Here is a 115,343-nt window from a genome sequence, read left to right on the forward strand (position 1 = left end):
AAAGTAGTGATCACACAATACTCGACTTAACCTCTGGCTCATGGTTGCCATTTAATTTTTCCTCGGGAGTTCCCGTTCTGGAAGCTGTGCCGGTGAAACAGAGTGGTACAACGTTAGCGGCAGCTGAATTTAACGCCAGTGCCACAATTGTGGTGGATTACCAATGAAACGGATCTCGCTTATTTTGCTGTGGGGCTTTTGCTCGATGGCACTCTCAAACGTCTCTTTTCACGGTTATTTAGTGCAGCCGCCTAACTGCACGATTAGCAACGCTCAAACCATTGAAATAACTTTTCAGGATGTGCTTATTGATGACATTAATGGCAGCAATTATGAGCAAACCGTGCCGTATTCCATTACCTGCGATACGGCGGTTCGCGACCCATTAATGGAAATGACCTTGAGCTGGAGTGGCACACTAAGCGATTTTGATAATGCTGCAGTAAGCAGCAATATCACTGGTTTAGGCATTCAGCTCAAACAGGCAGGGCAGAGTTTTACGATCAATACGCCACTTATGGTGAATGAAACCGATTTACCGGTGTTAACGGCTGTGCCAGTAAAAAAGAGTGGTGTCGTTCTGCCAGAGGCGGACTTTGAGGCCTGGGCCACGTTACAGGTAGATTACCAATGAAGAAAAAGCGTACGTTGTTTTTTATTAGTAGCCTGATGTTGCTGGGCAGTGGAACCACAATAGCAGGAGATAATTTGCACTTTACCGGCAATTTAATCAGTAAATCGTGTACGCCAGTGATTAATGGTAGCCAGTTGGCAGAAGTACATTTTCCTGCCATTGCCGCCAGCGATTTAATGAACCTTGGGCAGTCAGAGCGAGTGCCATTGGTGTTTCAATTGAAAGATTGTCATAGTTCTACATTGTTTAATGTCAAAGTAACGTTGACAGGAACAGAAGATAGTGCTCTACCCGGCTTTCTGGCCTTTGACTCCTCGTCATCAGCATCCGGCGCTGGGATTGGTATTGAAACTGCGGCAGGCACATCGGTGCCAATCAACAATACAACAGGCGTCACGCTCCCGCTGAATCAGGGAAATAACAGCCTAAATTTTAATACCTGGTTACAGGCAAAGAGCGGGCGAGATGTAACGTCCGGAGACTTTAGTGCCACAGTGACGGCAACCTTTGAGTATTTCTGAAATGAAAAAATGGACCATAATTTTCGCGAGCCTAATGCTGCTCGTTCTGAGTGTTGTCGGCGCATCTAAGAGTTATGCTGGAGATAAACTTATGAGTGCGAGTTTTGACAGTGTGAGAGTTTATTATGCCATGGACAAGGTAACCGGTGCTGTAGCGAGCAGTGTTTTCAATGTTACGGTGATAACGCCAAAGGAGGTTACATATGGGAAATATGATTCTTTTGCGTATAAAGGCGATACGTTGCGGGTTATTTCCTGGTCTGGGTCGGGTTCAGCTCCAACTTTGGTACTGACTGACTTTGATACAATTAATAACTCAAATTGCCCTGGCATAGATACGAAAATTTTTCGTTGTGCATATATGACGTTTAAAATTACCGTTGCATCTGATGATTATGGTTGCCCTTGGATCGCATCCTTTTATTCCTATACAGATTTACCCGGATTTGGAAGCTATACGGCCCCTACAGTGCATAACACAATATGCCCAACGATACCGGTCACTTCATACGATATCTCCTGGAGTGAAAATTATGTCAGCCATAATAAGGCGTTACGAATTCAGTCCACGGGGTCAACAGTGACCACCACGCTTTCGACCTACCTGATGGAAGGCGGCAGACTCTGTGATGGCAGTAATTTTTCTGATAATGATGGCAGAGGAGCATACTGCCGCGCGGTATCAGAATTGTTAACCTTTACCTCTTACGGTTGTGATAAATCAACGGTAACGGTTACGCCAACTCGTCATCCGGTAACGGATAAAGTACTACACGATATTGTGGTGAATGTGAATACCAGTAGTGGGCAACCGATTGATTCGACGTGTCGTTTTCAGTATGTATTGAATGAACTGTAGTTCGTAGTATTGCTCTGATGCGTCTTATCAGGCCTACGAAGTGAATTGCAATTTATTGAATTATCACATATTTGTAGGCCGGATAAGGCGTTTACGCTGCTCCGGCATTTGCTGCCAGCATTCAGGGCAACTCCGGCGGCAACCACTCTTCCACTTCAATCAACACCAACAAAGCCGCATCACCGCCGTACTCTTTCGGTGCCTGGTGAAATGCCATCACATGCGGATGTTGTGCCAGCCACAGCGGTGTTTGTTGCTTCAAAATATGCTTCCCGTGCCCATGCATCACGCAGGCACAAAACACATGTTCGCGGCGACAGGCGGCAATCAACGCGCCCAGTTCCTGCTTGGCCTGCAGCTGCGTCAGACCGTGTAAATCCAAAAACAATTCCGGTGAATAATCGCCGCGGCGCAGTTTCTTCGCCTCAAAATGGCTGACATCCGGGCGAACATATTTCACCGGACCTTCGGTATTTAATAACGGCTGAAACTCATCGGAGAAATAATGGCTGGCATCAGCCTGCTCCTGGATCAAGCGTTTCACCGGCACTTCGCTGATTTTTTTACGCTGCGGTCGGTGGACAATCGTGTCCTGCTTAATCTTGCGAGTCCCCGCCATCAACTGGCGAAACAGAGCCTGGTCCTCCTCGCTAAGTGTTGTTTTCTTTTTCATTTATCTGTCTCTATTTCTAATTTTCCTACAGTTTACCCGACTCGTAGCACAATCGATCGTTTTAAACGTATTTTTCCTCACTCACCGCGCGTGAATGCTGATTTATCGTCATCTTCATGGCAAACTAGCCGCCGAAATTATTGCGATCATGCCCTGGAGGAATACGTGGATAAAATTTTCGTTGATGAAGCAGTAAATGAGCTGCAAACCATTCAGGACATGTTGCGCTGGTCGGTAAGCCGCTTCAGCGCGGCAAATATCTGGTACGGTCACGGCACCGATAACCCGTGGGATGAAGCCGTACAGCTGGTGTTACCATCGCTCTACCTGCCGCTGGATATCCCGGAAGATATGCGCACCGCGCGTCTGACCTCCAGCGAAAAACACCGTATTGTTGAACGCGTGATCCGCCGCGTCAACGAGCGCATTCCGGTGGCTTACCTGACCAACAAAGCCTGGTTCTGCGGTCATGAATTTTACGTCGATGAACGCGTGCTGGTGCCGCGCTCGCCGATTGGTGAACTGATCAACAATAAATTTGCCGGACTCATTAGCAAGCAACCGCAGCATATTTTAGATATGTGTACCGGTAGCGGCTGCATCGCCATTGCCTGTGCTTATGCCTTCCCGGAAGCGGAAGTCGACGCGGTAGATATCTCTCCCGACGCGCTGGCGGTTGCCGAACAGAACATCGAAGAACACGGTCTGATCCACAACGTCATTCCGATTCGTTCCGATCTGTTCCGTGATTTGCCGAAAGTGCAGTACGATCTGATTGTCACTAACCCGCCGTATGTCGACGCGGAAGATATGTCCGACCTGCCAAACGAATACCGTCACGAGCCGGAACTGGGCCTGGCATCTGGCACCGACGGCCTTAAACTGACGCGTCGCATTCTTGGAAACGCGGCAGATTACCTTGCTGATGATGGCGTGTTGATTTGTGAAGTCGGCAACAGCATGGTACATCTTATGGAACAATATCCGGATGTTCCGTTCACCTGGCTGGAGTTTGATAACGGCGGCGATGGTGTGTTTATGCTCACCAAAGAGCAGCTGCTGGCGGCCCGTGAATATTTCGCGATTTATAAAGATTAAGTAAACACGCAAACACAACAATAACGGAGCCGTGATGGCTGGAAACACAATTGGACAACTCTTTCGCGTAACCACCTTCGGCGAATCGCATGGGCTGGCGCTCGGCTGCATCGTCGATGGTGTTCCGCCAGGCATTCCGCTGACGGAAGCGGACCTGCAACATGACCTCGACCGTCGTCGCCCTGGGACATCGCGCTATACCACCCAGCGCCGCGAGCCGGATCAGGTCAAAATTCTCTCCGGTGTTTTTGAAGGCGTTACTACTGGCACCAGCATTGGCTTGTTGATCGAAAACACTGACCAGCGCTCTCAGGATTACAGCGCAATTAAAGACGTTTTCCGCCCAGGCCATGCTGATTACACCTACGAACAAAAATACGGTCTGCGCGATTATCGCGGCGGTGGACGTTCTTCCGCCCGCGAAACCGCCATGCGCGTGGCGGCAGGGGCGATTGCCAAAAAATATCTCGCCGAGAAATTTGGTATTGAAATCCGCGGCTGCTTGACCCAGATGGGCGACATTCCGCTGGAAATCAAAGACTGGTCGCTGGTTGAACAAAATCCGTTCTTCTGCCCGGACCCGGACAAAATCGACGCGTTAGATGAACTGATGCGCGCGCTGAAAAAAGAGGGCGACTCCATCGGCGCGAAAGTCACCGTTGTTGCCAGTGGTGTCCCCGCCGGACTTGGCGAGCCGGTCTTTGACCGCCTGGATGCCGACATCGCCCATGCGCTGATGAGCATCAACGCGGTGAAAGGCGTGGAAATTGGCGACGGTTTTGACGTAGTGGCGCTGCGCGGCAGCCAGAACCGCGACGAAATCACCAAAGACGGTTTCCAGAGCAACCATGCGGGCGGCATTCTCGGCGGTATCAGCAGCGGGCAGCAAATCATTGCTCATATGGCGCTGAAACCGACCTCCAGCATTACCGTGCCGGGGCGCACTATTAACCGCTTTGGCGAAGAAGTTGAGATGATCACCAAAGGCCGTCACGATCCCTGTGTCGGGATCCGTGCAGTGCCGATCGCTGAAGCGATGCTGGCGATCGTTTTAATGGATCACCTGTTACGGCAGCGGGCGCAAAATGCCGATGTGAAGACTGATATTCCACGCTGGTAAAAAATGAACAAAACCGCGATTGCGCTGCTGGCTCTGCTTGCCAGTAGCGCTAGCCTGGCAGCGACGCCGTGGCAAAAAATAACCCAACCTGTGCCGGGTAGCGCACAATCGATAGGCAGTTTTTCTAATGGCTGTATTGTCGGCGCTGACACGTTGCCGATACAGTCCGAACATTATCAGGTCATGCGTACCGATCAGCGTCGCTATTTCGGTCACCCGGATCTGGTGATGTTTATCCAGCGTCTGAGTAGCCAGGTGAGCAATCTGGGCATGGGTACGGTGCTGATTGGCGATATGGGGATGCCCGCTGGTGGGCGTTTCAACGGCGGTCATGCCAGCCACCAGACCGGACTGGATGTCGATATCTTTCTGCAACTGCCGAAAACTCGCTGGACCTCCGCGCAGCTCTTGCGCCCGCAAGCACTGGACTTAGTTTCCCGCGACGGTAAACACGTTGTCTCCACGCTGTGGAAGCCAGAAATTTTCAGCTTGATCAAACTCGCTGCCCAGGACAAAGACGTCACGCGCATTTTTGTTAATCCGGCGATTAAACAACAACTTTGCCTTGATGCGGGCACCGATCGCGACTGGTTGCGCAAAGTGCGACCCTGGTTCCAGCATCGCGCGCATATGCATGTACGATTACGTTGCCCTGCCGATAGTCTGGAGTGTGAAGATCAACCTTTACCGCCATCAGGCGATGGTTGCGGGGCAGAACTGCAAAGCTGGTTTGCACCTCTAAAACCGGGAACAACAAAGCCTGAGAAGAAGACACCGCCTCCGTTGCCGCCTTCCTGCCAGGCGCTACTGGATGAGCACGTGATCTAATGGAAACGTTTAATAGCCTGTTTATGGTTTCCCCGCTGTTGCTGGGAGTTCTCTTTTTTGTCGCCATGCTGGCGGGATTTATCGACTCGATTGCCGGTGGCGGTGGGTTACTCACCATTCCGGCATTGATGGCTGCGGGAATGTCTCCCGCTAACGCGCTGGCAACCAATAAACTGCAAGCCTGCGGCGGCTCTATTTCCGCCACTATCTACTTTATTCGCCGCAAAGTGGTTAGTTTAAGCGATCAGAAACTCAATATTGCCATGACCTTTGTCGGCTCAATGAGCGGCGCACTGTTGGTACAGTACGTTCAGGCTGATGTCTTACGGCAGATTTTGCCCATTCTGGTGATTTGTATCGGCCTCTATTTCTTGCTGATGCCAAAGCTGGGTGAAGAAGATCGCCAGCGCCGGATGTACGGTTTACCCTTCGCGTTAATTGCCGGTGGCTGCGTCGGTTTTTATGACGGATTCTTTGGCCCGGCTGCCGGATCGTTTTACGCGCTGGCCTTCGTTACGCTGTGCGGATTCAACCTCGCCAAAGCCACGGCTCACGCCAAATTACTCAACGCAACGTCAAACATTGGCGGTCTGCTGCTGTTTATTCTCGGCGGCAAAGTGATTTGGGCGACGGGCTTTGTCATGCTGGTGGGGCAGTTCCTCGGCGCGCGCATGGGTTCACGGCTGGTGTTGAGCAAAGGACAAAAGCTGATCCGCCCGATGATTGTTATCGTCTCGGCGGTGATGAGTGCCAAATTACTTTACGATAGCCACGGACAGGAGATCCTCCACTGGTTGGGGATGAACTAATGAACAGTACACACCACTATGAGCAGTTGATTGAAATTTTTAATAGCTGCTTTGCCGATGAATTTAATACCCGTCTGATTAAAGGCGACGACGAACCGATCTATCTTCCTGCTGATGCGGAAGTACCGTATAACCGAATTGTCTTTGCCCACGGCTTTTATGCCAGCGCAATTCATGAGATTTCGCACTGGTGTATTGCCGGAAAAGCGCGCCGTGAGCTGGTTGATTTCGGCTACTGGTATTGCCCGGATGGGCGTGATGCCCAAACGCAAAGCCAGTTTGAAGATGTTGAAGTGAAGCCGCAGGCACTCGACTGGTTGTTCTGTGTGGCGGCGGGATATCCGTTTAACGTCAGTTGCGACAATCTGGAAGGCGACTTCGAACCGGATCGTGTTGTGTTTCAACGGCGGGTACATGCGCAGGTGATGGATTATCTGACAAATGGCATTCCCGAGCGTCCGGCACGCTTCATTAAAGCACTACAAAATTATTATCACACGCCGGAACTTACGGCGGAACAGTTCCCGTGGCCGGAAGCGCTCAACTGAAGCCGGTGCCACGTTTTACAATGAGGAAAGAAGATGATCGCGGAGTTTGAATCACGCATTCTGGCATTAATCGACGGCATGGTTGACCATGCCAGTGATGATGAGTTGTTTGCCAGTGGGTATTTGCGTGGCCACCTGACATTAGCCATCGCAGAACTGGAAAGTGGTGATGACCACTCCGCTCAGGCGGTGCATACGACCGTTAGCCAGAGTCTGGAAAAAGCCATTGGTGCCGGTGAATTGTCGCCGCGTGACCAGGCGCTGGTGACCGATATGTGGGAAAACCTGTTTCAGCAGGCGTCACAGCAGTAAGTTGCGGCGTCTGGAGCACCATGCCTGATGCGACGCTTATCGCGTCTTATCAGGCCTACACGTCACACGTAGGTCGGATAAGGCGTTCACGCCGCATCCGGCAAACACTGCGAGAGCAGATTACCCCGCCTTAACCGCTTTACCCTTCAACAATTTCCGCACCCATAACCGATTCGGGTTTAACGCCGTCAGCGTACTGGCATCCATCGGAATCGGTTCGTCGCTCATCTGCGCCGCCAGAATCTCGGCACACAGCGGGGCAGAACACAAACCGCGAGAACCTAAAGCCGCAAACATAAAGAGATCGTCAAAAACCGGCGCGCTTACCGCCTCATCTTTCTGCTCCGCCAACGACGCATATTCCACGAGTGTTGCCTCATAATCGGGAACATTGCCTACCATTGGCAGATGATCGCGGGTGGCACAACGCACACCGCAGCGCGCCTCTTTATCACTGACATCAACCTCTTTTGCCCACTGTGCCTGCGGGAAACAATCAATCAACCGCTGGCGATTCTGCTGCTGATCGTCCTCACTGTACGCCGTATCTTCGCTGCCGCGATGATAACTGGCACCAATACAATGATGTTGATTCGCCGGATTTTGTGGCGTGAGATAACCGTCATAGCACAGCACCTGCTTCAGCTCTGCCAGTTCCGGCGTTGTCGGAATATGGCTGACCTGCCCGGCAACCGAATACACCGGGAGAGTCGACGTTTGGCTGAAACGGCTGATTTGATGCCCGTTCGCCAGTACCACTACGCTGTGTGTTGCTTGCTGATCTCCTGCAAAATTCAACAACCAACAGTCATCCTTACGGGATAAATTCTGTAACTGATATTGATAATAAATCTGCAAACCCTGCTGTTGCGCCAGTTCCAGCACATTACGGGTCAGTTCTGCTGGGCACAGCCAACCACCTTGCGGATAAGTAATGCCGCTGCAATTTGTCGCAACGCCCGTAATTTGTTCAACCGCATTTGCCTCAACGGCTACAGCCAGTTCTGCGGGTAAATCCATTGACAACATCTGTGCGATTTTATGCTGGCTTTTCTCATCCCAGCCTAACTGCGTGACGCCGCACCAGTCATGATCAAATTTAACGGGTAATTGGTCGTAAAACCGACGAGCAAAAGTAAACGCATTAGAGAAAAAGCGGTTTAGCGCCTCATCGTGTTTGCTTAATAACGGATACAGCGCCCCCTGGCGATTGCCGGAAGCACCCAGCGCGGGGGCTTCATCCGCGCAATAAAGCGCTACCTGCCAGCCGCGCCGTAATAACGCCAGCGACAACAACGCGCTGGCAATACCACCGCCGATAATCGCTACTTCCCGTTTGCTGCTGCCCGTACGATTAAACCACGGCGTGGAGCAGGGGAGTGGTAATGTCTGTTCCATCACCCCACAAAGCATTTCCCGTTTGCGCCCAAAGCCCTTACGTTTTTGCATCGTGAATCCGGCTTCCTGCAAACCGCGGCGGACAAAACCGGCAGACGTAAATGTCGCCAGCGTGCCGCCTGGACGCGCCAACCTTGCCATGGCGTTAAACAGATTTTGCGTCCACATATCCGGGTTTTTAGCTGGCGCAAAGCCGTCCAGAAACCAGGCATCTACTTTTTGATTTAGCGAATCGTCCAGTTGGCTGGTCAGTTCGTTAATATCGCCAAACCATAAATCCAGCGTCACGCGGCCTTCATTGAGCAATAAACGATGGCAACCGGGCAAGGGCATTGGCCACTGCGCCTGAAGTTGTTCTGCCCACGGAGCCAGTTCCGGCCAGTGTTGATGCGCTAAGGCTAAATCCGCACGGGTGAGGGGAAATTTCTCAAAACTAATGAAATGTAAGCGTTGTAATTGCGCTTGCGGATGCGCTTCGCGAAACTGATCAAATGCCTGCCATAGCGTCAGGAAGTTTAATCCGGTGCCGAAGCCGCTCTCTGCTACCACAAACAGAGGATGTGGATGCTCAGGAAAGCGTACCTCTAATTGGTTGCCTCCCAGAAAAACATAACGCGTCTCTTCCAGCCCGTTATCGTTGGAAAAATAGACATCGTCAAAATCTCGGGAAACAGGTGTACCCTCAGCATTAAATTCGAGGTTGGCAGGTTGTATGGAGTAGTGTTTCACGTAAGTTACTCGTCTTACAGGCGGTGGCTCGATCTTAGCGATGTGTGTAAGGCTGCGCAAATTTCTCTATTAAATGGCTGATCGGACTTGTTCGGCGTACAAGTGTACGCTATTGTGCATTCGAAACTTACTCTATGTGCGACTTACAGAGGTATTGAATGAAACGTGCAGTGATTACTGGCCTGGGCATTGTTTCCAGCATCGGTAATAACCAGCAGGAAGTCCTGGCATCTCTGCGTGAAGGACGTTCAGGGATCACTTTCTCTCAGGAGCTGAAGGATTCCGGCATGCGTAGCCACGTCTGGGGCAACGTAAAACTGGATACCACTGGCCTCATTGACCGCAAAGTTGTGCGCTTTATGAGCGACGCATCCATTTATGCATTCCTTTCTATGGAGCAGGCAATCGCAGATGCGGGCCTTTCTCCGGAAGCTTACCAGAATAACCCGCGCGTTGGCCTGATTGCAGGTTCTGGCGGCGGTTCCCCGCGTTTCCAGGTATTCGGCGCTGACGCAATGCGCGGCCCGCGCGGCCTGAAAGCGGTTGGCCCGTATGTGGTCACCAAAGCGATGGCATCCGGCGTTTCTGCCTGCCTCGCCACGCCGTTTAAAATTCATGGCGTTAACTACTCCATCAGCTCCGCGTGTGCGACTTCCGCACACTGTATCGGTAACGCAGTAGAGCAGATCCAACTGGGCAAACAGGACATCGTGTTTGCTGGCGGCGGCGAAGAGCTGTGCTGGGAAATGGCCTGCGAATTCGACGCGATGGGTGCGCTGTCTACTAAATACAACGACACCCCGGAAAAAGCCTCCCGTACTTACGACGCTCACCGTGACGGTTTCGTTATCGCTGGCGGCGGCGGTATGGTAGTGGTTGAAGAGCTGGAACACGCGCTGGCGCGTGGTGCTCACATCTATGCTGAAATCGTTGGCTACGGCGCAACCTCTGATGGTGCAGACATGGTTGCTCCGTCTGGCGAAGGCGCAGTACGTTGTATGCAGATGGCGATGCATGGCGTTGATACCCCAATCGATTACCTGAACTCTCACGGTACTTCGACTCCGGTTGGCGACGTGAAAGAGCTGGCAGCTATCCGTGAAGTGTTCGGCGATAAGAGCCCGGCGATTTCTGCAACCAAAGCCATGACCGGTCACTCACTGGGCGCTGCGGGTGTGCAGGAAGCTATCTACTCTCTGCTGATGCTGGAACACGGCTTTATCGCCCCGAGCATCAACATTGAAGAGCTGGACGAGCAGGCTGCGGGTCTGAACATCGTGACCGAAACGACCGATCGCGAACTGACCACTGTTATGTCTAACAGCTTCGGCTTCGGCGGCACCAACGCCACGCTGGTAATGCGCAAGCTGAAAGATTAATTCGCAGTAGGCCGGAGTAGGTCGGATAAGACGCGCCAGCGTCGCATCCGACGTTACGCGCCAATGCGGCCTCCGGCACTAACGCAAAAGGGAACCTGATGGTTCCCTTTTTCACATCATTGACAATCGCCACCAGTTCCAGGCAAACTTCCCGCTTTGTCGATTTCCTTCTGAAAAGACGTACGCGTTAAATCCTGCCAACGCACCGTAACCCTGAAACCAGAGAGATGAGACGGGGATACTCCTCGCCTTGCGCTGCATTCTGGAGTAATGCATGACTGCTGTAAGCCAAACCGAAACACGATCTTCTGCCAATTTTTCGCTCTTCCGCATCGCTTTTGCGGTTTTTCTCACCTACATGACCGTAGGGCTGCCGTTGCCGGTTATCCCGCTGTTTGTTCATCATGAACTGGGCTATGGCAATACCATGGTCGGCATTGCCGTCGGGATTCAGTTTCTGGCTACGGTGCTGACGCGTGGCTATGCCGGGCGACTGGCCGATCAATATGGCGCAAAACGTTCGGCGCTTCAGGGGATGTTAGCTTGTGGTCTGGCTGGCGGCGCGTTGCTGCTGGCGGCGATTTTGCCTGTCTCCGCACCGTTCAAATTTGCCCTGTTGGTCATCGGGCGTTTGATTCTTGGGTTTGGTGAAAGCCAGTTACTGACAGGCGCTCTGACCTGGGGGTTAGGCATCGTAGGGCCAAAACACTCTGGCAAAGTGATGTCATGGAATGGAATGGCGATTTACGGTGCCCTCGCTGTTGGTGCTCCGCTTGGCCTGTTGATTCATAGCCATTACGGTTTTGCCGCACTGGCGATCACCACAATGGTATTACCCTTACTGGCGTGGGCCTGTAACGGCACAGTGCGCAAAGTACCGGCCCTGGCGGGAGAACGTCCATCGCTGTGGAGCGTTGTCGGGTTTATCTGGAAACCAGGGTTAGGGCTGGCACTACAAGGCGTTGGTTTTGCGGTTATCGGGACTTTCGTTTCGCTCTACTTTGCCAGCAAAGGATGGGCGATGGCGGGCTTTACTCTTACCGAGTTTGGCGGCGCATTTGTCGTGATGCGCGTCATGTTTGGCTGGATGCCGGACCGTTTTGGCGGCGTGAAAGTGGCGATTGTCTCTCTGCTTGTAGAAACGGTGGGCTTGTTGCTGCTCTGGCAAGCCCCAGGTGCGTGGGTCGCATTAGCGGGCGCGGCGTTAACCGGAGCCGGATGTTCGCTTATCTTTCCTGCGCTGGGCGTGGAGGTGGTTAAACGCGTCCCCTCACAAGTTCGCGGCACCGCACTGGGCGGTTACGCCGCGTTTCAGGATATCGCCCTCGGCGTCTCCGGGCCGCTGGCGGGAATGCTGGCGACCACGTTTGGTTACTCTTCGGTATTTCTTGCCGGGGCGATCTCTGCGGTGCTGGGAATTATTGTCACGATACTGTCATTTCGTCGGGGCTAACGAACCAGCCAGACCAGCATCAGGATAATCGCGACTAACAGTATCCACAGCGCGGGACGCGTTGCCATATTTTGCAACGTGTCCATCATCGGTGGAAAAGGATTAAGCAGCGGTTGCATATCACGCGGATCAATCCCTTTAACCCGCCGTTGATAAAGCTGATTAAGAATATCCTCGGCCTGGGCAGAAGAAAGCGATGATTGCGCAGAAAGACCATATTTTTGCTGGATATACGCCGATAACGCTGCCAGTTCACTGGCATCTAAAGGTTGTTTTAGCGCCATCTGTAGTGATTCCAGCGTCGGCGTATTTTGCTGGCTTAACGTCTGGCGCGCCTGCAACCAGGTCACCAGATGGTTAAACAGTTTCGCTGGAATTAACTCGCCATCGTTCACCCCGGAAAGTTCCAGCATCGATTGCCAGATCTGTTTGCTGGGTTCCCCCGTTGCCGCCGCAAGTTTGGTCACCAGCTGTTTTAGCGCATTGTGCTCCGCCGGTAATAAAGGACGGTCGGTCGCCTCGCGCTGCTGTGGTTGCGGAATAACCATCTTCCCTTCCTGCAACAGGGTGAGAATGGTTTTTAATTGCTCCGGTGAGAGCTGATTCAGCGGCGTCTGACCAAAGTTATGACGGATATAATCCGTGACCGCCTGACGATTATTCCCCAGACGTAAATACTCCCTAATTGCGCTAAAAGCTGGCGGGCAGAATGGCTTTTTTGCGCGGCCAGCAGACGTTGCGCCAGATTATGCTCAGCGGCAGGGAAGTGACGCGAAAGCAGCGGTGAATCTCCCGACAGACCAATATCGTGCCTGATACCCGCCCACAGTTCTGCTCTTTGTTGTTGCGTCAGTGAGGTCACTTTCGTCATTAAGCTTTCCAGCGAAGTACGTTGCTGACTGGATAAAGGCTGATTGCCCGCGCCAGACGGCAGGTTATCTCCCTGACCTGGTGGTTGCCCAGGAGGAGGGCCGGAAATAGGTTGTATCATTACGTATCCTTATACCTGAAATCTTCGCAAGTATGCCTGGCCGCGAGATTATGGCACACTTGTCCGGTTAACTCTCGTCTCATACAGGTAACACAAACGTGAAAATCCTTGTTGATGAAAATATGCCTTATGCCCGCGACTTATTTAGCCGTTTGGGTGAGGTGACCGCGGTTCCCGGGCGTCCAATCCCCGTCGCTCAACTGGCAGACGCGGATGCGCTGATGGTGCGTTCGGTCACGAAAGTGAATGAATCTTTGCTGGCAGGAAAACCCATTAAATTTGTTGGCACTGCCACTGCGGGGACCGACCATGTCGATGAAGCATGGTTGAAGCAGGCGGGAATTGGTTTTTCCGCTGCACCTGGCTGTAATGCGATTGCGGTGGTGGAATATGTTTTCTCCTCACTACTGATGCTTGCCGAACGCGATGGATTTTCACTGCACGACCGTACGGTGGGGATCGTGGGCGTTGGTAACGTTGGACGTCGATTGCAGGCGCGACTGGAAGCGTTAGGGATTAAAACATTGCTTTGCGATCCGCCTCGCGCTGACCGTGGGGATGAGGGTGATTTCCGCTCGCTGGATGAATTAGTTCAGCATGCGGATATTCTGACTTTCCATACGCCACTCTTCAAAGATGGGCCGTACAAAACGCTGCATCTGGCGGATGAAAAACTGATCCGTAGCCTGAAGCCGGGAGCGATTCTGATTAACGCCTGCCGTGGCGCAGTCGTCGATAATACTGCGTTGCTGACCTGCCTGAATGAAGGCCAGAAGTTAAGCGTAGTGCTGGATGTCTGGGAAGGCGAACCGGAACTTAACGTGGAGTTGCTGACAAAAGTGGATATCGGCACGCCGCATATCGCAGGTTATACCCTGGAAGGTAAAGCACGCGGTACTACGCAAGTGTTTGAAGCCTATAGCAAGTTTATTGGGCATGAACAGCACGTTGCGCTGGATACATTACTGCCCGCGCCAGAGTTTGGTCGCATTACGCTGCATGGCCCGCTCGATCAACCGACGCTGAAAAGGCTGGTGCATTTGGTGTATGATGTGCGCCGCGATGACGCACCGCTGCGTAAAGTCGCCGGGATACCGGGTGAGTTCGATAAACTGCGCAAAAACTATCTTGAGCGCCGTGAATGGTCATCTCTGTATGTAATTTGTGATGACGCCAGTGCGGCATCATTGCTGTGTAAACTGGGTTTTAACGCCGTTCATCATCCGGCACGTTAATCTCTTCTTCATGCTCTCTGCTGTAACATTGGCAGGGAGCTTTGCTATTTCTGGAGTAAACCACCATGTCTGAAGGCTGGAACATTGCCGTCCTGGGCGCAACTGGCGCTGTGGGCGAAGCCCTGCTTGAAACGCTGGCTGAACGTCAGTTCCCGGTTGGGGAAATTTATGCACTGGCACGTAACGAAAGCGCAGGCGAACAACTGCGCTTTGGTGGTAAAACAATCACTGTGCAGGATGCCGCTGAATTCGACTGGACGCAGGCGCAGCTGGCATTTTTTGTCGCAGGCAAAGAAGCTACCGCTGCCTGGGTTGAAGAAGCGACCAACTCAGGTTGCCTGGTGATCGACAGCAGCGGACTGTTTGCTCTCGAACCCGACGTACCGCTGGTGGTGCCGGAAGTAAACCCGTTTGTACTGACCGATTACCGCAACCGGAATGTCATCGCCGTACCAGACAGTCTGACCAGCCAGCTGCTGGCGGCACTGAAACCGTTAATCGATCAGGGCGGTTTGTCGCGTATCAGTGTTACCAGCCTGATTTCAGCCTCCGCCCAGGGCAAAAAAGCGGTCGATGCGTTAGCGGGGCAGAGTGCGAAATTGCTCAACGGCATTCCGATTGACGAAGAAGATTTCTTCGGTCGTCAACTGGCGTTCAATATGCTGCCGTTGTTGCCGGATAGCGAAGGTAGCGTGCGTGAAGAACGTCGTATCGTTGACGAAGTACGCAAAATCCTGCAGGACGAAGGGCTGATGATTTCGGCAAGCGTCGTCCAGGCACCGGTATTCTACGGTCATGCCCAGATGGTCAACTTTGAAGCACTGCGTCCGCTGGCGGCAGAAGAAGCGCGTGATGCGTTTGCTCAGGGCGAAGATATTGTGCTCTCTGAAGAGAACGAATTCCCGACTCAGGTAGGGGATGCTTCGGGTACGCCGCATCTTTCTGTTGGCTGCGTGCGTAATGACTACGGTATGCCGGAGCAAGTCCAGTTCTGGTCGGTGGCCGATAACGTTCGCTTTGGCGGCGCGCTGATGGCAGTAAAAATCGCCGAGAAACTGGTGCAGGAGTATCTGTACTAATGTCCGACCAGCAACAACTGCCAGTTTATAAAATTGCGCTGGGCATTGAGTACGACGGCAGTAAGTATTACGGCTGGCAACGGCAGAATGAAGTCCGCAGTGTGCAGGAGAAGCTGGAAAAGGCGCTCTCCCAGGTGGCGAACGAACCCATCACCGTCTTCTGCGCCGGGCGTACTGACGCAGGGGTACACGGTACCGGGCAGGTGGTGCATTTCGAAACAACCGCGCAGCGCAAAGACGCGGCGTGGACCTTGGGCGTAAATGCGAATTTACCTGGTGACATCGCCGTGCGTTGGGTTAAAGCTGTACCTGATGATTTTCATGCCCGATTTAGCGCCACGGCTCGCCGTTATCGCTACATCATCTACAATCATCGGCTGCGCCCGGCGGTATTGAGTAAAGGGGTAACCCATTTTTACGAACCGCTGGACGCTGAACGGATGCATCGGGCTGCGCAATGCTTGCTGGGCGAGAATGATTTCACCTCGTTCCGTGCGGTGCAGTGCCAGTCCCGAACCCCGTGGCGCAACGTTATGCATATTAATGTCACGCGTCACGGTCCTTATGTGGTGGTAGATATCAAAGCGAATGCCTTTGTACATCATATGGTCAGGAATATTGTCGGCAGCCTGATGGAAGTCGGTGCCCACAACCAGCCGGAGAGATGGATAGCAGAGTTGCTGGCGGCAAAGGACAGAACGCTGGCGGCAGCAACGGCAAAAGCGGAAGGGCTGTATCTGGTCGCGGTGGATTACCCTGACCGGTATGATCTTCCAAAACCGCCAATGGGCCCGCTATTTCTGGCGGACTAACGAGAATAATGCTCGGAACATTTCAGGCTGTAGCCAACGTAGTTACAGCCTGAAAGATGACGAGTACAAGGCATAGGCAAATATGGACCTGATTTATTTCCTCATCGATTTTATCCTGCACATTGACGTGCATCTGGCAGAGCTGGTCGCGGAGTACGGCGTCTGGGTTTATGCCATTCTGTTTTTGATTCTGTTCTGCGAAACGGGGCTGGTGGTAACGCCATTCCTGCCTGGTGATTCGCTGCTGTTTGTTGCTGGTGCATTGGCGTCGCTGGAAACTAACGATCTCAATGTCCATATGATGGTGGTGCTTATGTTGATTGCCGCTATTGTCGGTGATGCAGTAAACTATACCATTGGACGGTTATTTGGTGACAAACTGTTCAGTAACCCGGATTCGAAAATCTTTCGTCGCAGTTATCTTGATAAGACTCATCAGTTTTACGAGAGACATGGCGGCAAAACGATTATTCTCGCCCGTTTTGTACCGATCGTCAGAACGTTCGCGCCGTTTGTTGCGGGAATGGGCCACATGTCGTACCGTCATTTCGCCGCTTATAACGTGATCGGCGCACTGTTGTGGGTACTGATTTTTACCTACGCGGGTTATTTCTTCGGCACGCTCCCCTTCATTCAGAGCAACCTTAAGCTGATGATTGTTGGCATTATTTTTGTTTCAATATTGCCTGGGGTTTTCGAATTTATTCGTCACAAACGCGCTGCGGCACGCGCCGCAAAATAAAAAGTAACTCCGCGGTTCGACCACTTTTTTATCCAAAGTTTCGGGCTGTTATGTTTTAATGTGCAACATTCATGGTCTGTTGGGGGCAAAAATGGCATTATGCGTCCCCAAAGATAAAACTGGCATCGAACCAGGTTCAGACAGAAAGGTCCCTAATGAGCTGGATTGAACGAATTAAAAGCAACATTACTCCCACCCGCAAGGCGAGCATTCCTGAAGGGGTGTGGACTAAGTGTGATAGCTGCGGTCAGGTTTTATACCGCGCTGAGCTGGAACGTAATCTTGAGGTCTGTCCGAAGTGTGACCATCACATGCGTATGACAGCGCGTAATCGCCTGCATAGCCTGTTAGATGAAGGAAGCCTTGTGGAGCTGGGTAGCGAGCTTGAGCCGAAAGATGTGCTGAAGTTTCGTGACTCCAAGAAGTATAAAGACCGTCTGGCTTCTGCGCAGAAAGAAACCGGCGAAAAAGATGCGCTGGTGGTGATGAAAGGCACTCTGTATGGAATGCCGGTTGTCGCTGCGGCATTCGAGTTCGCCTTTATGGGCGGTTCAATGGGGTCTGTTGTGGGTGCACGTTTCGTGCGTGCCGTTGAGCAGGCGCTGGAAGATAACTGCCCGCTGATCTGCTTCTCCGCCTCTGGTGGCGCACGTATGCAGGAAGCACTGATGTCGCTGATGCAGATGGCGAAAACCTCTGCGGCACTGGCAAAAATGCAGGAGCGCGGCTTGCCGTACATCTCCGTGCTGACCGACCCGACGATGGGCGGTGTTTCTGCAAGTTTCGCCATGCTGGGCGATCTCAACATCGCTGAACCGAAAGCGTTAATTGGCTTTGCCGGTCCGCGTGTTATCGAACAGACCGTTCGCGAAAAACTGCCGCCAGGATTCCAGCGCAGTGAATTCCTGATCGAGAAAGGCGCCATCGACATGATCGTCCATCGTCCGGAAATGCGCCTGAAACTGGCGAGCATTCTGGCGAAGTTGATGAATCTGCCAGCGCCGAATCCTGAAGCGCCGCGTGAAGGCGTAGTGGTACCCCCGGTACCGGATCAGGAACCTGAGGCCTGATAACTGATAAGGGCAGGGCCACTGGCTCTGCCCTTTTGCTATTCTCACCGTAACGAATCAGCGGATACCATGATTATCAAACGCACTCCTCAAGCCGCGTCGCCTCTGGCTTCGTGGCTTTCTTATCTGGAAAACCTGCACAGTAAAACTATCGATCTCGGCCTTGAGCGCGTGAGCCAGGTCGCGGCGCGTCTTGGCGTCCTGAAACCAGCGCCATTTGTGTTTACCGTTGCGGGTACGAATGGCAAAGGCACCACCTGCCGTACGCTGGAGTCGATTCTGATGGCGGCAGGGTACAAAGTGGGCGTCTACAGTTCACCGCATCTGGTGCGTTATACCGAGCGCGTACGTGTGCAGGGGCAGGAATTGCCGGAATCGGCCCACACCGCCTCTTTTGCGGAGATTGAATCGGCACGCGGTGATATTTCCCTGACCTATTTCGAGTACGGTACGCTGTCGGCGTTGTGGCTGTTCAAACAGGCACAACTTGACGTAGTGATTCTGGAAGTAGGGCTGGGCGGTCGTCTGGACGCAACCAATATTGTCGATGCCGATGTGGCTGTAGTAACCAGCATTGCGCTGGATCATACCGACTGGCTGGGACCAGATCGCGAAAGTATTGGTCGCGAGAAAGCAGGCATCTTTCGCAGCGCAAAACCGGCAATTGTCGGTGAGCCGGAAATGCCTTCTACCATTGCTGATGTGGCGCAGGAAAAAGGTGCACTGTTACAACGTCGGGGCGTTGAGTGGAACTATTCCGTCACCGATCATGACTGGGCGTTTAGCGATGCTCACGGCACGCTGGAAAATCTGCCGTTGCCGCTTGTCCCGCAACCGAATGCCGCAACAGCGCTGGCGGCACTGCGTGCCAGCGGGCTGGAAGTCAGTGAAAATGCCATTCGCGACGGGATTGCCAGCGCAATTTTGCCGGGACGTTTCCAGATTGTGAGCGAGTCGCCACGCGTTATTTTTGATGTCGCGCATAATCCACATGCGGCGGAATATCTCACCGGGCGTATGAAAGCGCTACCGAAAAACGGGCGCGTGCTGGCGGTTATCGGTATGCTACATGATAAAGATATTGCCGGAACTCTGGCCTGGTTGAAAAGCGTGGTTGATGACTGGTATTGTGCGCCACTGGAAGGGCCGCGCGGTGCCACGGCAGAACAACTGCTTGAGCATTTGGGTAACGGCAAATCATTTGATAGCGTTGCGCAGGCATGGGATGCCGCAATGGCGGACGCTAAAGCGGAAGACACCGTGCTGGTGTGTGGTTCTTTCCACACGGTCGCACATGTCATGGAAGTGATTGACGCGAGGAGAAGCGGTGGCAAGTAAGTTTCAGAATCGGTTAGTGGGCACGATCGTGCTGGTGGCGCTGGGGGTGATTGTACTTCCAGGGCTGCTGGACGGGCAGAAAAAACATTATCAGGATGAGTTTGCGGCTATCCCGCTGGTTCCAAAAGCGGGCGATCGCGATGAGCCTGATATGATGCCAGCCGCCACCCAGGCGTTGCCGACGCAGCCGCCGGAAGGCGCAGCGGAAGAGGTGCGGGCAGGTGATGCCGCAGCACCGTCGCTCGATCCGGCCACTATTGCAGCCAATAACACCGAGTTTGAACCGGAACCTGCACCGGTCGCCCCACCGAAGCCGAAACCGGTGGAGCCGCCTAAACCGAAGGTTGAAGCACCACCTGCGCCGAAGCCAGAACCGAAGCCGGTCGTGGAAGAAAAAGCAGCGCCAACGGGTAAAGCCTATGTTGTGCAACTGGGTGCGCTGAAAAATGCCGATAAAGTGAATGAGATTGTCGGTAAGCTGCGCGGTGCCGGTTATCGGGTTTATACGTCGCCATCCACGCCAGTGCAGGGTAAAATTACCCGTATTCTGGTTGGGCCGGATGCCTCGAAAGATAAGCTGAAAGGTTCGCTGGGTGAGTTGAAGCAACTTTCTGGCTTAAGTGGCGTGGTAATGGGCTATACGCCGAATTAATACAGTCTTGCCTGATGCGACGCTGGCGCGTCTTATCAGGCCTGGGCAGTGTTAGAACCGTAGGTCGGATAAGGCGTTTACGCCGCATCCGACACGCATTGCACGATGCCGCAAAGGCATAAAAAGTCGATGGCGTTGAATATTTTTTCAGCGCCATTTTTATTGATGCGTGGGAAGGAAATCCCTACGCAAACGTTTTCTTTTTCTGTTAGAATGCGCCCCGAACAGGATGACAGGGCGTAAAATCGTGGGACACATATGGTCTGGATTGATTACGCCATAATCGCGGTGATTGCTTTTTCCTCTCTGGTTAGCCTGATCCGCGGCTTTGTTCGTGAAGCGTTATCGCTGGTGACATGGGGTTGTGCTTTCTTTGTTGCCAGTCATTACTACACTTACCTGTCAGTCTGGTTTACGGGCTTTGAAGACGAACTGGTTCGAAATGGAATTGCCATCGCGGTACTGTTTATCGCTACCCTGATTGTTGGTGCTATCGTGAACTTCGTGATAGGCCAGTTGGTGGAGAAAACGGGGTTGTCAGGCACCGATCGGGTGCTGGGCGTCTGTTTCGGTGCGTTGCGCGGTGTGTTGATTGTTGCCGCCATTCTCTTCTTTCTCGACTCCTTTACCGGGGTGTCGAAAAGCGAAGACTGGAGCAAATCACAGCTGATCCCGCAGTTCAGTTTTATCATCAGATGGTTTTTTGATTATCTGCAAAGCTCGTCAAGTTTCTTGCCCAGAGCGTAAGTGCTCTGAGATGTGGCTTAACGAGGAAAAAGACGTATGTGCGGTATTGTCGGTATCGCCGGTGTTATGCCGGTTAACCAGTCGATTTATGATGCCTTAACGGTGCTTCAGCATCGCGGTCAGGATGCCGCCGGCATCATCACCATAGATGCCAATAACTGCTTCCGTTTGCGTAAAGCGAACGGGCTGGTGAGCGATGTATTTGAAGCTCGCCATATGCAGCGTTTGCAGGGCAATATGGGCATTGGTCATGTGCGTTACCCTACGGCTGGCAGCTCCAGCGCCTCTGAAGCGCAGCCGTTTTACGTTAACTCCCCGTATGGCATTACGCTTGCCCACAACGGCAATCTGACCAACGCTCACGAGTTGCGTAAAAAACTGTTTGAAGAAAAACGCCGCCACATCAACACCACTTCCGACTCGGAAATTCTGCTTAATATCTTCGCTAGCGAGCTGGACAACTTCCGCCACTACCCGCTGGAAGCCGACAATATTTTCGCTGCCATTGCTGCCACAAACCGCTTAATCCGCGGCGCATATGCCTGTGTGGCGATGATTATCGGCCACGGTATGGTTGCTTTCCGCGATCCAAACGGGATTCGTCCGCTGGTACTGGGAAAACGTGATATTGACGAGAACCGTACAGAATATATGGTCGCTTCCGAAAGCGTAGCGCTCGATACGCTGGGCTTTGATTTCCTGCGTGACGTCGCGCCGGGCGAAGCGATTTACATCACTGAAGAAGGGCAGTTGTTTACCCGTCAATGTGCTGACAATCCGGTCAGCAATCCGTGCCTGTTTGAGTATGTATACTTTGCTCGCCCGGACTCGTTCATCGACAAAATTTCCGTTTACAGCGCGCGTGTGAATATGGGCACGAAACTGGGCGAGAAAATTGCCCGCGAATGGGAAGATCTGGATATCGACGTGGTGATCCCGATCCCAGAAACCTCGTGTGATATCGCGCTGGAAATTGCTCGTATTCTGGGCAAACCGTACCGCCAGGGCTTCGTTAAAAACCGCTATGTTGGCCGCACCTTTATCATGCCGGGCCAGCAGCTGCGTCGTAAGTCCGTGCGCCGTAAACTGAATGCCAACCGCGCCGAGTTCCGCGATAAAAACGTCCTGCTGGTCGACGACTCCATCGTCCGTGGCACCACTTCTGAGCAGATTATCGAGATGGCACGCGAAGCCGGAGCGAAGAAAGTGTACCTCGCTTCTGCGGCACCGGAAATTCGCTTCCCGAACGTTTATGGTATTGATATGCCGAGCGCCACGGAACTGATCGCTCACGGTCGCGAAGTTGATGAAATTCGCCAGATCATCGGTGCTGACGGGTTGATTTTCCAGGATCTGAACGATCTGATCGACGCCGTTCGCGCTGAAAATCCGGATATCCAGCAGTTTGAATGCTCGGTGTTCAACGGCGTCTACGTCACCAAAGATGTTGATCAGGGCTACCTCGATTTCCTCGATACGTTACGTAATGATGACGCCAAAGCAGTGCAACGTCAGAACGAAGTGGAAAATCTCGAAATGCATAACGAAGGATGATGCCTTCGCTGAGGGTGCCGGTCTGGCACCCTGACTTGCAACTCCCGCCGAAATACTGCAAAGTCTGCCTGCAAGTCTGACAGGGCAACTATTTATGAAACGACTCATTGTAGGCATCAGCGGTGCCAGCGGCGCGATTTATGGCGTGCGCTTATTACAGGTTCTGCGCGATGTCACAGATATCGAAACGCATCTGGTGATGAGCCAGGCGGCGCGCCAGACCTTATCCCTCGAAACGGATTTTTCCCTGCGCGAAGTGCAGGCATTAGCTGATGTCACGCACGATGCGCGCGATATTTCCGCCAGCATCTCTTCCGGTTCTTTCCAGACGCTGGGGATGGTGATTTTACCCTGTTCAATCAAAACCCTTTCCGGCATTGTCCATAGCTATACTGATGGCTTACTGACCCGTGCGGCAGATGTGGTGCTGAAAGAGCGTCGCCCGTTGGTGCTCTGCGTGCGTGAAACACCATTGCACTTAGGCCATCTGCGTTTAATGACTCAGGCGGCAGAAATCGGTGCGGTGATTATGCCTCCCGTTCCGGCGTTTTATCATCGCCCGCAATCCCTTGATGATGTGATAAATCAGACGGTTAATCGTGTTCTTGACCAGTTTGCAATAACCCTTCCTGAAGATCTCTTTGCCCGCTGGCAGGGCGCATAACTCCGCTGTTGCCCTGTTTCAGGGCAATTTTGCAACCGCGATCAAATCCTCGACATTTTGTTTCTGCCATTCAATCGAAACGCTGCGATTCAACCGCTATACCTGCTATCTTCAACTTCAGGACAATAATGCAACGTCTTATTAACATATTTAACGTTGAATGTTACTGTTGTCGTCAAGATGGCATAAGACCTGCATGAAAGAGCCTGCAAACACACAACACAATACACAACATAAAAAAGCCATTTTCACTTGAGGGTTATGTATGAAGAAGTCGATTCTCGCTCTGTCTTTGTTAGTCGGTCTCTCCGCAGCGGCTTCCAGCTATGCGGCGCTACCGGAGACGGTACGTATCGGAACCGATACCACCTATGCGCCGTTCTCGTCGAAAGATGCTAAAGGTGATTTTGTTGGCTTTGATATCGATCTCGGTAACGAGATGTGCAAACGGATGCAGGTGAAATGTACCTGGGTTGCCAGTGACTTTGACGCGCTGATCCCCTCACTGAAAGCGAAAAAAATCGACGCCATTATTTCGTCGCTTTCCATTACCGATAAACGTCAGCAGGAGATTGCCTTCTCCGACAAGCTGTACGCCGCAGATTCTCGTTTGATTGCTGCCAAAGGTTCACCGATTCAGCCAACGCTGGATTCACTGAAAGGTAAACATGTTGGTGTGCTGCAGGGATCAACCCAGGAAGCTTACGCTAACGAGACCTGGCGTAGCAAAGGCGTGGATGTGGTGGCCTATGCCAACCAGGATTTGGTCTATTCCGATCTGGCTGCAGGACGTCTGGATGCTGCGTTACAAGATGAAGTTGCTGCCAGCGAAGGATTCCTCAAGCAACCTGCTGGTAAAGCTTTCGCCTTTGCTGGCTCATCAGTAAAAGACAAAAAATACTTCGGTGATGGCACCGGTGTAGGGCTACGTAAAGATGATGCTGAACTGACGGCTGCCTTCAATAAGGCGCTTGGCGAGCTGCGTCAGGACGGCACCTACGACAAGATGGCGAAAAAGTATTTCGACTTTAATGTCTACGGTGACTGATACGTCGCTGGGAAGCTGTACCTGATGGAATGATCATCATGGTGCACGCCAGGTTTGTTGCACTATCGTGGTGCATTGAAATGCATACTTAAGCATTTTTAATGAAAAATAATACGTCTAACGGGGCGGAATATTTTGCCTTGATGGTCAATTTTATGGCACGATAAGTGTAACAAACCTGTAAATATTCCCTATAAAAAGACTGTCAGTTGAGGACATTATGAAAAAACTGGTGCTATCGCTCTCTCTGGTTCTGGCCTTCTCCAGCGCAACTGCGGCATTTGCTGCGATTCCGCAAAACATCCGCATCGGTACCGACCCGACCTATGCGCCATTTGAATCAAAAAATTCACAAGGCGAACTGGTTGGCTTCGATATCGATCTGGCAAAGGAATTATGCAAACGCATCAATACGCAATGTACGTTTGTCGAAAATCCGCTGGATGCGTTAATCCCGTCCTTAAAAGCGAAGAAGATTGACGCCATCATGTCATCGCTTTCCATTACGGAAAAACGTCAGCAAGAAATAGCCTTCACCGACAAACTGTACGCTGCCGATTCTCGTTTGGTGGTGGCGAAAAATTCTGACATTCAGCCGACAGTCGAGTCGCTGAAAGGCAAACGGGTAGGCGTATTGCAGGGCACCACCCAGGAGACGTTCGGTAATGAACATTGGGCACCAAAAGGCATTGAAATCGTCTCGTATCAGGGGCAGGACAACATTTATTCTGACCTGACTGCCGGACGTATTGATGCCGCGTTCCAGGATGAGGTCGCTGCCAGCGAAGGTTTCCTCAAACAACCTGTCGGTAAAGATTACAAATTCGGTGGCCCGTCTGTTAAAGATGAAAAACTGTTTGGCGTAGGGACCGGCATGGGCCTGCGTAAAGAAGATAACGAACTGCGCGAAGCACTGAACAAAGCCTTTGCCGAAATGCGCGCTGACGGTACTTACGAGAAATTAGCGAAAAAGTACTTCGATTTTGATGTTTATGGTGGCTAATCGCCATCGGTGAAAGAAAGCCCGCTCCCTTCGGGTAACCGGAGGGAGACAAGAGGCGGTAATTCACCACACACGACAGGACAGGCAGCATGTTGTATGGGTTTTCAGGTGTTATTTTACAGGGTGCGCTCGTCACGCTGGAGCTGGCTATCAGCTCTGTAGTGCTCGCTGTAATCATCGGTTTAATTGGCGCTGGCGGTAAGCTCTCGCAAAATCGGCTTTCGGGGCTGATTTTCGAAGGGTACACCACGCTGATTCGTGGCGTGCCGGACTTAGTGTTGATGCTGCTGATTTTCTACGGTTTGCAGATTGCGCTAAACACGGTGACGGAGGCGATGGGCGTCGGGCAGATTGATATCGATCCGATGGTCGCTGGTATTATCACTCTCGGTTTTATCTACGGTGCTTATTTTACCGAAACGTTCCGTGGTGCTTTTATGGCAGTGCCGAAAGGACATATAGAGGCGGCGACGGCGTTCGGTTTTACTCGTGGGCAAGTGTTTCGGCGGATCATGTTTCCGGCGATGATGCGTTACGCCCTGCCAGGCATTGGCAACAACTGGCAGGTGATCCTCAAATCTACCGCACTGGTTTCGTTACTCGGCCTGGAAGATGTGGTCAAAGCCACCCAACTGGCAGGCAAAAGTACCTGGGAACCGTTCTATTTCGCCATCGTCTGTGGCGTGATTTACCTGGTTTTCACCACTGTTTCCAATGGTGTGCTGCTGTTCCTTGAGCGCCGCTACTCCGTGGGTGTGAAGAGGGCTGACCTGTGATCGAAATCTTACATGAATACTGGAAACCGCTGCTGTGGACCGACGGTTATCGCTTTACTGGTGTGGCGATCACTCTGTGGCTGCTTATTTTGTCGGTAGTGATAGGCGGAGTCCTGGCGCTGTTTCTGGCGATTGGTCGTGTCTCCAGTAATAAATACATCCAGTTTCCAATCTGGTTATTTACCTATATTTTTCGCGGTACGCCGCTGTATGTTCAGTTGCTGGTGTTCTATTCCGGCATGTACACGCTTGAGATTGTTAAGGGAACCGAATTCCTTAACGCTTTCTTCCGCAGTGGCCTGAACTGTACCGTGCTGGCGCTGACGCTTAACACCTGCGCTTACACTACCGAGATTTTTGCTGGGGCAATCCGTTCGGTTCCGCATGGGGAAATTGAAGCCGCCAGAGCCTATGGCTTCTCGACTTTTAAAATGTATCGTTGCATTATTTTGCCTTCTGCGCTGCGTATTGCGTTACCGGCATACAGCAACGAAGTGATCCTGATGCTGCACTCTACTGCGCTGGCGTTTACGGCCACTGTGCCGGATCTGCTGAAAATAGCCCGCGATATTAACGCCGCCACGTATCAACCTTTTACCGCCTTCGGCATTGCCGCGGTGCTCTATTTAATCATCTCTTATGTCCTGATCAGCCTCTTTCGCAGAGCGGAAAAACGCTGGTTGCAGCATGTGAAACCTTCTTCAACGCACTGAGAATACGATGTCCGAGAATAAATTAAACGTTATCGATTTGCACAAACGCTACGGCGAACATGAAGTGCTGAAAGGGGTCTCACTGCAAGCGAATGCCGGAGATGTAATAAGCATCATCGGATCGTCGGGATCGGGGAAAAGTACCTTTCTGCGCTGCATTAACTTCCTCGAAAAACCGAGTGAAGGGTCGATCGTGGTCAATGGCCAGACGATCAATCTGGTGCGCGACAAAGACGGTCAACTCAAAGTCGCCGATAAAAATCAACTGCGCTTACTGCGCACACGCCTGACGATGGTATTCCAGCACTTCAATCTCTGGAGCCATATGACGGTGCTGGAAAACGTCATGGAAGCGCCGATTCAGGTGTTGGGCCTGAGCAAGCAGGAAGCGCGCGAGCGGGCGGTGAAGTATCTGGCGAAAGTCGGGATAGACGAACGTGCGCAGGGGAAATATCCGGTGCATCTTTCCGGCGGTCAGCAACAGCGTGTTTCTATCGCGCGGGCGCTGGCGATGGAACCGGAAGTTTTACTGTTTGATGAACCTACCTCGGCGCTCGATCCTGAACTGGTAGGCGAAGTGTTACGTATTATGCAGCAACTGGCAGAAGAGGGGAAAACCATGGTGGTAGTGACTCACGAAATGGGCTTTGCTCGCCATGTTTCTACTCACGTCATTTTCCTCCATCAGGGGAAAATAGAAGAAGAGGGCGCGCCGGAGCAGTTATTTGGCAACCCGCAAAGCCCTCGTCTGCAACAGTTCCTTAAGGGATCGCTGAAATAATTTCCTCTCCGGTGGCTAACGCTGCCGGAGTATTTTCATGGGGAATTTGCGAGTCAGCTTCCGCTGAAATGTAAAAGTTGCAGTCCGCTAAAAATACTTCTGAATTCGCTGTCCAAAGATAAAAACTGCCTGCTGCATTGGGTGTTAATCGTGGTTATTGTCGCGTCATCTTAAATTTGAGGGGTGACGGAACGCCATGACAATATCGACAACTTCCACGCCGCATGATGCGGTATTTAAATCTTTTTTACGCCATCCAGACACCGCGCGGGATTTTATTGATATTCATCTTCCCGCGCCGCTGCGCAAACTGTGTGATTTAACGACGCTTAAACTAGAATCAAACAGTTTTATTGATGAAGACCTGCGGCAATATTATTCCGACCTCTTGTGGTCTGTGAAAACGCAGGAGGGAGTGGGTTATATTTATGTAGTGATAGAGCACCAAAGTAAGCTGGAAGAATTAATGGCTTTTCGCATGATGCGTTATTCCATTGCGGCAATGCAAAACCATCTTGATGCGGGCTATAAAGAGCTTCCATTGGTGATCCCGATGCTGTTTTATCATGGTTGCAGAAGTCCTTATCCTTATTCACTCTGCTGGCTTGATGAATTTGCCGAGCCTGCTATAGCCCGCAAAATATATTCATCAGCGTTTCCGTTGGTGGATATTACCGTGGTGCCGGATGACGAGATTATGCAACACCGCAAAATGGCGCTGTTGGAGTTAATTCAGAAACATATTCGTCAGCGCGATCTGTTGGGATTAGTCGACCAAATTGTTTCGCTGCTAGTTACAGGGAACACTAATGACAGACAGCTAAAAGCCCTGTTTAATTACGTATTACAAACAGGGGATGCCCAGCGTTTCCGTGCATTTATTGGTGAGATAACAGAACGCGCACCACAAGAAAAGGAGAAACTGATGACCATTGCTGACAGATTACGTGAAGAAGGCGCAATGCAGGGCAAACACGAAGAAGCCCTGCGTATTGCTCAGGAGATGCTGGATAGAGGTTTAGACAGAGAGTTAGTTATGATGGTGACCCGACTTTCACCAGACGATCTTATCGCGCAAAGCCACTAATCCTGTAACACCGGGAGTTAACTGGCGGATGTTTGCTGTAAACCACATCAGCGAACGACATCCGCCAGCGCCTCTTCTAAATCGTACCAGCGAAACGCAAAACCCGCTTCTTCCAGCCGTTTAGGCAGCGCGCGTTGTCCACCTAATACCAGTATTGAAGATTCGCCCATTAACAGCCGAATGGCGGTTGCGGGGACGCGCAAAATGGCCGGGCGATGCAGCGCTTGACCGAGCGCATGGGCAAATTGTTCATTGCGTACCGGGTAGGGCGAAACCATATTAAATGGCCCGCGCAGGTCGTTATCCAGCAGCCAGAGAATGCCGTTGACCATATCATCAATATGAATCCAGGCCAGATACTGCCGACCGGAACCAATCGGCCCGCCCAGGCCAAGACGAAACGGTGGCAGCATTTTACCGAGAATACCGCCGTCCGGTGCCAGTACCACGCCGGTTCGCAGCAGGCACACTCGCGTTTTGTCACTTTGCGCCCGGCAGGCAATCTCTTCCCAGCGGGCGCAGAGTTTATGAGTAAATTCGTTATGCGGCGGTTCCTCTTCGGTAACCACCACTTCACCTAAGTCGCCATAATAGCCCGTTGCCGAGCCGGAAATGAGTACCGACGGCGGCGTGTCGCTGGCATTAATCAAATCGACCAGTTTTTGCGTGATATTCCAGCGGCTTTGGCAGAGACGCTCTTTTTGCTCGTGAGTCCAGCGTTTATCAGCAATCGGTTCTCCGGCCAGGTTGATTACCGCATCAACGCCGTTGAGGTTGCTTTGATCGGCTAGCCCTTGCCATAGCGTCACCCGAGGGCCGAGAACGGAACTGGCTTTCTGTGGGTTACGCGTCACTACCGTGATTTGATGGCCCAGCTCCAGCAAACGCGGAATCAAATGGCGACCAATTAATCCCGTCCCTCCGGTGATCACTATGTTCATGCAGCCTCCCGATATGGCGGTTAACGCTGCCAGCTTAAGGTCATGGATACCGAATCGGCGTAGCGCAGCGCGTGCAGTTTATCGATCTCCACTTCAGCATACGTCACCCAGTGATGTTCACGTGCGATATCGAGCACATCCTGAGTTAATTTTTCCAACAAAGAGAAACGGTTATTCTCTACATGCTGAATAATGTTTTTCGTTACGGTGCGATAATTCAGCGCATCGTTGATATCTTCGCTAGTGCGCGCTTTATCGGCGGGGTAGTGGATCGTCACATTGATAACAATATCCTGACGGTTGTTAATTTCTTCTTCCTTAATTCCGATAAACGTACGTAAACGAAGGTTCTTTATACGAATAATAGCGGCAGGTTGTGCCATTGCAGGTTCTCCGTTGTTTTACTTAGGATGAAATAATACACGAGAACCTGTTTCTGTTAACTATCCGAACGCTCATCACCGAGTTGTGCTTTTAGCAGTGCCTGCCCGGTGGCAGGGCGCGAACGGATCCGCTCATGCCAGTTCTTGACTGCCGGATACATTGCGAGGTCAATTCGCTGGCGAGTCCAGGCATTAACCCACGGCCAGCAGGCAATATCCGCAATGCTGTAGTTCTCGCCTCCCAGCCAGGGCGAGTTTTCCAGCCGCTTGTTTAGTACATGGTAAAGACGCTGAGTTTCAACCTGATAACGTTCAATAGCGTAAGGAATGGTTTGGGGGGCTGCGTGATTAAAATGATGATTTTGCCCAAGCATCGGCCCCAGTCCGCCTACCTGCCAGAATAACCACTGTAATGTGGCGGCGCGCTCACGCGTTTCATGACTCAAAAAGAGTCCTGTTTTCTCAGCCAGATACAACAAAATGGCACCAGACTCAAAGAGGCTTAGCGGTTCGCCGCCATCGGCAGGAGAATGATCAACAATTGCCGGAATTTTGTTGTTGGGCGAAATGCGCAAAAATTCCGGACGAAACTGACCGCCTTTCCCCAGGTCTACCTTAATCAAGCGATAATCAAGCTCTGCTTCTTCGAGAAACAGCGTAATTTTGTGACCATTGGGTGTCGGGGCGAAATAGAGATCGATCATTGCAGCTCCGGTTGTTTAATCATCTGAACACCACAAGTATAGAAAGCGCGGCGACTTACGTGAGTATTCGTCACGTGACAGTGACAAAAAGGCTCTATAGTTTGATAGCCAGCCCCCTTTATTGCCGAGGACATAATGAGTAAACCCGCTATCACGCTTTGGTCAGATGCCCACTTTTTCTCCCCTTATGTGTTATCCGCCTGGGTGGCGTTGCAGGAAAAAGGCCTGTCGTTTCATATCAAGACCATCGACCTCGACAGCGGTGAACATTTGAAGCCGACGTGGCAAGGTTACGGTCAGACACGCCGTGTGCCGTTATTACAAATCGATGATTTTGAGTTGAGTGAATCTTCTGCCATTGCGGAGTATCTGGAAGATCGATTTGCGCCACCGACCTGGGAACGTATTTATCCGCTTGATTTAGAAAATCGTGCGCGTGCACGACGGATTCAGGCCTGGCTGCGCAGCGATCTGATGCCCATCCGCGAAGAGCGTCCGACGGATGTTGTCTTTGCGGGGGCGAAAAAAGCGCCACTAACGGCCGAGGGAAAAGCCAGTGCAGAGAAACTGTTCGCGATGGCAGAACATTTGTTAGCACTGGGTCAGCCGAATTTATTTGGTGAATGGTGCATTGCTGATACTGATCTGGCGCTAATGATTAACCGCCTGGTACTACATGGCGATGAGGTGCCAGAACGCCTGGTGGATTATGCGACATTCCAGTGGCAGCGAGCGTCTGTCCAGCGTTTTATTGCACTTTCGGCGAAGCAATCTGGCTGATAGCAACGACAGAATCCAGTATCATAGCTTACGTTTTTTCGACGAGGAGTGAGTGATGAAACTGATGTTTGCATCGGACATTCATGGGTCGTTACCGGCGACGGAACGTGTTCTGGAGTTGTTTGCCCAAAGCGGTGCCCAGTGGCTGGTGATCCTTGGCGACGTGTTGAATCACGGCCCGCGTAATGCTTTACCGGAGGGTTACGCGCCAGCCAAAGTCGCTGAACGGCTTAATGAAGTGGCACATAAGGTTATCGCTGTGCGCGGCAACTGCGACAGCGAAGTGGATCAAATGCTGCTGCATTTCCCGATAACCGCGCCGTGGCAACAGGTATTACTGGAAAAACAACGTCTGTTTTTGACGCATGGTCATCTTTTTGGCCCGGAAAATCTACCTGCTTTAAACCAGAACGATGTGCTGGTGTACGGTCATACCCATCTGCCAGTGGCAGAACAGCGGGGGGAGATTTTCCACTTCAACCCCGGCTCGGTGAGTATTCCGAAAGGCGGTAATCCGGCGAGTTATGGCATGCTGGATAATGACGTACTTAGTGTAATCGCACTCAATGATCAAAGTATCATTGCGCAGGTCGCGATTAATCCGTAATTTACCCACAATTCAAAATGCGCCGTAAGAGCGCCAGAAAAAGAAGGTTTCCTGATAATGGAACAGCGTCGTTTGGCAAGTACTGAATGGGTGGATATTGTCAATGAAGAGAACGAAGTCATTGCACAAGCCAGCCGGGAACAAATGCGGGCACAGTGTCTGCGTCATCGTGCAACTTACATCGTCGTGCATGATGGCATGGGCAAAATTCTGGTCCAGCGTCGTACCGAGACAAAAGACTTTTTACCCGGCATGTTAGATGCGACCGCAGGCGGTGTGGTTCAGGCCGATGAGCAACTGCTGGAATCCGCGCGTCGCGAAGCGGAAGAAGAGTTGGGCATTGCCGGTGTCCCCTTTGCCGAGCACGGGCAGTTCTATTTCGAAGATAAAAATTGCCGTGTCTGGGGCGCGTTGTTCAGCTGCGTCTCTCACGGTCCCTTCGCCCTACAGGAAGATGAAGTCAGTGAAGTTTGCTGGCTGACGCCGGAAGAAATCACCGCACGCTGCGATGAGTTCACTCCAGACTCGCTGAAAGCGCTGGCGTTGTGGATGAAGCGCAATGCCAAAAATGAAGCCGTAGAGACTGAAACGGCAGAATGAAAAAAGAGCCGCAATTGCGGCTCTTAACATTTTTAGTGGTAGCCCATCAACTGAGCGCCGATCACTACGACGCTGGACATAATAAACAGCAGTCCAAGTAGGGTCGCGCCCACCTTCAGCCAGTTACGGAAGTCCACCCTGCACACACCGAGAGTTGCCATTAACGAAGCTGAGGTTGGGTAAATGATGTGACTGAAGCCATCACCAAACTGGAATGCCAGCACGGTAACCTGACGGTTAACACCGACCAGATCGCCAAGCGGTGCCAGTAACGGCATGGTTAACGCCGCCTGACCAGAACCGGACGTCACGAAGAAATTAAATACCGCCTGGAAGAGCAACATAAACCAGGCCGCGACCGCGTTGTCCAGACCGCTAATGGCATTGGCAATGCTGTTGAGGATGGTATTTAACACGCTGGCATCACCCGCTTCACCATTACCGACCAGCAGCAAAATCCCTTTGGCGAAACCCACCAGCAGGGCAGGGGCGATCATCATTCGCGCCCCTTCGGTAAAGGATGAAGCCATGGTATTAACCGTCATGCCGTTAAGGCGGAAAACAACGCCGATGATGCCAATCACCAGACCCATGGTGAAGAACTGGCTGGCAATTTCTGGAATAAACCAGGCATTAACGATCACGCCCCAAATCACCCAGACCATTACGGCGGTCAGGACAATCAATACCAGCCAGTCACCAAAGGTAAACGGACGTTGTTCAACATCCGCCTGCTTTTCACGAAAGAAGCGGTCGGACTCATGCACGCGTGACAGAAGAGGATTCTTTTTCACTCGTGAGGCGTACACCATGGTAAAGATCAGGCCAATCATAGTGGCGATAACCCACACCACGATGCGCAACCCGGAGCCAGAAAGCACCGGAACGCCGGCAATCCCCTGAGCAACGACCACACAAAACGGGTTCATCCACGAACTGGCAAAACCGATTTGCGTGGCAATATAGGTCACCAGGACGGTGGTAATACTGTCATAGCCCAGCCGGACCATTAGCGGTGCGATGATAATGGCAAAGGCGACGGCCTCTTCTCCCATACCAAATACCGCGCCGCCAAGTGAAAACAGAATAAACAGCGCAGGAATAAAGAGAATTTCATTCCCGCGGGTATGGCGAATAAGCGCCAGGATACCGTTATCAATGGTTCCTGTACGCATCACAATGCCAAACGCGCCGCCAATCACCAGCATAAACATGATGATGCCAACAGCTGTCCCGTATTTCGATCCTGAGGTTAATCCTTCAAACGGGAAGTTCATCAGGCCCGGGCGTTCATCGCCCGTCGTGAACAGCTGTACGCGGTGATACTCAGGTTCGCCTGCTTCGTTAGTCAGAATGCGAAATGAGTGTGGATCTACGACTTTGCGTGTTTTTGTTTGACCATCAACCTGATACTGCACTTCCTGACTGTCAAACATCCCCACCGGAACTACCCAGGTGGCAAGGCTGGTTAAAATAGCAACAAAAAAGATAATCACCAACGTATCGGGCATTGCCCATCTTCTTGTTGGTTTGGATTCAGTGATTGCGGACATAGCGCAAATATTCCCTTGCACAAAACAAAGTGGTAAGTATGTAAAGTGAAATGGCGCAATTCATTGATGCAGCGCAGTTAAGCAAGATAATCAGAAAGGATTAATGCAGATTAAGAGAATAAAAAACCGGAAATAGTGATTATTTCCGGTTCAGATATCCGCAGCGCAAAGCTGCGGATGATGACGAGGTTACTGCTGCTGTGCAGACTGAATCGCAGTCAGCGCGATGGTGTAGACGATATCGTCAACCAGTGCGCCACGGGACAGGTCGTTAACCGGCTTGCGCATACCCTGCAGCATCGGCCCGATGGAGATCAGGTCGGCAGAACGCTGTACCGCTTTGTAGGTGGTGTTACCGGTGTTCAGATCCGGGAAGATAAACACGGTAGCGCGACCTGCAACCGGAGAGTTCGGCGCTTTGGATTTCGCAACGTCAGCCATTACCGCAGCGTCGTACTGCAGCGGACCGTCGATCATCAGGTCAGGACGTTTTTCCTGCGCCAGACGAGTTGCTTCGCGAACTTTTTCTACGTCGCTACCTGCACCAGAAGTACCGGTGGAGTAGGAGAGCATAGCAACGCGCGGTTCGATACCGAAGGCCGCAGCGGAATCAGCGGACTGAATCGCGATTTCTGCCAGCTGTTCAGCGGTCGGATCCGGGTTGATCGCACAGTCACCGTAAACGTAAACCTGTTCCGGCAGCAGCATGAAGAACACGGAAGATACCAGGGAGCTGCCCGGTGCAGTTTTGATCAGCTGCAGCGGCGGACGGATGGTGTTTGCGGTAGTGTGAACAGCACCGGAAACCAGACCATCAACTTCATCCTGTTCCAGCATCAGCGTACCGAGCACCACGTTGTCTTCCAGCTGTTCGCGGGCAACGGTTTCGGTCATGCCTTTGTTCTTACGCAGTTCGACCAGACGACCAACATAGCTTTCGCGAACCACTTCTGGATCAACGATTTCAATCCCTGCACCCAGTTCTACACCCTGAGACGCTGCAACACGGTTGATCTCTGCCGGATTACCCAGCAGTACGCAAGTTGCGATACCACGTTCAGCACAGATAGCGGCTGCTTTAACGGTACGCGGTTCGTCACCTTCCGGCAGTACGATACGTTTGCCCGCTTTGCGCGCAAGTTCAGTCAGCTGATAACGGAACGCAGGCGGAGACAGACGACGGCTGCGCTCAGAAGTGGCAGTCAGAGATTCGATCCAGTCAGCGTTGATGTAGTTAGCAACGTATTCCTGAACTTTCTCGATACGTTCGTGATCGTCAACCGGAACTTCCAGGTTGAAGCTCTGCAGGCTCAGAGAGGTCTGCCAGGTGTTGGTGTTCACCATAAATACCGGCAGGCCGGTAGCGAAAGCACGTTCGCACAGTTTAGAAATGCGCGCGTCCATTTCGTAGCCGCCAGTCAGCAGCAGGGCACCGATTTCTACGCCGTTCATGGCTGCCAGGCAAGCGGCCACCAGCACGTCAGGACGGTCTGCGGAAGTCACCAGCAGAGAACCGGCACGGAAGTGCTCCAGCATGTGCGGAATGCTGCGTGCGCAGAAAGTGACGGATTTAACGCGGCGAGTATTGATGTCGCCTTCGTTGATGATGGTCGCATTCAGGTGGCGAGCCATATCGATCGCACGAGTCGCGATCAGGTCAAAGCTCCACGGCACAGCGCCGAGAACCGGCAGAGGGCTGGATTCTTGCAGCTTCGCCGGATCAACATTGTTTACTTTAGCTTTGGAAGAGTCGTCGAAAATCTCGGACAGATCCGGGCGAGTACGACCCTGTTCATCAACCGGTGCGTTCAGTTTGTTAACGATAACGCCGGTGATGTTGGTGTTTTTGGCACCGCCGAAGCTGTTGCGGGTCAGTTCGATACGCTCTTTCAGCTGTTCCGGGGTGTCAGTGCCCTGAGACATAACGAAGACGATTTCCGCATTCAGCGTTTTAGCGATTTCGTAGTTCAGAGACTGGGCAAACTGGTGCTTACGTGTCGGGACCAGACCTTCAACCAGAACGACTTCAGCGTCTTTGGTGTTAGCGTGGTAGTTTGCGACGATCTCTTCCATCAGCACATCTTTCTGATTGCTGGAAAGCAGACCTTCAACGTAGCTCATTTTCAGCGGTTCAGCGGCCGTCGTGGTGGAAGAGTTCGCACGCACGATAGTCGTAGTCTGATCGGGCGCATCGCCACCGGTACGCGGCTGAGCGATAGGTTTGAAAACGCTCAGACGAACGCCTTTGCGTTCCATTGCACGGATCACGCCAAGGCTGACGCTGGTCAGACCGACGCTGGTTCCGGTAGGGATCAGCATAATAATACGGGACACGGTTTATCCTCTTTCGTTACCGCCGATTTGGCGGGTTACAAAACAGCACCGCCAGCTGAGCTGGCGGTGTGAAATCAGGCAGTCAGGCGGCTCGCGTCTTGCGCGATAACCAGTTCTTCGTTGGTTGGGATAACCACCGCAGGACGGGTACCTTCTTTGTTGATGAAACCAGATTTGCCGAAACGTGCAGCCAGGTTGCGTTCATGATCAACTTCAAAGCCCAGCACGCCCAGTTTGCCCAGAGACAGTTCACGAACCATCGCGGCATTTTCACCGATACCACCAGTGAATACAACAGCGTCCAGACGACCATCCATCAGCGCAGTGTAGGCACCGATGTATTTCGCCAGGCGGTGGCAGTAAACGTCCATTGCGCGCTTCGCGTCTTCTTTCGTCGCGTAGTTGTCTTCAACATAGCGGCAGTCGCTGGTCACTTCGGTCAGACCCAGCAGGCCAGACTCTTTGGTCAGCAGTTTGTTGATTGCGTCAACGCTCATGCCCAGGGTGTCGTGCAGGTGGAAGATGATCGCCGGATCGATATCACCAGAACGGGTACCCATGACCAGACCTTCCAGCGGGGTCAGGCCCATAGAGGTGTCAACGCATTTACCGTTGCGGATAGCAGAAACGGAACCACCGTTGCCCAGGTGGCAGGTGATGATGTTCAGTTCTTCTACCGGTTTGTTCAGCATTTTTGCCGCTTCCTGGGTTACATAGAAGTGGCTGGTGCCGTGCGCGCCGTAACGACGGATGCCGTGCTCTTTGTACAGGTTGTAAGGCAGGGCGTAGAGGTAAGACTCTTCCGGCATAGTCTGGTGGAACGCGGTGTCAAATACAGCAACGTTTTTGTCTTTCAGCTGTGGGAAAGATTTCAGAGCTTCTTCGATACCGATCAGGTGAGCCGGGTTGTGCAGCGGTGCAAAAGAAGCTGCATCTTTGATACCCTGAATAACAGACTCATCGATCACTACGGAGCTGGTATACTTTTCGCCGCCGTGTACGATACGGTGACCGATAGCAGTCAGCTGCGCAGACAGTTCTGGTTTTTGTGCCAGAATAGTATTAACGATAAAGTTGAGCGCTTCGCTGTGAGCGGCGCCTGCACCTAAAGCCGCTTCCTGTTTATTGCCGTCCATTTTCCATTTGATACGTGCTTCAGGCAGGTGGAAACATTCGGCTAAACCAGAAAGGTACTCTTCACCATTTACTGCATCGATGATGGCAAATTTCAGTGAAGAACTACCGCAGTTCAGAACCAGTACTAACTTACTCGACATGGAAGTACCTATAATTGATACGTGGCTAAAAAAACGTCAGGGAGCCATAGAGCGTAGCGCATGATGACACCGACATTTATGATTAACATCATGCACTGCAAATTTTTTTTGCATGATGGAAGAAATATCTTGAGTCTATGCCATTTTGCGTAATTTTCAGCCAATGGCATAATGTATATGAATTTGACGACTCAATGAATATGTACTACTTAGGCCTTCAGGCTGCTAAAGGATACCTGATAGTGGGTATGGAAGACAAAATGTTTTGAACGTTGTCCCGCTGAGTTGTGAATTTGCACAAATTTTTGAATCTTTATATGTGAAGTTGAGGTGAAGCATGTCAACGCCGGATAATCGTTCTGTTAATTTTTTTAGCTTGTTTCGCCGCGGACAGCATTACTCAAAGACGTGGCCACTGGAAAAACGCCTTGCCCCGGTCTTTGTCGAAAATCGCGTTATCAAGATGACGCGTTATGCGATCCGTTTTATGCCGCCGATCGCCGTATTTACTCTCTGCTGGCAGATTGCCCTGGGCGGTCAGCTTGGGCCGGCAGTTGCCACTGCACTGTTCGCCTTAAGTTTACCCATGCAGGGATTGTGGTGGCTGGGCAAGCGTTCTGTAACGCCATTACCCCCTGCAATCCTTAACTGGTTTTATGAAGTTCGCGGTAAATTGCAGGAGTCTGGACAGGTGTTGGCACCCGTTGAAGGCAAGCCTGATTACCAGGCATTAGCTGACACGCTTAAGCGCGCCTTCAAACAACTGGATAAAACTTTCCTTGATGATTTGTAATTGACCCCTGATTACGCATATAAAAGAAGGCATACTCAGCCTTCTTTTTTTTCACCGTAGTAGAGTGATACAGGAGTCAACAATGGAAATGACCAACGCGCAACGTCTTATTTTGTCTAATCAGTACAAGATGATGACTATGCTCGATCCGGCAAATGCTGAACGTTACCGTCGCCTGCAAACAATTATTGAGCGAGGTTACGGATTACAGATGCGTGAATTGGATCGCGAGTTTGGCGAGCTGAAAGAAGAAACCTGCCGCACTATCATCGACATTATGGAGATGTATCATGCGTTGCATGTTTCCTGGTCTAATTTGCAGGACCAGCAATCCATCGATGAACGTCGTGTCACCTTCCTCGGCTTTGACGCCGCCACTGAAGCACGTTACCTCGGTTATGTCCGCTTTATGGTTAATGTGGAAGGGCGCTATACCCATTTTGACGCCGGAACTCACGGTTTTAACGCCCAGACGCCAATGTGGGAAAAATATCAGCGCATGCTTAATGTGTGGCATGCCTGCCCGCGTCAGTACCATTTGAGCGCCAACGAAATTAATCAAATTATCAATGCCTGAGGAGGCCCGCGTGCGGTGCAAAGGTTTTCTGTTTGATCTTGATGGAACGCTGGTGGATTCCCTGCCTGCGGTAGAACGGGCGTGGAGCAACTGGGCCAGACGTCATGGGTTAGCGCCGGAAGAGGTGCTGGCTTTCATTCACGGTAAACAGGCGATCACCTCTCTGCGCCATTTTATGGCGGGCAAATCCGAGGCTGATATTGCCGCCGAGTTTACGCGTCTGGAGCACATCGAGGCCACGGAAACCGAAGGTATTACCCGCTTCCGGGGGCAATCGCCTTACTCAGTCATTTGAATAAAGCAGGTATTCCGTGGGCCATTGTGACTTCTGGCTCCATGCCGGTAGCGCGAGCGCGCCATAAAATAGCTGGGCTTCCCGCACCAGAGGTGTTTGTAACCGCTGAGCGAGTGAAGCGCGGAAAACCAGAACCTGATGCGTATCTGTTAGGCGCGCAGCTGCTGGGGCTTGCGCCGCAGGAGTGTGTGGTGGTGGAAGATGCTCCGCTGGCGTGCTTTCTGGCCTGGCGGCGGGTTGTCATGTCATTGCGGTTAACGCTCCGGCAGATACCCCGCGCCTGAATGAGGTCGATTTGGTCCTCCACAGTCTGGAGCAAATTACTGTGACCAAACAGCCAAATGGCGATGTTATTATTCAGTGAAACACCTGATCATGATTTAGCCCCGTCTCGTCGGGGCTTTTTTATGGCAGAATCAAGACATCTCCCTCAATTAACAAGGATAAGTTGTGAACGGTGAATTGATTTGGGTTCTTTCATTACTGGCCGTTGCCATTGTCTTGTTTGCGACGGGCAGAGTGCGTATGGATGCGGTCGCTTTGTTTGTTATTGTCGCGTTTGCATTAAGCGGAACGCTGACAGTCCCCGAAGTATTTTCCGGCTTTTCTGATCCTAACGTTGTCCTGATTGCCGCCTTGTTTATTATTGGCGATGGTTTGGTCCGTACCGGTGTTGCCACCGTAATGGGAACATGGCTGGTCAAAGTTGCGGGCAACAGTGAAATCAAAATGTTGGTTTTGTTGATGCTGACCGTCGCGGGGCTTGGCGCGTTTATGAGTTCAACCGGCGTTGTCGCTATCTTTATTCCCGTGGTGTTAAGCGTTGCCATGCGTATGCAAACTTCGCCGTCACGTCTGATGATGCCGTTGAGTTTTGCCGGGCTGATAAGCGGCATGATGACGCTGGTGGCGACGCCGCCGAACCTGGTAGTCAACAGTGAATTGCTGCGTGAAGGCTATCACGGCTTCAGTTTCTTTAGCGTAACACCTATTGGCCTGGTCGTGCTGGTGCTGGGTATTTTGTATATGTTAGTGATGCGTTTCATGCTGAAAGGGGATACCCAGACCCCGCAGCGCGAAGGCTGGACGCGTCGAACCTTTCGCGATCTTATCCGTGAATATCGACTGACCGGGCGTGCGCGACGTCTGGCTATTCGCCCCGGATCGCCAATGATTGGTCAACGGCTGGATGATCTCAAATTACGTGAGCGTTATGGCGCTAACGTCATCGGTGTTGAACGCTGGCGGCGTTTTCGTCGCGTTATCGTGAACGTTAATGGGGTTTCTGAATTTCGCGCGCGTGACGTTTTGCTTATTGATATGTCTGCGGCTGATGTCGATCTCCGGCAATTTTGTAGTGAGCAATTGCTGGAGCCGATGGTACTGCGCGGCGAGTATTTTTCTGACCAGGCCCTTGATGTGGGCATGGCAGAGATTTCATTAATTCCTGAGTCAGAACTGATTGGTAAATCGGTGCGCGAAATTGGTTTTCGTACCCGCTACGGACTGAATGTGGTGGGGCTAAAGCGCAATGGCGTGGCGCTGGAAGGTTCGCTGGCGGATGAGCCTCTGCTGCTGGGCGATATCATCCTGGTTGTGGGTAACTGGAAACTGATCGGTATGCTGGCCAAACAGGGCCGCGACTTCGTAGCGCTGAACTTACCGGAAGAGGTGAGTGAAGCATCGCCCGCGCACAGCCAGGCACCCCATGCCATTTTCTGTCTGGTGCTAATGGTGGCGTTAATGCTGACAGATGAAATTCCTAATCCTGTTGCCGCTATCATCGCCTGCCTGCTGATGGGGAAATTCCGCTGTATAGATGCTGAAAGCGCCTATAAATCCATTCACTGGCCGAGCATTATTTTGATCGTTGGGATGATGCCGTTTGCTGTGGCATTACAGAAAACGGGAGGTGTCGCGCTGGCGGTGAAAGGGCTGATGGACATTGGCGGTGGTTACGGGCCACATATGATGCTGGGGTGTTTGTTTGTCTTGTCGGCGGTTATTGGGCTATTTATCTCTAATACCGCGACGGCGGTGTTGATGGCTCCGATTGCGCTGGCTGCTGCCAAAACGATGGGGGTGTCGCCTTATCCATTCGCGATGGTCGTGGCGATGGCAGCATCCGCCGCCTTTATGACACCGGTTTCTTCACCTGTTAACACACTGGTTTTAGGTCCGGGAAATTACAGCTTCAGTGACTTTGTGAAGTTGGGGGTACCGTTCACCATTATCGTGATGGCGGTTTGTGTGGTGATGATCCCGATGCTGTTTCCGTTTTGACAAGAGCCTGATGTCGCATCCGGCGCTTATTGCCTGATGCGACGCAGACTCCGGCTGCTTACAGCGGTGAATCCTGGCTAATCTCATCGAGCGAAAGATGGAAGCTGGGAACAAATACTTCCATGAAGTAGTCCATCTCCTGGCTGCGACGCGCTTCAAGCGTCGCTTCCAGTCGCGTTTTTGCCAGCAAGAATTCATTATTTCCGGCCGCGAGTTCTTCCAGACATTTCAGATATGCACACAGTGCATCTGCCTGTTTCACCAGCGATTTTTCTTCATCGCTATATGCATGCTCGTCAATTAACGGCGCAAAGATATCCCGCAGCTCTTCCGGAACCATATCGACCAGTTTTTGCTGAGCGATTTTTTCAATAGCCTTGTACTCCTGAGCGATTTGCGAATTGAAGTATTTCACCGGAGTAGGGAGATCGCCGGTGAGCACTTCTGAGGCATCGTGGTACATCGCCAGTAAAGCGATACGTTCGGCGTTGACATTACCGCCAAATTTTCGATTTTTGATAGCTGCCAGCGCATGGGCGACCATCGCTACCTGCAAACTGTGTTCGGACACATTTTCCGTCCGCACGTTGCGCATTAGCGGCCAGCGGTTAATGAGTTTCAGGCGGGAGAGATGGGCAAAAAAATGGCTCTGTTTCATAGTGACCTTACGTATGATGACATCATCAGGTCATTGTGGCGGGATAACGCTGCCGGATGCAATCTCCGGCAGTGAAATTAAGATTACAGCTGATGATAACCAGAAAGGAAACGCGCGAACTTGCTCAAAGACAGCTCGATATCATCGACACGCGGTAGCGTGACAATGCGGAAGTGATCCGGCCACGGCCAGTTGAATGCCGTCCCTTGCACCAACAGAACTTTTTCCTGCAACAGGAAATCCAGCACCATTTTCTGATCGTCGTGAATGTTAAAGCGTTTGGCGTCGATTTTCGGGAACATATACAGCGCACCACGAGGTTTCACGCAGGAAACGCCCGGAATATCGTTGATCAGTTCCCACGCGCGGTTACGCTGCTCATAAAGACGACCGCCAGGGGTAATAAATTCACTGATGCTCTGATAACCACCCAGCGCGGTCTGAATGGCGTGTTGCGCAGGAACGTTAGCACACAGGCGCATTGAAGCCAGCATTTCCAGACCTTCGATGTAGCCTTTGGCGTGTTTTTTCGGCCCGTTCAACACCATCCACCCCTGACGGAAGCCTGCAACGCGGTACGTTTTCGACAGTCCGTTAAAGGTAATGGTCAGCAGGTCAGGTGCCAGTGGCGCAATTGAGTGATGCTCAGCATCGTCGTAGAGAATTTTGTCATAAATTTCATCGGCGAAGATAATGAGATTATGCTGACGTGCAATCTCCACAATCTCCATTAAAAGCTCTTTGGAATATACCGCGCCGGTTGGGTTATTTGGGTTGATAATAACGATCCCACGCGTACGAGGCGTAATTTTAGCGCGAATATCATCGAGGTCCGGGAACCAGTCAGAGGATTCATCGCAAAGATAATGCACCGCTTTACCGCTGGAAAGCGAAACCGCCGCGGTCCAGAGTGGGTAATCTGGTGCAGGAACCAACATTTCGTCCCCGCTGTTCAGCAATGCCTGCATTGCCTGAACGATAAGCTCCGATACACCATTGCCGATGTAAATATCTTCCACGGTAACATCACGCATGCCACGAGCCTGGTAGTGCTGCATGATGGCTTTACGCGCGGAGTAAAGCCCTTTGGAATCGCAATACCCTTGAGCGGTAGGCAGGTTGCGTATCACGTCAACGAGGATTTCATCTGGCGCGTCAAAACCGAATGGGGCTGGGTTGCCGATGTTCAGTTTCAGTACCTTGTTACCTTCTTCTTCCAGGCGTTTTGCTTCTTTCAGCACCGGACCACGGATGTCATAACAGACATTCTCTAATTTGCTGGATTTTTCAATGGGGGACATGAATCTTGACCTTTTTTGCTGTTATCGCCACTCCCTGCCGTGGAAGTCAGCTTAGAACAATGTACTCCCCCAGGACGGTGTTTTGAAGGTCTGCAGAATAAGATTTTGCCAGAGGGGAAGGCTCGATTGTGCTGTTAATAACTTAATAATGACAAAATAATGAGGTGTATATGCTTTGCATGCAATGTTATATAGTGAATTGTTCTGATTCTTAATTGCAAGTCTGGTTTTTTTATCTGTAAGATAATTGTGTGAAAATGCCTCATTTAAGAATTCACTAATGAAACGCGATGATGATATTTCCGCATTACGGAGAGTTTAACAGCGTGATGATTTCCGAGGTGTCGCAATGGGGGCAAGGTGTGAAACTATTGTTAAGCGGAATTAATGAATGAGGATGATGCTAATTAATTATTATTTAATATTCAAAAAGGTTTTGATGTGCTTATTAATAATAGAAGATTACTTTGCCTAACATAACATAACTTTGCATCAGATAATTCGCAATGACCCTTATAAATAAAAGGTTTTTGGGGTAAAATGCTCGCATAAATGACGGATCCCTGCTCTTGATGCCGCCTCACCATTGCTGTTTGTACGTGTTCGCGTATGACCAGCGATGCTGCACGAGAGTGGAACAAGGACTCACATTTACATTTATACAAACACGCGCATGTCATAAATAGAAAAGAGTGAGTAACTTAATAGATATGCGATCCCTGAAGATATATTCTGTGATCTACTTCAGGCATTATAACGGAACAATGTGAGTCGCTTTTTTAGTGCAACTCATATGCATTTTTACTTTCGTCCGGGTTCCGGATGAAACTGCCAGGGAGGCACATTACAAATGGAATTGCTTGTTTGTGTGTGCACAGCATTAACCAGCTCAGTATGAGCCGCCAGTAAGTGATAATATATGATAAGTGCAAATCGTCCGATAATTAACCTCGACCTCGATCTGCTGAGAACATTTGTTGCTGTTGCCGATCTGAACACTTTTGCTGCCGCAGCTGCCGCTGTGTGTCGTACTCAGTCCGCCGTAAGTCAGCAAATGCAGCGTCTGGAACAACTCGTTGGGAAAGAACTGTTCGCTCGTCACGGTCGCAACAAACTGTTAACTGAACATGGCATTCAACTTCTTGGTTACGCCAGGAAAATACTGCGTTTTAATGATGAGGCCTGCTCATCATTAATGTTCAGTAATCTTCAGGGCGTGTTAACTATCGGTGCTTCAGATGAATCTGCCGATACGATCTTACCTTTCCTGTTAAATCGCGTGAGTTCGGTTTATCCGAAATTAGCGCTGGATGTCCGCGTTAAACGTAATGCCTATATGGCAGAAATGCTGGAATCCCAGGAAGTGGATTTGATGGTAACCACCCATCGTCCTTCAGCGTTTAAGGCATTGAACCTGCGTACCTCGCCAACACACTGGTACTGCGCAGCGGAATACGTATTGCAAAAAGGCGAGCCGATCCCTCTTGTATTGCTGGATGATCCAAGTCCGTTTCGCGATATGGTGCTGGCGACGCTTAATAAAGCAGATATTCCATGGCGACTGGCTTATGTCGCCTCGACGCTTCCGGCCGTTCGTGCGGCAGTGAAAGCCGGTCTTGGCGTGACGGCAAGGCCGATTGAAATGATGAGCCCGGACCTGCGTGTGCTGAGTGGAGTAGATGGCTTACCGCCGCTACCTGATACCGAATATTTGCTGTGCTATGACCCGTCCAGTAATAATGAGCTGGCCCAGGTGATCTATCAGGCGATGGAGAGCTACCATAATCCGTGGCAATACAGCCCAATGTCTGCTCCGGAAGGGGATGATTCATTGTTGATTGAAAGGGATATCGAGTAATCGACGGACGATAGATAATTCCTGAGACAATAGTGTAAAAACGAGCCGCTGGGGGTGTTTTAAACCCCAGCGGCTTTTTTTTAGTAAAAATCCTTCCTCGCATAGTGCAGAACGTACAAAACTGTTCATTTTTCAATCACCAGAGATTCACGTCCCGAACGCACAAATAATCGCCTGAAAAAAATCACCTGCTACAATGATGTTAAAAATACGTAAATTTGTTGCTGCGTTTTTGTTATGGAATGACAAAAGCGTGTCACAGATCAAGAAAATACTCTCTTTTGGGGGGAGGAATCGACACAAATTCCTGTCAAAATAGACCCGTATTTTTTCCATTGCTTCACAACGGACACGATTCAACAACATCTAATTATCCTGGAGTCGTCAAGGATCTGGCGTGAAAGGGCATTAAATGCTAATGGTGTTGATATTATGTAAACTAATGTGAAGAAACTTTTGTTAAAGTTGACAAAAGGTTATAGAAAGGAGTAAAAGACCACATCAATTAGCTGTATAAAAGAATTTCTACAGTGATTGTAAGGTTTTTTTTATTCCTCCCCATGAATCGATGTGGCGTCCATCTGCCGTGAAGAGCAGTGAATCTGGCGCTACTTTTGATGAGTAAGCAATGAGTATGTCAACATCCACTGAAGTCATCGCTCATCACTGGGCATTCGCTATCTTTCTTATCGTTGCCATTGGCCTGTGTTGCCTGATGCTGGTAGGCGGTTGGTTTTTAGGCGGTCGCGCACGCGCGAGGTCGAAAAACGTGCCGTTTGAATCCGGTATCGACTCGGTCGGCTCCGCCCGCTTACGCCTGTCCGCCAAGTTTTATCTGGTGGCCATGTTCTTCGTTATCTTCGACGTTGAAGCGCTGTATCTGTTCGCATGGTCAACCTCTATCCGCGAAAGCGGCTGGGTAGGCTTTGTGGAAGCTGCAATTTTTATTTTTGTGTTACTGGCAGGTCTGGTTTATCTGGTGCGTATTGGCGCGCTGGACTGGACGCCCGCGCGTTCACGCCGCGAGCGTATGAACCCGGAAACGAACAGTATCGCTAATCGTCAACGCTAACCGCGAGGCATTAAGATGGATTATACGCTCACCCGCATAGATCCCAACGGTGAGAACGACCGTTACCCCCTGCAAAAGCAGGAGATCGTAACCGACCCTCTGGAGCAAGAAGTTAACAAAAACGTGTTTATGGGCAAGCTCAATGACATGGTTAACTGGGGTCGTAAAAACTCAATTTGGCCGTATAACTTCGGTCTTTCCTGCTGTTACGTTGAGATGGTGACTTCGTTTACCGCGGTGCATGACGTGGCGCGTTTTGGCGCAGAAGTATTGCGTGCTTCGCCGCGTCAGGCTGACCTGATGGTGGTTGCAGGAACCTGCTTTACCAAAATGGCACCGGTTATTCAGCGTCTGTATGACCAGATGCTGGAACCAAAATGGGTTATCTCAATGGGTGCCTGTGCCAACTCTGGTGGTATGTACGATATTTATTCCGTTGTGCAGGGCGTCGATAAATTCATCCCGGTTGATGTGTATATCCCGGGCTGCCCGCCGCGTCCTGAAGCGTACATGCAGGCACTGATGCTGTTGCAGGAATCTATCGGCAAAGAACGTCGTCCGCTCTCCTGGGTGGTTGGCGATCAGGGCGTTTATCGCGCCAATATGCAATCAGAGCGCGAACGCAAGCGCGGTGAACGCATTGCCGTAACCAACCTGCGTACACCTGACGAGATTTAATTTGCGCCTGTCGGCAAAGGGATTTTTCTTCGCTTATTCCTAAATCTATTTCGCGAAGCTTACTGCGCCGACAGTCACCACGGACCATTTGCAATGGTGAACAATATGACCGACTTAACCGCGCAAGAACCCGCCTGGCAGACCCGTGATCATCTTGATGATCCGGTGATTGGCGAACTGCGCAACCGTTTTGGGCCGGATGCCTTTACTGTTCAGGCGACTCGCACCGGGGTTCCCGTTGTGTGGATCAAGCGTGAACAATTACTGGAAGTTGGCGATTTCTTAAAGAAACTGCCGAAACCTTACGTCATGCTGTTTGACTTACACGGCATGGACGAACGTCTGCGCACACACCGCGAAGGGTTACCTGCCGCGGATTTTTCCGTTTTCTACCATCTGATTTCTATCGATCGTAACCGCGACATCATGCTGAAGGTGGCGCTGGCAGAAAACGACCTGCACGTACCGACCTTCACCAAACTGTTCCCGAACGCTAACTGGTATGAGCGTGAAACCTGGGATCTGTTTGGCATTACTTTCGACGGTCACCCGAACCTGCGCCGCATCATGATGCCGCAAACCTGGAAAGGTCACCCGCTGCGTAAAGATTACCCGGCGCGCGCTACCGAATTCTCGCCGTTTGAGCTGACCAAAGCCAAACAGGATCTGGAGATGGAAGCCCTGACCTTCAAACCGGAAGAGTGGGGGATGAAGCGCGGCACCGAAAACGAGGACTTCATGTTCCTCAACCTCGGTCCGAACCACCCGTCGGCGCACGGGGCTTTCCGTATCGTTTTACAACTCGACGGCGAAGAGATTGTCGACTGCGTACCAGACATCGGCTACCACCACCGTGGTGCGGAGAAAATGGGCGAGCGCCAGTCCTGGCACAGCTACATTCCGTATACCGACCGTATTGAATACCTCGGCGGCTGCGTTAACGAAATGCCTTACGTGCTGGCGGTAGAGAAACTGGCCGGGATCACCGTGCCGGATCGCGTTAACGTCATTCGCGTTATGCTCTCCGAACTGTTCCGTATCAACAGCCACCTGCTGTACATCTCGACCTTTATTCAGGACGTCGGCGCAATGACGCCCGTGTTCTTCGCCTTTACCGATCGTCAGAAAATTTACGATCTGGTGGAAGCGATCACGGGTTTCCGTATGCACCCGGCGTGGTTCCGTATTGGCGGCGTAGCGCACGACCTGCCGCGCGGCTGGGATCGCCTGCTGCGTGAGTTCCTCGACTGGATGCCGAAACGTCTGGCGTCTTACGAGAAAGCGGCGCTGCAAAATACCATTCTGAAAGGTCGTTCCCAGGGCGTTGCCGCCTATGGCGCGAAAGAGGCGCTGGAGTGGGGCACCACTGGCGCGGGCCTGCGTGCTACCGGGATCGACTTCGACGTGCGTAAGGCGCGTCCTTATTCTGGCTATGAAAACTTCGACTTTGAAATCCCGGTTGGTGGTGGTGTTTCTGACTGCTACACCCGCGTAATGCTGAAAGTGGAAGAGCTGCGCCAGAGTCTGCGCATTCTTGAGCAGTGCCTCAACAACATGCCGGAAGGCCCGTTCAAAGCGGATCACCCGCTGACCACGCCGCCGCCGAAAGAGCGCACGCTGCAACATATCGAAACCCTGATCACCCACTTCCTGCAAGTGTCGTGGGGGCCGGTGATGCCTGCCAATGAATCTTTCCAGATGATTGAGGCGACCAAGGGGATCAACAGTTACTACCTGACCAGCGACGGTAGCACCATGAGTTATCGCACTCGTATCCGCACGCCGAGTTATGCGCATTTGCAGCAAATTCCGGCGGCGATCCGCGGCAGCCTGGTGTCTGACCTGATTGTTTATCTGGGCAGTATCGATTTTGTTATGTCAGATGTGGACCGCTAATTATGCACGAGAATCAACAACCACAAACCGAGGCTTTTGAGCTGAGTGCGGCAGAGCGTGAAGCGATTGAGCACGAGATGCACCACTACGAAGACCCGCGTGCGGCGTCCATTGAAGCGCTGAAAATCGTTCAGAAGCAGCGTGGCTGGGTGCCGGATGGTGCGATCCACGCGATCGCCGATGTGCTGGGTATTCCGGCAAGCGACGTCGAAGGTGTGGCAACGTTCTACAGTCAGATCTTCCGCCAGCCGGTTGGTCGCCATGTGATCCGTTATTGCGACAGCGTGGTCTGTCATATCAACGGGTATCAGGGTATTCAGGCGGCGCTCGAGAAAAAGCTGAACATCAAACCAGGGCAAACGACATTTGATGGCCGCTTTACGCTGCTGCCAACTTGCTGCCTGGGGAACTGTGATAAAGGGCCAAACATGATGATCGATGAGGACACTCACGCGCATCTGACCCCGGAAGCGATCCCTGAACTGCTGGAGCGGTATAAATGAAAAACATTATCCGTACTCCCGAAACGCATCCGCTGACCTGGCGTCTGCGCGATGACAAACAGCCAGTGTGGCTGGACGAATACCGCAGCAAAAACGGTTACGAAGGGGCGCGTAAGGCGCTGACCGGGCTGTCTCCGGACGAAATCGTTAATCAGGTAAAAGACGCTGGTCTGAAAGGGCGCGGCGGAGCGGGCTTTTCGACTGGCCTGAAGTGGAGCCTGATGCCGAAAGACGAATCCATGAACATCCGTTACCTGCTGTGTAACGCCGATGAAATGGAGCCGGGCACCTATAAAGACCGCCTGTTGATGGAGCAACTGCCGCACCTGCTGGTGGAAGGTATGCTCATCTCCGCGTTTGCGCTGAAAGCTTACCGTGGCTACATCTTCCTGCGTGGCGAATATATCGAAGCGGCAGTAAATCTGCGCCGCGCCATTGCCGAAGCCACTGAAGCGGGCTTGCTTGGCAAAAACATTATGGGAACAGGTTTCGACTTCGAACTGTTCGTCCATACCGGGGCAGGGCGCTACATCTGCGGGGAAGAAACAGCGTTAATCAACTCCCTGGAAGGGCGTCGTGCTAACCCACGCTCGAAACCCCCCTTCCCGGCAACCTCCGGCGTATGGGGCAAACCGACCTGTGTCAACAACGTCGAAACCCTGTGTAACGTTCCGGCGATCCTCGCTAACGGCGTGGAGTGGTATCAGAACATCTCGAAAAGTAAAGATGCTGGCACCAAGCTGATGGGCTTCTCCGGTCGGGTGAAAAATCCGGGACTGTGGGAACTGCCGTTCGGCACCACCGCACGCGAGATCCTCGAAGATTACGCCGGTGGTATGCGTGATGGTCTGAAATTTAAAGCCTGGCAGCCAGGCGGCGCGGGGACTGACTTCCTGACCGAAGCGCACCTTGATCTGCCGATGGAATTCGAAAGTATCGGTAAAGCGGGCAGCCGTCTGGGTACGGCGCTGGCGATGGCGGTTGACCATGAGATCAACATGGTGTCGCTGGTGCGTAACCTGGAAGAGTTTTTCGCCCGTGAGTCCTGCGGCTGGTGTACGCCGTGCCGCGACGGTCTGCCGTGGAGCGTGAAAATTCTGCGTGCGCTGGAGCGTGGCGAAGGCCAGCCGGGCGATATCGAAACACTTGAGCAACTGTGTCGATTCTTAGGCCCGGGTAAAACTTTCTGTGCCCACGCACCTGGTGCAGTGGAGCCGTTACAGAGCGCCATCAAATATTTCCGCGAAGAATTTGAGGCGGGAATCAAACAGCCGTTCAGCAATACCCATTTGATTAATGGGATTCAGCCGAACCTGCTGAAAGAGCGCTGGTAACCGAATTTCGATTAACGCTCGGTCCCTGACCGAGAAAACTGGAAGCATGCTAATGGCTACAATTCATGTAGACGGCAAAGAATACGAGGTCAACGGAGCGGACAACCTGCTGGAAGCTTGTCTGTCTCTGGGCCTTGATATTCCTTACTTTTGCTGGCATCCGGCGCTGGGAAGCGTCGGTGCTTGCCGCCAGTGTGCGGTGAAGCAATACCAAAACGCGGAAGACACGCGTGGTCGCCTGGTGATGTCCTGTATGACACCGGCTTCCGATGGCACCTTTATTTCCATTGACGACGAAGAAGCGAAACAGTTCCGTGAAAGTGTGGTCGAGTGGTTAATGACCAACCACCCGCACGACTGTCCGGTATGTGAAGAAGGCGGTAACTGCCATCTTCAGGATATGACTGTGATGACCGGACACAGCTTCCGTCGCTACCGTTTCACCAAACGTACCCACCGTAATCAGGATTTGGGGCCATTCATCTCTCACGAAATGAACCGCTGCATCGCCTGCTACCGCTGTGTGCGTTACTACAAAGATTACGCTGACGGTACAGATCTGGGCGTTTACGGTGCGCACGACAACGTCTACTTCGGTCGCCCGGAAGACGGCACGCTGGAAAGCGAATTTTCCGGTAACCTGGTCGAAATTTGCCCGACCGGCGTATTTACCGACAAAACGCACTCCGAGCGTTACAACCGTAAATGGGATATGCAGTTTGCGCCGAGCATCTGCCAGCAATGTTCCATCGGCTGTAACATCAGCCCCGGTGAACGTTACGGCGAACTGCGTCGTATCGAAAACCGTTACAACGGTACGGTAAACCACTACTTCCTCTGCGACCGTGGTCGTTTCGGTTACGGTTACGTCAACCTGAAGGATCGTCCGCGTCAGCCAGTACAGCGTCGTGGCGATGATTTCATTACCCTCAACGCCGAACAGGCAATGCAGGGCGCGGCAGATATTCTGCGTCAGTCGAAGAAAGTGATCGGTATTGGTTCTCCGCGTGCCAGCGTGGAAAGCAACTTTGCGCTGCGTGAACTGGTGGGCGAAGAAAACTTCTACACCGGTATCGCTCACGGTGAGCAGGAACGTCTGCAACTGGCGCTGAAAGTGCTGCGTGAAGGCGGCATTTATACTCCGGCTCTGCGCGAAATCGAATCTTACGATGCGGTACTGGTGCTGGGCGAAGACGTTACCCAGACCGGCGCGCGCGTCGCGCTGGCAGTGCGTCAGGCTGTGAAAGGTAAAGCGCGCGAAATGGCGGCAGCACAGAAAGTGGCTGACTGGCAGATTGCGGCAATCCTCAACATCGGTCAACGTGCGAAGCATCCGCTGTTTGTTACCAACGTTGATGACACCCGTCTGGATGATATCGCGGCGTGGACTTACCGCGCACCGGTTGAAGATCAGGCGCGTTTAGGTTTTGCCATCGCCCATGCGCTGGATAACTCTGCGCCAGCGGTTGACGGTATCGAACCTGAGCTGCAAAGCAAAATCGACGTCATCGTGCAGGCACTGGCAGGTGCGAAGAAACCGTTGATTATCTCCGGGACGAACGCCGGTAGCATAGAGGTGATTCAGGCTGCGGCTAACGTCGCGAAAGCCCTGAAAGGTCGCGGCGCTGACGTTGGTATCACCATGATTGCCCGTTCCGTCAACAGCATGGGGCTGGGCATTATGGGTGGCGGTTCGCTTGAAGAAGCGTTGACCGAACTGGAAACCGGACGCGCCGACGCGGTGGTGGTGCTGGAAAACGATCTGCATCGTCACGCTTCCGCTACCCGCGTGAATGCTGCGCTGGCTAAAGCGCCGCTGGTGATGGTGGTTGATCATCAACGCACAGCGATTATGGAAAACGCCCATCTGGTACTTTCTGCTGCCAGTTTTGCTGAAAGCGACGGTACGGTGATCAACAACGAAGGCCGCGCCCAACGTTTCTTCCAGGTTTACGATCCTGCTTATTACGACAGCAAAACTGTCATGCTGGAAAGCTGGCGCTGGTTACACTCGCTGCACAGCACCCTGCTGAGCCGTGAAGTGGACTGGACGCAGCTCGACCATGTGATTGACGCTGTTGTGGCGAAAATCCCGGAACTGGCAGGTATCAAAGATGCTGCGCCGGATGCGACATTCCGTATTCGTGGGCAGAAACTGGCCCGTGAACCGCACCGTTACAGCGGTCGTACCGCCATGCGCGCCAATATCAGCGTTCATGAGCCGCGTCAGCCGCAGGATATTGACACCATGTTCACCTTCTCGATGGAAGGTAACAACCAGCCGACTGCGCACCGTTCGCAAGTGCCGTTTGCCTGGGCGCCGGGCTGGAACTCCCCGCAGGCGTGGAACAAATTCCAGGACGAAGTGGGCGGCAAACTGCGCTTTGGCGATCCGGGCGTGCGTCTGTTTGAAACCAGCGAAAATGGTCTGGATTACTTCACCAGCGTACCGGCACGCTTCCAGCCGCAGGACGGGAAATGGCGTATCGCGCCGTATTACCACCTGTTTGGCAGCGATGAATTGTCACAGCGTGCTCCGGTCTTCCAGAGCCGTATGCCGCAGCCGTACATCAAACTCAACCCAGCGGATGCCGCGAAGTTAGGTGTGAACGCAGGTACACACGTCTCCTTTAGTTACGATGGCAATACGGTCACGCTGCCGGTTGAAATCGCTGAAGGGCTGACGGCAGGGCAGGTGGGCTTGCCGATGAGTATGTCCGGTATTGCTCCGGTGCTGGCTGGCGCGCATCTTGAGGATCTCAAGGAGGCACAACAATGAGTTGGATATCACCGGAACTGATTGAGATCCTGCTGACCATCCTCAAAGCGGTGGTGATCCTGCTGGTGGTTGTCACCTGCGGGGCATTCATGAGCTTTGGCGAACGTCGCCTGCTGGGTCTGTTCCAGAACCGTTACGGACCTAACCGTGTTGGCTGGGGCGGTTCGCTCCAGCTGGTTGCGGACATGATCAAAATGTTCTTTAAAGAAGACTGGATCCCGAAATTCTCGGATCGCGTCATCTTTACCCTGGCACCGATGATTGCCTTTACCTCGCTGCTGCTGGCCTTTGCGATTGTGCCAGTCAGTCCGGGTTGGGTGGTTGCCGACCTGAACATCGGGATTTTGTTCTTCCTGATGATGGCAGGTCTGGCGGTTTACGCGGTGCTGTTTGCGGGCTGGTCAAGTAACAACAAATACTCGTTGCTGGGTGCGATGCGTGCTTCTGCGCAGACCCTGAGCTACGAAGTGTTCCTCGGGCTTTCCCTGATGGGCGTGGTGGCGCAGGCCGGTTCATTCAACATGACCGACATCGTCAACAGCCAGGCGCATGTGTGGAACGTTATCCCGCAATTCTTTGGTTTTATTACCTTTGCCATCGCGGGCGTGGCGGTATGTCACCGTCACCCGTTTGACCAGCCGGAAGCCGAGCAGGAACTGGCGGATGGTTACCACATTGAATATTCCGGTATGAAGTTCGGTCTGTTCTTCGTGGGTGAGTACATCGGGATTGTGACCATCTCTGCATTGATGGTGACGCTGTTCTTCGGTGGCTGGCAAGGCCCGTTGTTACCGCCATTCATCTGGTTCGCGCTGAAAACCGCGTTCTTTATGATGATGTTCATTTTGATTCGTGCGTCGTTACCGCGTCCGCGTTATGACCAGGTAATGTCCTTCGGCTGGAAAATCTGCCTGCCGCTGACGCTGATCAACTTGCTGGTAACGGCGGCTGTCATTCTCTGGCAGGCGCAATAAGGGGCAATAAGACCATGACCTTAAAAGAATTGTTAGTAGGTTTCGGCACCCAGGTTCGTAGTATCTGGATGATCGGCCTGCACGCGTTCGCCAAACGCGAAACGCGAATGTACCCGGAAGAGCCGATCTATCTGCCGCCCCGTTATCGTGGTCGTATCGTTCTGACCCGCGACCCGGACGGCGAAGAGCGTTGCGTAGCCTGTAACCTCTGCGCGGTAGCCTGCCCGGTCGGCTGTATCTCGCTGCAAAAAGCAGAAACCAAAGACGGTCGCTGGTATCCGGAATTTTTCCGCATCAACTTCTCACGCTGCATTTTCTGTGGTCTGTGCGAAGAAGCCTGTCCGACCACGGCGATTCAGTTAACCCCGGATTTCGAAATGGGGGAATACAAGCGCCAGGATCTGGTTTACGAAAAAGAGGATCTGCTGATCTCCGGTCCGGGCAAATACCCGGAATATAACTTCTACCGGATGGCAGGTATGGCAATCGACGGCAAAGATAAGGGCGAAGCAGAGAACGAAGCCAAGCCTATCGACGTCAAGAGCCTGTTACCGTAAGGAGAGGGGCAATGGAGTTCGCTTTTTATATCTGTGGCCTGATAGCCATACTTGCGACCTTGCGAGTGATCACCCATACCAATCCGGTACACGCACTGCTGTACCTGATTATTTCGCTGCTGGCGATTTCCGGGGTGTTCTTCTCACTGGGCGCTTACTTCGCCGGTGCGCTGGAAATTATCGTCTACGCGGGTGCCATTATGGTGCTGTTCGTGTTCGTGGTGATGATGCTCAACCTGGGCGGTTCAGAAATCGAACAGGAACGCCAGTGGCTGAAACCGCAGGTGTGGATTGGTCCGGCAATTTTGTCGGCCATCATGCTGGTGGTGATTGTTTACGCCATCCTCGGTGTTAACGATCAGGGTATCGACGGTACGCCAATCAGTGCTAAAGCAGTGGGTATTACGCTGTTCGGGCCTTACGTACTGGCGGTGGAACTGGCTTCTATGCTGCTGCTCGCAGGTCTGGTTGTGGCCTTCCACGTCGGTCGTGAAGAGCGTGCGGGTGAAGTGCTGAGCAATCGTAAAGACGACAGCGCGAAAAGAAAAACGGAGGAGCACGCATGATCCCCTTACAACATGGACTGATCCTCGCGGCAATCTTATTCATTCTTGGCTTAACCGGTCTGGTTATCCGTCGCAATCTGCTGTTTATGCTGATTGGTCTGGAAATCATGATTAACGCCTCCGCGCTGGCCTTTGTTGTCGCCGGAAGCTACTGGGGTCAGACCGACGGTCAGGTGATGTACATTCTCGCCATCAGCCTCGCGGCGGCAGAAGCGAGTATCGGCCTTGCGCTGCTGCTGCAACTTCACCGTCGTCGCCAGAACCTGAACATCGATTCAGTAAGTGAGATGCGCGGATGAACATGCTTGCCTTAACCATTATTTTGCCATTGATTGGCTTCGTCCTGCTGGCGTTCTCCCGTGGGCGCTGGTCTGAAAACGTTTCGGCGATCGTCGGCGTTGGCTCTGTGGGCCTGGCGGCGCTGGTAACCGCCTTTATCGGCGTTGATTTCTTCGCTAACGGCGAGCAGGCATACAGCCAGCCGCTGTGGACGTGGATGTCGGTAGGCGACTTTAACATCGGTTTTAACCTGGTGCTGGACGGCCTGTCGCTGACCATGCTCTCGGTGGTCACTGGTGTGGGTTTCCTTATTCACATGTACGCCTCCTGGTACATGCGCGGTGAAGAGGGCTACTCTCGCTTCTTCGCCTACACCAACCTGTTCATCGCCAGCATGGTAGTTCTGGTGCTTGCCGACAACCTGCTGCTGATGTACCTCGGCTGGGAAGGCGTGGGCCTGTGCTCCTATCTGCTGATCGGTTTCTATTACACCGATCCGAAGAATGGCGCAGCGGCAATGAAAGCGTTCGTCGTGACCCGTGTGGGTGACGTTTTCCTCGCTTTCGCACTGTTCATTCTTTACAACGAACTGGGCACCCTGAACTTCCGCGAAATGGTGGAACTGGCACCAGCGCACTTTGCTGACGGCAATAACATGCTGATGTGGGCGACGCTGATGCTGCTGGGCGGTGCGGTCGGTAAATCTGCGCAGTTGCCGTTGCAGACATGGCTTGCCGACGCGATGGCGGGCCCGACGCCTGTCTCCGCGCTGATCCACGCCGCAACCATGGTAACCGCGGGTGTCTACCTGATCGCCCGTACCCACGGCCTGTTCCTGATGACGCCGGAAATTCTGCATCTGGTGGGCATTGTCGGGGCGGTTACGCTGCTGCTGGCCGGTTTTGCCGCGCTGGTACAGACCGACATCAAACGTGTTCTCGCTTACTCTACCATGAGCCAGATTGGCTACATGTTCCTCGCGCTTGGCGTGCAGGCATGGGATGCGGCGATTTTCCACTTGATGACTCACGCGTTCTTTAAAGCGCTGCTGTTCCTGGCATCCGGTTCCGTCATTCTGGCCTGCCATCACGAACAGAACATCTTCAAGATGGGCGGTCTGCGTAAATCTATTCCGCTGGTTTATCTCTGCTTCCTGGTGGGCGGCGCAGCACTGTCGGCACTGCCGCTGGTCACTGCGGGCTTCTTCAGTAAGGATGAGATCCTCGCGGGTGCGATGGCGAATGGTCATATCAATCTGATGGTGGCAGGTCTGGTCGGTGCGTTTATGACCTCGCTCTACACCTTCCGTATGATTTTCATCGTCTTCCACGGAAAAGAACAAATTCACGCTCACGCCGTGAAAGGGGTAACTCACAGCCTGCCGCTGATTGTGCTGCTGATCCTTTCCACCTTCGTTGGCGCACTGATTGTACCGCCGCTGCAGGGCGTGCTTCCGCAAACGACGGAACTGGCGCACGGCAGCATGTTGACCCTGGAAATTACCTCTGGCGTGGTCGCGATTGTCGGCATTCTGCTGGCAGCTTGGCTGTGGCTGGGTAAACGTACTCTGGTGACCTCCATCGCCAACAGTGCGCCGGGCCGCCTGCTGAGTACCTGGTGGTACAACGCCTGGGGCTTTGACTGGCTGTACGACAAAGTGTTCGTCAGGCCGTTCCTGGGTATTGCCTGGTTGCTGAAACGCGATCCGCTGAACTCAATGATGAACATTCCGGCTGTCCTTTCCCGCTTTGCAGGTAAAGGTCTGCTGTTAAGTGAGAACGGCTATCTGCGCTGGTATGTGGCATCCATGAGCATCGGTGCGGTCGTGGTGCTGGCACTGTTGATGGTACTGCGTTGAGTTAAGGATTGTGGGATTGCCCCTGGGCATATAAGAACGTAGGTCGGATAAGCCGCCTTCGCGGTGCATCCGACACTACCCCCAGTCCGAAGAGAATTTTCTGTCGTGAGAATTCGTTGAAAATCCGGTCCTGACGGGACTTTTACAAGGAATAAAGATCGCCATGTTACTACCCTGGCTAATATTAATTCCCTTTATTGGCGGCTTCCTGTGCTGGCAGACCGAACGCTTTGGCGTCAAGGTGCCACGCTGGATCGCGCTGATCACCATGGGATTGACGCTGGCGCTGTCGCTGCAACTGTGGTTGCAGGGCGGTTATTCACTGACGCAATCCGCCGGAATTCCGCAGTGGCAGTCTGAATTCGACATGCCGTGGATCCCGCGTTTGGGTATCTCTATTCATCTCGCCATTGACGGGCTGTCGCTGCTGATGGTCGTGCTGACCGGTCTGCTCGGTGTGCTGGCGGTACTATGTTCGTGGAAAGAGATCGAAAAATATCAGGGCTTCTTCCACCTCAACCTGATGTGGATCCTGGGCGGCGTTATCGGCGTGTTCCTTGCCATCGACATGTTCCTGTTCTTCTTCTTCTGGGAAATGATGCTGGTGCCGATGTACTTCCTGATCGCACTGTGGGGGCATAAAGCCTCTGACGGTAAAACGCGTATCACGGCGGCAACCAAGTTCTTCATTTACACCCAGGCGAGTGGTCTGGTGATGTTGATTGCCATCCTGGCGCTGGTTTTTGTTCACTACAATGCGACCGGCGTCTGGACCTTCAACTATGAAGAGCTGCTGAATACGCCAATGTCCAGTGGTGCGGAATACCTGTTAATGCTGGGCTTCTTCATCGCCTTCGCAGTCAAAATGCCGGTGGTTCCGCTGCATGGCTGGCTGCCGGATGCGCACTCCCAGGCTCCGACCGCCGGTTCCGTTGACCTCGCGGGGATCTTGCTGAAAACTGCCGCTTACGGTTTGCTGCGTTTCTCCCTGCCGCTGTTCCCGAACGCGTCGGCAGAGTTCGCGCCAATTGCTATGTGGCTGGGTGTTATCGGCATCTTCTACGGTGCGTGGATGGCCTTCGCCCAGACCGATATCAAACGTCTGATCGCCTACACCTCGGTTTCCCACATGGGCTTCGTGCTGATTGCTATCTACACCGGCAGCCAGTTGGCCTACCAGGGCGCGGTAATCCAGATGATTGCGCACGGCTTGTCGGCGGCGGGTCTGTTTATTCTTTGTGGTCAGCTTTATGAACGTATCCATACCCGCGACATGCGCATGATGGGCGGTCTGTGGAGCAAGATGAAATGGCTGCCAGCACTGTCGCTGTTCTTTGCGGTGGCAACGCTTGGGATGCCTGGCACCGGTAACTTCGTCGGCGAATTTATGATTCTGTTCGGCAGCTTCCAGGTTGTCCCGGTGATTACCGTTATCTCTACCTTTGGGCTGGTCTTTGCATCTGTTTATTCGCTGGCGATGTTGCATCGCGCTTACTTCGGTAAAGCGAAAAGCGAGATTGCCAGCCAGGAACTGCCAGGGATGTCGCTGCGTGAGCTGTTTATGATCCTGTTGCTGGTGGTGCTGCTGGTACTGCAGGGCTTCTATCCGCAGCCGATTCTGGATACCTCGCACTCCGCGATTGGCAATATCCAGCAGTGGTTTGTTAATTCCGTTACTACTACAAGGCCGTAAATCGCCATGACAATAACTCCACAAAACCTGATCGCACTGCTACCGTTGCTGATCGTCGGCTTGACGGTGGTGGTTGTGATGCTCTCCATTGCGTGGCGACGCAATCATTTCCTCAACGCTACGCTCTCGGTTATTGGGCTTAACGCGGCGCTGGTTTCGCTCTGGTTTGTCGGCCAGGCAGGCGCTATGGACGTTACGCCGCTGATGCGCGTTGATGGTTTCGCCATGCTTTACACCGGGCTGGTATTGTTGGCGAGCCTCGCCACCTGTACTTTCGCCTACCCGTGGCTTGAAGGCTATAACGACAACAAGGACGAGTTCTACCTGTTGGTGTTAATTGCCGCGCTGGGCGGGATCCTGCTGGCGAATGCCAACCATCTGGCGTCTCTGTTCCTCGGTATCGAACTGATCTCTTTGCCGCTGTTTGGCCTGGTCGGTTACGCTTTCCGCCAGAAACGTTCACTGGAAGCCAGTATCAAATACACCATCCTTTCTGCCGCAGCGTCTTCTTTCCTGCTGTTTGGTATGGCGCTGGTGTATGCGCAGTCTGGCGACCTGTCGTTTGTCGCGTTGGGTAAAAACCTTGGCGACGGTATGCTCAACGAGCCGCTGTTGCTGGCAGGTTTCGGCCTGATGATTGTTGGCCTCGGCTTCAAACTCTCTCTGGTGCCGTTCCACCTGTGGACGCCAGACGTATACCAGGGCGCGCCTGCGCCGGTTTCCACTTTCCTGGCGACGGCGAGCAAAATCGCTATCTTCGGTGTGGTGATGCGTCTGTTCCTCTACGCACCGATGGGTGACAGCGAAGCGATTCGCGTGGTGCTGGCGATTATCGCCTTTGCCTCCATCATCTTCGGTAACCTGATGGCGCTGAGCCAGACCAATATCAAACGTCTGCTCGGTTACTCATCTATCTCTCACCTCGGCTATCTGCTGGTGGCGCTGATTGCGCTGCAAACTGGCGAGATGTCGATGGAAGCGGTAGGGGTTTACCTGGCCGGTTATCTGTTTAGCAGCCTCGGCGCGTTCGGCGTGGTCAGCCTGATGTCCAGCCCGTATCGTGGCCCGGATGCTGATTCCCTGTACTCTTACCGCGGACTGTTCTGGCATCGCCCGATCCTCGCGGCGGTGATGACGGTGATGATGCTGTCTCTGGCCGGTATTCCGATGACGCTGGGCTTTATTGGTAAGTTCTACGTGCTGGCGGTCGGTGTCCAGGCACACTTGTGGTGGCTGGTGGGCGCCGTGGTTGTCGGTTCGGCAAGCGGCCTTTACTACTACCTGCGCGTGGCGGTGAGCCTGTACCTGCACGCCCCGGAACAACCGGGTCGCGATGCACCGTCAAACTGGCAGTACAGCGCAGGCGGTATCGTGGTGCTGATCTCTGCACTGTTGGTACTGGTGCTGGGTGTATGGCCACAACCGCTGATTAGCATTGTGCGGTTAGCAATGCCGCTGATGTAAGCTATCAGTTTGTAAGTCAGAAAGCCGCCGACATGTTCGGCGGTTTTTTTTGGTGCCCTGACACCATCACCCAACAATAACCGTCAGCGCATGATTCCCTTGTCGCAGCATACGTCGATACGCGCTAATCAGCTTTTCCATATCAGCATGATCGAAGCAAAGAGTTGCCCCTCTAACTCTTCTGAAAAGGTCACTCCCGGATAAATCTCCATTTCATTGAGTCGCTTAATGGAAAACTGTTTACGCAGCTCACTTCGATCCAGTGATTCCAGTCGGTCGATTGTCGCGGCTAACTCCTGATTCCAGGTCAATCCCAGGAAGCCATCTATGCCATCTTCGAGGCTGTGTTCACCAAGCACGGCACGACTCAGCGGATCATTCTTCGCGGGATCAAAAGCAGGGGTGCCTGTCAGCCCAAAGTGTAAAAAATCCCAGCGTTTATCAATATCCAGTCGGCGTAATCCTGAAAGCGTGTCATGTATATTATCCATCAAAGGTTTTTCAGTAGACTCAAGCAGTTGGTTAATCTTTTCTGAGTCAATTTCTGCAAAATAACCAATCATTCCCATTTATTTTTCCTCCATTGAATTTTATGTTTCGCATCTTAAAACAGACGAGGGAAAATAAAATGTACATGTCGCTGTTTCTGGACCCGCCTCGAGAAATTTTTATTATTTACTGTTGTGTAACAAGGTTATAACACCATCTGAGCCATTTTCTGATAATTCAATCTGTCTGCTGTATCACCGGGCAAGTGGTATTGTTTATTACGATAAAAAGCGGTGTCAGTAATCATTACGGCGGGAATATCGTGTTGCCAATAATTCAGGTGGTCAGAGAAATCAATACCGGGAATAAACCATGGGGCATTCATAGAATAAACAGATAAATCCCGGGATGATAACAATGCCGTTTTTACCTGACGAACGGCGTTGATATCCTGTATTCTGCCGACCAGGCAATAAAGTCCCCCCGATCGGGATAAAGCCAGGACATTGCGGGTAAGGGTAATCCTGGCTACCAGGCGCAGAGTCGTAATAGCCAATCGGGGACGCTCTGCGCGGTAACTCTGGCACCGCTACTGACAAAGAACTCTTTTATATACTCTACGGACCTATTCAGATTATCAATATTGTCGGCATTACGTGGATGCACAGTTTGTGTAAGATAACGAACTGTTTTTTCTAATTGCTCAGGACTGACGTGTCGGGGCGTTGGCGATAATGCAGTGACCCAGGGTTGGTAAAAATAATCAGAGGGAGTGAAATCAGAAACAATATAACAAAAGGAATTTTTTTCCATATATAAATTATCAATAAAAGACGTTATTTTATCATTATTTATAATGAGTTATGAGTGTTTGTTTTATTACGGTTGTTAGATCTATACAAAAAGTATCTTTTACAGTGGCTTCGCTATTTTAAAAAGGAATTCATATAAGGAAAAATATAATTATGTTATTTATTGGCAGATTGAGTTGACAGGGGGCAGAACTCTGAGGGTAAGAAAAGTCAGCAACAACAATCCACTACATCAACAGACCAGCAATCGCGTGCCGAGATACGCTGGAAATACCCGAAGATTGAACTGGCGGATGGTGTGACTGACATCAGTCAGTGATGACTGTTTAGCAAACTATGTTCGACCAGTCAGCATATTTGCTGACTGGTCGAATTAATTAACAATGATGTTAACTTACTCTTTTTCCTGATGCTCTATTTTTGCGTTGTGAGTGTTTTATTTCTAAGTCTCTATAATAATCATTGATATTTGCATCGCCATATTTATCTAAATAACAATTCCTGTTTACCAGTCGATGTTAAAAATCAATTTCGTACTGCTCTTCTGCTGAATATTTTTTAAATCTGTCAGCATAGTTTTTTAATAACGTATAGGGGGCGCTGTCAGAATTGCTTTCCCTTTGTTCAATCACTTCCTGGGCTGCCATGCACACAAACGCACCGCAACTTTGGCTTAAGTATTGCTGAAGAACGGCATGTAAAAATATTATCTCTGGTTCATTTAAATGAACTTTTATATTATTATTCGACATTTATCCCATGAGTTCAGAATTAAAACTATTAATGACACGCTTAAGTGAATTTTCTTTATCATGGCCGGTGATGCTGCCAACTTACTGATTTAGTGTATGATGGTGTTTTTGAGGTGCTCCAGTGGCTTCTGTTTCTATCAGCTGTCCCTCCTGTTCAGCTACTGACGGGGTGGTGCGTAACGGCAAAAGCACTGCCGGACATCAGCGCTATCTCTGCTCTCACTGCCGTAAAACATGGCAACTGCAGTTCACTTACACCGCTTCTCAACCCGGTACGCACCAGAAAATCATTGATATGGCCATGAATGGCGTTGGATGCCGGGCAACTGCACGCATTATGGGCGTTGGCCTCAACACGATTTTACGTCACTTAAAAAACTCAGGCCGCAGTCGGTAACCTCGCGCATACAGCCGGGCAGTGACGTCATCGTCTGCGCGGAAATGGACGAACAGTGGGGCTATGTCGGGGCTAAATCGCGCCAGCGCTGGCTGTTTTACGCGTATGACAGTCTCCGGAAGACGGTTGTTGCGCACGTATTCGGTGAACGCACTATGGCGACGCTGGGGCGTCTTATGAGCCTGCTGTCACCCTTTGACGTGGTGATATGGATGACGGATGGCTGGCCGCTGTATGAATCCCGCCTGAAGGGAAAGCTGCACGTAATCAGCAAGCGATATACGCAGCGAATTGAGCGGCATAACCTGAATCTGAGGCAGCACCTGGCACGGCTGGGACGGAAGTCGCTGTCGTTCTCAAAATCGGTGGAGCTGCATGACAAAGTCATCGGGCATTATCTGAACATAAAACACTATCAATAAGTTGGAGTCATTACCATCATGGCCTAGTGCACGCAATGAGTTGAATATGACGCATTTTATTTGTAGTTTATTATTTTTTTATTTACTATTTTCTGTAGCGAAACTAATATCCAGTGTCCGCCAGTATTTATGGGGAATAACTGGACTTCATTCGGCCATGATGGATCGCTCTTAATATTTTCATTGAGAGCGTCTTCCAGGTGAGTTCTGGTGGAGTAGGGGACGTAGAGACCAGTAGGATAATTGACTTGAGTATTTTTTGCATTAGCGGCGATCTTCTGAAGATAGCAAGCTATTTCATCTGTGGTTAATTGACGATTTTTATCCCAGAAGTTTGTACCATCACTCAGTTCATTATTCTCATCATTTAAAAGCACCTTTGAAAGCGACTGTTTTTCAGATATAAGAGGAATTTCATCACCGATAATTGTCATTAATTTCGAAGGGGAGAATAGCTTTTTGAACAGGAGAACATCTGAATTATCCGGACCAGTTGGTTTAAGGTGGGAGTTGGTTGCGGTATGTGCTAAATTATATAATTTTAAACAGGCATTTTTAATAAGTCGGATAATCGGGTAATGACTCCAACTTATTGATAGTGTTTTATGTTCAGATAATGCCCGATGACTTTGTCATGCAGCTCCACCGATTTTGAGAACGACAGCGACTTCCGTCCCAGCCGTGCCAGGTGCTGCCTCAGATTCAGGTTATGCCGCTCAATTCGCTGCGTATATCGCTTGCTGATTACGTGCAGCTTTCCCTTCAGGCGGGATTCATACAGCGGCCAGCCATCCGTCATCCATATCACCACGTCAAAGGGTGACAGCAGGCTCATAAGACGCCCCAGCGTCGCCATAGTGCGTTCACCGAATACGTGCGCAACAACCGTCTTCCGGAGACTGTCATACGCGTAAAACAGCCAGCGCTGGCGCGATTTAGCCCCGACATAGCCCCACTGTTCGTCCATTTCCGCGCAGACGATGACGTCACTGCCCGGCTGTATGCGCGAGGTTACCGACTGCGGCCTGAGTTTTTTAAGTGACGTAAAATCGTGTTGAGGCCAACGCCCATAATGCGTGCAGTTGCCCGGCATCCAACGCCATTCATGGCCATATCAATGATTTTCTGGTGCGTACCGGGTTGAGAAGCGGTGTAAGTGAACTGCAGTTGCCATGTTTTACGGCAGTGAGAGCAGAGATAGCGCTGATGTCCGGCAGTGCTTTTGCCGTTACGCACCACCCCGTCAGTAGCTGAACAGGAGGGACAGCTGATAGAAACAGAAGCCACTGGAGCACCTCAAAAACACCATCATACACTAAATCAGTAAGTTGGCAGCATCACCGCAGAGTTAAACGTTAAACACGGTGAAATCATTCGCCAGTTCAGTCGCCGGGAAAATTGACCTGCATTCACGTAACAGGTGTTGACAACCTTTGTCATCATAGCGCGAGCTGACGTGGGTAATGATTAGCTTGCCGACTCCAGCCTCACGGGCTAGTGTCGCAGCCTGGCGTGTAGAGCTATGGCCGCGACTATTGGCTTTGGCTTCCATGGTTATATCCAGCGTCGCTTCGTGCACCATGACATCGACACCTTTAGCCAGGTCAAGTGCGGCATCGCAGGGGCCGGTATCGCCGAAAATAGCGAGCGCTTTACCTGGCACTGGAGCAGCTAAGTAATCTGCGCCGTTAATCTGCCTTCCATCTTCCAGCGTGATTGTTTTGCCCGCTTTTAATTCCTGAAACAGTGGGCCAGGCGGCACGCCAGCAGCTTTTAATGCCTGGGCATTTAATGCACCCGGTTTATCATGTTCTTCAATACGATAGCCATAACATTCCAGTGGGTGTTCCATCGGATAAGCGGTCACTTTGCGCAGGCCATCATCGAGAATTTCGCCAGCGCCAATTTCGACAATTTCCAGCGGATAATCGGTCCATGAGCCGCTAATCCGCAGCGCGGTTTCCACAAATTCACGGATACCTTGCGGACCATAAATCGTTAAGGGTTGGATAATGCCTGACATAGAACGACTGCACAGCAAGCCGGGTAAACCAAAGAGATGATCGCCATGAAGGTGACTGATAAAAATCTTGTCCAGTTTCCCAGGGTTAAAGGCGGTATGCAGTAGCTGATGCTGGGTGCCTTCACCGCAGTCAAACAACCAAAGTCCGCTCTGGGTCGGATGTTGCAGGTTAAGCAATATTGCCGTGACATTGCGCGTGCGGGTTGGCACACCGGCTGAAGTACCTAAAAAAATTAATTCCATGAGTTCATCACGTTTCAAAAAATATTCCGGCTAGTATAAGGCATACATCTAAAAGGAGAGCATTATGATTGAATGGCAAGATCTGCATCACTCTGAATTATCGGTTTCCCAGCTTTATGCCTTATTACAACTGCGTTGCGCGGTGTTTGTTGTCGAGCAGAATTGCCCTTATCAGGATATCGATGGTGATGATTTGACGGGGGATAATCGCCATATTCTCGGTTGGAAAAATGATGAACTGGTGGCATATGCGAGGATTCTGAAAAGTGATGATGATCTTGAGCCGGTCGTTATTGGTCGGGTGATTGTCAGTGAAGCGTTGCGTGGCGAAAAAGTGGGGCAGCAACTGATGAGTAAAACCCTCGACACCTGCACGCATCACTGGCCTGATAAGCCTGTTTACCTCGGGGCGCAGGCGCATCTGCAAAACTTCTACCAGAGTTTCGGTTTTATCCCTGTGACGGAGGTCTATGAAGAAGATGGTATCCCACACATTGGGATGGCACGCGAGGTAATTCAGGCGTAATCAACAACCCTTGTCTATAGTTAGTGACAGGTTTTACGCAAATGGAGAACGAGAATGTCTAATCAGTTTGGTGATACACGTATCGATGACGACCTGACGCTGCTTAGTGAAACACTGGAAGAGGTGCTCCGCTCCTCTGGCGATCCCGCCGATCAGAAATATGTTGAGCTGAAAGCGCGTGCAGAAAAAGCGCTGGATGATGTGAAAAAAACGGGTTAGCCAGGCTTCAGACAGTTATTACTATCGGGCGAAGCAGGCAGTTTATCGTGCTGATGACTACGTCCACGAAAAACCCTGGCAAGGAATTGGTGTGGGCGCGGCCGTTGGGCTGGTACTAGGACTGTTGCTGGCACGCCGTTAAAACCTCCCTACACCGGGGTACTGCATTTTTTTTGTAGTACCCCGTATAATGTGAGGCTTTTAACAGGGAGAGGTCCGCGTGCAATCACTTACTACGGCGCTGGAAAATCTACTGCGCCATTTGTCGCAAGAGATTCCGGCGACACCCGGCATTCGGGTTATCGATATTCCTTTCCCTCTCAAAGACGCTTTTGATGCCTTGAGCTGGCTGGCCAGTCAGCAAACATACCCGCAATTCTACTGGCAACAACGTAATGGTGATGAAGAAGCTGCCGTCCTGGGCGCGATTACCCGTTTTACGTCGTTGGACCAGGCACAACGTTTTCTTCGCCAGCACCCGGAACACGCCGACTTACGCATTTGGGGGCTGAATGCGTTTGACCCGTCGCAGGGCAATTTACTTTTACCACGCCTGGAATGGCGACGCTGTGGCGGTAAAGCCACGCTGCGGCTGACGCTATTCAGCGAAAGCTCCCTTCAGCACGATGCGATTAAGGCAAGAGAATTTATCGCCACACTGGTGAGTATCAAGCCCTTGCCTGGGTTACATTTAACCACCACGCGAGAACAACACTGGCCGGACAAAACGGGCTGGACGCAATTAATCGAACTGGCAACGAAAACCATCGCCGAAGGTGAGCTCGACAAAGTGGTGCTCGCTCGGGCAACTGACCTGCATTTCGCAAGTCCGGTCAACGCGGCGGCGATGATGGCTGCCAGTCGTCGACTGAATCTGAATTGCTACCATTTTTACATGGCCTTTGATGGCGAAAATGCTTTTCTTGGCTCTTCACCGGAACGGTTATGGCGGCGGCGTGACAAAGCGCTGCGTACTGAAGCGCTGGCGGGAACGGTAGCAAATCATCCTGATGATAAGCAGGCGCAGCAGTTAGGTGAGTGGCTGATGGCGGATGATAAAAACCAGCGCGAGAATATGCTGGTGGTGGAAGATATCTGCCAACGGTTACAGGCCGATACCCAGACGCTGGATGTTTTACCGCCGCAGGTACTGCGTCTGCGTAAAGTGCAGCATCTTCGCCGCTGTATCTGGACTTCACTCAACAAAGCGGATAATGTGATCTGTTTACATCAGTTGCAGCCAACGGCAGCAGTTGCTGGCTTACCGCGCGATCTGGCGCGACAGTTTATCGCCCGTCACGAACCGTTCACCCGAGAATGGTACGCCGGTTCTGCGGGCTATCTCTCATTACAGCAAAGCGAATTCTGCGTTTCCCTGCGCTCAGCAAAAATTAGCGGCAATGTCGTGCGATTATATGCTGGCGCGGGCATTGTCCGTGGTTCCGACCCCGAGCAAGAGTGGCAGGAAATCGACAACAAAGCGGCAGGGCTGCGTACTTTATTACAGATGGAATAGTAATGAGTCGCATCATTACCGATTCATATCAATAATCTATTTTTGTAGCTCCTTATACTTAGCCGCAATATTGATACCGGACAAACTCATGTCAGTAAGCGCATTTAACCGACGCTGGGCGGCGGTCATTCTGGAAGCATTAACGCGTCACGGCGTCAGACACATCTGTATCGCCCCTGGCTCGCGTTCTACACCGTTAACGTTAGCGGCGGCGGAGAATTCCGCATTCATTCACCACACCCATTTCGATGAGCGTGGGTTGGGGCATCTGGCGCTGGGGCTGGCGAAAGTCAGCAAGCAGCCGGTGGCGGTGATTGTGACCTCCGGTACGGCGGTAGCAAATCTCTATCCGGCACTGATTGAAGCTGGGTTAACCGGAGAAAAACTGATCCTGTTAACCGCCGATCGCCCGCCGGAGCTGATTGACTGCGGCGCGAATCAGGCGATTCGTCAGCCGGGAATGTTCGCCTCTCACCCCACGCACAGTATTTCATTGCCGCGCCCGACCCAGGATATCCCCGCACGTTGGCTGGTTTCTACCATCGACCATGCTCTCGGTACGCTTCATTCTGGTGGAGTCCATATCAACTGCCCGTTTGCCGAACCGCTGTATGGCGAAATGGACGACACCGGGCTTAGCTGGCAACAGCGGCTGGGCGACTGGTGGCAGGACGACAAACCGTGGCTGCGTGAAGCGCCTCGTCTGGAAAGTGAAAAACAGCGCGACTGGTTCTTCTGGCGACAAAAACGCGGCGTGGTGGTTGCCGGGCGCATGAGTGCGGAAGAGGGCAAAAAAGTTGCACTGTGGGCGCAAACTCTTGGCTGGCCGCTGATTGGCGACGTGCTGTCGCAAACCGGACAGCCGCTGCCGTGTGCCGATCTCTGGTTAGGCAATGCCAAAGCGACCAGCGAACTGCAACAGGCGCAAATTGTGGTGCAACTGGGAAGCAGCCTGACGGGCAAACGGCTCCTGCAATGGCAGGCAAGCTGTGAACCCGAAGAGTACTGGATTGTGGATGACATCGAAGGGCGGCTTGATCCGGCGCACCATCGTGGACGCCGCTTAATTGCCAATATTGCCGACTGGCTGGAGCTGCATCCGGCAGAAAAACGCCAGCCCTGGTGCGTTGAAATCCCGCGCCTGGCGGAACAGGCAATGCAGGCGGTTATTGCCCGTCGCGATGCGTTTGGCGAAGCGCAACTGGCGCATCGCATCAGCGACTATCTGCCTGAACAGGGGCAATTGTTTGTCGGTAACAGCCTGGTGGTACGTCTGATTGATGCGCTTTCGCAACTTCCGGCAGGTTACCCGGTGTACAGCAACCGTGGGGCCAGCGGTATCGACGGGCTGCTCTCGACTGCCGCCGGCGTTCAGCGGGCAAGCGGCAAACCGACGCTGGCGATTGTGGGCGATCTCTCCGCACTTTACGATCTCAACGCGCTGGCGTTATTGCGTCAGGTTTCCGCGCCGCTGATATTAATTGTGGTGAACAACAACGGCGGGCAAATTTTCTCGCTGCTGCCAACGCCGAAAAGCGAGCGCGAGCGTTTCTATCTGATGCCGCAAAACGTCCATTTTGAGCACGCCGCCGCGATGTTCGAGCTGAAATATCATCGTCCGCAAAACTGGCAGGAACTTGAAACGGCACTTGCCGATGCCTGGCGCACGCCAACCACCACGGTAATTGAAATGGTGGTTAACGACACCGATGGTGCGCAAACGCTCCAGCAACTTCTGGCGCAGGTAAGCCATTTATGATCCTGCACGCGCAGGCAAAACACGGCAAACCAGGTTTACCCTGGCTGGTGTTTTTGCACGGTTTTTCCGGCGATTGCCACGAATGGCAAGAAGTGGGCGAGGCGTTTGCCGACTACTCACGGTTGTATGTTTATCTCCCAGGTCACGGTGGTTCGGCGGCGATTAGCGTCGATGGATTTGATGATGTCACCGACTTACTGCGTAAAACCCTGGTTAGTTACAACATCCTTAACTTCTGGTTGGTGGGGTACTCGCTTGGGGGACGGGTGGCGATGATGGCGGCTTGCCAGGGGATGCCGGGGCTTTGTGGGGTTGTTGTCGAAGGCGGGCATCCTGGGTTGCAAAATGCTGAACAACGCGCGGAACGTCAGCGTTCCGATCGCCAATGGGCGCAGCGTTTTCGCACAGAACCGTTAACGGCGGTATTTGCCGACTGGTATCAACAGCCTGTTTTTGCCTCGCTCAATGACGATCAACGCCGGGAGCTGGTGGCGCTGCGCAGTAACAATAATGGCGCAACCCTTGCCGCCATGCTGGAGGCGACTTCTCTCGCCGTCCAGCCTGATTTACGTGCTAACCTTAGCGCCCGCACATTTGCGTTTTATTATTTATGTGGTGAACGTGACAGCAAATTCCGCGCCTTGGCGGCGGAACTGGCTGCCGACTGCCATGTCATTCCTCGCGCCGGACATAACGCGCATCGGGAAAATCCCGCTGGCGTTATCGCAAGTCTGGCGCAGATCTTGCGTTTCTGACTAAAGGACACAATATGATTTATCCTGATGAAGCAATGCTTTACGCACCGGTTGAATGGCACGACTGCTCCGAAGGTTTTGAGGACATTCGTTATGAAAAATCCACCGACGGTATCGCAAAAATCACCATTAATCGTCCGCAGGTGCGCAATGCCTTCCGTCCTCTGACGGTAAAAGAGATGATCCAGGCACTGGCAGATGCGCGTTATGACGACAACGTCGGCGTGATCATTCTGACTGGCGCAGGCGATAAAGCGTTCTGCTCCGGTGGTGACCAGAAAGTGCGTGGTGATTACGGCGGCTATAAAGATGATTCCGGCGTACATCACCTGAACGTGCTGGACTTCCAGCGTCAGATCCGTACCTGTCCGAAACCGGTTGTCGCGATGGTGGCTGGCTACTCCATCGGCGGTGGTCACGTTCTGCACATGATGTGCGACCTGACTATCGCGGCAGATAATGCCATCTTCGGTCAGACTGGCCCGAAAGTCGGTTCCTTCGACGGCGGCTGGGGCGCTTCCTACATGGCTCGCATCGTCGGACAGAAAAAAGCGCGTGAAATCTGGTTCCTGTGCCGTCAGTACGATGCAAAACAGGCGCTGGATATGGGCCTTGTCAACACCGTGGTACCGCTGGCGGATCTGGAAAAAGAAACCGTCCGTTGGTGCCGCGAAATGCTGCAAAACAGCCCGATGGCGCTGCGCTGCCTGAAAGCTGCGCTGAACGCCGACTGTGACGGTCAGGCGGGTCTGCAGGAGCTGGCGGGCAACGCCACCATGCTGTTCTACATGACGGAAGAAGGTCAGGAAGGTCGCAACGCTTTCAACCAGAAACGTCAGCCTGATTTCAGCAAATTTAAACGGAATCCGTAATGCGTAGCGCGCAGGTATACCGCTGGCAGATCCCCATGGACGCGGGGATGGTTCTGCGCGACAGGCGGTTAAAAACCCGCGACGGGCTGTATGTTTGCCTGCGTGAAGGCGAGCGCGAAGGGTGGGGGGAGATCTCCCCACTGCCGGGCTTCAGTCAGGAAACCTGGGAAGAGGCGCAAATTGTGCTGCTTGCTTGGGTAAATAACTGGCTGGCAGGCGATGGCGAGCTACCGCAGATGCCTTCCGTTGCCTTTGGCGTAAGCTGTGCATTGGCGGAGCTGGCAGATACGCTCCCGCAGGCGGCCAATTACCGTGCGGCACCACTGTGTAATGGCGATCCTGACGATCTGATCCTCAAACTTGCTGATATGCCAGGCGAGAAAGTGGCGAAGGTCAAAGTGGGATTGTACGAAGCCGTGCGCGACGGCATGGTGGTTAATCTGTTGCTGGAGGCAATTCCGGATCTGCATTTGCGTCTTGACGCAAATCGCGCCTGGACACCGCTGAAAGGTCAGCAGTTTGCCAAATATGTTAACCCGGATTATCGCCACCGCATCGCGTTTCTCGAAGAGCCGTGCAAAACCCGCGATGATTCGCGAGCGTTTGCCCGTGAAACCGGCATTGCCATTGCCTGGGATGAAAGCCTGCGCGAGCCGGATTTTGCCTTTGTGGCTGAAGAGGGCGTGCGCGCGGTAGTTATCAAACCCACGCTCACGGGCAGTCTGGAAAAAGTACGCGAGCAGGTACAGGCGGCGCATGCGCTGGGGCTGACGGCGGTGATCAGTTCTTCCATTGAGTCGAGCTTAGGTCTAACGCAACTGGCGCGGATTGCTGCCTGGTTAACGCCAGACACCATTCCGGGACTGGACACGCTGGATCTGATGCAGGCGCAGCAGGTTCGTCGCTGGCCGGGGAGCCCACTGCCGTTAGTGGACGCTGATGTACTGGAGCAGTTGTTATGATCTTCTCTGACTGGCCGTGGCGTCACTGGCGGCAAGTGCGGGGAGAAGCCATCGCCTTACGTCTTAATGACGAGCAACTCAACTGGCGCGAGCTTTGTGCTCGCGTCGATGAGTTAGCTACGGGCTTTGCGGCGCAGGGTGTGGTTGAGGGCAGCGGCGTGATGTTGCGGGCGTGGAATACGCCGCAAACGCTGCTCGCCTGGCTGGCGTTACTGCAATGCGGGGCGCAGGTGTTGCCCGTGAACCCTCAGCTGCCGCAACCGTTGCTTGAAGAATTGCTGCCCAATCTGACGCTGCAATTTGCGCTGGTGCCGGATGGGGAAAACACGTTTCCGGCATTAACGTCGCTGCACATTCAGCGGGTTGAAGGCGCACATGCCGCTACGTGGCAGCCGACGCGTCTGTGCTCAATGACGTTGACCTCGGGTTCTACCGGTTTGCCGAAAGCCGCTGTCCATACTTATCAGGCCCATCTTGCCAGTGCGCAAGGTGTGTTATCGCTGATTCCGTTTGGCGATCACGATGACTGGTTGCTCTCTTTACCGCTGTTTCACGTCTCCGGTCAGGGAATTATGTGGCGCTGGTTATACGCTGGTGCGCGGATGACGGTGCGTGATAAACAGCCATTGGAGCAAATGCTGGCAGGCTGTACTCACGCTTCACTGGTGCCAACACAACTCTGGCGTTTGCTGGTTAACCGCAGTTCCGTTTCCCTGAAAGCGGTGTTACTTGGCGGCGCGGCTATCCCGGTCGAGTTGACGGAACAGGCGCGCGAGCAGGGGATTCGTTGCTTTTGCGGCTATGGTCTGACCGAGTTTGCCTCCACGGTGTGTGCGAAAGAAGCCGACGGCCTGGCAGACGTTGGTTCGCCGCTGCCGGGTCGGGAAGTGAAAATCGTTAATAATGAAGTGTGGCTGCGGGCTGCCAGTATGGCAGAAGGTTACTGGCGTAACGGGCAACTGGTTTCACTGGTTAATGACGAAGGCTGGTACGCTACGCGCGATCGCGGTGAGATGCATAATGGCAAGCTGACCATTGTCGGACGTTTAGACAATCTGTTCTTCAGTGGCGGAGAGGGTATTCAGCCGGAAGAAGTCGAGCGCGTAATTGCTGCACATCCTGCGGTTTTGCAGGTGTTTATCGTCCCCGTTGCCGACAAGGAGTTTGGTCATCGACCGGTAGCGGTGGTGGAGTATGACCAGCAAACCGTTGATCTTGGCGAATGGGTGAAAGATAAGCTGGCTCGTTTTCAACAACCGGTGCGCTGGCTAACTTTACCGCCGGAGCTGAAAAACGGCGGTATTAAAATTTCACGTCAGGCGTTAAAAGAGTGGGTGCAACGCCAGGATTAAGAAATCATTAGTTTCACTTCGCAATTTTGCCATTCCATTGCCGTTGATAATAGGTTTATCTGTTAATCTGTAAATTGATGTGAAAACTCTTAGCAAACAGGATAATGCAATGGAATGGCTGGTCAAAAAATCGTGCTGCAATAAACAAGATAACAGACATGTACTTATGCTCTGCGATGCTGGCGGCGCGATAAAAATGATCGCCGAAGTGAAGAGTGACTTCGCCGTGAAAGTGGGGGATTTACTCTCGCCTTTGCAGAATGCGCTTTATTGTATTAATCGTGAAAAGCTGCATACGGTGAAAGTCCTCTCGGCAAGCAGTTATAGCCCCGATGAGTGGGAACGGCAGTGTAAAGTGGCAGGGAAAACTCAGTAACGTTGTTTTGTCGTGGGCAGGAAAATCAGCATCAACCCGCTCATAATACAGGCTACTCCCAGTAGTGCTTTCAGCGAAAAAGTCCCTTCCCAGCCGGGAAGTACCATTGAAGCAATCCATACCAGCACATAACTCATACTGAGCAAGGCATAGGCTTTGCTTAGCGCAAGTTTATGTAGCGTTTTATACCAACAAAAAACGGAAAGCAGATAACCCAGCAGCCCGAGTAACAGTATCCGGGCATCCAGGCCAAAAGCTAACAGAGCCGCGATAAAATCCCATAAGTGCGTCATCGGCGGCAGATGACTCGCCGCAAAACCCAGGCTTAATTGCGCAACTGAGGCAATAATGACGCTGAATAATCCCCACATCAGGCCCATTACACCGTACTCCCGAGGATCACAATGCCGCCAATAATGAACGCCACCCCACACCAGTGACGCGGCGATACCGGTTCGTGCCACAGTTTTACTGCAGCCAGCGTCACCCAGACAAAATTCAGACTTAACATCGGGTAGGCAATGCCTACCGGTACGTTCTGCAAGACCAGCAGCCAGAGCACCATGGCAAGACCAAGACAAGCCAGCGCCAGTCCCAGCCACAGCACGATATGTTTGCGCCGTTTGTTTATCGCCACAAAGCAGGTTGCCTGTTTCTGACACAACTGCCCGGCAACGCTAAGCAAGCTGGCAAAGACTAATGTTAGCCAGATCATTTGGGACGATACTGAATCAGCACCAGACGCTCCTGACGATCGATGGCATCTGCGGGCGGAATGGCGAGACTGTTGATATCTTCATCGCGGTCAACCGAAAGCACGAGTGTAATAATCCCCTCCTGACGATGTTGATTAAGCCAGTTTGCGAACTCATCACCGCTGACAAATCTCCCTTTCGCATCCGGATAATTAAGGCCGTATTTCAACTCACCTGTCTGGCGATACATGATGATGTCATCGCGTTGCAGGCTCCATGCCAGACCTGCGGCAACACCGACGCTATCAGTAAGAATATAGCGGCTTGGCTGAAGTGATTCTTGTGTCATCTCGACAAAAAATTGCGGATGTTTTCCTTCCATGACTCTGTCAGGAATTGAAAATCCTACCAGCAACGCCAGCCCCAGCGGGCAAAGCGCGGCAAAAGACCAGGTCTTTTCGACGTTTGTTAAGGTGTACCAGCCGAAAAATGCCCATAGCGAAAAAATCGACCAGGCACAAAAGACTTTATAGCTCTCGAAGGTTTGCCACACCGGCGTGTTCATTGGTCCCCACGGGGAGACCACAAATGTGGCAATAATGCCAGTGAAGCCAAAAGCGATGTTAATCCAGCCATTAATCCGCAGCGCCAGAGGATTATTTTTTGCTGCCAGCAAAGCGTAATGCGCCATCAGCATTGCCAGAGATGCAAAGCAGGAAAGAATATAGGTGGGCAATTTACCTTTAGCGACGGAGAAAAACAGCAGCGGCATTATCGTCCAGCTCAACAAATAGACGGTTGCGGAATGCTTGCGGTTTTTCCAGCCTGTGTACAGTGCACCGGGGAGTAATCCCAGCCACGGCAGGCTACCGGCAATGATGACCGGCACGTAGTACCAGAACGGAGCTCTATGTTGGGCATCATCCAGTGCAAAGCGTTGAATATGCTCAACCCAGAAAAAATAGTGCCAGAAGTCAGGCTCCCGCTGCGCTATCGCCAGTCCCCAGGGGAGAACCGTCAGTACGCAACTGATAACCGCCAGCCAGCCGTAAATAAAGAGATCTTTCCAGCGTTTTTGCGTCGCTACCCATGGCAGCACGCTTAATACCGGCACGGCAAGGGCGAGAAAACCTTTGGTCATCACCCCCATGCCGCAGGTGATTCCCAGCAGTAAAAATCCTGCGCTTTTGCCTTTCCACGTCTGTGCCTGCATTGCCAGCCAGAAGCTGCACATTCCCGCCACCAGCCAGAATGCAATAAACGGATCGAGCACGGCATAAGTGCCGATGGCATAGACAATAAACAATGAGAGATAAATTACTGTGGCGAGTAGAGCCAGACGTTTATCGCGCCATAAGCGCAGAGTAAACCAGGTCACCAGCGCGGCAGTTAACAGGGTCGCAAAGATAACGCCTGCCCGCACACCAAAGTTATTCGCGCCAAATAGCCATTGCCCAATGCTGTTAATCCAGTATCCGGCAATGGGTTTTTCGAAATAACGTAGCCCTAACAGATGGGGCACAATCCAGTCGCCGGATGCCAGCATTTCTCGACTGATTTCCGCATAACGCGTTTCATCGGGTTGCCAGAGCAGACGCGTGCTGATCGGTAACAGGTAATAGCAGGCAATAAACGCGAAGAGGCCGATAAGGTAACGTACCGATTTCATCAGCGACTACCCGCAATTTGTTGGCAACCCAGCCAGCCTTCACGTCCGGCAATATTTCCGCGAACAACTTGTCCGAGCGGCAACGTCTCTGATAACAGTTCGCTTAAAGGGCAAAATGTCACGCCTTCCTGAGCTGCGCGTTTGAGGAGATCCACAAAATTATGCTGATAAGCGCAGCCTTCAACTTCTGCATGAATGGTATAAACCGGCGTGCCTTTATCTCGCAGGATGCGGTTGAGTAACCAACCGTTAAAATCTTCTGCTTTCACATCCCGACCAATCACTTCATCCCAGGTGGGTAAGGTCACCGGAATTTGCGCAGTGCCAGGGTTTCCTGATTCGAGCAGTGGACGGAACGGCATGGCCCCACGACAATCGCTGTTGTAGCGCAAATGGAACGCTTCTTTTGCTTCGATCACCTTCTGGTCGGCACGCCAGCCCGCAGCGGCAGAACAGGTTACCGGTTGACCGATAATCTCTTCCAGAGTGCGAAGACCGCGTGCAATATCGTCGATCATTGTTTGCCGATCCCAGTTACCGCTACGGGCTTGCCAGGCATGGTGATCCCAGGCGTGCAGGCCGACTTCGTGATGTTTAGCCGCTTCACGAATGATATCGGCATTGGCATGACCAATCTCTTTACCTGGCCAGGCCGTACCTGCCAGTAAAATATCCCAGCCATAAAGCGATGCCGCGTTTGAGCGCAGCATCTTCCACAAAAACTGTGGCTTCACCAGTCGCCAGAGATGGCGGCCCATATTGTCCGGGCCGACGCTGAAAAAAATGCTGGCCTGAATATTATGCTTACTCAAGATTTCCAGCAGACGTGGCACGCCTTCACGGGTGCCACGAAAGGTATCGACATCAATGCGTAAGCCGACTTTGGTCATGATGGTTTATCCGTAAGATCAACGGTGCGCAGGAAGAAATCCAGCGTTTCGTCGATGGTTTCCTGCATATCAATTTTCGGTTCCCAGTCCAGGCAGCGGCGGGCATTGCGGATGCTCGGTTTACGATGCTCTACGTCCTGATATCCTTTGCCGTAGTAGCTGCTACTTTCGACAACACGAAAGCCCGCAAACGGTGGGAAGTGATGGCGCAGCGGATGTTTTTCGAAGCTCGCCAGCAGCATCTCGCCCAGTTCCTCAATGCTCGCTTCGTTCTCAGGATTGCCAATGTTGATAATTTCGCCGTCGCAGCGATTTCCCGCATTTTCGATAATGCGGTACAACGCCTCGATACCGTCCCGGATATCAGTAAAGCAGCGTTTTTGTTTTCCGCCATCAATTAGCTTAATTGGTGAACCTTCTACCAGATTGAGAATGAGTTGCGTAATAGCGCGGGAGCTGCCAATTCGCGCTGCATTAAGGTTATCCAGTCGTGGTCCCATCCAGTTAAACGGGCGGAAGAGGGTGAACTGTAAACCCTCTTTTTCGCCATAGGCCCAGATCACCCGATCAAGTAATTGTTTTGACACCGAATAAATCCAGCGTGGTTTATTCACCGGGCCGACGATTAAATTAGAATGGTCCTCATCGAAGTATTTATCGCTACACATCCCATAAACTTCTGAAGTTGACGGGAAGATGATTCGCTTACGGTACTTAACGCAGTAGCGGATAATGCGCAGATTCTCTTCAAAATCGAGTTCAAATACGCGCAGCGGGTTGCGGGTATATTCAATCGGCGTGGCTATCGCCACCAGCGGCAAGACGACATCACATTTTTTGACGTGATACTCAATCCATTCGGAATGAATACTGATATCGCCTTCGACAAAGTGAAAATGCGGATGATTCAGAAAACGGCTTATCGCATCGCTGCCAATATCCAGACCGTAAACTTCATAATGATCTTCGCGCAGCAGGCGTTCTGTCAGATGGTTGCCAATAAAGCCATTCACCCCGAGGATGAGTACCCGGGTACGGCGTCGGGCGGTGCAGGCAGGCTGGCTATTCAAGCGTGAACCTTGCACCAGGCCCAGCATCTGCGCTAATTGCGAGCCCTGCATAGTAATGCCGTCGCCCGCCTGTCCGGTGACGATTTCCAGCGCGCCATCGCCACAGGCAATCAGCAGTGGCGCAACAGAAATCACGCTCCCCGGCTGTGCTTTGCTGGCATGAGGATGAACACGCGACGACCAGACGGTGAATTTCTGATTGCCAACATAGCTGAAGGCACCCGGCCACGGATCGGCAACGGCACGTACCATGTTGTGCAGTACGGATGCCGGTTTATGCCATTCAAGGAAACTGTCATCTGGCGTTCTGTGACCAAAACAGGTGGCTTCGTTTTCGCGCTGGGCAATTTCCAGAATATTACCGTGTTTAATGGCGGGTAATGTCTGTTCCAGTAGCTGGCGCGCGGCATGGCACAATTTATGATGCAGCGTAATAGCGATATCGTCTGGCGCAATGGCAACGCGCAGTTGCGCCACAATGGCCCCAGCATCGGCACGTTTTACCATTCGGTGCAATGTAACGCCCGTTTCCGTTTCACCGTTCACCAGCACCCAGTTCAGCGGCGCGCGACCACGATATTTTGGTAACAGCGAACCGTGCAGATTAAATGCACCTGCGGGAGCGAGCTGCAAAATCTCGTCGCAAATAAGATGGCGATAATAAAAAGAGAAAATCACCTCTGGTGAGAGTTGGGCAATGCGTTCCACCCACAGCGGATGATTAACGTTATCCGGCGCATAAACTGGAATGCCTCTTTCCGCCGCCAGACGAGCCACCGAACCATAAAAGGCTTTTTCAGCGGGATTATCGGTATGGGTAAAAATGGCGCTAATTTCGTAACCGGCAGCCAGCAGAGCTTCAATACCGAGGCATCCCATATCGTGGTAGGCAAAAACGACGGTTTTCATTATTCATTTTCCTTGCTGGATGGACGGATAACTTGCTGAACAAAATAGCGGGGGCGGGCGCGGACATCGGTGTAGATCCTGCCGATATATTCACCGAGCAATCCCATGCCGATAAACTGAGCGCCAATAAAAGTAAACAGCACGGCAAATAGCATAAAGACGCCTTCTGCCGCCCATTGTGGTCCGAAGGTCAGGCGTAAAATCACCAGCAGCACCGCAATGCTAAAACCTCCAATCGCAATAATGCTGCCGAGCAGACTCAGCATACGTAGCGGCGTTGTGGTAAGGCAGGTCACCAGGTCGTACATCAAATTAATCAGGCGCATAAAACTGTATTTGGATTCACCAAACTCACGCTCGGCATGATGTACTGGAATTTCAATGGCACGGCGGGCGAAGATATTCGCCAGAATCGGGATAAAGGTGCTACGTTCATGGCAGTGCAACATCGCATCGACAATATGACGGCGATAGGCGCGCAGCATACAACCGTAGTCACCCATCGCTTTGCCGGTGGTGCGCTGAATAAGCCTGTTAATCATCTTCGAAGCTGTTTTACGAAACCAGCTGTCCTGGCGGTTCTGGCGTACAGTCCCTACCACGTCGTAACCTTCATCGGCTTTTGCCACCAGGCGGGGGATTTCTTCTGGCGGATTCTGGAGATCGGCATCAAGGGTAATAATTAAGTCGCCAGTAACGTGACTGAATCCCGCCATAATCGCTGAATGTTGCCCGTAATTGCGGTTAAGCAAAATAGACACAATATGGCTGTTCTCCGCTTGTGAGGCTTCGACCAGCATATGCGCGGAATTATCGCTACTGCCGTCATCAATCAGCAGGATCTCATACTCTTTCCCCAACGATTCACAGGCTGTGGTGGTGCGCCTGATTAATTCCGGTAAGCTTTCCTGCTCGTTATAAACGGGAATAACCACCGAGACTTTCTTAACAGGGTGGATTTCAAACATGGCTTATTGTCCTGCGAGTTGCTGAAGGGCTGTGATGACACGGTCGGCATCGGCGGTAGTCATATCCGGGAACAGCGGCAAAGAACAGATGCGTTCGCTATTCCATTCGGTATTCGGTAACGACAGCGTGGGAAAACGCTCGCGATAATATTTTTGTGTGTGAGCGGCGCGGAAATGTAACCCGGTACCAATGCCTCTTTCTTTTAACGCTTCCATCAACGCATCGCGACTGATACCACAACGTTGTTCATCGACACGAATAATAAACAGATGCCAGGCGTGAACGTGCGGCCAGGCGGGAAGGCTTAATGGCTGAAAGGGGAGAGCTGCCAGTGCTTGCTGATATTGCTGGGCAATTTCGCGCCGACGGGTGTTGAGGTGCTCTAATTTTGCTAACTGTGTCAGGGCAATCGCGGCGTTAATATCGGTCAGATTGTACTTATAGCCCGGTGTTAAGACTTCAGCCTGCGGTGCACGGCCCCAGGTTTGTCTGTCATAGGCATCGACACCCAGACCGTGAAATTTCAGCATCCGTAGCTGGCGGGCAAGGTTTTCATTATCAGTTACAATCAGGCCACCTTCCGCACAGGTAATATTTTTAATGGCATGAAATGAAAAAATAGCGGTACCTTTTGCGCCAATATGTCGCCCTTTGTAATACGTACCGACGGCATGGGCAGCATCTTCGATAACTGCGATGCCGTAACGTTCGCCAATGGCGCGAATGGCGTCAATATCTGCTGGCGCACCGGCATAATGCACCGGAATGATGGCTTTAGTGCGTGGCGTAATGGCTGACTCGATCGCTTCAGGCGTGACCATCAGCGTATCGCGGTCGACATCCACCATTACCGGCGTTGCACCCAACAAGGAAATCATATTGAGGGTTGAAACCCAGGTCAGGGAAGGCGTAATCACTTCATCGCCCTTGCCAATTTCCAACGCCATTAGCGTGATATGCATTCCGGCGGTGGCTGAACTGACCGCGATGGCATGCTGATTTCCCGTCAACTGGCAAAAGGCTTGCTCAAGCGCCTGATTCTTCGGACCGGTTGTGATCCAACCGGATTCGAGAACCTCTTTAACTGCAGCGAGTTCCTCCACGCCCATTGCTGGTCGCGAAAAAGGCAAAAATTCTGACATTGCTTTTCCTTCCGCCATTGAATACCTGTCCACTTATATTTGCTATAAAGAGTGTTGTGTATATTTTGCCATTTGGAGCGAAATTTTAAGGATAGAATATTAACTTAACCTTAAGAAACTAATATTAGACGTAAATATTGAAATTTTTATATTTTTTCTTATTTAGGCTTTGCATTTGGCAAAATTTTGAGGCATTTTGCCGACATCGTAGGATTTTTAATATTACACCAACTGCTAATTATCGCCAGAAATGTCGCTCAATTTCACGGTAATTGTCTGGTTGCGCTTGTCTATAGGTGGAGTTTACGTGTTAGCTTTTTGCCGCTCATCATTGAAGTCAAAAAAATATTTCATCATTTTACTGGCGCTCGCTGCAATTGCCGGACTGGGTACTCATGCCGCCTGGAGTAGCAATGGTTTGCCACGTATCGACAATAAAACATTGGCCAGACTGGCACAGCAGCACCCGGTTGTCGTTTTGTTTCGCCATGCTGAACGTTGCGATCGTTCAACCAATCAATGCTTGTCAGATAAAACAGGTATTACGGTTAAAGGTACCCAGGATGCCCGTGAACTGGGCAACGCTTTTAGCGCTGACATCCCTGATTTCGATCTTTATTCCAGTAATACCGTCCGGACCATTCAGTCGGCGACCTGGTTTTCCGCGGGTAAAAAACTGACGGTAGATAAACGACTTCTTCAGTGCGGTAATGAGATTTATAGTGCAATTAAGGACTTACAAAGCAAAGCGCCTGATAAAAATATCGTTATTTTCACCCATAATCATTGCCTGACATATATTGCTAAAAATAAGCGTGATGCGACATTTAAACCTGATTATCTGGATGGTTTAGTCATGCATGTGGAAAAAGGCAAAGTTTATCTGGATGGGGAATTCGTTAACCACTAAATTTTCAATCTGACAGCCAGTGATGGCTGTCATCATTGTTAAAGAAGACCTTTCAAACGTAACGTTTTTCGGGTGGCAACATTTAAATCATAATGCACCAGATCTTCAGGTTTTACCCACGCGTAGTCCTGAAACTCTTCGTTTATTTTCACTTCTCGGTTGGCAGAAACGCAGTCAAAAATCAGGTAAATCATATAAATCTCTTCCTTGCGACCATCTGCATACGTCTTGGTGCGAATATCATCGCTGAAGGTCCACGGCGTGATTTCTGTCAAAAGCAGCTGTTCTCCCAGTTCTTCGCGAATTTCGCGGCGTAGTGCCTCTTCAATTCGTTCGCCAGACTCCACGCCGCCACCCGAAAGCGCCCATTGACCGGGGAAAACGCCGCGATCGTCGGCCATTTTGCACAGCAAATAAGCACCATCATTTTGAATCAAAGGGCATACAATAGTCCGTTGTCGCACAGGGGTATTCCTTATAAATAAAAAGAAACCATGAGAATACGGTAACTCAGAAATATGTGAAAGTGACAGTAATCTCTTTTGCGATGATAACTGCACTTATTATTATTTTTGTGTGTATCGGTAAAGTGTGTTTATTTTTTCGGCGTTTAATTATTTAAGAAGTATTTAGTTACAATAAGTGACTAGATCCCTTTTTTCGCTCATTGAATCCTCTGTGCCAGGCAGTACAATCCCGCAGCTTTGGGAATTTTGATTAATTGCTTGTGGGAAAGGGGATAATGAAAAAAATTGCGCTAGCAGGTCTGGCCGGAATGCTGTTGGTTTCTGCATCGGTCAATGCAATGAGCATCAGCGGTCAGGCGGGTAAAGAATACACCAATATTGGTGTCGGTTTTGGGACTGAATCGACGGGCCTGGCGTTAAGCGGTAACTGGACACATAACGACGACGACGGTGACGTCGCTGGCGTGGGGCTGGGGTTGAATCTGCCTCTCGGGCCGTTAATGGCGACCGTTGGCGGAAAAGGCGTTTACACCAACCCGAATTACGGCGATGAAGGTTATGCCGCAGCGGTAGGAGGTGGTTTGCAGTGGAAAATTGGCAACAGCTTCCGTTTGTTTGGCGAGTATTACTACTCTCCGGATTCACTCTCCAGCGGTATTAAAAGTTATGAGGAAGCGAATGCTGGCGCGCGTTACACCATTATGCATCCAGTCAGTATTGAGGCGGGTTATCGCTACCTGAATCTGTCGGGTAAAGACGGTAACCGCGACAACGCCGTGGCTGACGGCCCGTATGTTGGGGTTAACGCCAGTTTCTGATCCCTTCCGGCGCGGCATTCTGTCGCGCCATTCAGTTTCTTACTACGCCTTATCTCCCTTTGCGTTATAGTGATTCGATAACAAAAGCAGGAGATAACCATGTTAAAAGTGGAAATGTTATCCACCGGGGATGAAGTGTTACACGGGCAAATCGTTGACACTAACGCTGCCTGGCTGGCCGATTTTTTCTTTCATCAGGGGTTGCCATTATCTCGCCGCAATACGGTGGGGGATAACCTTGATGACTTAGTCACCATTCTTCGCGAACGTAGTCAGCACGCCGATGTGCTGATCGTTAACGGCGGGCTGGGACCGACCAGTGATGATTTAAGTGCACTCGCCGCTGCGACAGCAAAAGGTGAAGGCCTGGTGCTGCATGAAGCCTGGCTCAAAGAGATGGAACGCTATTTCCACGAACGTGGACGAGTAATGGCACCGAGCAACCGTAAACAAGCGGAGCTGCCTGCCAGTGCTGAATTTATCAATAACCCGGTAGGCACCGCCTGTGGTTTTGCCGTGCGGCTTAATCGTTGCCTGATGTTCTTTACTCCCGGCGTACCGTCAGAATTTAAGGTGATGGTCGAGCACGAAATCCTGCCGCGCCTGCGCGAGCGTTTTTCTTTACCACAGTCGCCGGTTTGTCTGCGTTTAACTACCTTTGGTCGTTCGGAAAGCGATCTGGCACAAAGCCTGGACACTCTACAACTGCCGCCGGGTGTAACAATGGGCTATCGCTCCTCAATGCCGATCATCGAACTGAAACTCACCGGACCGGCAAGCGAGCAACAGGCGATGGAAAAACTGTGGCTGGACGTTAAACGTGTTGCCGGACAGAGCGTGATTTTCGAAGGCACCGAAGGACTGCCCGCGCAGATCAGTCGCGAATTGCAAAACCGCCAGTTCAGCCTGACGTTGAGCGAGCAATTCACCGGTGGTTTATTGGCTTTGCAACTTTCTCGCGCAGGTGCTCCATTGCTGGCGTGTGAAGTGGTTCCTTCACAGGAAGAAACCCTGGCGCAAACTGCGCACTGGATTACAGAACGGCGGGCCAACCATTTTGCCGGGCTGGCACTGGCTGTTTCGGGTTTCGAGAACGAGCATCTCAACTTTGCGCTAGCCACGCCAGACGGCACTTTCGCTCTGCGTGTGCGTTTCAGCACTACACGCTACAGCCTGGCTATCCGTCAGGAAGTGTGCGCAATGATGGCACTGAATATGCTGCGCCGTTGGTTAAACGGCCAGGATATCGCCAGTGAGCATGGCTGGATTGAGGTTGTTGAGTCCATGACCTTATCTGTCTGATTCCGCCACTCTGTGCCGGTTTACTGCACCGGCACATTCCCCCTCCGGCAAAACTTGTCCAACCTGTTGTACTCAATAAGAAAAAATCCGTGCACTGATTCACAAATTTGTGCGTAATTTCTCCAGTCCGCTGGACGAGGAGCGGGATTTGATGCGCTTCACAATTTTACTCCCCCTGAGCAACGAGACTGATTCCAGTATCTAAGACTGGAGTCCAGTATGTTGGAATCAAGCAAAGTTCCCGCCCTGACACGGGCTATTGATATTCTCAATTTGATTGCCCGCATTGGCCCCTGTAGTGCTGCGACGATCATTGACACATTGGGAATCCCTAAAAGCACGGCCTATTTGCTGCTTAATGAACTCAGGCGTCAGCGTTTTCTTAGCCTTGATCACCAGGAAAATTTTTGTTTGTGGACCAGGCTGGTGGAGCTTTCTGGTCATGCGTTAAGCAAGATGGATCTCCGGGAACTGGCTCGACCGCGTTTGACGCAACTGATGGATACCACCGGGCTGTTATGTCACCTGGGGATTATTGATAACGGCAGCGCTTATTACATTTTAAAAGTGGAGTCATCAGCCACTATCAGCGTGCGTTCCCATGAAGGAAAAAGCCTTTCGCTTTATCGCTCCGGAATAGGTAAATGCCTGCTTGCCTGGCAACCTGCAGCGGTACAGCAAAGTATTATCGAAGGGCTGGTCTGGGAGCAGGCGACACCCACAACGATTACTCATCCACAGCAACTTCACGAAGAACTGGCGCGTATTCGCCGTCAGGGCTGGAGCTATGACAACGGCGAAGATTACCCCGATGTCCGTTGTGTCGCTGCGCCGGTGTTTAACGCCAATAACGAGCTTACCGCTGCGATCTCGGTGGTCGGTACCCGCTTACAAATCAATGAAGAATACCGTGATTATCTGGCGGGCAAGGCCATTGCCTGCGCCAGGGATATTTCACGTCTGTTGGGATGGAAAAGTCCCTTTGACTTACAGGCCTCATAACAATGGAGAACATCATGACCCTACCAAAAATCAAACAGGTTCGCGCCTGGTTTACTGGCGGTGCGACAGCAGAAAAAGGTGCTGGCGGCGGTGATTATCACGACCAGGGGGCGAATCACTGGATTGACGATCATATTGCCACCCCGATGAGTAAATACCGCGATTACGAGCAGTCACGCCAGTCATTTGGCATTAACGTTCTTGGCACGTTGATTGTTGAAGTCGAAGCAGAAAACGGCCAGACCGGATTCGCTGTTTCGACAGCCGGTGAAATGGGCTGTTTTATTGTCGAAAAACATCTTAACCGTTTCATTGAGGGTAAATGTGTCAGTGATATCAAACTGATCCATGATCAAATGCTCAATGCCACCCTGTATTACTCCGGCTCTGGTGGCCTGGTGATGAACACGATTTCCTGTGTCGATCTGGCTCTGTGGGATCTGTTCGGCAAAGTGGTCGGGCTTCCGGTTTATAAACTTTTAGGCGGCGCAGTTCGTGATGAGATTCAGTTCTACGCCACAGGCGCGCGTCCGGATCTGGCAAAAGAGATGGGCTTTATCGGTGGCAAAATGCCGACGCACTGGGGGCCACATGATGGCGATGCGGGGATCCGCAAAGATGCCGTTATGGTCGCGGATATGCGTGAAAAATGCGGTGAGGATTTCTGGTTAATGCTCGACTGCTGGATGAGTCAGGACGTGAACTATGCCACCAAACTGGCCCACGCTTGCGCGCCCTATAACCTGAAATGGATCGAAGAGTGCCTGCCGCCACAGCAGTATGAAGGTTATCGCGAACTGAAACGCAACGCGCCAGTCGGAATGATGGTCACCAGCGGTGAGCACCACGGCACACTGCAATCTTTTCGTACGCTTTCAGAAACCGGTATCGACATTATGCAGCCGGATGTTGGCTGGTGCGGTGGTTTAACCACGCTGGTGGAAATTGCCGCAATCGCCAAATCCAGGGGGCAACTGGTGGTGCCGCACGGTTCGTCTGTTTACTCTCACCATGCGGTGATCACCTTCACCAATACGCCATTCAGCGAATTCCTGATGACCAGCCCGGATTGTTCAACGATGCGTCCGCAGTTTGACCCGATTCTGCTCAATGAGCCGGTTCCGGTGAATGGTCGTATTCATAAATCAGTGCTTGATAAACCCGGTTTTGGCGTCGAACTCAATCGTGACTGCAATTTGAAACGCCCCTACAGCCACTAATCACTCCGGGCGTTGCTGTGACAACGGTAACGCCCACATATTCTAAGGAGCTTTTTATGAGCACCGCTTTGCTTGACGCCGTGGTGAAGAAAAACCGTGTGCGTTTAATTCCGTTTATGTTGGCGCTGTATGTGCTGGCGTTTCTCGACCGTTCGAATATCGGTTTTGCCAAACAGACCTACCAGATTGATACCGGGTTGAGTAATGAAGCTTATGCGCTGGGAGCAGGCATTTTCTTTGTGGTATATGCGTTTCTGGGTGTTCCGGCGAATCTTTTGATGCGCAAACTGGGGGCCAGAACCTGGATTGGTACGACAACACTGCTGTGGGGATTTCTTTCGGCAGCCATGGCATGGGCCGATACTGAAGCGAAATTTCTGATAGTTCGCACTCTGCTTGGTGCTGCGGAGGCCGGATTTTTCCCTGGTATGATTTATCTCACCTCGCAATGGTTTCCGCAGCGTAATCGCGCCAGCATTATGGGGCTGTTCTATATGGGCGCACCGCTGGCGTTAACACTGGGATCACCGCTTTCCGGCGCGCTGTTGGAGATGCATGGATTTATGGGGCATCCCGGCTGGTTCTGGATGTTTGTGATTGAAGGATTGTTGGCAGTCGGTGCTGGGGTATTCACATTCTTTTGGCTTGATGACACACCGGAGCAGGCACGTTTTCTGAGTAAACAAGAAAAAACGTTGCTTATCAATCAACTGGCAAGTGAAGAACAACAGAAAGTGACTTCTCGGCTGAGCGATGCGCTGCGTAATGGCCGAGTCTGGCAACTAGCGATTATCTACCTGACCATTCAGGTGGCGGTTTACGGATTAATTTTCTTCCTGCCGACCCAGGTTGCGGCATTGCTGGGAACAAAAGTGGGCTTTACAGCGTCGGTGGTCACCGCCATTCCGTGGGTTGCGGCCTTGTTTGGGACCTGGCTTATTCCGCGCTATTCCGATAAAACCGGCGAACGGCGTAATGTCGCAGCGCTGACATTACTGGCGGCGGGCATTGGTATTGGTCTGTCCGGGCTGCTTTCTCCAGTAATGGCGATCGTAGCGCTGTGTGTTGCAGCTATCGGGTTTATTGCCGTGCAGCCGGTGTTCTGGACGATGCCGACACAACTGCTTTCCGGTACGGCGCTGGCTGCGGGGATTGGTTTTGTAAACCTGTTTGGTGCAGTGGGCGGGTTTATTGCCCCGATCCTGCGCGTGAAAGCAGAAACGTTATTTGCCAGCGATGCGGCAGGATTACTGACACTGGCAGCGGTGGCGGTCATCGGTTCGCTGATTATTTTCACTCTGCGTGTAAATCGTACTGTTGCGCAGACCGACGTGGCACATCATTAAATAGGTTAAGGAACACGATGAACGCATTATTAACCAATCCCTTTAAAGAACGTTTACGCAAGGGCGAAGTGCAAATTGGTCTGTGGTTAAGCTCGACTACTTCTTATATGGCAGAAATTGCCGCTACTTCCGGTTATGACTGGTTGCTGATTGACGGGGAGCACGCGCCAAACACCATTCAGGATCTTTATCACCAGCTACAGGCGGTAGCGCCCTATGCCAGCCAACCCGTGATCCGTCCGGTGGAAGGCAGTAAATCGCTGATTAAACAAGTTCTGGATATTGGCGCGCAAACTCTATTGATCCCGATGGTCGATACTGCCGATCAGGCTCGTCAGGTGGCGTCTGCCACGCGCTATCCTCCCTACGGTGAGCGTGGTGTTGGGGCCAGTGTGGCACGGGCTGCGCGCTGGGGACGCATTGAGAATTACATGGCGCAAGTCAACGATTCGCTTTGTCTGTTAGTGCAGGTGGAAAGTAAAACGGCACTGGATAACCTGGACGAGATCCTCGACGTCGAAGGGATTGATGGCGTGTTTATTGGACCAGCGGATCTTTCTGCGTCGTTGGGCTACCCGGATAACGCCGGGCACCCGGAAGTGCAGCGAATTATTGAAACCAGCATTCGGCGGATCCGTGCTGCGGGTAAAGCGGCTGGTTTTCTGGCTGTGGCTCCTGATATGGCGCAGCAATGCCTGGCGTGGGGAGCGAACTTTGTCGCTGTTGGCGTTGACACGATGCTCTACAGCGATGCCCTGGATCAACGACTGGCGATGTTTAAATCAGGCAAAAATGGGCCACGCATAAAAGGTAGTTATTGATATCAAAGGCCCATGGGGATCGGCTGTGGGCCTGTGTTAATTAGTGGTTATTCGCTGCCAGATCGGCTTCGCTTAGCTGGGTGGCCGCGAGCACCTGGTCACGATCAATGCCCTGTTCCAGCATGCGCAAAGCAATTTTAATGGCTTGTTCATGCATACCTTCCTGCCAGCCAATTTGGTGTCCTTCCTGCCGTAGCCGCTCAGCAATAGTCATCAATCTCTCCTTTTGTAGTGGTGAACGTTCGGAAATCTCCTCAATAAAACGGGTGAAACGGGAGGTATCGCCGCATTGCAGCAGATAATTAAACAGTGTTTGTAGCTGGCTGTCATTAGTGAAGCCTTTAACCAAAAGCGTGGTGATCCTGTCGACCATACCGATTAAATCGCGGTCGCGAATATGCTTTTGAATCAGTTCAAGCAGAGCTATACGCCGATGTTGCATGATCTCATCGTCAGGTACGATGGTGATATCCACCAACGGAAAAGCTTCGGTGTACAACTGCCGGGCAAGTTGCGGATCGTCAAACTCATCCAGCCAGTTAAGTGAGTACGGGTAGGGCGATGTTTCGCCATGATAAAACAGCAATGGCACCACCAGCGGAACTCTGTCATAGCCTTTATCCAGGTGACGCTGCATGGCGGCAGTGGCATAGCGCATTAGCCGAAAAGCCATATTCTTTTCTGCAGAGCTTTGATGTTCAATCACGCAGTAGATATAGCCGTCACCGTCGCTGGTTTCCACGGACCACAAAACATCCGAGTAGTAAGCGCGTAAACTTTTTTCAATAAAACTAGTGGGTTCCAGGCGTAAGGTTTGCAGGTTGCAAAGCTTGCGCAGTGGTTCTGGCAAATGTATTTCGAGAAAATCCCGTGCGGTTTCGGGTGTGAACATAAAGGTTTTAAATACCGCATCATGCGGGGAGGAGGTTGTTGATTCGGTCATGGTTGTCCGTCACCTGATATTTATGATGACGCGACATTACGGTTATCCCAGGCCTTTGACATCTGCCAGTTTCAGCCTTTGCGAGACGTTTTCAGAGGAATTTTCACTGCGTTGCAACGCATACATTGGGCACGGAATCGTGTACGCAAAAATGCCCGGTAACCACATGCTTACCGGGCATCAGAAAGGAGTTTAAGCCAGCGCCTGGGCCAGTAGCGTAATCGGATGTTCGCAGCGAAGACTTGTGGACATCTCAATCTGCCATTTACAGGTTTCGCAGTCGGTGACCACCAGATCTGCGCCGCTTTCTTCTATCTGGCGGAACAGTGGTGCGCCGATGGCTTGTGAGGTGGGGTAGTTCTCTTTTTTGAAACCGTAAGTACCCGCAATACCGCAGCACTGGGAATCCAGCACCGTTAACTCAAGCCCCGGGATTTTACGCAACAGCTCCAGGGTGTAGAGCGTCCAGCCCATTTTTTCCATATGGCACGGAGTGTGATAAACCACTTTCAGCGGCAGCGGTTTCAGCGGTAACGTTTTGCCTTCGTCCAGCTTGCGCCACAGCCAGCGGGTTGCCAGTTCGATATGATCGCGCAAGCCTTTGTTGTCGACATTCAGCACTTCCGGGTATTCGTCGCGCAGGGCAAATGTACAGGTTGAGGAGGTGGCAATCACCGGAATGCCTTTTACTCCCACAGCTTCGCGGATCGACTCTACATTCGTAATTGCCTGTTTGCGTGCTTTATCGGTAAAGCCGTTGGCGATTAGCGGTACGCCGCAGCATTTTTCTTTGCTGAGCAGTTGTACACCGATACCCATTGCGTTGAGCACTTTAATTAAATCTTTACCTAACTGCGGATGGTTGTAGTTAACGAAGCAGCCGTGAAAGAAAGCGACCTGGTCTTTATATTGTGCTTGCTGAGCCGCTATGCTGCGATACCAGCGACGGAACGTGCCGAAGGAGTATTTCGGTAGCGTGCGACGATGATCGATTTTTAACGCCGCATCAAGCAGCTGCCGCACCGGTTTCAGCGAGGTAGCGGTGTTGACGATTGGTGCGAACGGCGTGGAAACGCTACCCATCAGGTCGGTATGACTCAACACAAAATTACGCAGCGACGGGCGCGTGGTGTCATATTTTGCCCGCGCGCGCTGGATAATATCGCCAATCTTCACATCGGACGGGCAGGCGACTTCACAACGTTTGCAGTTGATGCAATATTTCAGCGCCTCGTCATACAGTGCGCCATCTTTCAAACGCAGACGCTCGCCATCCGGCCCGGCTTGTTTTGGCCCTGGATAACCGGGATTCACCCGGCTCACCGGGCAGGCGGTGGTGCAGACGGTGCACTTAATGCAGTTTTCGAAGCTGGTGTCGTTCATTGTTGGCCTCCTGCGCGTTGGGCAATCTGTTGAGCGGCATGTAAAGCACTGACGGCACAAACACCGCCGCCGCATCCCTGGGCGATGGGATCAAATCCGCCCAGCACCGAACCGATGGCAAACAGGTTCTCAATGGTTTGCCCTGCCTGCGACGGGCGTAGCGTCTCATCAGTGGTTACACCGAACTGCTGCCACGGTTGCGGCGCAAAAAAATCGCCCTTATACCATTCACCCCGCGTGGCGGTTTGTAGCACATCAAGGCCGAGAATCGGCTCGCGAATGCCGTTACGTTCCGCTACCAGTCCGCCACTAAAGAAACTGCCGCTGGCGAGAACCGCGAAACGTGGACGTAGCGGAATATCGGCGTGATTGCGGGTCCAGATTTCATTCACTACGCCATTTTTACAGGTCACTTTTTTCACTTCATCGCCCGGCATCCACACGCCACCCTGGCGCACAAACTGGCGCTGTAACTGGTTTTGCAGACGAATGCCCAGCACGGAAGGCGGCAGCGTTGGCAAAAGCATCAGTGAACAAGGTAGTTTTTCATTCAACCAACGCCACAGTTTGTCATCGGCCAGGCCGAAGCAGGCGGGCATCAGGATCATTTCGCAGGTATTGGCGACAGGAATAAGCGCATCAAGTAACAGCGGCCAGTTTTCTTCATTATCAAGGAAACGGGCGATATTCACCGCGCGAAATTCGGTGGCGTTATTGCGCAGGACATCCAGTTCCGGCAGCTCTATTTCTGCGGTTTCAACCGAAAGATCCAGTTCGCGCAACGAAGCCGCCGCAAGATGCGCCTGGAAATCCATCAGCCCGCTTATCCCCACTACACATATCTTCTTCGCGGGTAGCGGCCAGACGGGAACTTCTGGCGAACTTAACCAGGTTGCACGCAAAGTGCCGAGCGGGGTAACGCGCTGATGGGCCAGTTCCACGCTGCCCTGCAATTGCGCACCGCTTTCAGCGATCAATGCCTGCGCCTGGCAAGCGAGATCGAGCACGCGTTGTGGTTCGAGAAGACTGTAAGGATGGGCTGGTGCCTGCTGACGCAAAGATTCCAGTCCACTGTGAATGTCTGTCACCGGTTGACCATCAGGCAGATGGCTCAGCAAATCCAGCGAACCGGATGAGAAATGCAGCGCGCTTTGACCACGCGTGACAATGGCACAGCGCAGGCCGTGTTTTTGCAGTTGCAGGCCACAGAGTAATCCGGCGAGGCCGCCGCCCATAATGACAGTATCAAAGCGCATCTTTCTGCTCCTTCTCCAGACCACACAGTCCCTGATAAACCCAGCGGGTAAATTCGCTTTCGCGCAGTGCATCTCCCCAGGCGATGGGTTGCACGCCTTTCCAGCGTTCGTTAAGGAAGGTGGAAAGTTGCTCGATAGATTGCGCGGACGTCGTGACGTTAAAACGTTGCAGCAGTCCGGCAGCGCGGCAGGCGCAGAGTTCGCCCTGGCAGGTACCCATCCCCACACGGGTACGACGGCGTAAATCCAGCAGGCTATTAACGTTTAAATTTTCTACCGCGTACTGCACTTCACCCGCTGTTACCGCTTCGCACTCACATACCAGGCTACGGTGCAGACGACCTTCGCTCAGCCAGGCAGGCGTGCGATCGCCATGACGATAAACCGCAGAACCGCGCAGCGGGGCAGGCAGGGAGATGACTTTACGCAAGGTAACTTCAGCGGGTTCCTGTGAACCAGGAAGTGCCAGATCGGCGGTCGTACAGGGGCGCGTGTTGCCCAGTTTGCGGCACACGGCGTCGGTAGCCCATTCAGCCATCAGCCGATAGGTCATCAGTTTGCCACCGGTGATGGTGATAAATCCGTCCAGACCATCGCGTTCAGCATGGTCGAGCAGCACGATGCCACGGCTGACGTTACGTCCGCTCGGGTCGTCATCGCTGGCAACCAGCGGGCGCACGCCAGAATAGGCCCGCAAAATGCGCGTTTTCGCCATCACGGGGGCCAGTTTTTCCCCTTCACGCAGCAGAATATCAACCTCTTCTGCCGTCACTCGATTATCGTCAATCTCGTTGTAATCAATACGTAAAGAGGTGGTGCCAATCAGCGAAATGGTATCGCCAGGCACCAGAATATCGGCGTCGGAAGGTTTACGGCAGCGGTTGATCACATGCTGGTTAATGCGGTGATCCATGATCAGCAGCGATCCTTTCGCCGGGAACATGCGAATGCGCAGATCGGCATATTCGGCAATGTGTTGCCCCCAGATCCCGGCGGCATTAACCACGACAGGCGCATGAAGGGCCTGAGTTTCGCCGGTGAGATGGTTACGTACACGAACACCGCACACCGTCGCGCCTTCACGAATCAGTCCCGTGACTTCATGAGCGGTAAGGATAACGGCACCGTGTTCTTTGGCATCCAGCATGTTTGCTGCGGTCAGACGAAATGGATCAACGGTGCCATCCGGAACTTTCACCGCGCCAATCAATGCCGGGTTAACGGCAGGTTCGATAATGCGCGCTTGCTGCGGGTCTATAGCTTCTGCGCTGATCCCTGCTTCTTCGCAGGCGCGAATAAAAGTGGCCTGGAAGGAGAGGTCATCTTCCGGCAGGGTAATAAACAGGCCGTTGGTTGGTTCAACGCAGTGACGTGCAATGCGTTTCAGGATCTGGTTTTCACTAATGCATTCGCGGGCCGATTCCGCATCGGTTACCGCATAGCGCGCACCGCTGTGTAGCAGGCCGTGGTTACGCCCGGTGGCACCGGTTGCGATGTCGTGGCGCTCAACCAAAATCACGCGCAGCCCGCGCAGGGCACAGTCGCGGGCAATCCCGGCTCCCGTTGCGCCGCCGCCAATGATAATCACGTCACTTGATTGCGAGTCGCGAGTTTTCATTGTTATCCCTCTGAAGTTCGTTTTTTACCATTTAGCCATAGTAAAAACATGAATTGTTTGATTTCGCGCATATTCGCTCATGATTCGAAAGTGAAACGTGATTTCATGCGTCATTTTGAACATTTTGTAAATCTTATTTAATAATGTGTGCGGCAATTCACATTTAATTTATGAATGTTTTCTTAACATCGCGGCAACTCAAGAAACGGCAGGTTCTCTCACTGAATCAGGCTGTTAATCATAAATAAGACCACGGGCCACGGAGGCTATCAATGTTGAGTATTTTTAAACCAGCGCCACACAAAGCGCGCTTACCTGCCGCGGAGATCGATCCGACTTATCGTCGATTGCGCTGGCAAATTTTCCTGGGGATATTCTTTGGCTATGCGGCTTACTATTTGGTTCGTAAGAACTTTGCGCTTGCTATGCCTTATCTGGTTGAGCAGGGATTCTCACGCGGTGATTTAGGTTTTGCCCTTTCGGGGATCTCGATTGCTTATGGATTTTCGAAATTCATCATGGGTTCGGTATCGGATCGCTCGAATCCGCGCGTTTTCCTGCCCGCAGGTTTGATTCTGGCGGCGGCAGTGATGTTGTTTATGGGCTTTGTGCCATGGGCGACGTCGAGCATTGCGGTGATGTTTGTACTGTTGTTCCTCTGCGGTTGGTTCCAGGGGATGGGGTGGCCGCCGTGTGGTCGTACTATGGTGCACTGGTGGTCGCAGAAAGAACGTGGCGGCATTGTGTCAGTGTGGAACTGTGCGCACAACGTCGGTGGTGGTATTCCGCCGCTGCTGTTCCTGCTGGGGATGGCCTGGTTCAATGACTGGCATGCGGCGCTCTATATGCCTGCTTTCTGCGCCATTCTGGTGGCATTATTCGCCTTTGCGATGATGCGCGATACCCCGCAATCCTGTGGCTTGCCGCCGATCGAAGAGTACAAAAATGATTATCCGGACGACTATAACGAAAAAGCGGAACAGGAGCTGACGGCGAAGCAAATCTTCATGCAGTACGTACTGCCGAACAAACTGCTGTGGTATATCGCCATCGCCAACGTGTTCGTTTATCTGCTGCGTTACGGCATCCTCGACTGGTCACCGACTTATCTGAAAGAGGTTAAGCATTTCGCGCTGGATAAATCCTCCTGGGCCTACTTCCTTTATGAATATGCAGGTATTCCGGGCACTCTGCTGTGCGGCTGGATGTCGGATAAAGTCTTCCGTGGCAACCGTGGGGCAACCGGCGTTTTCTTTATGACACTGGTGACCATCGCGACTATCGTTTACTGGATGAACCCGGCAGGTAACCCAACCGTCGATATGATTTGTATGATTGTTATCGGCTTCCTGATCTACGGTCCTGTGATGCTGATCGGTCTGCATGCGCTGGAACTGGCACCGAAAAAAGCGGCAGGTACGGCAGCGGGCTTTACCGGGCTGTTTGGTTACCTGGGCGGTTCGGTGGCGGCGAGCGCGATTGTTGGCTACACCGTGGACTTCTTCGGCTGGGATGGCGGCTTTATGGTAATGATTGGCGGCAGCATTCTGGCGGTTATCTTGTTGATTGTTGTGATGATTGGCGAAAAACGTCGCCATGAACAATTACTGCAAAAACGCAACGGAGGCTAATGGCATGAAATTGAAGCTGAAAAACCTTAGCATGGCGATCATGATGAGCACTATAGTCATGGGAAGCAGTGCAATGGCGGCGGACAGCAACGAAAAAATAGTCATCGCCCATCGCGGTGCCAGTGGATATTTGCCGGAGCATACGCTGCCAGCAAAAGCGATGGCGTATGCGCAGGGAGCGGATTATCTGGAACAGGATTTGGTGATGACCAAAGACGACCATCTGGTTGTTCTGCATGACCATTATCTCGATCGTGTTACTGATGTTGCCGATCGTTTCCCGGATCGGGCGCGCAAAGACGGTCGTTACTACGCGATAGATTTCACGCTGGATGAAATTAAGTCGCTGAAATTTACCGAAGGTTTCGATATTGAAAACGGTAAAAAAGTACAGACTTATCCGGGGCGTTTCCCAATGGGTAAGTCCGACTTCCGGGGGCACACCTTTGAAGAAGAGATTGAATTTGTTCAGGGGTTAAATCACTCTACCGGGAAAAATATCGGTATCTATCCAGAAATCAAAGCGCCGTGGTTCCATCATCAGGAAGGGAAGGATATTGCGGCAAAAACGCTGGAAGTGCTGAAGAAATATGGTTACACCGGTAAGGACGATAAAGTTTATTTGCAATGTTTTGATGCTGATGAGCTGAAGCGTATTAAGAATGAGCTGGAACCTAAAATGGGCATGGATCTCAATCTGGTACAGCTGATTGCCTATACCGACTGGAATGAAACGCAGCAGAAACAGCCGGACGGAAGCTGGGTTAATTACAGCTATGACTGGATGTTTAAGCCAGGTGCCATGAAGCAAGTCGCGGAATATGCCGACGGTATCGGGCCGGATTACCATATGTTGATTGAGGAAACATCGCAGCCGGGTAATATCAAACTCACTGGCATGGTGCAAGATGCTCAGCAGAATAAACTGGTAGTGCATCCTTATACCGTGCGGTCGGATAAACTGCCTGAATACACTACTGATGTGAATCAGTTATATGATGCTCTGTATAACAAAGCGGGTGTAAATGGGCTGTTTACTGATTTCCCTGATAAGGCAGTAAAATTCCTTAATAAAGAGTAATGCTACTGCAGGATGGCGTTCATGCGCCATCCTGTCTCATATCAAATTTTTCCAATCGCCACTAATTGTTCCATGCACATTTGTAGTAAAAACAGTGGACTGCCTTCTACCGGCTTTTCTTTAGCCAACAACGAAATCTGTCGATAGAAGGTTGGTTCGTGAGGAACGGAACACAATTCACCTGCAATGGTTTTCAGCGTTAACTCTGGTAATAAGGCGATGCCTAATCCCTGTCGAATAAAATTCATCGCTGTATCCACCTGATTAAATTCACATTTTATCTGCTGGGCGCACTATTAGTGGTCGTGGCTGGTGGAATCTATGCGCTGCAAATGAAGGGCAAAAGCGGTGTCACACTAAATAGCTGCGCGGAATAGTAGATCACTTTGAGGGAACTTAGCCCGGATTGTGCGATCTGATCAATCGCCAAATCAAAACAAATCACCAACCGGACTGAGCAATGCCGATCATAGCACCAATTTCCCGTGACGAACGACGCCTGATGCAGAAAGCCATCCATAAAACACACGATAAAAATTATGCCCGCAGACTGACTGCCATGCTGATGCTGCACCGGGGCGACCGTGTCAGCGACGTTGCCAGAACGCTCTGCTGCGCCCGTTCCTCTGTTGGACGCTGGATTAACTGGTTCACGCAGTCGGGTGTTGAGGGACTGAAATCATTACCTGCCGGGCGTGCCCGTCGCTGGCCGTTTGAGCATATCTGCACACTGTTACGTGAGCTGGTAAAACATTCTCCCGGCGACTTTGGCTACCAGCGTTCACGCTGGAGTACAGAACTGCTGGCAATAAAAATCAATGAGATAACCGGTTGCCAGTTAAATGCCGGAACCGTTCGCCGCTGGTTGCCGTCTGCGGGGATTGTGTGGCGAAGGGCTGCGCCAACTCTGCGTATCCGTGACCCGCATAAAGATGAAAAGATGGCAGCAATCCATAAAGCACTGGACGAATGCAGCGCAGAGCATCCGGTCTTTTATGAAGATGAAGTGGATATCCATCTTAATCCCAAAATCGGTGCGGACTGGCAACTGCGCGGACAGCAAAAACGGGTGGTCACGCCGGGACAGAATGAAAAATATTATCTGGCCGGAGCGCTGCACAGCGGGACAGGTAAAGTCAGCTGTGTGGGCGGCAACAGCAAAAGTTCGGCGCTGTTCATCAGCCTGCTGAAGCGGCTTAAAGCGACATACCGTCGGGCGAAAACCATCACGCTGATCGTGGACAACTACATTATCCACAAAAGCCGGGAAACACAGAGCTGGCTGAAGGAGAACCCGAAGTTCAGGGTCATTTATCAGCCGGTTTACTCGCCATGGGTGAATCATGTTGAACGGCTATGGCAGGCACTTCACGACACAATAACGCGTAATCATCAGTGCAGCTCAATGTGGCAACTGTTGAAAAAAGTTCGCCATTTTATGGAAACCGTCAGCCCATTCCCCGGAGGCAAACATGGGCTGGCAAAAGTGTAGCGGTATTAAGCGCAGCTATTTAGTAGCGGCAAAAGAAATTCATTAATACGACACGTTTCATTAAGATTTTCCTCAGGTAACCACCTATAGTCATTGTCGTTAATAAAAATGACAGGCGATAGGGTATGGCAGTTTCAGCAAAGTACGACGAATTTAATCACTGGTGGGCAACAGAGGGCGACTGGGTTGAAGAGCCTAACTATCGCCGTAATGGTATGAGCGGGGTGCAATGCGTCGAGCGCAACGGCAAAAAGCTGTATGTAAAGCGCATGACGCATCATCTGTTTCATTCCGTACGTTATCCGTTCGGCCGACCAACGATTGTCCGTGAGGTTGCGGTAATTAAAGAACTGGAACGGGCCGGTGTCATCGTGCCGAAGATCGTTTTTGGTGAAGCGGTGAAAATTGAGGGTGAATGGCGCGCGTTGCTGGTGACTGAAGATATGGCGGGGTTCATCAGCATTGCTGACTGGTATGCCCGGCATGCAGTATCGCCCTATTCTGACGAAGTACGGCAAGCCATGTTGAAAGCAGTGGCGCTGGCGTTTAAGAAAATGCATAGCGTTAATCGTCAGCATGGCTGTTGTTATGTTCGCCATATCTATGTGAAAACAGAAGGTAAAGCAGAAGCTGGTTTTCTTGACCTGGAGAAAAGTCGTCGCCGCTTGCGTCGCAATAAAGCGATTAATCATGACTTCCGCCAGCTGGAAAATATCTGGAGCCAATCCCCAAAGCGGACTGGGAGCAGGTGAAAGCGTATTACTACGCCATGTAATCGTTGTAGGCCAGATAAGACGTATAAGCGTTGTATCTGGCACTACAACCAATTCACATCTCGATTTCAATATCGCCTTTTGCCCGGCAACAACAGGGCAAAATTTCCCCCGGCTGAATAAAGGCTAACGGTTCGGCAATCCAGTCCACCTGACCTGCGACCAGTCGGGTGCGACAGGAGCCGCAGTAACCTTCGCGGCACTGGTACTCAACCGCAACATTGTGGGATTCCAGCGCCGCCAGAAGGGAAGGGTGTTCATCCTGGCACAGCAGTTGTGTGCCAGTGATGCGCAGGGTAACGCGGGCCATCAGAGCTGGAAGTTACTCAAATCGTCGGTGTCCACTTCCGCGTCAATCTGCCCGACCAGATAAGAACTGACTTCCACTTCCTGCGGAGCAACCTGCACGTTATCAGACACCAGCCAGGTGTTGATCCACGGGATCGGGTTGGAGCGCGTCTGGAACGGCAGATCCAAACCGACTGCCTGCATGCGGATATTGGTGATGTATTCAACGTACTGGCAGAGAATATCTTTATTCAGACCAATCATCGAACCGTCACGGAACAGATAATCCGCCCAGTCTTTCTCTTGCTGTGCCGCCTGGACAAACAGGTCATAGCACTCCTGCTTACATTCTTCGGCAATTTCCGCCATCTCCGGATCATCCGCGCCGCTGCGCAGCAGATTCAGCATATGCTGAGTACCGGTCAGGTGCAGGGCTTCATCGCGGGCAATCAGGCGAATAATCTTGGCGTTACCTTCCATCAGTTCGCGTTCTGCAAAGGCAAAGGAACAAGCAAAGCTGACGTAGAAGCGGATCGCTTCCAGCGCGTTAACGCTCATCAGGCAGAGATACAGTTTTTTCTTCAGCTCGCGCAGGCTAACGGTTACGGTTTTACCGTTAACGGTGTGGGTGCCTTCGCCCAGAAGGTGCCAGTAGCTGGTCATTTCGATCAGTTCATCGTAATAGCTGGAGATCCCTTCCGCACGTTTCTGGATCTGCTCGTTGGTGACGATATCGTCAAACACAACAGACGGATCGTTAACGATATTACGAATGATATGAGTATAGGAACGGGAATGAATCGTTTCTGAGAACGCCCAGGTTTCGACCCAGGTTTCCAGTTCCGGAATAGAAATAAGCGGCAATAGCGCCACGTTCGGGCTACGACCCTGAATGGAATCCAGCAGCGTCTGATATTTCAGGTTGCTGATAAAGATGTGTTTTTCGTGCTCCGGCAGCGCCTGGTAATCTATACGGTCGCGGGAGACGTCAACTTCTTCCGGACGCCAGAAGAAAGAGAGCTGCTTTTCGATCAGCTTTTCGAAGATGTCATATTTTTGCTGATCGTAGCGAGCCACGTTGACCGGCTGACCAAAGAACATCGGTTCTTTGAGCTGATCATTTTTCGTCTGTGAAAAGGTGGTATATGCCATGAGTGTGTCCTGTTGGGAGTTTAATGCCGGATAAGGCATTTTACGCCGCATCCTGTGCCTGATGCGACGCTGGCGCGTCTTATCAGGCCTACAAATCCGAGCCGTAGGCCGGATAAGGCGTTCACGCTGCATCCGGCACCCGGAGCCTGATGCGACGCTGGCGCGTCTTATCAGGCCTACAAACCGAGCCGTAGGCCGGATAAGGCGTTTACGCCGCATCCGGCATCTCAATATCAGATCTTACATGCGCCGCTTTCGCAGCCATCGTCCTGGATTGACGGTACCAGATCGTCCTGCGCGTCTTCAGCGCCGTCACGGGTGTTCTGATAATACAGCGTTTTGACCCCGAATTTGTAGGCGGTGAGCAGGTCTTTCAGCAACTGCTGCATCGGCACTTTTCCTGACGGGAAACGTGACGGATCGTAGTTGGTGTTAGCAGAGATCGACTGATCGATAAATTTCTGCATGATACCTACCAGTTGCAGGTAGCCATCGTTACCCGGCATTTCCCACAGCAGCTCATAGGCGTCGTGCAGGTGCTCGTAGTCCGGCACCACCTGGCGCAAAATACCGTCTTTCGACGCTTTGATGCTGACGTAACCGCGCGGCGGTTCAATACCGTTAGTGGCGTTAGAGATCTGCGAAGAGGTCTCGGACGGCATCAGGGCAGAAAGCGTAGAGTTACGCAGGCCGTGCGTTTTGATTGATTCACGCAATGCTTCCCAGTCGTAATGCAGCGGCTCATTAGCGATGGTATCCAGATCTTTCTTATAGGTATCGATCGGCAGGATCCCTTTCGCGTAAGTGGTTTCGTTAAACCACGGGCACGCGCCTTGCTCTTTCGCCAGCTCATTAGAGGCTTTCAGCAGGTAATACTGAATGGCTTCGAAGGTTTTATGCGTCAGGTTGTTGGCGCTGCCGTCGGAGTAGCGTTTACCGTGCTTCGCCAGGTAGTAAGCGAAGTTGATCACACCAATACCCAGCGTACGACGACCCATCGCTCCACGTTTGGCGGCCGGGATCGGGTAATCCTGATAATCCAGCAGCGCGTCAAGTGCACGAACCGCCAGAATTGCCAGCTCTTCCAGTTCATCCAGGTTATTAATTGCGCCCAGGTTGAAAGCAGACAGCGTACACAGCGCGATTTCACCGTTCTCGTCGTTGACGTCGTTCAGCGGTTTGGTCGGCAGGGCTATCTCCAGGCACAGGTTAGACTGACGCACTGGCGCGATGGCCGGATCAAACGGGCTATGGGTATTGCAGTGGTCAACGTTCTGAATATAGATACGACCGGTAGACGCACGTTCCTGCATCATCAGCGAGAACAGCTCAACGGCTTTCACACGCTGCTTGCGGATGCTGTCGTCTTTCTCATATTTGGTATACAGACGTTCAAACTCTTCCTGATCGGCGAAGAACGCGTCGTACAGCCCCGGTACGTCGGACGGGCTGAACAGGGTGATATCTTCACCTTTCAGCAGACGGGTATACATCAGTTTGTTGATTTGTACCCCGTAGTCCATATGACGCACGCGGTTGCCTTCCACACCACGGTTGTTTTTCAACACCAGCAGGCTTTCCACTTCCAGATGCCACATCGGGTAGAACAGCGTTGCCGCACCGCCGCGCACACCGCCCTGAGAGCAGGATTTCACCGCTGTCTGGAAATGTTTGTAGAACGGAATGCAGCCGGTATGGAACGCTTCACCACCGCGAATCGGGCTACCCAGCGCACGAATACGCCCGGCGTTGATGCCGATCCCGGCACGCTGGGAAACGTATTTAACAATCGCGCTGGAGGTGGCGTTGATGGAATCCAGGCTGTCACCGCACTCGATCAGTACGCAGGAGCTGAACTGACGAGTCGGGGTACGCACGCCGGACATGATTGGCGTCGGCAGCGAAATTTTAAATGTGGAAACCGCGTCGTAAAAACGCTTCACATATTGCAGGCGCGTTTCACGCGGGTAGTTCGAGAACAGGCACGCGGCAACCAGAATATAAAGGAACTGGGCGCTCTCATAGATTTCGCCGGTCACGCGGTTCTGTACCAGATATTTGCCTTCCAGCTGCTTAACGGCAGCATAAGAGAAGGTCATATCACGGTCGTGATCGATAAACGTGTCCATCTGCTTGAACTCTTCTTCCGTGTAGTCTTCCAGCAGATGATTATCGTATTTGCCCATCTCGACCATTTTCACCACGTGGTCGTACAGCGCAGGCGGCTCAAACTGGCCGTAGGCTTTTTTACGCAGGTGGAAGATCGCCAGGCGCGCGGCGAGATACTGATAATCCGGCGCATCACGGGAGATCAGGTCTGCGGCAGCCTTGATAATGGTTTCGTGGATGTCAGAGGTCTTGATACCGTCATAAAACTGAATGTGGGAGCGCAGCTCGACCTGGGAAATCGAAACGTTATGCAGTCCTTCTGCCGCCCAATCCAGAACGCGATGGATTTTGTCGAGATTGATGCGCTCTGTGCTACCGTCGCGCTTTGTCACCAGCAGATTCTGATTCATGTATGTCGTACCTGTTTTTGGAATTCTTTCCGCAATAGTTTCATGCAGACTACCTGTAGTAAGGGAAGCTGCTTAGAACACTATATATAGGGGGTATGTTTGGGATTCACTGCAAGATAGTGTGAAAATGACCCTCTTGCAAGTGCATAACTTTGTGGATAACTCAGGAAGGAAAAAGTGGCTTTCGCGCACCTTAGGTCAGACAAGGTGTCCGGGAAAGTCAATGGGAAGAGAAAAATTTGTTAAAAATAACTGTTCGGCGATTTCTTGAACGGCAGAATAGGTTGGATAAATTGATATAGATGGTTTATTAATCTTTTTGTTAATGATTGCAAAAATTGATCTAAGCACGAGTCATCACATAATCTGATGTATCAGTTGTGGTCAATATATAAGCGAATGTAAGCGATTGTTGATGTCGAAATGGTTGTTTTCTATTCGGTTATTGTTAAATGCGAAGCCATTTTGTTAATTTACCTTATATTATAAGAAAATTATTCATTACTATAATTTAGTTTAAATATAACTGGTATCCCTTAAGGTTATTAACTTGAATTATGACGCACTGATATTATTCATCAAATAATAACAAAATAGCCATTGCATCGGGTTGGACAATTTACAAAAGAAAGATAACCCATATTGTATAATGCGTTTAAATATGCCGTCTTATATAAAATGATGGTCAGATTAATATGCGGATTATCTTTCTACGCAAGGAGTATTTATCTCTACTCCCGTCAATGATTGCATCTCTTTTCTCTGCTAACGGTGTCGCGGCGGCCATTGATTTATGCCAGGGATATGATATCAAAGCGAGTTGTCACGCCAGCAGGCAAAGCCTTTCAGGCATTACGCAGGACTGGAGTATCGCCGATGGGCAATGGCTGGTTTTTTCGGATATGACCAATAATGCCAGCGGTGGGGCCGTATTTTTGCAACAAGGAGCGGAATTTACATTATCACCAGAAAACGAAACTGGAATGACTCTGTTTGCCAATAACACCGTTACAGGAGAATATTATAACGGCGGGGCCATATTTGCTAAAGAAAACTCAACGCTGAATCTTACTGATGTCATTTTTTCCGGTAACGTCGCAGGCGGCTATGGTGGCGCAATCTATTCTTCTGGTACTAACGATACTGGTGCCGTCGATTTAAGTGTCACTAACGCCATGTTTCGCAATAATATCGCTAATGATGGCAAAGGTGGCGCAATTTATACCATTAATAATGACGTCTATTTAAGTGATGTTATTTTTGATAACAACCAGGCATATACATCAACAAGTTACAGTGATGGCGATGGCGGGGCAATCGATGTTACCGATAATAATAGCGACAGCAAGCATCCTCCAGGTTATACGATAATAAATAACACTGCCTTTACAAATAACACTGCCGAAGGTTATGGCGGGGCGATATATACCAATAGCGCGACGGCTCCCTATCTTATTGATATTTCTGTTGATGACAGCTACAGCCAGAACGGCGGCGTGTTAGTGGATGAGAACAACAGCGCAGCAGGCTATGGAGATGGTCCTTCCACTGCGGCGGGTGGCTTTATGTATCTCGGCTTAAGTGAAGTTACCTTTGATATTGCTGGATTTGCCCCTATATTTCCAGACATCTGTTATCACTTAACCCATTACAAGCCCGCTGCCGCAGATATTCCCGTGGCGAGCGATAACCCAGCGCACTATGCGGATGCCATTCGTTATAATGCTCGAACGCCTCTGCAAGGTTCTTTGCTGCCGTTAACCCGTCTGGTTTGGGCATGATACTGATGTAGTCACGCTTTATCGTTTTCACGAAGCTCTCTGCTATTCCGTTACTCTCCGGACTCCGCACCGCCGTGTTCTTCGGTTCAAGTCCCAACATCCGGGCGAACTGGCGTGTTTCATTAGCCCGGTAGCATGAACCATTATCCGTCAGCCACTCCACTGGAGACGACGGAAGATCGTTGCCGAAGCGGCGTTCCACCGCTCCCAGCATGACGTCCTGTACTGTTTCACTGTTGAAGCCGCCGGTAGTCACCGCCCAGTGCAGTGCCTCACGATCACAGCAGTCCAGCGCGAACGTGACACGCAGTCTCTCTCCGTTATCACAGCAGAACTCGAACCCGTCAGAGCACCATCGCTGATTACTTTCTTTCACGGCCACTCTGCCTGTATGTGCCCGTTTCGATGGCGGTACAGCAGGTTTTCGCTCAAGCAACAGCGCATTCTGGCGCATGATCCGGTAAACACGTTTGGCATTGATCGCAGGCATACCATCAAGTTCTGCCTGTCTGCGAAGCAGCGCCCATACCCGACGATAACCATACGTGGGCAGCTCTCCGATAACATGGTGTATACGGAGAAGCACATCCGTATCATCAGTGTGACGACTGCGGCGGCCATCCATCCAGTCATCGGTTCGTCTGAGAATGACGTGCAACTGCGCACGCGACACCCGGAGACAACGGCTGACTAAGCTTACTCCCCATCCCCGGGCAATAAGGGCGCGTGCGCTATCCACTTTTTTGCCCGTCCATATTCAACGGCTTCTTTGAGGAGTTCATTTTCCATCGTTTTCTTGCCGAGCAGGCGCTGGAGTTCTTTAATCTGCTTCATGGCGGCAGCAAGTTCAGAGGCAGGAACAACCTGTTCTCCGGCGGCCACAGCAGTAAGACTTCCTTCCTGGTATTGCTTACGCCAGAGAAATAACTGGCTGGCTGCTACACCATGTTGCCGGGCAACGAGGGAGACCGTCATCCCCGGTTCAAAGCTCTGCTGAACAATTGCGATCTTTTCCTGTGTGGTACGCCGTCTGCGTTTCTCCGGCCCTAAGACATCAATCATCTGTACTCCAATGACTAGTCTAAAAACTAGTATTAAGACTATCACTTATTTAAGTGATACTGGTTGTCTGGAGATTCAGGGGGCCAGTCTAATTGCCGACGGAAAAACGCTGGTTATTGGCAATACAGAGAATGACGGAGCTGTTGACTCTATTGCTGGTACCGGGTTGATCACCAAAACAGGTTCCGGCGATCTGGTACTTAATGCAGATAACAATGACTTTACTGGTGAGATGCAGATTGAAAACGGTGAAGTTACCCTGGGCCGCAGCAACTCCCTGATGAATGTCGGCGATACGCATTGCCAGGACGATCCGCAAGACTGCTACGGTCTGACGATAGGGAGTATTGATAAGTACCAGAATCAGGCAGAGCTAAACGTTGGCTCCACCCAACAAACCTTTGTGCACTCATTGACGGGCTTTCAGAATGGCACTTTAAATATCGATGCTGGTGGCAATGTTACTGTTAATCAAGGCAGTTTTGCTGGCACCATCGAAGGTGCTGGTCAGCTCACCATTGCGCAAAACGGCAGCTACGTGCTGTCGGGGGCGCAGTCGATGGCGCTAACCGGCGATATAGTCGTTGATGATGGTGCGGTGCTTTCGCTGGAAGGCGACGCGGCAGATCTCGCCGCTCTCCAGGACGATCCGCAGTCGATCGTGTTAAACGGCGGTGTGCTCGATCTCTCTGATTTCTCCACCTGGCAGAGCGGCACATCATACAATGATGGCCTTGAAGTCAGTGGCAGCAGCGGAACGGTTATCGGCAGTCAGGATGTGGTAGATCTTGCAGGTGGCGACAATTTGCATATCGGCGGCGACGGGAAAGATGGCGTCTACGTGGTGGTCGATGCGAGCGACGGGCAGGTAAGTCTGGCAAACAATAATAGTTATTTGGGCACAACACAAATCGCCTCCGGTACGCTGATGGTGAGCGACAACTCGCAGCTTGGAGATACCCACTATAACCGCCAGGTTATCTTTACCGATAAGCAACAAGAAAGCGTGATGGAGATTACTGCCAATGTCGATACTCGCTCTACGACGACTGAGCATGGGCGTGATATTGAAATGCGCGCCGACGGTGAAGTGGCAGTTGATGCGGGGGTAGACACGCAGTGGGGCGCACTGATGGCTGACAGCAGCGGGCAGCATCAGGATGAGGGTAGCACATTTACTAAAACGGGGGCGGGTACGCTGGAGCTGACCGCCAGCGGTACAACGCAGTCGGCAGTACGTGTCGAAGAAGGCACCCTGAAAGGCGATGTTGCGGATATCTTTCCTTATGCTTCGTCACTGTGGGTCGGTGATGGGGCGGCGTTCGTTACTGGCGCGGATCAGGATATTCAGTCTATCGATGCTACTTCCAGCGGCACTATCGATATCAGCGATGGTACGGTTTTGCGTCTGACCGGGCAGGATACTTCCGTCGCCCTTAATGCCTCATTGTTTAACGGCGATGGGACGCTGGTGAATGCTACCGATGGCGTGACGTTGACAGGTGAGCTTAATACCAACCTTGAAACTGACAGCCTGACCTATCTTGCCGACGTGACGGTTAATGGTGATCTGACCAATACGTCCGGTGCGGTTAGCCTGCAAAATGGCGTCGCTGGCGATACGCTGACGGTAAACGGTGATTATACCGGCGGCGGTACGCTACTGCTCGATAGCGAATTAAACGGCGATGACTCGGTAAGCGATCAATTGGTGATGAACGGTAATACTGCTGGCAATACCACGGTGGTGGTTAACTCTATTACAGGGATTGGTGAGCCGACATCGACAGGCATTAAAGTGGTTGATTTCGCAGCTGATCCCACGCAGTTTCAAAACAATGCGCAGTTCAGTCTGGCAGGCAGCGGCTACGTCAATATGGGAGCGTATGACTACACGCTGGTGGAAGATAACAACGACTGGTATCTGCGATCGCAAGAAGTAACGCCGCCATCGCCACCTAATCCCAACCCGACTCCCGATCCTGATCCCACACCGGATCCTGACCCAACCCCCGACCCGGCCCCTACGCCTGCTTACCAGCCGGTGCTGAATGCCAAAGTTGGCGGTTATCTCAATAACCTGCGGGCGGCAAATCAGGCGTTTATGATGGAGCGACGCGATCACGCTGGTGGCGATGGTCAGACGCTGAATTTACGTGTTATCGGCGGACGTTATCATTACACGGCGGCAGGGCAACTGGCTCAGCAGGAAGACACTTCTACGGTGCAGCTTAGCGGCGGCTTGTTTAGCGGGCGCTGGGGCACGGATGGCGAGTGGATGCTTGGGGCGGTTGGTAGCTACAGTGATAATCAGGGCGACAGCCGCTCGAATATGACCGGAACTCGCGCCGATAACCAGAACCACGGTTATGCCGTTGGGCTGACCTCAAGCTGGTATCAGCACGGTAATCAGAAGCAGGGGGCCTGGCTGGATAACTGGTTGCAGTACGCGTGGTTTAGCAATGATGTTTCTGAACATGAAGATGGCACAGATCATTACCATTCGTCGGGGATTATCGCCTCGCTGGAAGCCGGGTATCAGTGGTTACCGGGGCGTGGTGTGGTGATTGAACCGCAGGCGCAGGTGATTTATCAGGGCGTGCAGCAGGATGATTTTACCGCCGCTAACCATGCGCGCGTGTCACAATCGCAGGGGGATGATATTCAGACGCGGCTGGGTTTACACAGCGAATGGCGTACCGCGGTTGGTGTCACACCAACATTAGATCTGAATTATTATCACGATCCCCATGCGACGGAAATTGAAGAAGATGGCAGCACTATCAGTGACGATGCGGTGAAGCGACGGGGTGAAATAAAAGTGGGAGTCACGGGCAATATCAGTCAGCGAGTGTCCCTGCGCGGCAGCGTGGCGTGGCAGAAAGGGAGTGATGATTTTGCCCAGACGGCAGGGTTTTTGTCGATGACGGTGAAATGGTAATCGCTGTCTGACCATCACAATTGCCGGATGCGGCGTAAACGCCTTATCTGGCCTACGGAGAGCATTTGTAGGCCTGATAAGACGCTGCAAGCGTCGCATCAGGCATTGGCGCGGCCAAACATCAACCTCACTTATTCTGCGTGTGCAGCATATAGTTCACATCCACGCCGGGGCCGAGCTTAAAGGAATTAGTGATCGGGTTGTAATGTAGCCCGGTTATATGTCGCTCTTTTAAACTGGTCTGATCCACCCAGCCAAGCAGCTCTGCCGGTTTAATAAACTTCTTCACATCATGCGTACCTTTGGGCACCATGCGCAAAATATATTCCGCGCCAACCACCGCCATCAGCCATGACTTGCCGTTGCGGTTAAGCGTCGAGAAAAAGACATCGCCGCCTGGTTTCACCAGTTGCGCACAGGCTCTGACCACTGACTGCGGATCGGGTACGTGCTCCAGCATCTCCATGCAGGTCACCACATCATACTGCCCGGCATGTTTTGCCGCGTGCTCTTCCACGGTTTCCTGCACGTAATCCACCTGAATGCCGCTTTCCAGCGCGTGCAGCTTTGCCACCTGCAATGGCTCAAAGCCCATATCCAGACCGGTCACCGTCGCGCCTTCGCGCGCCATACTCTCGGCCAGAATGCCGCCGCCACAACCGACATCGAGCACCTTTTTGCCAAATAAACCGCCAGCACGCTCGGCAATATAGCCCAGACGCAGCGGGTTAATGCGGTGCAACGGTTTGAACTCACCTTCAAGATCCCACCAGCGGGAGGCGACGGCTTCAAATTTAGCGATCTCTTCGTGGTCTACGTTATGGTTTTCCGGCGATTTTTCGGCATTCATTGGCACTTCTACTCCGTAATTGGCAAGACAAACGAGTATATCAGGCATTGGATGTGAATAAAGCGTATAGGTTTACCTCAAACTGCGCGGCTGTGTTATAATTTGCGACCTTTGAATCCGGGATACAGTAGAGGGATAGCGGTTAGATGAGCGACCTTGCGAGAGAAATTACACCGGTCAACATTGAGGAAGAGCTGAAGAGCTCCTATCTGGATTATGCGATGTCGGTCATTGTTGGCCGTGCGCTGCCGGATGTCCGAGATGGCCTGAAGCCGGTACACCGTCGCGTACTTTACGCCATGAACGTACTAGGCAATGACTGGAACAAAGCCTATAAAAAATCTGCCCGTGTCGTTGGTGACGTAATCGGTAAATACCATCCCCATGGTGACTCGGCGGTTTATGACACGATCGTCCGTATGGCGCAGCCATTCTCGCTGCGTTACATGCTGGTAGACGGTCAGGGTAACTTCGGTTCCATCGACGGCGACTCTGCGGCGGCAATGCGTTATACGGAAATCCGTCTGGCGAAAATTGCCCATGAACTGATGGCCGATCTCGAAAAAGAGACGGTCGATTTCGTTGATAACTATGACGGCACGGAAAAAATTCCGGACGTCATGCCAACCAAAATTCCTAACCTGCTGGTGAACGGTTCTTCCGGTATCGCCGTAGGTATGGCAACCAACATCCCGCCGCACAACCTGACGGAAGTCATCAACGGTTGTCTGGCGTATATCGATGATGAAGACATCAGCATTGAAGGGCTGATGGAACACATCCCGGGGCCGGACTTCCCGACGGCGGCAATCATTAACGGTCGTCGCGGTATTGAAGAAGCTTACCGTACCGGTCGTGGCAAGGTGTACATCCGCGCCCGTGCTGAAGTGGAAGTCGACGCCAAAACCGGGCGTGAAACCATTATCGTCCACGAAATTCCGTATCAGGTAAACAAAGCGCGCCTGATCGAGAAGATTGCGGAACTGGTAAAAGAAAAACGCGTGGAAGGCATCAGCGCGCTGCGTGACGAGTCTGACAAAGACGGTATGCGCATCGTGATTGAAGTTAAACGCGATGCGGTCGGTGAAGTTGTGCTCAACAACCTCTACTCCCAGACCCAGTTGCAGGTTTCTTTCGGTATCAACATGGTGGCATTGCACCATGGTCAGCCGAAGATCATGAACCTGAAAGATATCATCGCGGCGTTTGTTCGTCACCGCCGTGAAGTGGTGACCCGTCGTACTATTTTCGAACTGCGTAAAGCTCGCGATCGTGCTCATATCCTTGAAGCACTAGCCGTGGCGCTGGCGAACATCGACCCGATCATCGAACTGATCCGTCATGCGCCGACGCCTGCAGAAGCGAAAACTGCGCTGGTGGCTAATCCGTGGCAGCTGGGCAACGTTGCCGCGATGCTGGAACGTGCTGGCGACGATGCTGCGCGTCCGGAATGGCTGGAGCCAGAGTTCGGCGTGCGTGATGGTCTGTACTACCTGACCGAACAGCAAGCTCAGGCGATTCTGGATCTGCGTTTGCAGAAACTGACCGGCCTTGAGCACGAAAAACTGCTCGACGAATACAAAGAGCTGCTGGATCAGATCGCGGAACTGTTGCGTATTCTTGGTAGCGCCGATCGTCTGATGGAAGTGATCCGTGAAGAGCTGGAGCTGGTTCGTGAACAGTTCGGTGACAAACGTCGTACTGAAATCACCGCCAACAGCGCAGACATCAACCTGGAAGATCTGATCACCCAGGAAGATGTGGTCGTGACGCTCTCTCACCAGGGCTATGTTAAATATCAGCCGCTTTCTGAATACGAAGCGCAGCGTCGTGGCGGGAAAGGTAAATCTGCCGCACGTATTAAAGAAGAAGACTTTATCGACCGACTGCTGGTGGCAAACACGCACGACCATATTCTGTGCTTCTCCAGCCGTGGTCGCGTCTATTCGATGAAAGTTTACCAGTTGCCGGAGGCCACTCGTGGCGCGCGCGGTCGTCCGATCGTCAACCTGCTGCCGCTGGAGCAGGACGAACGTATCACCGCGATCCTGCCAGTGACCGAGTTTGAAGAAGGCGTGAAAGTCTTCATGGCGACCGCTAACGGTACTGTGAAGAAAACCGTCCTCACCGAATTCAACCGTCTGCGTACCGCCGGTAAAGTGGCGATCAAACTGGTTGAAGGCGATGAGCTGATCGGCGTTGACCTGACCAGCGGCGAAGACGAAGTAATGCTGTTCTCCGCCGAAGGTAAAGTGGTGCGCTTTAAAGAGTCTTCTGTCCGTGCGATGGGCTGCAACACCACCGGTGTTCGCGGTATTCGCTTAGGTGAAGGCGATAAAGTCGTCTCTCTGATCGTGCCTCGTGGCGATGGCGCAATCCTCACCGCAACGCAAAACGGTTACGGTAAACGTACCGCAGTGGCGGAATACCCAACCAAGTCGCGTGCGACGAAAGGGGTTATCTCCATCAAGGTTACCGAACGTAACGGTTTAGTGGTTGGCGCGGTACAGGTAGATGACTGCGACCAGATCATGATGATCACCGATGCCGGTACGCTGGTACGTACTCGCGTTTCAGAAATCAGCATCGTGGGCCGTAACACCCAGGGCGTGATCCTCATCCGTACTGCGGAAGATGAAAACGTAGTGGGTCTGCAACGTGTTGCTGAACCGGTTGACGAGGAAGATCTCGATACCATCGACGGCAGTGCCGCGGAAGGGGACGATGAAATCGCTCCGGAAGTGGACGTTGACGACGAGCCAGAAGAAGAATAATTTTACTTCTTCATGCCAAAAGGGAGCTATCTCCCTTGTTTGAATTGAAAAGTCCAGGCTGCAAAGTCTGGGCTTTTGTCGTATTAGGGCACGGTAAAGTTTGGCTGTGCCCGTAAAAAATGGCTGGCTATACACAAGGAATGTGGCAATGAGTGGTGAAAAAAAGCGAAAGGCTGGCGGTTCTATGGTCTTGTAGGTTTTGGCGCAATAGTACTGCTTTCCGCTGGTGTCTGGGCGTTGCAATATGCTGGCAGTGGGCCAGAAAAAACGTTGTCGCCGCTGGTGGTGCACAACAATCTGCAAATCGATCTCAATGAGCCGGACCTCTTTCTCGACAGCGACTCTCTGAGCCAGCTTCCCAAAGATCTCCTCACCATTCCGTTTCTCCACGATGTTCTGAGTGAAGATTTCGTTTTCTATTATCAGAATCATGCCGATCGTCTGGGCATTGAAGGCAGCATTCGTCGCATTGTCTATGAACACGATCTCACGCTGAAAGATAAACTCTTTTCGTCACTCTTAGATCAGCCCGCGCAGGCTGCGCTATGGCACGATAAACAAGGCCATCTTTCACATTACATGGTGCTGATCCAGCGCAGTGGTTTAAGCAAACTGCTGGAGCCATTGTTGTTTGCCGCTACCAGCGACAGCCAGTTAAGCAAAACGGAAATCAGTAGCATCAAGATAAATAGTGAAACTATTCCTGTTTATCAGTTGCGCTATAACGGCAATAACGCCCTGATGTTCGCGACTTATCAGGACAAGATGCTGGTGTTTTCCAGCACGGATATGTTGTTTAAAGATGATCAGCAGGATACCGAAGCCACGGCGATCGCAGGTGATTTGTTGAGCGGCAAAAAACGCTGGCAAGCAAGCTTTGGCCTGGAAGAGCGTGCTGCTGAAAAAACGCCAGTACGCCAGCGCATCGTGGTCAGCGCCAGGTTGCTGGGTTTTGGCTACCAGCGGTTAATGCCTTCTTTTGCTGGCGTACGCTTCGAAATGGGTAACGACGGCTGGCACAGTTTTGTGGCGTTAAATGATGAATCCGCCAGCGTAGATACCAGTTTCGATTTTACGCCGGTCTGGAACAGTATGCCTGCCGGGGCCAGCTTCTGTGTGGTGGTGCCGTATTCACACGGTATTGCCGAAGAGATGCTTTCGCACATCAGCCAGGAAAACGACAAGCTGAATGGGGCGTTAGACGGTGCCGCGGGGCTGTGCTGGTATGAAGACTCAAAATTGCAAACCCCGCTGTTTGTCGGTCAGTTTGATGGCACTGCCGAACAGGCGCAATTGCCAGGGAAACTGTTTACGCAAAATATTGGTGCGCACGAAAGCAAAGCGCCAGAAGGTGTTTTGCCGATAAGCCAGACTCAGCAGGGCGAAGCGCAAATCTGGCGTCGCGAAGTGAGTTCCCGATACGGTCAGTATCCGAAAGCGCAGGCGGCGCAACCCGATCAATTAATGTCGGATTATTTTTTCCGCGTGTCGCTGGCGATGCAAAACAAAACGCTGCTTTTCTCCCTCGATGACACGCTGGTTAATAACGCCCTGCAAACACTGAATAAAAACCGCCCGGCAATGGTGGATGTAATACCCACTGATGGCATCGTTCCGCTCTATATCAATCCACAAGGCGTGGCGAAACTGCTGCGTAACGAAACGTTGACCAGTCTGCCGAAGAATCTCGAACCGGTTTTTTATAACGCCGCACAGGTGATGCTGCCAACTTACTGATTTAGTGTATGATGGTGTTTTTGAGGTGCTCCAGTGGCTTCTGTTTCTATCAGCTGTCCCTCCTGTTCAGCTACTGACGGGGTGGTGCGTAACGGCAAAAGCACTGC

99 protein-coding genes and 12 pseudogenes (2 of these 111 running past the window's edge) are annotated in these 115,343 nt (G+C 51.9%); 76 read left to right on the plus strand and 35 right to left on the minus strand.

What is annotated here, in order from left to right:
- The 4 genes in view from C1P89_RS02215 to C1P89_RS02235 are tightly spaced (each overlapping or abutting the next) and all read left to right on the plus strand, a layout consistent with a single transcriptional unit that may run on beyond the window.
- Nucleotides 1-167, plus strand: partial view of a fimbrial protein gene (locus C1P89_RS02215; RefSeq protein ID WP_000842082.1) — the 3' end only. 382 nt of this gene lie to the left of the window's left edge; only the last 167 of its 549 coding nucleotides appear in the window; its start codon lies beyond the left edge, outside the window; it ends in the stop codon at nt 165-167.
- A complete protein-coding gene (locus C1P89_RS02225; protein WP_000822647.1) occupies nt 164-634 on the plus strand; it encodes a fimbrial protein in 471 nt (156 codons plus the stop codon). The genes C1P89_RS02215 and C1P89_RS02225 overlap by 4 nt, the downstream gene beginning before the upstream one ends.
- Nucleotides 631-1,155 carry a fimbrial protein gene (locus C1P89_RS02230; protein WP_000730291.1) on the plus strand — a complete coding sequence of 175 codons (525 nt, stop codon included), beginning with the start codon at nt 631-633 and terminating at the stop codon, nt 1,153-1,155. The genes C1P89_RS02225 and C1P89_RS02230 overlap by 4 nt, the downstream gene beginning before the upstream one ends.
- The gene (locus C1P89_RS02235) at nt 1,142-2,014 is read left to right on the plus strand and encodes a StfH/YfcO family fimbrial adhesin (protein WP_075287034.1); all 873 of its coding nucleotides are present in this window, start codon (nt 1,142-1,144) and stop codon (nt 2,012-2,014) included. The genes C1P89_RS02230 and C1P89_RS02235 overlap by 14 nt, the downstream gene beginning before the upstream one ends.
- A 121-nt stretch (nt 2,015-2,135) precedes the next feature.
- Here the strand turns inward: C1P89_RS02235 and smrB are convergent, their stop codons facing one another.
- Nucleotides 2,136-2,687, minus strand: a complete 552-nt coding sequence (gene smrB / locus C1P89_RS02240) for an endonuclease SmrB (RefSeq protein WP_000730806.1) — start codon at nt 2,685-2,687, stop codon at nt 2,136-2,138.
- A 165-nt stretch (nt 2,688-2,852) separates the two neighbouring features.
- Between smrB and prmB the strand changes: the two genes are divergently transcribed.
- Genes prmB through C1P89_RS02270 form a run of 6 tightly spaced genes read left to right on the plus strand, consistent with a single transcriptional unit; the run spans nt 2,853 to nt 7,402 of the window.
- Nucleotides 2,853-3,785, plus strand: a complete 933-nt coding sequence (prmB, locus tag C1P89_RS02245; RefSeq protein ID WP_001295704.1) for a 50S ribosomal protein L3 N(5)-glutamine methyltransferase — start codon at nt 2,853-2,855, stop codon at nt 3,783-3,785.
- A 34-nt stretch (nt 3,786-3,819) separates the two neighbouring features.
- Nucleotides 3,820-4,905, plus strand: a complete 1,086-nt coding sequence (gene aroC / locus C1P89_RS02250; RefSeq protein WP_000918470.1) for a chorismate synthase — start codon at nt 3,820-3,822, stop codon at nt 4,903-4,905.
- A gap of 3 nt (nt 4,906-4,908) precedes the next feature.
- On the plus strand, nt 4,909-5,733 hold the full coding sequence (gene mepA / locus C1P89_RS02255; RefSeq protein ID WP_001043823.1) for a penicillin-insensitive murein endopeptidase: 825 nt from the start codon (nt 4,909-4,911) through the stop codon (nt 5,731-5,733).
- A complete protein-coding gene (locus tag C1P89_RS02260) occupies nt 5,733-6,542 on the plus strand; it encodes a sulfite exporter TauE/SafE family protein (protein WP_000447361.1) in 810 nt (269 codons plus the stop codon). Before mepA ends, C1P89_RS02260 begins: the two co-directional genes overlap by 1 nt.
- Nucleotides 6,542-7,090 carry an elongation factor P hydroxylase gene (gene epmC / locus C1P89_RS02265; protein WP_001089241.1) on the plus strand — a complete coding sequence of 183 codons (549 nt, stop codon included), beginning with the start codon at nt 6,542-6,544 and terminating at the stop codon, nt 7,088-7,090. The genes C1P89_RS02260 and epmC overlap by 1 nt, the downstream gene beginning before the upstream one ends.
- 33 nt (nt 7,091-7,123) lie before the next feature.
- Nucleotides 7,124-7,402: a YfcL family protein gene (locus tag C1P89_RS02270; protein WP_000559764.1), complete on the plus strand. Its 279-nt coding sequence runs from the start codon at nt 7,124-7,126 to the stop codon at nt 7,400-7,402.
- Between the two features lie 120 nt (nt 7,403-7,522).
- Here the strand turns inward: C1P89_RS02270 and mnmC are convergent, their stop codons facing one another.
- The gene (mnmC, locus tag C1P89_RS02275; protein ID WP_000683819.1) at nt 7,523-9,529 is read right to left on the minus strand and encodes a bifunctional tRNA (5-methylaminomethyl-2-thiouridine)(34)-methyltransferase MnmC2/FAD-dependent 5-carboxymethylaminomethyl-2-thiouridine(34) oxidoreductase MnmC1; all 2,007 of its coding nucleotides are present in this window, start codon (nt 9,527-9,529) and stop codon (nt 7,523-7,525) included.
- 158 nt (nt 9,530-9,687) lie between these two features.
- On the opposite strand from mnmC, the gene fabB reads away from it, so the two are divergent.
- On the plus strand, nt 9,688-10,908 hold the full coding sequence (fabB, locus tag C1P89_RS02280) for a beta-ketoacyl-ACP synthase I (protein WP_000817183.1): 1,221 nt from the start codon (nt 9,688-9,690) through the stop codon (nt 10,906-10,908).
- Between the two features lie 274 nt (nt 10,909-11,182).
- Nucleotides 11,183-12,361: an MFS transporter gene (locus tag C1P89_RS02285; RefSeq protein WP_000127773.1), complete on the plus strand. Its 1,179-nt coding sequence runs from the start codon at nt 11,183-11,185 to the stop codon at nt 12,359-12,361.
- On the opposite strand, the pseudogene flk reads toward C1P89_RS02285, so the two are convergent.
- Nucleotides 12,358-13,352 (minus strand): annotated as a pseudogene (gene flk / locus C1P89_RS25735) (flagella biosynthesis regulator Flk). The gene C1P89_RS02285 and the pseudogene flk sit on opposite strands and share 4 nt — an antisense overlap.
- Nucleotides 13,353-13,450: 98 nt before the next feature.
- Between flk and pdxB the strand changes: the two are divergent.
- The 16 genes from pdxB to rpnB all read left to right on the plus strand — a co-directional run bounded on the left by pdxB (nt 13,451) and on the right by rpnB (nt 28,653).
- Nucleotides 13,451-14,587 carry a 4-phosphoerythronate dehydrogenase PdxB gene (pdxB, locus tag C1P89_RS02300; RefSeq protein WP_000699121.1) on the plus strand — a complete coding sequence of 379 codons (1,137 nt, stop codon included), beginning with the start codon at nt 13,451-13,453 and terminating at the stop codon, nt 14,585-14,587.
- Between the two features lie 65 nt (nt 14,588-14,652).
- Nucleotides 14,653-15,666, plus strand: coding sequence for an aspartate-semialdehyde dehydrogenase (locus C1P89_RS02305; RefSeq protein ID WP_001289165.1), 1,014 nt, complete (start codon nt 14,653-14,655; stop codon nt 15,664-15,666).
- Entirely contained in the window at nt 15,666-16,478 is an 813-nt protein-coding gene (gene truA / locus C1P89_RS02310) for a tRNA pseudouridine(38-40) synthase TruA (RefSeq protein WP_001283580.1), read from the plus strand. The genes C1P89_RS02305 and truA overlap by 1 nt, the downstream gene beginning before the upstream one ends.
- A gap of 82 nt (nt 16,479-16,560) precedes the next feature.
- A complete protein-coding gene (locus C1P89_RS02315; RefSeq protein WP_000364331.1) occupies nt 16,561-17,220 on the plus strand; it encodes a DedA family protein in 660 nt (219 codons plus the stop codon).
- Between the two features lie 155 nt (nt 17,221-17,375).
- On the plus strand, nt 17,376-18,290 hold the full coding sequence (gene accD, locus C1P89_RS02320; RefSeq protein WP_000118398.1) for an acetyl-CoA carboxylase, carboxyltransferase subunit beta: 915 nt from the start codon (nt 17,376-17,378) through the stop codon (nt 18,288-18,290).
- Nucleotides 18,291-18,359: 69 nt separating this feature from the next.
- Nucleotides 18,360-19,628, plus strand: coding sequence for a bifunctional tetrahydrofolate synthase/dihydrofolate synthase (gene folC, locus C1P89_RS02325; protein ID WP_000584571.1), 1,269 nt, complete (start codon nt 18,360-18,362; stop codon nt 19,626-19,628).
- Complete coding sequence (dedD, locus tag C1P89_RS02330; RefSeq protein WP_000146992.1) at nt 19,618-20,280, plus strand: cell division protein DedD; 663 nt, start codon at nt 19,618-19,620, stop codon at nt 20,278-20,280. The genes folC and dedD overlap by 11 nt, the downstream gene beginning before the upstream one ends.
- 258 nt (nt 20,281-20,538) lie before the next feature.
- Complete coding sequence (cvpA, locus tag C1P89_RS02335) at nt 20,539-21,027, plus strand: colicin V production protein (RefSeq protein ID WP_000262113.1); 489 nt, start codon at nt 20,539-20,541, stop codon at nt 21,025-21,027.
- 36 nt (nt 21,028-21,063) lie between these two features.
- Nucleotides 21,064-22,581: an amidophosphoribosyltransferase gene (gene purF / locus C1P89_RS02340; RefSeq protein ID WP_000334220.1), complete on the plus strand. Its 1,518-nt coding sequence runs from the start codon at nt 21,064-21,066 to the stop codon at nt 22,579-22,581.
- 94 nt (nt 22,582-22,675) lie between these two features.
- Nucleotides 22,676-23,245 carry a flavin prenyltransferase UbiX gene (ubiX, locus tag C1P89_RS02345; protein ID WP_000825704.1) on the plus strand — a complete coding sequence of 190 codons (570 nt, stop codon included), beginning with the start codon at nt 22,676-22,678 and terminating at the stop codon, nt 23,243-23,245.
- 265 nt (nt 23,246-23,510) lie between these two features.
- On the plus strand, nt 23,511-24,293 hold the full coding sequence (gene argT / locus C1P89_RS02350) for a lysine/arginine/ornithine ABC transporter substrate-binding protein ArgT (RefSeq protein ID WP_000748256.1): 783 nt from the start codon (nt 23,511-23,513) through the stop codon (nt 24,291-24,293).
- A 220-nt stretch (nt 24,294-24,513) separates the two neighbouring features.
- Nucleotides 24,514-25,296: a histidine ABC transporter substrate-binding protein HisJ gene (gene hisJ, locus C1P89_RS02355; protein WP_000737621.1), complete on the plus strand. Its 783-nt coding sequence runs from the start codon at nt 24,514-24,516 to the stop codon at nt 25,294-25,296.
- An 89-nt stretch (nt 25,297-25,385) separates the two neighbouring features.
- Nucleotides 25,386-26,072: a histidine ABC transporter permease HisQ gene (gene hisQ, locus C1P89_RS02360; RefSeq protein WP_000965518.1), complete on the plus strand. Its 687-nt coding sequence runs from the start codon at nt 25,386-25,388 to the stop codon at nt 26,070-26,072.
- A complete protein-coding gene (locus tag C1P89_RS02365) occupies nt 26,069-26,785 on the plus strand; it encodes an ABC transporter permease (RefSeq protein WP_000569958.1) in 717 nt (238 codons plus the stop codon). The genes hisQ and C1P89_RS02365 overlap by 4 nt, the downstream gene beginning before the upstream one ends.
- Before the next feature lie 7 nt (nt 26,786-26,792).
- Entirely contained in the window at nt 26,793-27,566 is a 774-nt protein-coding gene (gene hisP, locus C1P89_RS02370; protein ID WP_001293612.1) for a histidine ABC transporter ATP-binding protein HisP, read from the plus strand.
- Between the two features lie 196 nt (nt 27,567-27,762).
- Complete coding sequence (gene rpnB / locus C1P89_RS02375; protein ID WP_000156156.1) at nt 27,763-28,653, plus strand: recombination-promoting nuclease RpnB; 891 nt, start codon at nt 27,763-27,765, stop codon at nt 28,651-28,653.
- Between the two features lie 47 nt (nt 28,654-28,700).
- Here rpnB and C1P89_RS02380 read toward each other — a convergent pair whose 3' ends face one another.
- Genes C1P89_RS02380 through yfcG form a run of 3 tightly spaced genes read right to left on the minus strand, consistent with a single transcriptional unit; the run spans nt 28,701 to nt 30,681 of the window.
- Nucleotides 28,701-29,594, minus strand: a complete 894-nt coding sequence (locus C1P89_RS02380) for a TIGR01777 family oxidoreductase (protein WP_001028336.1) — start codon at nt 29,592-29,594, stop codon at nt 28,701-28,703.
- 20 nt (nt 29,595-29,614) lie between these two features.
- Nucleotides 29,615-29,977 (minus strand): dihydroneopterin triphosphate 2'-epimerase, encoded by a 363-nt coding sequence (gene folX, locus C1P89_RS02385; protein WP_000068457.1) that lies wholly within the window; start codon nt 29,975-29,977, stop codon nt 29,615-29,617.
- A gap of 56 nt (nt 29,978-30,033) precedes the next feature.
- A complete protein-coding gene (yfcG, locus tag C1P89_RS02390; RefSeq protein WP_000566471.1) occupies nt 30,034-30,681 on the minus strand; it encodes a GSH-dependent disulfide bond oxidoreductase in 648 nt (215 codons plus the stop codon).
- 135 nt (nt 30,682-30,816) lie between these two features.
- Here yfcG and yfcF point away from each other — a divergent pair, with 135 nt between their 5' ends.
- The 3 genes from yfcF to yfcD are packed head-to-tail and all read left to right on the plus strand — an operon-like array spanning nt 30,817 to nt 32,668.
- A complete protein-coding gene (gene yfcF / locus C1P89_RS02395) occupies nt 30,817-31,461 on the plus strand; it encodes a glutathione transferase (protein WP_000042427.1) in 645 nt (214 codons plus the stop codon).
- 55 nt (nt 31,462-31,516) lie between these two features.
- Complete coding sequence (gene yfcE, locus C1P89_RS02400) at nt 31,517-32,068, plus strand: phosphodiesterase (protein ID WP_000772452.1); 552 nt, start codon at nt 31,517-31,519, stop codon at nt 32,066-32,068.
- 57 nt (nt 32,069-32,125) lie between these two features.
- The gene (yfcD, locus tag C1P89_RS02405; RefSeq protein ID WP_000437935.1) at nt 32,126-32,668 is read left to right on the plus strand and encodes an NUDIX hydrolase YfcD; all 543 of its coding nucleotides are present in this window, start codon (nt 32,126-32,128) and stop codon (nt 32,666-32,668) included.
- A gap of 32 nt (nt 32,669-32,700) precedes the next feature.
- Here the strand turns inward: yfcD and yfcC are convergent, their stop codons facing one another.
- The 3 genes from yfcC to ackA all read right to left on the minus strand — a co-directional run bounded on the left by yfcC (nt 32,701) and on the right by ackA (nt 37,832).
- Nucleotides 32,701-34,221 carry a putative basic amino acid antiporter YfcC gene (gene yfcC / locus C1P89_RS02410; protein ID WP_001274501.1) on the minus strand — a complete coding sequence of 507 codons (1,521 nt, stop codon included), beginning with the start codon at nt 34,219-34,221 and terminating at the stop codon, nt 32,701-32,703.
- Nucleotides 34,222-34,410: 189 nt separating this feature from the next.
- Complete coding sequence (gene pta / locus C1P89_RS02415) at nt 34,411-36,555, minus strand: phosphate acetyltransferase (protein ID WP_000086722.1); 2,145 nt, start codon at nt 36,553-36,555, stop codon at nt 34,411-34,413.
- Between the two features lie 74 nt (nt 36,556-36,629).
- Nucleotides 36,630-37,832 carry an acetate kinase gene (gene ackA, locus C1P89_RS02420; RefSeq protein ID WP_000095707.1) on the minus strand — a complete coding sequence of 401 codons (1,203 nt, stop codon included), beginning with the start codon at nt 37,830-37,832 and terminating at the stop codon, nt 36,630-36,632.
- Nucleotides 37,833-38,169: 337 nt separating this feature from the next.
- On the opposite strand from ackA, the gene yfbV reads away from it, so the two are divergent.
- The 4 genes and pseudogenes from yfbV (at nt 38,170) to C1P89_RS02440 (ending at nt 41,780) form a co-directional block, all read left to right on the plus strand.
- On the plus strand, nt 38,170-38,625 hold the full coding sequence (gene yfbV / locus C1P89_RS02425; protein ID WP_000106627.1) for a terminus macrodomain insulation protein YfbV: 456 nt from the start codon (nt 38,170-38,172) through the stop codon (nt 38,623-38,625).
- Between the two features lie 82 nt (nt 38,626-38,707).
- Nucleotides 38,708-39,202: a YfbU family protein gene (locus C1P89_RS02430; RefSeq protein ID WP_000426124.1), complete on the plus strand. Its 495-nt coding sequence runs from the start codon at nt 38,708-38,710 to the stop codon at nt 39,200-39,202.
- Nucleotides 39,203-39,212: 10 nt separating this feature from the next.
- A pseudogene (gene hxpA / locus C1P89_RS02435) lies at nt 39,213-39,861 on the plus strand (hexitol phosphatase HxpA).
- A gap of 86 nt (nt 39,862-39,947) precedes the next feature.
- Nucleotides 39,948-41,780 carry an SLC13 family permease gene (locus C1P89_RS02440; protein ID WP_001012899.1) on the plus strand — a complete coding sequence of 611 codons (1,833 nt, stop codon included), beginning with the start codon at nt 39,948-39,950 and terminating at the stop codon, nt 41,778-41,780.
- 58 nt (nt 41,781-41,838) lie between these two features.
- Here the strand turns inward: C1P89_RS02440 and yfbR are convergent, their stop codons facing one another.
- Both yfbR and alaA read right to left on the minus strand, forming a co-directional pair.
- Nucleotides 41,839-42,438 carry a 5'-deoxynucleotidase gene (gene yfbR / locus C1P89_RS02445; RefSeq protein ID WP_000813860.1) on the minus strand — a complete coding sequence of 200 codons (600 nt, stop codon included), beginning with the start codon at nt 42,436-42,438 and terminating at the stop codon, nt 41,839-41,841.
- Nucleotides 42,439-42,521: 83 nt separating this feature from the next.
- Nucleotides 42,522-43,739, minus strand: coding sequence for an alanine transaminase AlaA (gene alaA / locus C1P89_RS02450; protein WP_000074527.1), 1,218 nt, complete (start codon nt 43,737-43,739; stop codon nt 42,522-42,524).
- Between the two features lie 919 nt (nt 43,740-44,658).
- Between alaA and lrhA the strand changes: the two genes are divergently transcribed.
- From lrhA to nuoN, 14 genes are all read left to right on the plus strand, one after another.
- A complete protein-coding gene (lrhA, locus tag C1P89_RS02455) occupies nt 44,659-45,597 on the plus strand; it encodes a transcriptional regulator LrhA (protein ID WP_000622281.1) in 939 nt (312 codons plus the stop codon).
- Nucleotides 45,598-46,225: 628 nt separating this feature from the next.
- Entirely contained in the window at nt 46,226-46,669 is a 444-nt protein-coding gene (nuoA, locus tag C1P89_RS02460; RefSeq protein WP_000062997.1) for an NADH-quinone oxidoreductase subunit NuoA, read from the plus strand.
- A gap of 15 nt (nt 46,670-46,684) precedes the next feature.
- Nucleotides 46,685-47,347: an NADH-quinone oxidoreductase subunit NuoB gene (gene nuoB, locus C1P89_RS02465; protein ID WP_000386733.1), complete on the plus strand. Its 663-nt coding sequence runs from the start codon at nt 46,685-46,687 to the stop codon at nt 47,345-47,347.
- Between the two features lie 93 nt (nt 47,348-47,440).
- Complete coding sequence (gene nuoC / locus C1P89_RS02470) at nt 47,441-49,243, plus strand: NADH-quinone oxidoreductase subunit C/D (RefSeq protein ID WP_000247878.1); 1,803 nt, start codon at nt 47,441-47,443, stop codon at nt 49,241-49,243.
- A 2-nt stretch (nt 49,244-49,245) separates the two neighbouring features.
- On the plus strand, nt 49,246-49,746 hold the full coding sequence (nuoE, locus tag C1P89_RS02475; protein ID WP_000545042.1) for an NADH-quinone oxidoreductase subunit NuoE: 501 nt from the start codon (nt 49,246-49,248) through the stop codon (nt 49,744-49,746).
- Nucleotides 49,743-51,080 (plus strand): NADH-quinone oxidoreductase subunit NuoF, encoded by a 1,338-nt coding sequence (nuoF, locus tag C1P89_RS02480; RefSeq protein WP_000789502.1) that lies wholly within the window; start codon nt 49,743-49,745, stop codon nt 51,078-51,080. Before nuoE ends, nuoF begins: the two co-directional genes overlap by 4 nt.
- A 52-nt stretch (nt 51,081-51,132) precedes the next feature.
- On the plus strand, nt 51,133-53,859 hold the full coding sequence (gene nuoG, locus C1P89_RS02485) for an NADH-quinone oxidoreductase subunit NuoG (protein WP_005143013.1): 2,727 nt from the start codon (nt 51,133-51,135) through the stop codon (nt 53,857-53,859).
- The gene (gene nuoH, locus C1P89_RS02490; RefSeq protein WP_000118507.1) at nt 53,856-54,833 is read left to right on the plus strand and encodes an NADH-quinone oxidoreductase subunit NuoH; all 978 of its coding nucleotides are present in this window, start codon (nt 53,856-53,858) and stop codon (nt 54,831-54,833) included. Before nuoG ends, nuoH begins: the two co-directional genes overlap by 4 nt.
- 14 nt (nt 54,834-54,847) lie before the next feature.
- A complete protein-coding gene (gene nuoI, locus C1P89_RS02495) occupies nt 54,848-55,390 on the plus strand; it encodes an NADH-quinone oxidoreductase subunit NuoI (protein WP_000172743.1) in 543 nt (180 codons plus the stop codon).
- A gap of 11 nt (nt 55,391-55,401) precedes the next feature.
- Nucleotides 55,402-55,956: an NADH-quinone oxidoreductase subunit J gene (gene nuoJ, locus C1P89_RS02500; protein ID WP_000393511.1), complete on the plus strand. Its 555-nt coding sequence runs from the start codon at nt 55,402-55,404 to the stop codon at nt 55,954-55,956.
- Nucleotides 55,953-56,255: an NADH-quinone oxidoreductase subunit NuoK gene (gene nuoK, locus C1P89_RS02505; RefSeq protein ID WP_000612640.1), complete on the plus strand. Its 303-nt coding sequence runs from the start codon at nt 55,953-55,955 to the stop codon at nt 56,253-56,255. The genes nuoJ and nuoK overlap by 4 nt, the downstream gene beginning before the upstream one ends.
- Nucleotides 56,252-58,093, plus strand: a complete 1,842-nt coding sequence (gene nuoL / locus C1P89_RS02510) for an NADH-quinone oxidoreductase subunit L (protein ID WP_001056601.1) — start codon at nt 56,252-56,254, stop codon at nt 58,091-58,093. The genes nuoK and nuoL overlap by 4 nt, the downstream gene beginning before the upstream one ends.
- Before the next feature lie 163 nt (nt 58,094-58,256).
- A complete protein-coding gene (gene nuoM, locus C1P89_RS02515) occupies nt 58,257-59,786 on the plus strand; it encodes an NADH-quinone oxidoreductase subunit M (protein ID WP_000926454.1) in 1,530 nt (509 codons plus the stop codon).
- A 6-nt stretch (nt 59,787-59,792) separates the two neighbouring features.
- Entirely contained in the window at nt 59,793-61,250 is a 1,458-nt protein-coding gene (nuoN, locus tag C1P89_RS02520) for an NADH-quinone oxidoreductase subunit NuoN (protein WP_000156691.1), read from the plus strand.
- A gap of 66 nt (nt 61,251-61,316) precedes the next feature.
- Here the strand turns inward: nuoN and C1P89_RS02525 are convergent.
- From C1P89_RS02525 to C1P89_RS02535, 3 pseudogenes are all read right to left on the minus strand, one after another.
- A pseudogene (locus tag C1P89_RS02525) lies at nt 61,317-61,819 on the minus strand (YfbM family protein).
- Nucleotides 61,820-61,921: 102 nt separating this feature from the next.
- Nucleotides 61,922-62,554, minus strand: a pseudogene (locus C1P89_RS02530) (zinc-binding metallopeptidase family protein).
- 386 nt (nt 62,555-62,940) lie between these two features.
- A pseudogene (locus C1P89_RS02535) lies at nt 62,941-63,369 on the minus strand (Ulp1 family isopeptidase); the annotation flags it as partial.
- 55 nt (nt 63,370-63,424) lie between these two features.
- Between C1P89_RS02535 and C1P89_RS02540 the strand changes: the two are divergent.
- Nucleotides 63,425-64,122, plus strand: a protein-coding gene (locus C1P89_RS02540) for an IS1-like element IS1A family transposase (protein ID WP_094096600.1) whose coding sequence is annotated in 2 segments (ribosomal slippage) — nt 63,425-63,674 and nt 63,674-64,122 — 699 coding nt in all. Because the reading frame shifts where the segments join, the coding sequence is not laid out codon by codon here.
- A 3-nt stretch (nt 64,123-64,125) separates the two neighbouring features.
- Here C1P89_RS02540 and C1P89_RS02545 read toward each other — a convergent pair.
- From C1P89_RS02545 to rbn, 3 genes and pseudogenes are all read right to left on the minus strand, one after another.
- A pseudogene (locus C1P89_RS02545) lies at nt 64,126-64,694 on the minus strand (Ulp1 family isopeptidase); the annotation flags it as partial.
- Nucleotides 64,695-64,711: 17 nt separating this feature from the next.
- A protein-coding gene (locus C1P89_RS02550) for an IS1-like element IS1A family transposase (RefSeq protein ID WP_094096600.1) occupies nt 64,712-65,409 on the minus strand; the annotation gives its coding sequence in 2 pieces (ribosomal slippage) (nt 64,712-65,160 and nt 65,160-65,409; 699 coding nt in all).
- Nucleotides 65,410-65,470: 61 nt separating this feature from the next.
- Nucleotides 65,471-66,388, minus strand: coding sequence for a ribonuclease BN (gene rbn / locus C1P89_RS02555; protein ID WP_001613510.1), 918 nt, complete (start codon nt 66,386-66,388; stop codon nt 65,471-65,473).
- A 64-nt stretch (nt 66,389-66,452) separates the two neighbouring features.
- Between rbn and C1P89_RS02560 the strand changes: the two genes are divergently transcribed.
- From C1P89_RS02560 to pmrD, 9 genes and pseudogenes are all read left to right on the plus strand, one after another.
- Nucleotides 66,453-66,914, plus strand: a complete 462-nt coding sequence (locus tag C1P89_RS02560) for a GNAT family N-acetyltransferase (RefSeq protein WP_000574088.1) — start codon at nt 66,453-66,455, stop codon at nt 66,912-66,914.
- 54 nt (nt 66,915-66,968) lie between these two features.
- Nucleotides 66,969-67,275 (plus strand): annotated as a pseudogene (gene elaB / locus C1P89_RS02565) (stress response protein ElaB).
- Nucleotides 67,276-67,353: 78 nt separating this feature from the next.
- On the plus strand, nt 67,354-68,649 hold the full coding sequence (menF, locus tag C1P89_RS02570) for an isochorismate synthase MenF (protein WP_001191388.1): 1,296 nt from the start codon (nt 67,354-67,356) through the stop codon (nt 68,647-68,649).
- Nucleotides 68,650-68,737: 88 nt separating this feature from the next.
- Nucleotides 68,738-70,408, plus strand: a complete 1,671-nt coding sequence (gene menD / locus C1P89_RS02575; RefSeq protein ID WP_005136690.1) for a 2-succinyl-5-enolpyruvyl-6-hydroxy-3-cyclohexene-1-carboxylic-acid synthase — start codon at nt 68,738-68,740, stop codon at nt 70,406-70,408.
- Nucleotides 70,405-71,163 carry a 2-succinyl-6-hydroxy-2,4-cyclohexadiene-1-carboxylate synthase gene (gene menH / locus C1P89_RS02580; RefSeq protein ID WP_000600530.1) on the plus strand — a complete coding sequence of 253 codons (759 nt, stop codon included), beginning with the start codon at nt 70,405-70,407 and terminating at the stop codon, nt 71,161-71,163. Before menD ends, menH begins: the two co-directional genes overlap by 4 nt.
- A gap of 14 nt (nt 71,164-71,177) precedes the next feature.
- A complete protein-coding gene (gene menB / locus C1P89_RS02585) occupies nt 71,178-72,035 on the plus strand; it encodes a 1,4-dihydroxy-2-naphthoyl-CoA synthase (RefSeq protein ID WP_000640002.1) in 858 nt (285 codons plus the stop codon).
- Complete coding sequence (gene menC, locus C1P89_RS02590) at nt 72,035-72,997, plus strand: o-succinylbenzoate synthase (protein WP_001255542.1); 963 nt, start codon at nt 72,035-72,037, stop codon at nt 72,995-72,997. The genes menB and menC overlap by 1 nt, the downstream gene beginning before the upstream one ends.
- Complete coding sequence (gene menE, locus C1P89_RS02595) at nt 72,994-74,349, plus strand: o-succinylbenzoate--CoA ligase (protein WP_052973687.1); 1,356 nt, start codon at nt 72,994-72,996, stop codon at nt 74,347-74,349. Before menC ends, menE begins: the two co-directional genes overlap by 4 nt.
- A gap of 109 nt (nt 74,350-74,458) precedes the next feature.
- Nucleotides 74,459-74,725, plus strand: coding sequence for a signal transduction protein PmrD (gene pmrD, locus C1P89_RS02600; RefSeq protein WP_001295285.1), 267 nt, complete (start codon nt 74,459-74,461; stop codon nt 74,723-74,725).
- Here pmrD and arnF read toward each other — a convergent pair.
- From arnF to arnB, 7 genes are read right to left on the minus strand one after another with little or no spacing between them, the layout of a single operon-like run.
- Nucleotides 74,719-75,105, minus strand: a complete 387-nt coding sequence (gene arnF / locus C1P89_RS02605; protein WP_000523880.1) for a 4-amino-4-deoxy-L-arabinose-phosphoundecaprenol flippase subunit ArnF — start codon at nt 75,103-75,105, stop codon at nt 74,719-74,721. The genes pmrD and arnF overlap by 7 nt on opposite strands.
- Nucleotides 75,105-75,440, minus strand: coding sequence for a 4-amino-4-deoxy-L-arabinose-phosphoundecaprenol flippase subunit ArnE (gene arnE / locus C1P89_RS02610; protein WP_000638031.1), 336 nt, complete (start codon nt 75,438-75,440; stop codon nt 75,105-75,107). Before arnE ends, arnF begins: the two co-directional genes overlap by 1 nt.
- Nucleotides 75,437-77,089 (minus strand): lipid IV(A) 4-amino-4-deoxy-L-arabinosyltransferase, encoded by a 1,653-nt coding sequence (gene arnT / locus C1P89_RS02615; protein ID WP_000844043.1) that lies wholly within the window; start codon nt 77,087-77,089, stop codon nt 75,437-75,439. Before arnT ends, arnE begins: the two co-directional genes overlap by 4 nt.
- Complete coding sequence (gene arnD, locus C1P89_RS02620) at nt 77,089-77,979, minus strand: 4-deoxy-4-formamido-L-arabinose-phosphoundecaprenol deformylase (RefSeq protein WP_000169728.1); 891 nt, start codon at nt 77,977-77,979, stop codon at nt 77,089-77,091. The genes arnT and arnD overlap by 1 nt, the downstream gene beginning before the upstream one ends.
- A complete protein-coding gene (arnA, locus tag C1P89_RS02625) occupies nt 77,976-79,958 on the minus strand; it encodes a bifunctional UDP-4-amino-4-deoxy-L-arabinose formyltransferase/UDP-glucuronic acid oxidase ArnA (protein WP_000860235.1) in 1,983 nt (660 codons plus the stop codon). The genes arnD and arnA overlap by 4 nt, the downstream gene beginning before the upstream one ends.
- Nucleotides 79,958-80,926, minus strand: a complete 969-nt coding sequence (gene arnC, locus C1P89_RS02630) for an undecaprenyl-phosphate 4-deoxy-4-formamido-L-arabinose transferase (protein WP_000461657.1) — start codon at nt 80,924-80,926, stop codon at nt 79,958-79,960. Before arnC ends, arnA begins: the two co-directional genes overlap by 1 nt.
- Nucleotides 80,927-80,929: 3 nt before the next feature.
- Nucleotides 80,930-82,069: a UDP-4-amino-4-deoxy-L-arabinose aminotransferase gene (gene arnB, locus C1P89_RS02635; RefSeq protein WP_001388277.1), complete on the minus strand. Its 1,140-nt coding sequence runs from the start codon at nt 82,067-82,069 to the stop codon at nt 80,930-80,932.
- A gap of 307 nt (nt 82,070-82,376) precedes the next feature.
- Here arnB and ais point away from each other — a divergent pair, with 307 nt between their 5' ends.
- On the plus strand, nt 82,377-82,979 hold the full coding sequence (gene ais / locus C1P89_RS02640; protein ID WP_001297077.1) for a lipopolysaccharide core heptose(II)-phosphate phosphatase Ais: 603 nt from the start codon (nt 82,377-82,379) through the stop codon (nt 82,977-82,979).
- A 38-nt stretch (nt 82,980-83,017) separates the two neighbouring features.
- On the opposite strand, the gene nudI is transcribed toward ais, so the two are convergent.
- On the minus strand, nt 83,018-83,443 hold the full coding sequence (gene nudI / locus C1P89_RS02645) for a nucleoside triphosphatase NudI (protein WP_001249889.1): 426 nt from the start codon (nt 83,441-83,443) through the stop codon (nt 83,018-83,020).
- Nucleotides 83,444-83,721: 278 nt separating this feature from the next.
- Here nudI and C1P89_RS02650 point away from each other — a divergent pair, with 278 nt between their 5' ends.
- The 6 genes from C1P89_RS02650 to yfaU all read left to right on the plus strand — a co-directional run bounded on the left by C1P89_RS02650 (nt 83,722) and on the right by yfaU (nt 89,955).
- Nucleotides 83,722-84,264, plus strand: a complete 543-nt coding sequence (locus tag C1P89_RS02650) for a YfaZ family outer membrane protein (RefSeq protein WP_005136693.1) — start codon at nt 83,722-83,724, stop codon at nt 84,262-84,264.
- 99 nt (nt 84,265-84,363) lie between these two features.
- A complete protein-coding gene (locus C1P89_RS02655; protein WP_000921634.1) occupies nt 84,364-85,566 on the plus strand; it encodes a nicotinamide mononucleotide deamidase-related protein YfaY in 1,203 nt (400 codons plus the stop codon).
- 219 nt (nt 85,567-85,785) lie between these two features.
- Complete coding sequence (locus tag C1P89_RS02660) at nt 85,786-86,568, plus strand: IclR family transcriptional regulator (protein ID WP_000894187.1); 783 nt, start codon at nt 85,786-85,788, stop codon at nt 86,566-86,568.
- 14 nt (nt 86,569-86,582) lie between these two features.
- Nucleotides 86,583-87,788, plus strand: coding sequence for an L-rhamnonate dehydratase (rhmD, locus tag C1P89_RS02665; RefSeq protein ID WP_005136694.1), 1,206 nt, complete (start codon nt 86,583-86,585; stop codon nt 87,786-87,788).
- A gap of 56 nt (nt 87,789-87,844) precedes the next feature.
- Nucleotides 87,845-89,134 carry an MFS transporter gene (locus C1P89_RS02670; protein ID WP_001295288.1) on the plus strand — a complete coding sequence of 430 codons (1,290 nt, stop codon included), beginning with the start codon at nt 87,845-87,847 and terminating at the stop codon, nt 89,132-89,134.
- Between the two features lie 17 nt (nt 89,135-89,151).
- Complete coding sequence (gene yfaU / locus C1P89_RS02675; RefSeq protein ID WP_000992988.1) at nt 89,152-89,955, plus strand: 2-keto-3-deoxy-L-rhamnonate aldolase; 804 nt, start codon at nt 89,152-89,154, stop codon at nt 89,953-89,955.
- Nucleotides 89,956-89,995: 40 nt separating this feature from the next.
- Here the strand turns inward: yfaU and C1P89_RS02680 are convergent, their stop codons facing one another.
- The 4 genes from C1P89_RS02680 to glpA all read right to left on the minus strand — a co-directional run bounded on the left by C1P89_RS02680 (nt 89,996) and on the right by glpA (nt 95,155).
- Nucleotides 89,996-90,898: an ISNCY family transposase gene (locus C1P89_RS02680; RefSeq protein ID WP_000140562.1), complete on the minus strand. Its 903-nt coding sequence runs from the start codon at nt 90,896-90,898 to the stop codon at nt 89,996-89,998.
- A 192-nt stretch (nt 90,899-91,090) separates the two neighbouring features.
- Nucleotides 91,091-92,281, minus strand: a complete 1,191-nt coding sequence (gene glpC / locus C1P89_RS02685) for an anaerobic glycerol-3-phosphate dehydrogenase subunit GlpC (protein ID WP_001000356.1) — start codon at nt 92,279-92,281, stop codon at nt 91,091-91,093.
- Complete coding sequence (glpB, locus tag C1P89_RS02690; protein ID WP_001209921.1) at nt 92,278-93,537, minus strand: glycerol-3-phosphate dehydrogenase subunit GlpB; 1,260 nt, start codon at nt 93,535-93,537, stop codon at nt 92,278-92,280. Before glpB ends, glpC begins: the two co-directional genes overlap by 4 nt.
- Nucleotides 93,527-95,155, minus strand: coding sequence for an anaerobic glycerol-3-phosphate dehydrogenase subunit A (gene glpA, locus C1P89_RS02695; RefSeq protein WP_000857257.1), 1,629 nt, complete (start codon nt 95,153-95,155; stop codon nt 93,527-93,529). The genes glpB and glpA overlap by 11 nt, the downstream gene beginning before the upstream one ends.
- Nucleotides 95,156-95,427: 272 nt before the next feature.
- On the opposite strand from glpA, the gene glpT reads away from it, so the two are divergent.
- Nucleotides 95,428-96,786: a glycerol-3-phosphate transporter gene (glpT, locus tag C1P89_RS02700; protein WP_000948732.1), complete on the plus strand. Its 1,359-nt coding sequence runs from the start codon at nt 95,428-95,430 to the stop codon at nt 96,784-96,786.
- Between the two features lie 4 nt (nt 96,787-96,790).
- The gene (gene glpQ, locus C1P89_RS02705) at nt 96,791-97,867 is read left to right on the plus strand and encodes a glycerophosphodiester phosphodiesterase (protein ID WP_000768972.1); all 1,077 of its coding nucleotides are present in this window, start codon (nt 96,791-96,793) and stop codon (nt 97,865-97,867) included.
- 41 nt (nt 97,868-97,908) lie between these two features.
- Here glpQ and C1P89_RS02710 read toward each other — a convergent pair.
- A pseudogene (locus C1P89_RS02710) lies at nt 97,909-98,151 on the minus strand (LysR family transcriptional regulator); the annotation flags it as partial.
- A gap of 176 nt (nt 98,152-98,327) precedes the next feature.
- Between C1P89_RS02710 and C1P89_RS02715 the strand changes: the two are divergent.
- Complete coding sequence (locus C1P89_RS02715; RefSeq protein ID WP_005136263.1) at nt 98,328-99,359, plus strand: IS630-like element IS630 family transposase; 1,032 nt, start codon at nt 98,328-98,330, stop codon at nt 99,357-99,359.
- Between the two features lie 125 nt (nt 99,360-99,484).
- Nucleotides 99,485-100,134: pseudogene (gene inaA / locus C1P89_RS02720) on the plus strand (lipopolysaccharide kinase InaA).
- A 53-nt stretch (nt 100,135-100,187) separates the two neighbouring features.
- Here the strand turns inward: inaA and yfaE are convergent.
- The 3 genes from yfaE to nrdA all read right to left on the minus strand — a co-directional run bounded on the left by yfaE (nt 100,188) and on the right by nrdA (nt 104,091).
- Complete coding sequence (gene yfaE, locus C1P89_RS02725; protein WP_000135040.1) at nt 100,188-100,442, minus strand: ferredoxin-like diferric-tyrosyl radical cofactor maintenance protein YfaE; 255 nt, start codon at nt 100,440-100,442, stop codon at nt 100,188-100,190.
- Entirely contained in the window at nt 100,442-101,572 is a 1,131-nt protein-coding gene (gene nrdB / locus C1P89_RS02730) for a class Ia ribonucleoside-diphosphate reductase subunit beta (RefSeq protein WP_000332036.1), read from the minus strand. Before nrdB ends, yfaE begins: the two co-directional genes overlap by 1 nt.
- 233 nt (nt 101,573-101,805) lie before the next feature.
- Nucleotides 101,806-104,091: a class 1a ribonucleoside-diphosphate reductase subunit alpha gene (gene nrdA, locus C1P89_RS02735; protein WP_001075164.1), complete on the minus strand. Its 2,286-nt coding sequence runs from the start codon at nt 104,089-104,091 to the stop codon at nt 101,806-101,808.
- 127 nt (nt 104,092-104,218) lie between these two features.
- Here nrdA and ypaB point away from each other — a divergent pair, with 127 nt between their 5' ends.
- Both ypaB and C1P89_RS02740 read left to right on the plus strand, forming a co-directional pair.
- The gene (gene ypaB, locus C1P89_RS26230) at nt 104,219-104,362 is read left to right on the plus strand and encodes a protein YpaB (protein ID WP_001753443.1); all 144 of its coding nucleotides are present in this window, start codon (nt 104,219-104,221) and stop codon (nt 104,360-104,362) included.
- A 424-nt stretch (nt 104,363-104,786) separates the two neighbouring features.
- A pseudogene (locus C1P89_RS02740) lies at nt 104,787-105,695 on the plus strand (AIDA-I family autotransporter YfaL); the annotation flags it as partial.
- A gap of 10 nt (nt 105,696-105,705) precedes the next feature.
- Here C1P89_RS02740 and C1P89_RS02745 read toward each other — a convergent pair.
- Nucleotides 105,706-106,934, minus strand: a protein-coding gene (locus tag C1P89_RS02745; RefSeq protein WP_088895425.1) for an IS3-like element IS2 family transposase whose coding sequence is annotated in 2 segments (ribosomal slippage) — nt 105,706-106,619 and nt 106,619-106,934 — 1,230 coding nt in all. Because the reading frame shifts where the segments join, the coding sequence is not laid out codon by codon here.
- Nucleotides 106,935-107,025: 91 nt separating this feature from the next.
- Here C1P89_RS02745 and yfaL point away from each other — a divergent pair.
- Nucleotides 107,026-109,875 (plus strand): annotated as a pseudogene (gene yfaL, locus C1P89_RS02750) (AIDA-I family autotransporter adhesin YfaL/EhaC); the annotation flags it as partial.
- Between the two features lie 127 nt (nt 109,876-110,002).
- Here yfaL and ubiG read toward each other — a convergent pair.
- Nucleotides 110,003-110,725 (minus strand): bifunctional 2-polyprenyl-6-hydroxyphenol methylase/3-demethylubiquinol 3-O-methyltransferase UbiG, encoded by a 723-nt coding sequence (gene ubiG, locus C1P89_RS02755; RefSeq protein WP_000990752.1) that lies wholly within the window; start codon nt 110,723-110,725, stop codon nt 110,003-110,005.
- 146 nt (nt 110,726-110,871) lie between these two features.
- Between ubiG and gyrA the strand changes: the two genes are divergently transcribed.
- The 3 genes and pseudogenes from gyrA to C1P89_RS02770 form a co-directional block, all read left to right on the plus strand.
- A complete protein-coding gene (gene gyrA / locus C1P89_RS02760) occupies nt 110,872-113,499 on the plus strand; it encodes a DNA topoisomerase (ATP-hydrolyzing) subunit A (RefSeq protein WP_001281251.1) in 2,628 nt (875 codons plus the stop codon).
- Between the two features lie 207 nt (nt 113,500-113,706).
- Nucleotides 113,707-115,224 (plus strand): annotated as a pseudogene (locus C1P89_RS02765) (DUF2138 domain-containing protein); the annotation flags it as partial.
- 45 nt (nt 115,225-115,269) lie between these two features.
- Nucleotides 115,270-115,343, plus strand: a protein-coding gene (locus C1P89_RS02770; RefSeq protein ID WP_094096600.1) for an IS1-like element IS1A family transposase; it runs 624 nt beyond the window's last position. Within the gene, nt 115,270-115,343 belong to an annotated coding region that runs on past the window's edge; the region does not span the whole gene.

Source organism: Shigella sonnei, assembly GCF_002950395.1.
In the GTDB taxonomy this organism is placed as follows: domain Bacteria; phylum Pseudomonadota; class Gammaproteobacteria; order Enterobacterales; family Enterobacteriaceae; genus ECMA0423.

Bases quoted from the DNA above. Each gene is read 5' to 3' on its own strand.
- C1P89_RS02225 (WP_000822647.1), top strand. From the start codon at position 164: ATGAAACGGATCTCGCTTATTTTGCTGTGGGGCTTTTGCTCGATGGCA.
- C1P89_RS02230 (WP_000730291.1), top strand. From the start codon at position 631: ATGAAGAAAAAGCGTACGTTGTTTTTTATTAGTAGCCTGATGTTGCTG.
- smrB (WP_000730806.1), bottom strand. From the start codon at position 2,687: ATGAAAAAGAAAACAACACTTAGCGAGGAGGACCAGGCTCTGTTTCGC.
- aroC (WP_000918470.1), top strand. From the start codon at position 3,820: ATGGCTGGAAACACAATTGGACAACTCTTTCGCGTAACCACCTTCGGC.
- mepA (WP_001043823.1), top strand. From the start codon at position 4,909: ATGAACAAAACCGCGATTGCGCTGCTGGCTCTGCTTGCCAGTAGCGCT.
- C1P89_RS02260 (WP_000447361.1), top strand. From the start codon at position 5,733: ATGGAAACGTTTAATAGCCTGTTTATGGTTTCCCCGCTGTTGCTGGGA.
- epmC (WP_001089241.1), top strand. From the start codon at position 6,542: ATGAACAGTACACACCACTATGAGCAGTTGATTGAAATTTTTAATAGC.
- C1P89_RS02270 (WP_000559764.1), top strand. From the start codon at position 7,124: ATGATCGCGGAGTTTGAATCACGCATTCTGGCATTAATCGACGGCATG.
- fabB (WP_000817183.1), top strand. From the start codon at position 9,688: ATGAAACGTGCAGTGATTACTGGCCTGGGCATTGTTTCCAGCATCGGT.
- C1P89_RS02285 (WP_000127773.1), top strand. From the start codon at position 11,183: ATGACTGCTGTAAGCCAAACCGAAACACGATCTTCTGCCAATTTTTCG.
- C1P89_RS02305 (WP_001289165.1), top strand. From the start codon at position 14,653: ATGTCTGAAGGCTGGAACATTGCCGTCCTGGGCGCAACTGGCGCTGTG.
- truA (WP_001283580.1), top strand. From the start codon at position 15,666: ATGTCCGACCAGCAACAACTGCCAGTTTATAAAATTGCGCTGGGCATT.
- C1P89_RS02315 (WP_000364331.1), top strand. From the start codon at position 16,561: ATGGACCTGATTTATTTCCTCATCGATTTTATCCTGCACATTGACGTG.
- accD (WP_000118398.1), top strand. From the start codon at position 17,376: ATGAGCTGGATTGAACGAATTAAAAGCAACATTACTCCCACCCGCAAG.
- folC (WP_000584571.1), top strand. From the start codon at position 18,360: ATGATTATCAAACGCACTCCTCAAGCCGCGTCGCCTCTGGCTTCGTGG.
- cvpA (WP_000262113.1), top strand. From the start codon at position 20,539: ATGGTCTGGATTGATTACGCCATAATCGCGGTGATTGCTTTTTCCTCT.
- purF (WP_000334220.1), top strand. From the start codon at position 21,064: ATGTGCGGTATTGTCGGTATCGCCGGTGTTATGCCGGTTAACCAGTCG.
- ubiX (WP_000825704.1), top strand. From the start codon at position 22,676: ATGAAACGACTCATTGTAGGCATCAGCGGTGCCAGCGGCGCGATTTAT.
- argT (WP_000748256.1), top strand. From the start codon at position 23,511: ATGAAGAAGTCGATTCTCGCTCTGTCTTTGTTAGTCGGTCTCTCCGCA.
- hisJ (WP_000737621.1), top strand. From the start codon at position 24,514: ATGAAAAAACTGGTGCTATCGCTCTCTCTGGTTCTGGCCTTCTCCAGC.
- hisQ (WP_000965518.1), top strand. From the start codon at position 25,386: ATGTTGTATGGGTTTTCAGGTGTTATTTTACAGGGTGCGCTCGTCACG.
- hisP (WP_001293612.1), top strand. From the start codon at position 26,793: ATGTCCGAGAATAAATTAAACGTTATCGATTTGCACAAACGCTACGGC.
- rpnB (WP_000156156.1), top strand. From the start codon at position 27,763: ATGACAATATCGACAACTTCCACGCCGCATGATGCGGTATTTAAATCT.
- C1P89_RS02380 (WP_001028336.1), bottom strand. From the start codon at position 29,594: ATGAACATAGTGATCACCGGAGGGACGGGATTAATTGGTCGCCATTTG.
- folX (WP_000068457.1), bottom strand. From the start codon at position 29,977: ATGGCACAACCTGCCGCTATTATTCGTATAAAGAACCTTCGTTTACGT.
- yfcG (WP_000566471.1), bottom strand. From the start codon at position 30,681: ATGATCGATCTCTATTTCGCCCCGACACCCAATGGTCACAAAATTACG.
- yfcF (WP_000042427.1), top strand. From the start codon at position 30,817: ATGAGTAAACCCGCTATCACGCTTTGGTCAGATGCCCACTTTTTCTCC.
- yfcE (WP_000772452.1), top strand. From the start codon at position 31,517: ATGAAACTGATGTTTGCATCGGACATTCATGGGTCGTTACCGGCGACG.
- yfcD (WP_000437935.1), top strand. From the start codon at position 32,126: ATGGAACAGCGTCGTTTGGCAAGTACTGAATGGGTGGATATTGTCAAT.
- yfcC (WP_001274501.1), bottom strand. From the start codon at position 34,221: ATGTCCGCAATCACTGAATCCAAACCAACAAGAAGATGGGCAATGCCC.
- ackA (WP_000095707.1), bottom strand. From the start codon at position 37,832: ATGTCGAGTAAGTTAGTACTGGTTCTGAACTGCGGTAGTTCTTCACTG.
- yfbV (WP_000106627.1), top strand. From the start codon at position 38,170: ATGTCAACGCCGGATAATCGTTCTGTTAATTTTTTTAGCTTGTTTCGC.
- C1P89_RS02430 (WP_000426124.1), top strand. From the start codon at position 38,708: ATGGAAATGACCAACGCGCAACGTCTTATTTTGTCTAATCAGTACAAG.
- yfbR (WP_000813860.1), bottom strand. From the start codon at position 42,438: ATGAAACAGAGCCATTTTTTTGCCCATCTCTCCCGCCTGAAACTCATT.
- alaA (WP_000074527.1), bottom strand. From the start codon at position 43,739: ATGTCCCCCATTGAAAAATCCAGCAAATTAGAGAATGTCTGTTATGAC.
- lrhA (WP_000622281.1), top strand. From the start codon at position 44,659: ATGATAAGTGCAAATCGTCCGATAATTAACCTCGACCTCGATCTGCTG.
- nuoA (WP_000062997.1), top strand. From the start codon at position 46,226: ATGAGTATGTCAACATCCACTGAAGTCATCGCTCATCACTGGGCATTC.
- nuoB (WP_000386733.1), top strand. From the start codon at position 46,685: ATGGATTATACGCTCACCCGCATAGATCCCAACGGTGAGAACGACCGT.
- nuoC (WP_000247878.1), top strand. From the start codon at position 47,441: ATGGTGAACAATATGACCGACTTAACCGCGCAAGAACCCGCCTGGCAG.
- nuoE (WP_000545042.1), top strand. From the start codon at position 49,246: ATGCACGAGAATCAACAACCACAAACCGAGGCTTTTGAGCTGAGTGCG.
- nuoF (WP_000789502.1), top strand. From the start codon at position 49,743: ATGAAAAACATTATCCGTACTCCCGAAACGCATCCGCTGACCTGGCGT.
- nuoG (WP_005143013.1), top strand. From the start codon at position 51,133: ATGGCTACAATTCATGTAGACGGCAAAGAATACGAGGTCAACGGAGCG.
- nuoH (WP_000118507.1), top strand. From the start codon at position 53,856: ATGAGTTGGATATCACCGGAACTGATTGAGATCCTGCTGACCATCCTC.
- nuoI (WP_000172743.1), top strand. From the start codon at position 54,848: ATGACCTTAAAAGAATTGTTAGTAGGTTTCGGCACCCAGGTTCGTAGT.
- nuoJ (WP_000393511.1), top strand. From the start codon at position 55,402: ATGGAGTTCGCTTTTTATATCTGTGGCCTGATAGCCATACTTGCGACC.
- nuoK (WP_000612640.1), top strand. From the start codon at position 55,953: ATGATCCCCTTACAACATGGACTGATCCTCGCGGCAATCTTATTCATT.
- nuoL (WP_001056601.1), top strand. From the start codon at position 56,252: ATGAACATGCTTGCCTTAACCATTATTTTGCCATTGATTGGCTTCGTC.
- nuoM (WP_000926454.1), top strand. From the start codon at position 58,257: ATGTTACTACCCTGGCTAATATTAATTCCCTTTATTGGCGGCTTCCTG.
- nuoN (WP_000156691.1), top strand. From the start codon at position 59,793: ATGACAATAACTCCACAAAACCTGATCGCACTGCTACCGTTGCTGATC.
- rbn (WP_001613510.1), bottom strand. From the start codon at position 66,388: ATGGAATTAATTTTTTTAGGTACTTCAGCCGGTGTGCCAACCCGCACG.
- C1P89_RS02560 (WP_000574088.1), top strand. From the start codon at position 66,453: ATGATTGAATGGCAAGATCTGCATCACTCTGAATTATCGGTTTCCCAG.
- menD (WP_005136690.1), top strand. From the start codon at position 68,738: ATGTCAGTAAGCGCATTTAACCGACGCTGGGCGGCGGTCATTCTGGAA.
- menH (WP_000600530.1), top strand. From the start codon at position 70,405: ATGATCCTGCACGCGCAGGCAAAACACGGCAAACCAGGTTTACCCTGG.
- menB (WP_000640002.1), top strand. From the start codon at position 71,178: ATGATTTATCCTGATGAAGCAATGCTTTACGCACCGGTTGAATGGCAC.
- menC (WP_001255542.1), top strand. From the start codon at position 72,035: ATGCGTAGCGCGCAGGTATACCGCTGGCAGATCCCCATGGACGCGGGG.
- menE (WP_052973687.1), top strand. From the start codon at position 72,994: ATGATCTTCTCTGACTGGCCGTGGCGTCACTGGCGGCAAGTGCGGGGA.
- pmrD (WP_001295285.1), top strand. From the start codon at position 74,459: ATGGAATGGCTGGTCAAAAAATCGTGCTGCAATAAACAAGATAACAGA.
- arnF (WP_000523880.1), bottom strand. From the start codon at position 75,105: ATGGGCCTGATGTGGGGATTATTCAGCGTCATTATTGCCTCAGTTGCG.
- arnE (WP_000638031.1), bottom strand. From the start codon at position 75,440: ATGATCTGGCTAACATTAGTCTTTGCCAGCTTGCTTAGCGTTGCCGGG.
- arnT (WP_000844043.1), bottom strand. From the start codon at position 77,089: ATGAAATCGGTACGTTACCTTATCGGCCTCTTCGCGTTTATTGCCTGC.
- arnD (WP_000169728.1), bottom strand. From the start codon at position 77,979: ATGACCAAAGTCGGCTTACGCATTGATGTCGATACCTTTCGTGGCACC.
- arnA (WP_000860235.1), bottom strand. From the start codon at position 79,958: ATGAAAACCGTCGTTTTTGCCTACCACGATATGGGATGCCTCGGTATT.
- arnC (WP_000461657.1), bottom strand. From the start codon at position 80,926: ATGTTTGAAATCCACCCTGTTAAGAAAGTCTCGGTGGTTATTCCCGTT.
- arnB (WP_001388277.1), bottom strand. From the start codon at position 82,069: ATGTCAGAATTTTTGCCTTTTTCGCGACCAGCAATGGGCGTGGAGGAA.
- C1P89_RS02650 (WP_005136693.1), top strand. From the start codon at position 83,722: ATGAAAAAAATTGCGCTAGCAGGTCTGGCCGGAATGCTGTTGGTTTCT.
- C1P89_RS02655 (WP_000921634.1), top strand. From the start codon at position 84,364: ATGTTAAAAGTGGAAATGTTATCCACCGGGGATGAAGTGTTACACGGG.
- C1P89_RS02660 (WP_000894187.1), top strand. From the start codon at position 85,786: ATGTTGGAATCAAGCAAAGTTCCCGCCCTGACACGGGCTATTGATATT.
- rhmD (WP_005136694.1), top strand. From the start codon at position 86,583: ATGACCCTACCAAAAATCAAACAGGTTCGCGCCTGGTTTACTGGCGGT.
- C1P89_RS02670 (WP_001295288.1), top strand. From the start codon at position 87,845: ATGAGCACCGCTTTGCTTGACGCCGTGGTGAAGAAAAACCGTGTGCGT.
- yfaU (WP_000992988.1), top strand. From the start codon at position 89,152: ATGAACGCATTATTAACCAATCCCTTTAAAGAACGTTTACGCAAGGGC.
- C1P89_RS02680 (WP_000140562.1), bottom strand. From the start codon at position 90,898: ATGACCGAATCAACAACCTCCTCCCCGCATGATGCGGTATTTAAAACC.
- glpC (WP_001000356.1), bottom strand. From the start codon at position 92,281: ATGAACGACACCAGCTTCGAAAACTGCATTAAGTGCACCGTCTGCACC.
- glpB (WP_001209921.1), bottom strand. From the start codon at position 93,537: ATGCGCTTTGATACTGTCATTATGGGCGGCGGCCTCGCCGGATTACTC.
- glpA (WP_000857257.1), bottom strand. From the start codon at position 95,155: ATGAAAACTCGCGACTCGCAATCAAGTGACGTGATTATCATTGGCGGC.
- glpT (WP_000948732.1), top strand. From the start codon at position 95,428: ATGTTGAGTATTTTTAAACCAGCGCCACACAAAGCGCGCTTACCTGCC.
- glpQ (WP_000768972.1), top strand. From the start codon at position 96,791: ATGAAATTGAAGCTGAAAAACCTTAGCATGGCGATCATGATGAGCACT.
- C1P89_RS02715 (WP_005136263.1), top strand. From the start codon at position 98,328: ATGCCGATCATAGCACCAATTTCCCGTGACGAACGACGCCTGATGCAG.
- yfaE (WP_000135040.1), bottom strand. From the start codon at position 100,442: ATGGCCCGCGTTACCCTGCGCATCACTGGCACACAACTGCTGTGCCAG.
- nrdB (WP_000332036.1), bottom strand. From the start codon at position 101,572: ATGGCATATACCACCTTTTCACAGACGAAAAATGATCAGCTCAAAGAA.
- nrdA (WP_001075164.1), bottom strand. From the start codon at position 104,091: ATGAATCAGAATCTGCTGGTGACAAAGCGCGACGGTAGCACAGAGCGC.
- ypaB (WP_001753443.1), top strand. From the start codon at position 104,219: ATGACCCTCTTGCAAGTGCATAACTTTGTGGATAACTCAGGAAGGAAA.
- ubiG (WP_000990752.1), bottom strand. From the start codon at position 110,725: ATGAATGCCGAAAAATCGCCGGAAAACCATAACGTAGACCACGAAGAG.
- gyrA (WP_001281251.1), top strand. From the start codon at position 110,872: ATGAGCGACCTTGCGAGAGAAATTACACCGGTCAACATTGAGGAAGAG.